General features: G+C 40.1%; 113 protein-coding genes, 3 rRNA genes and 3 pseudogenes (1 of these 119 only partly in view). 20 read left to right on the top strand and 99 right to left on the bottom strand.

Annotation, left to right across the window (positions count from 1 at the left end):
- The first annotated feature begins 79 nt into the window (after positions 1–79).
- Positions 80–1,366, top strand: a complete 1,287-nt coding sequence (locus tag CD00_RS17075) for a DNA polymerase Y family protein (RefSeq protein ID WP_185750382.1) — start codon at positions 80–82, stop codon at positions 1,364–1,366.
- A 58-nt stretch (positions 1,367–1,424) separates the two neighbouring features.
- On the opposite strand, the gene CD00_RS0103360 is transcribed toward CD00_RS17075, so the two are convergent.
- The 12 genes and pseudogenes from CD00_RS0103360 to CD00_RS21325 all read right to left on the bottom strand — a co-directional run bounded on the left by CD00_RS0103360 (position 1,425) and on the right by CD00_RS21325 (position 16,217).
- Positions 1,425–2,336, bottom strand: a complete 912-nt coding sequence (locus tag CD00_RS0103360) for an RluA family pseudouridine synthase (protein ID WP_034462278.1) — start codon at positions 2,334–2,336, stop codon at positions 1,425–1,427.
- Between the two features lie 86 nt (positions 2,337–2,422).
- Positions 2,423–3,814 (bottom strand): PhoH family protein, encoded by a 1,392-nt coding sequence (locus CD00_RS0103355; protein WP_026654632.1) that lies wholly within the window; start codon positions 3,812–3,814, stop codon positions 2,423–2,425.
- 293 nt (positions 3,815–4,107) lie between these two features.
- Positions 4,108–5,751, bottom strand: a complete 1,644-nt coding sequence (locus CD00_RS0103350; RefSeq protein ID WP_026654631.1) for a SulP family inorganic anion transporter — start codon at positions 5,749–5,751, stop codon at positions 4,108–4,110.
- Between the two features lie 209 nt (positions 5,752–5,960).
- Complete coding sequence (locus tag CD00_RS0103345) at positions 5,961–7,835, bottom strand: peptide ABC transporter substrate-binding protein (protein WP_026654630.1); 1,875 nt, start codon at positions 7,833–7,835, stop codon at positions 5,961–5,963.
- A gap of 38 nt (positions 7,836–7,873) precedes the next feature.
- Positions 7,874–8,866, bottom strand: a complete 993-nt coding sequence (locus CD00_RS0103340) for an ABC transporter ATP-binding protein (protein WP_026654629.1) — start codon at positions 8,864–8,866, stop codon at positions 7,874–7,876.
- Positions 8,863–9,853: pseudogene (locus CD00_RS21330) on the bottom strand (ABC transporter ATP-binding protein). Before CD00_RS21330 ends, CD00_RS0103340 begins: the two are co-directional and overlap by 4 nt.
- A 49-nt stretch (positions 9,854–9,902) precedes the next feature.
- Complete coding sequence (locus CD00_RS0103330) at positions 9,903–10,961, bottom strand: ABC transporter permease (RefSeq protein WP_026654627.1); 1,059 nt, start codon at positions 10,959–10,961, stop codon at positions 9,903–9,905.
- A 17-nt stretch (positions 10,962–10,978) separates the two neighbouring features.
- Entirely contained in the window at positions 10,979–11,905 is a 927-nt protein-coding gene (locus CD00_RS0103325; protein WP_026654626.1) for an ABC transporter permease, read from the bottom strand.
- 353 nt (positions 11,906–12,258) lie between these two features.
- Complete coding sequence (locus CD00_RS0103320) at positions 12,259–13,023, bottom strand: flagellin (RefSeq protein ID WP_026654625.1); 765 nt, start codon at positions 13,021–13,023, stop codon at positions 12,259–12,261.
- Between the two features lie 443 nt (positions 13,024–13,466).
- Positions 13,467–14,363: a hypothetical protein gene (locus CD00_RS19050; protein ID WP_051199070.1), complete on the bottom strand. Its 897-nt coding sequence runs from the start codon at positions 14,361–14,363 to the stop codon at positions 13,467–13,469.
- Between the two features lie 95 nt (positions 14,364–14,458).
- The gene (locus CD00_RS20065; RefSeq protein WP_155840988.1) at positions 14,459–14,620 is read right to left on the bottom strand and encodes a hypothetical protein; all 162 of its coding nucleotides are present in this window, start codon (positions 14,618–14,620) and stop codon (positions 14,459–14,461) included.
- An 18-nt stretch (positions 14,621–14,638) separates the two neighbouring features.
- Positions 14,639–16,217, bottom strand: a pseudogene (locus CD00_RS21325) (helicase HerA-like domain-containing protein).
- A 184-nt stretch (positions 16,218–16,401) separates the two neighbouring features.
- On the opposite strand from CD00_RS21325, the gene CD00_RS0103300 reads away from it, so the two are divergent.
- Entirely contained in the window at positions 16,402–17,667 is a 1,266-nt protein-coding gene (locus CD00_RS0103300; RefSeq protein WP_026654624.1) for a Y-family DNA polymerase, read from the top strand.
- 39 nt (positions 17,668–17,706) lie between these two features.
- Positions 17,707–18,051, top strand: coding sequence for a YolD-like family protein (locus CD00_RS0103295; RefSeq protein ID WP_026654623.1), 345 nt, complete (start codon positions 17,707–17,709; stop codon positions 18,049–18,051).
- Here the strand turns inward: CD00_RS0103295 and CD00_RS0103290 are convergent.
- The 5 genes from CD00_RS0103290 to CD00_RS0103270 all read right to left on the bottom strand — a co-directional run bounded on the left by CD00_RS0103290 (position 18,048) and on the right by CD00_RS0103270 (position 23,133).
- Positions 18,048–19,412 carry an MATE family efflux transporter gene (locus CD00_RS0103290; RefSeq protein WP_026654622.1) on the bottom strand — a complete coding sequence of 455 codons (1,365 nt, stop codon included), beginning with the start codon at positions 19,410–19,412 and terminating at the stop codon, positions 18,048–18,050. The two genes, CD00_RS0103295 and CD00_RS0103290, sit on opposite strands and share 4 nt — an antisense overlap.
- Positions 19,413–19,443: 31 nt before the next feature.
- A complete protein-coding gene (locus CD00_RS0103285) occupies positions 19,444–19,938 on the bottom strand; it encodes a low molecular weight protein-tyrosine-phosphatase (RefSeq protein ID WP_026654620.1) in 495 nt (164 codons plus the stop codon).
- A gap of 225 nt (positions 19,939–20,163) precedes the next feature.
- Positions 20,164–21,444: a site-specific integrase gene (locus tag CD00_RS0103280; protein WP_026654619.1), complete on the bottom strand. Its 1,281-nt coding sequence runs from the start codon at positions 21,442–21,444 to the stop codon at positions 20,164–20,166.
- A gap of 98 nt (positions 21,445–21,542) precedes the next feature.
- Positions 21,543–21,752 (bottom strand): excisionase, encoded by a 210-nt coding sequence (locus tag CD00_RS0103275; protein WP_026654618.1) that lies wholly within the window; start codon positions 21,750–21,752, stop codon positions 21,543–21,545.
- A 511-nt stretch (positions 21,753–22,263) separates the two neighbouring features.
- A complete protein-coding gene (locus tag CD00_RS0103270) occupies positions 22,264–23,133 on the bottom strand; it encodes a helix-turn-helix domain-containing protein (RefSeq protein ID WP_026654617.1) in 870 nt (289 codons plus the stop codon).
- A gap of 167 nt (positions 23,134–23,300) precedes the next feature.
- Here CD00_RS0103270 and CD00_RS0103265 point away from each other — a divergent pair, with 167 nt between their 5' ends.
- Genes CD00_RS0103265 through CD00_RS0103255 form a run of 3 tightly spaced genes read left to right on the top strand, consistent with a single transcriptional unit; the run spans position 23,301 to position 24,986 of the window.
- Complete coding sequence (locus CD00_RS0103265) at positions 23,301–24,005, top strand: DUF4417 domain-containing protein (protein ID WP_026654616.1); 705 nt, start codon at positions 23,301–23,303, stop codon at positions 24,003–24,005.
- A 2-nt stretch (positions 24,006–24,007) separates the two neighbouring features.
- The gene (locus CD00_RS0103260; protein ID WP_026654615.1) at positions 24,008–24,457 is read left to right on the top strand and encodes a hypothetical protein; all 450 of its coding nucleotides are present in this window, start codon (positions 24,008–24,010) and stop codon (positions 24,455–24,457) included.
- 10 nt (positions 24,458–24,467) lie between these two features.
- Entirely contained in the window at positions 24,468–24,986 is a 519-nt protein-coding gene (locus CD00_RS0103255) for a hypothetical protein (protein ID WP_026654614.1), read from the top strand.
- Between the two features lie 99 nt (positions 24,987–25,085).
- Here CD00_RS0103255 and CD00_RS0103250 read toward each other — a convergent pair whose 3' ends face one another.
- The 14 genes from CD00_RS0103250 to CD00_RS0103185 all read right to left on the bottom strand — a co-directional run bounded on the left by CD00_RS0103250 (position 25,086) and on the right by CD00_RS0103185 (position 37,463).
- A complete protein-coding gene (locus tag CD00_RS0103250) occupies positions 25,086–25,838 on the bottom strand; it encodes a hypothetical protein (RefSeq protein ID WP_155841175.1) in 753 nt (250 codons plus the stop codon).
- On the bottom strand, positions 25,823–26,704 hold the full coding sequence (locus tag CD00_RS0103245; RefSeq protein WP_034461946.1) for a hypothetical protein: 882 nt from the start codon (positions 26,702–26,704) through the stop codon (positions 25,823–25,825). The genes CD00_RS0103250 and CD00_RS0103245 overlap by 16 nt, the downstream gene beginning before the upstream one ends.
- 437 nt (positions 26,705–27,141) lie before the next feature.
- Positions 27,142–27,444, bottom strand: coding sequence for a hypothetical protein (locus CD00_RS0103240; RefSeq protein ID WP_026654610.1), 303 nt, complete (start codon positions 27,442–27,444; stop codon positions 27,142–27,144).
- Between the two features lie 4 nt (positions 27,445–27,448).
- Complete coding sequence (locus tag CD00_RS0103235) at positions 27,449–27,802, bottom strand: hypothetical protein (protein ID WP_185750380.1); 354 nt, start codon at positions 27,800–27,802, stop codon at positions 27,449–27,451.
- A 93-nt stretch (positions 27,803–27,895) separates the two neighbouring features.
- Positions 27,896–29,137, bottom strand: a complete 1,242-nt coding sequence (locus CD00_RS0103230) for a site-specific integrase (protein ID WP_051594068.1) — start codon at positions 29,135–29,137, stop codon at positions 27,896–27,898.
- A gap of 58 nt (positions 29,138–29,195) precedes the next feature.
- Entirely contained in the window at positions 29,196–29,399 is a 204-nt protein-coding gene (locus CD00_RS0103225; protein ID WP_026654607.1) for an excisionase, read from the bottom strand.
- Positions 29,386–29,757, bottom strand: a complete 372-nt coding sequence (locus tag CD00_RS0103220) for a type II toxin-antitoxin system PemK/MazF family toxin (RefSeq protein WP_026654606.1) — start codon at positions 29,755–29,757, stop codon at positions 29,386–29,388. The genes CD00_RS0103225 and CD00_RS0103220 overlap by 14 nt, the downstream gene beginning before the upstream one ends.
- A gap of 453 nt (positions 29,758–30,210) precedes the next feature.
- A complete protein-coding gene (gene istB / locus CD00_RS0103215) occupies positions 30,211–30,987 on the bottom strand; it encodes an IS21-like element helper ATPase IstB (RefSeq protein ID WP_034461944.1) in 777 nt (258 codons plus the stop codon).
- A 13-nt stretch (positions 30,988–31,000) separates the two neighbouring features.
- On the bottom strand, positions 31,001–32,563 hold the full coding sequence (gene istA / locus CD00_RS0103210; protein ID WP_026654603.1) for an IS21 family transposase: 1,563 nt from the start codon (positions 32,561–32,563) through the stop codon (positions 31,001–31,003).
- A 383-nt stretch (positions 32,564–32,946) separates the two neighbouring features.
- Positions 32,947–33,129: a hypothetical protein gene (locus CD00_RS0103205; protein ID WP_026514770.1), complete on the bottom strand. Its 183-nt coding sequence runs from the start codon at positions 33,127–33,129 to the stop codon at positions 32,947–32,949.
- Between the two features lie 26 nt (positions 33,130–33,155).
- Positions 33,156–34,496: an ABC transporter substrate-binding protein gene (locus CD00_RS0103200; protein ID WP_026654602.1), complete on the bottom strand. Its 1,341-nt coding sequence runs from the start codon at positions 34,494–34,496 to the stop codon at positions 33,156–33,158.
- Between the two features lie 13 nt (positions 34,497–34,509).
- Positions 34,510–36,249: a methyl-accepting chemotaxis protein gene (locus CD00_RS0103195; RefSeq protein WP_026654601.1), complete on the bottom strand. Its 1,740-nt coding sequence runs from the start codon at positions 36,247–36,249 to the stop codon at positions 34,510–34,512.
- 247 nt (positions 36,250–36,496) lie between these two features.
- Positions 36,497–36,826, bottom strand: coding sequence for a hypothetical protein (locus CD00_RS0103190; protein ID WP_026654600.1), 330 nt, complete (start codon positions 36,824–36,826; stop codon positions 36,497–36,499).
- A 13-nt stretch (positions 36,827–36,839) separates the two neighbouring features.
- The gene (locus tag CD00_RS0103185) at positions 36,840–37,463 is read right to left on the bottom strand and encodes a hypothetical protein (protein WP_026654599.1); all 624 of its coding nucleotides are present in this window, start codon (positions 37,461–37,463) and stop codon (positions 36,840–36,842) included.
- Between the two features lie 575 nt (positions 37,464–38,038).
- Between CD00_RS0103185 and CD00_RS0103175 the strand changes: the two genes are divergently transcribed.
- Both CD00_RS0103175 and CD00_RS0103170 read left to right on the top strand, forming a co-directional pair.
- A complete protein-coding gene (locus CD00_RS0103175) occupies positions 38,039–38,320 on the top strand; it encodes a hypothetical protein (RefSeq protein ID WP_026654597.1) in 282 nt (93 codons plus the stop codon).
- Between the two features lie 95 nt (positions 38,321–38,415).
- Entirely contained in the window at positions 38,416–39,237 is an 822-nt protein-coding gene (locus CD00_RS0103170) for a DUF6994 family protein (protein ID WP_026654596.1), read from the top strand.
- A 148-nt stretch (positions 39,238–39,385) separates the two neighbouring features.
- Here the strand turns inward: CD00_RS0103170 and tsaA are convergent, their stop codons facing one another.
- From tsaA to CD00_RS20510, 31 genes are all read right to left on the bottom strand, one after another.
- On the bottom strand, positions 39,386–39,838 hold the full coding sequence (gene tsaA, locus CD00_RS0103165) for a tRNA (N6-threonylcarbamoyladenosine(37)-N6)-methyltransferase TrmO (protein ID WP_034461942.1): 453 nt from the start codon (positions 39,836–39,838) through the stop codon (positions 39,386–39,388).
- Between the two features lie 361 nt (positions 39,839–40,199).
- The gene (locus CD00_RS0103160; protein WP_026654594.1) at positions 40,200–40,715 is read right to left on the bottom strand and encodes a CbrC family protein; all 516 of its coding nucleotides are present in this window, start codon (positions 40,713–40,715) and stop codon (positions 40,200–40,202) included.
- A 113-nt stretch (positions 40,716–40,828) separates the two neighbouring features.
- Positions 40,829–41,107 carry an HNH/ENDO VII family nuclease gene (locus CD00_RS17055; protein ID WP_051594067.1) on the bottom strand — a complete coding sequence of 93 codons (279 nt, stop codon included), beginning with the start codon at positions 41,105–41,107 and terminating at the stop codon, positions 40,829–40,831.
- Positions 41,108–41,162: 55 nt separating this feature from the next.
- Positions 41,163–41,585 carry a hypothetical protein gene (locus CD00_RS0103150; protein WP_026654592.1) on the bottom strand — a complete coding sequence of 141 codons (423 nt, stop codon included), beginning with the start codon at positions 41,583–41,585 and terminating at the stop codon, positions 41,163–41,165.
- Between the two features lie 40 nt (positions 41,586–41,625).
- Positions 41,626–42,615, bottom strand: coding sequence for a hypothetical protein (locus CD00_RS0103145; RefSeq protein ID WP_026654591.1), 990 nt, complete (start codon positions 42,613–42,615; stop codon positions 41,626–41,628).
- A 292-nt stretch (positions 42,616–42,907) separates the two neighbouring features.
- Complete coding sequence (locus CD00_RS0103140) at positions 42,908–43,138, bottom strand: FAD-linked oxidase C-terminal domain-containing protein (RefSeq protein ID WP_026654590.1); 231 nt, start codon at positions 43,136–43,138, stop codon at positions 42,908–42,910.
- Positions 43,135–44,067: a lactate/malate family dehydrogenase gene (locus tag CD00_RS0103135; RefSeq protein ID WP_026654589.1), complete on the bottom strand. Its 933-nt coding sequence runs from the start codon at positions 44,065–44,067 to the stop codon at positions 43,135–43,137. The genes CD00_RS0103140 and CD00_RS0103135 overlap by 4 nt, the downstream gene beginning before the upstream one ends.
- 15 nt (positions 44,068–44,082) lie before the next feature.
- The gene (locus tag CD00_RS21030; RefSeq protein WP_334291138.1) at positions 44,083–44,763 is read right to left on the bottom strand and encodes a M20 metallopeptidase family protein; all 681 of its coding nucleotides are present in this window, start codon (positions 44,761–44,763) and stop codon (positions 44,083–44,085) included.
- A 49-nt stretch (positions 44,764–44,812) separates the two neighbouring features.
- Positions 44,813–45,244: a M20 metallopeptidase family protein gene (locus tag CD00_RS21025; protein WP_330370297.1), complete on the bottom strand. Its 432-nt coding sequence runs from the start codon at positions 45,242–45,244 to the stop codon at positions 44,813–44,815.
- Positions 45,241–46,410 carry a pyridoxal phosphate-dependent aminotransferase gene (locus CD00_RS0103125; protein ID WP_026654588.1) on the bottom strand — a complete coding sequence of 390 codons (1,170 nt, stop codon included), beginning with the start codon at positions 46,408–46,410 and terminating at the stop codon, positions 45,241–45,243. Before CD00_RS0103125 ends, CD00_RS21025 begins: the two co-directional genes overlap by 4 nt.
- The gene (locus CD00_RS0103120; RefSeq protein ID WP_026654586.1) at positions 46,410–47,336 is read right to left on the bottom strand and encodes a MetQ/NlpA family ABC transporter substrate-binding protein; all 927 of its coding nucleotides are present in this window, start codon (positions 47,334–47,336) and stop codon (positions 46,410–46,412) included. The genes CD00_RS0103125 and CD00_RS0103120 overlap by 1 nt, the downstream gene beginning before the upstream one ends.
- 42 nt (positions 47,337–47,378) lie before the next feature.
- A complete protein-coding gene (locus CD00_RS0103115; protein WP_026654585.1) occupies positions 47,379–48,062 on the bottom strand; it encodes a methionine ABC transporter permease in 684 nt (227 codons plus the stop codon).
- 15 nt (positions 48,063–48,077) lie between these two features.
- Positions 48,078–49,115, bottom strand: coding sequence for a methionine ABC transporter ATP-binding protein (locus tag CD00_RS0103110; RefSeq protein ID WP_026654584.1), 1,038 nt, complete (start codon positions 49,113–49,115; stop codon positions 48,078–48,080).
- A 175-nt stretch (positions 49,116–49,290) separates the two neighbouring features.
- On the bottom strand, positions 49,291–50,127 hold the full coding sequence (locus CD00_RS17045; RefSeq protein ID WP_034461940.1) for a PD-(D/E)XK nuclease family transposase: 837 nt from the start codon (positions 50,125–50,127) through the stop codon (positions 49,291–49,293).
- A gap of 360 nt (positions 50,128–50,487) precedes the next feature.
- Entirely contained in the window at positions 50,488–50,814 is a 327-nt protein-coding gene (locus CD00_RS0103095) for a hypothetical protein (RefSeq protein ID WP_207640443.1), read from the bottom strand.
- Between the two features lie 73 nt (positions 50,815–50,887).
- The gene (locus CD00_RS0103090; protein ID WP_242838909.1) at positions 50,888–51,550 is read right to left on the bottom strand and encodes an MBL fold metallo-hydrolase; all 663 of its coding nucleotides are present in this window, start codon (positions 51,548–51,550) and stop codon (positions 50,888–50,890) included.
- A gap of 201 nt (positions 51,551–51,751) precedes the next feature.
- Positions 51,752–52,552, bottom strand: coding sequence for an HNH endonuclease (locus tag CD00_RS0103085; RefSeq protein ID WP_026654581.1), 801 nt, complete (start codon positions 52,550–52,552; stop codon positions 51,752–51,754).
- Entirely contained in the window at positions 52,542–53,576 is a 1,035-nt protein-coding gene (locus CD00_RS0103080) for a hypothetical protein (RefSeq protein ID WP_026654580.1), read from the bottom strand. The genes CD00_RS0103085 and CD00_RS0103080 overlap by 11 nt, the downstream gene beginning before the upstream one ends.
- Positions 53,570–54,838 carry a DUF262 domain-containing protein gene (locus tag CD00_RS0103075; RefSeq protein WP_026654578.1) on the bottom strand — a complete coding sequence of 423 codons (1,269 nt, stop codon included), beginning with the start codon at positions 54,836–54,838 and terminating at the stop codon, positions 53,570–53,572. Before CD00_RS0103075 ends, CD00_RS0103080 begins: the two co-directional genes overlap by 7 nt.
- Before the next feature lie 35 nt (positions 54,839–54,873).
- The gene (locus tag CD00_RS20865; protein ID WP_207640442.1) at positions 54,874–55,587 is read right to left on the bottom strand and encodes a cysteine desulfurase family protein; all 714 of its coding nucleotides are present in this window, start codon (positions 55,585–55,587) and stop codon (positions 54,874–54,876) included.
- On the bottom strand, positions 55,574–56,011 hold the full coding sequence (locus CD00_RS20860) for an aminotransferase class V-fold PLP-dependent enzyme (protein WP_207640441.1): 438 nt from the start codon (positions 56,009–56,011) through the stop codon (positions 55,574–55,576). The genes CD00_RS20865 and CD00_RS20860 overlap by 14 nt, the downstream gene beginning before the upstream one ends.
- A gap of 1 nt (position 56,012) precedes the next feature.
- A complete protein-coding gene (brxL, locus tag CD00_RS0103065; RefSeq protein ID WP_026654577.1) occupies positions 56,013–57,440 on the bottom strand; it encodes a BREX system Lon protease-like protein BrxL in 1,428 nt (475 codons plus the stop codon).
- Positions 57,433–59,931, bottom strand: a complete 2,499-nt coding sequence (gene pglZ, locus CD00_RS0103060) for a BREX-4 system phosphatase PglZ (RefSeq protein WP_026654576.1) — start codon at positions 59,929–59,931, stop codon at positions 57,433–57,435. The genes brxL and pglZ overlap by 8 nt, the downstream gene beginning before the upstream one ends.
- Before the next feature lie 3 nt (positions 59,932–59,934).
- On the bottom strand, positions 59,935–63,513 hold the full coding sequence (locus CD00_RS0103055) for a hypothetical protein (RefSeq protein ID WP_026654575.1): 3,579 nt from the start codon (positions 63,511–63,513) through the stop codon (positions 59,935–59,937).
- A gap of 9 nt (positions 63,514–63,522) precedes the next feature.
- Complete coding sequence (locus CD00_RS0103050; RefSeq protein WP_026654574.1) at positions 63,523–63,714, bottom strand: hypothetical protein; 192 nt, start codon at positions 63,712–63,714, stop codon at positions 63,523–63,525.
- A 2-nt stretch (positions 63,715–63,716) separates the two neighbouring features.
- Positions 63,717–65,945, bottom strand: coding sequence for a phosphoadenosine phosphosulfate reductase domain-containing protein (locus tag CD00_RS0103045; RefSeq protein WP_026654573.1), 2,229 nt, complete (start codon positions 65,943–65,945; stop codon positions 63,717–63,719).
- Positions 65,946–66,131: 186 nt separating this feature from the next.
- Positions 66,132–66,341, bottom strand: a complete 210-nt coding sequence (locus tag CD00_RS17035; RefSeq protein ID WP_034461937.1) for a helix-turn-helix domain-containing protein — start codon at positions 66,339–66,341, stop codon at positions 66,132–66,134.
- Positions 66,342–66,648: 307 nt separating this feature from the next.
- The gene (locus CD00_RS17030; RefSeq protein ID WP_051594066.1) at positions 66,649–66,945 is read right to left on the bottom strand and encodes a SpoVG family protein; all 297 of its coding nucleotides are present in this window, start codon (positions 66,943–66,945) and stop codon (positions 66,649–66,651) included.
- A 250-nt stretch (positions 66,946–67,195) separates the two neighbouring features.
- Complete coding sequence (locus CD00_RS0103025; RefSeq protein WP_026654570.1) at positions 67,196–67,600, bottom strand: relaxase/mobilization nuclease domain-containing protein; 405 nt, start codon at positions 67,598–67,600, stop codon at positions 67,196–67,198.
- Between the two features lie 305 nt (positions 67,601–67,905).
- Positions 67,906–68,856, bottom strand: a complete 951-nt coding sequence (pdxR, locus tag CD00_RS17025) for a MocR-like pyridoxine biosynthesis transcription factor PdxR (protein ID WP_242838908.1) — start codon at positions 68,854–68,856, stop codon at positions 67,906–67,908.
- The gene (locus CD00_RS20510; RefSeq protein WP_242838907.1) at positions 68,846–68,986 is read right to left on the bottom strand and encodes a hypothetical protein; all 141 of its coding nucleotides are present in this window, start codon (positions 68,984–68,986) and stop codon (positions 68,846–68,848) included. Before CD00_RS20510 ends, pdxR begins: the two co-directional genes overlap by 11 nt.
- 82 nt (positions 68,987–69,068) lie before the next feature.
- On the opposite strand from CD00_RS20510, the gene pdxS reads away from it, so the two are divergent.
- Together pdxS and pdxT are read left to right on the top strand one after the other, a co-directional pair.
- Positions 69,069–69,944, top strand: coding sequence for a pyridoxal 5'-phosphate synthase lyase subunit PdxS (pdxS, locus tag CD00_RS0103015; RefSeq protein WP_026654569.1), 876 nt, complete (start codon positions 69,069–69,071; stop codon positions 69,942–69,944).
- A gap of 1 nt (position 69,945) precedes the next feature.
- On the top strand, positions 69,946–70,515 hold the full coding sequence (gene pdxT / locus CD00_RS0103010) for a pyridoxal 5'-phosphate synthase glutaminase subunit PdxT (RefSeq protein WP_026514803.1): 570 nt from the start codon (positions 69,946–69,948) through the stop codon (positions 70,513–70,515).
- A gap of 155 nt (positions 70,516–70,670) precedes the next feature.
- On the opposite strand, the gene CD00_RS0103005 is transcribed toward pdxT, so the two are convergent.
- Both CD00_RS0103005 and CD00_RS0103000 read right to left on the bottom strand, forming a co-directional pair.
- On the bottom strand, positions 70,671–71,081 hold the full coding sequence (locus tag CD00_RS0103005) for a peptide deformylase (protein ID WP_026654568.1): 411 nt from the start codon (positions 71,079–71,081) through the stop codon (positions 70,671–70,673).
- Positions 71,082–71,161: 80 nt separating this feature from the next.
- A complete protein-coding gene (locus CD00_RS0103000) occupies positions 71,162–72,499 on the bottom strand; it encodes an ATP-binding protein (RefSeq protein ID WP_026654567.1) in 1,338 nt (445 codons plus the stop codon).
- Between the two features lie 253 nt (positions 72,500–72,752).
- Here CD00_RS0103000 and CD00_RS0102995 point away from each other — a divergent pair, with 253 nt between their 5' ends.
- Together CD00_RS0102995 and CD00_RS0102990 are read left to right on the top strand one after the other, a co-directional pair.
- Positions 72,753–73,058 carry a type II toxin-antitoxin system RelB/DinJ family antitoxin gene (locus CD00_RS0102995; protein ID WP_026654566.1) on the top strand — a complete coding sequence of 102 codons (306 nt, stop codon included), beginning with the start codon at positions 72,753–72,755 and terminating at the stop codon, positions 73,056–73,058.
- On the top strand, positions 73,055–73,381 hold the full coding sequence (locus CD00_RS0102990; protein ID WP_026654565.1) for a type II toxin-antitoxin system RelE/ParE family toxin: 327 nt from the start codon (positions 73,055–73,057) through the stop codon (positions 73,379–73,381). The genes CD00_RS0102995 and CD00_RS0102990 overlap by 4 nt, the downstream gene beginning before the upstream one ends.
- Positions 73,382–73,459: 78 nt before the next feature.
- On the opposite strand, the gene CD00_RS17020 is transcribed toward CD00_RS0102990, so the two are convergent.
- The 5 genes from CD00_RS17020 to CD00_RS0102965 are packed head-to-tail and all read right to left on the bottom strand — an operon-like array spanning position 73,460 to position 75,721.
- Complete coding sequence (locus tag CD00_RS17020) at positions 73,460–73,783, bottom strand: hypothetical protein (protein WP_242838906.1); 324 nt, start codon at positions 73,781–73,783, stop codon at positions 73,460–73,462.
- Positions 73,755–73,952 (bottom strand): hypothetical protein, encoded by a 198-nt coding sequence (locus CD00_RS0102980; protein WP_026654563.1) that lies wholly within the window; start codon positions 73,950–73,952, stop codon positions 73,755–73,757. The genes CD00_RS17020 and CD00_RS0102980 overlap by 29 nt, the downstream gene beginning before the upstream one ends.
- A gap of 15 nt (positions 73,953–73,967) precedes the next feature.
- Positions 73,968–74,195 carry a hypothetical protein gene (locus CD00_RS0102975; protein ID WP_022779824.1) on the bottom strand — a complete coding sequence of 76 codons (228 nt, stop codon included), beginning with the start codon at positions 74,193–74,195 and terminating at the stop codon, positions 73,968–73,970.
- Complete coding sequence (locus CD00_RS0102970) at positions 74,195–74,842, bottom strand: YoaK family protein (RefSeq protein WP_026654562.1); 648 nt, start codon at positions 74,840–74,842, stop codon at positions 74,195–74,197. The genes CD00_RS0102975 and CD00_RS0102970 overlap by 1 nt, the downstream gene beginning before the upstream one ends.
- Positions 74,843–74,857: 15 nt before the next feature.
- Complete coding sequence (locus CD00_RS0102965) at positions 74,858–75,721, bottom strand: MBL fold metallo-hydrolase (RefSeq protein WP_242838905.1); 864 nt, start codon at positions 75,719–75,721, stop codon at positions 74,858–74,860.
- 596 nt (positions 75,722–76,317) lie between these two features.
- On the opposite strand from CD00_RS0102965, the gene CD00_RS0102960 reads away from it, so the two are divergent.
- Together CD00_RS0102960 and CD00_RS0102950 are read left to right on the top strand one after the other, a co-directional pair.
- On the top strand, positions 76,318–76,644 hold the full coding sequence (locus tag CD00_RS0102960) for a helix-turn-helix domain-containing protein (RefSeq protein WP_026654557.1): 327 nt from the start codon (positions 76,318–76,320) through the stop codon (positions 76,642–76,644).
- A 563-nt stretch (positions 76,645–77,207) separates the two neighbouring features.
- Complete coding sequence (locus tag CD00_RS0102950; protein ID WP_026654555.1) at positions 77,208–77,465, top strand: hypothetical protein; 258 nt, start codon at positions 77,208–77,210, stop codon at positions 77,463–77,465.
- A 131-nt stretch (positions 77,466–77,596) separates the two neighbouring features.
- Here CD00_RS0102950 and CD00_RS0102945 read toward each other — a convergent pair whose 3' ends face one another.
- The 6 genes from CD00_RS0102945 to CD00_RS0102915 form a co-directional block, all read right to left on the bottom strand.
- Positions 77,597–77,980, bottom strand: a complete 384-nt coding sequence (locus CD00_RS0102945) for a hypothetical protein (RefSeq protein ID WP_026654554.1) — start codon at positions 77,978–77,980, stop codon at positions 77,597–77,599.
- Positions 77,981–78,400: 420 nt separating this feature from the next.
- On the bottom strand, positions 78,401–79,510 hold the full coding sequence (locus tag CD00_RS0102935; RefSeq protein WP_026654551.1) for a CobW family GTP-binding protein: 1,110 nt from the start codon (positions 79,508–79,510) through the stop codon (positions 78,401–78,403).
- 21 nt (positions 79,511–79,531) lie between these two features.
- Positions 79,532–80,458 carry a TIGR03943 family putative permease subunit gene (locus tag CD00_RS17015; protein WP_051594065.1) on the bottom strand — a complete coding sequence of 309 codons (927 nt, stop codon included), beginning with the start codon at positions 80,456–80,458 and terminating at the stop codon, positions 79,532–79,534.
- A 297-nt stretch (positions 80,459–80,755) separates the two neighbouring features.
- On the bottom strand, positions 80,756–81,064 hold the full coding sequence (locus tag CD00_RS0102925) for a hypothetical protein (RefSeq protein ID WP_026654550.1): 309 nt from the start codon (positions 81,062–81,064) through the stop codon (positions 80,756–80,758).
- A gap of 64 nt (positions 81,065–81,128) precedes the next feature.
- Entirely contained in the window at positions 81,129–81,557 is a 429-nt protein-coding gene (locus CD00_RS17010; RefSeq protein WP_051594064.1) for a Fur family transcriptional regulator, read from the bottom strand.
- A 161-nt stretch (positions 81,558–81,718) separates the two neighbouring features.
- A complete protein-coding gene (locus tag CD00_RS0102915) occupies positions 81,719–82,009 on the bottom strand; it encodes a hypothetical protein (protein WP_026654549.1) in 291 nt (96 codons plus the stop codon).
- A gap of 220 nt (positions 82,010–82,229) precedes the next feature.
- On the opposite strand from CD00_RS0102915, the gene CD00_RS0102910 reads away from it, so the two are divergent.
- Genes CD00_RS0102910 through CD00_RS0102900 form a run of 3 tightly spaced genes read left to right on the top strand, consistent with a single transcriptional unit; the run spans position 82,230 to position 83,941 of the window.
- Positions 82,230–82,598, top strand: a complete 369-nt coding sequence (locus CD00_RS0102910; protein WP_026654548.1) for a GntR family transcriptional regulator — start codon at positions 82,230–82,232, stop codon at positions 82,596–82,598.
- A 27-nt stretch (positions 82,599–82,625) separates the two neighbouring features.
- Positions 82,626–83,324 (top strand): ABC transporter ATP-binding protein, encoded by a 699-nt coding sequence (locus tag CD00_RS0102905; RefSeq protein WP_026654547.1) that lies wholly within the window; start codon positions 82,626–82,628, stop codon positions 83,322–83,324.
- Positions 83,318–83,941, top strand: a complete 624-nt coding sequence (locus CD00_RS0102900; protein ID WP_026654546.1) for a hypothetical protein — start codon at positions 83,318–83,320, stop codon at positions 83,939–83,941. Before CD00_RS0102905 ends, CD00_RS0102900 begins: the two co-directional genes overlap by 7 nt.
- A gap of 376 nt (positions 83,942–84,317) precedes the next feature.
- Here CD00_RS0102900 and CD00_RS0102895 read toward each other — a convergent pair whose 3' ends face one another.
- The gene (locus CD00_RS0102895) at positions 84,318–85,484 is read right to left on the bottom strand and encodes an iron-containing alcohol dehydrogenase (protein ID WP_026654544.1); all 1,167 of its coding nucleotides are present in this window, start codon (positions 85,482–85,484) and stop codon (positions 84,318–84,320) included.
- Between the two features lie 45 nt (positions 85,485–85,529).
- Positions 85,530–86,636 carry a cation diffusion facilitator family transporter gene (locus tag CD00_RS0102890; protein WP_026654543.1) on the bottom strand — a complete coding sequence of 369 codons (1,107 nt, stop codon included), beginning with the start codon at positions 86,634–86,636 and terminating at the stop codon, positions 85,530–85,532.
- Positions 86,637–86,828: 192 nt separating this feature from the next.
- Between CD00_RS0102890 and CD00_RS20345 the strand changes: the two genes are divergently transcribed.
- The 3 genes from CD00_RS20345 to CD00_RS0102880 all read left to right on the top strand — a co-directional run bounded on the left by CD00_RS20345 (position 86,829) and on the right by CD00_RS0102880 (position 89,926).
- Positions 86,829–86,966, top strand: coding sequence for a hypothetical protein (locus CD00_RS20345; RefSeq protein ID WP_207640440.1), 138 nt, complete (start codon positions 86,829–86,831; stop codon positions 86,964–86,966).
- A gap of 385 nt (positions 86,967–87,351) precedes the next feature.
- Entirely contained in the window at positions 87,352–88,827 is a 1,476-nt protein-coding gene (locus tag CD00_RS0102885; protein ID WP_026654542.1) for a TaqI-like C-terminal specificity domain-containing protein, read from the top strand.
- Positions 88,828–88,897: 70 nt separating this feature from the next.
- Positions 88,898–89,926: a 3-deoxy-7-phosphoheptulonate synthase gene (locus tag CD00_RS0102880; RefSeq protein WP_026654541.1), complete on the top strand. Its 1,029-nt coding sequence runs from the start codon at positions 88,898–88,900 to the stop codon at positions 89,924–89,926.
- A gap of 130 nt (positions 89,927–90,056) precedes the next feature.
- Here CD00_RS0102880 and CD00_RS0102875 read toward each other — a convergent pair whose 3' ends face one another.
- The 22 genes and pseudogenes from CD00_RS0102875 to CD00_RS16990 form a co-directional block, all read right to left on the bottom strand.
- Positions 90,057–90,656 (bottom strand): cytidylate kinase-like family protein, encoded by a 600-nt coding sequence (locus tag CD00_RS0102875; protein WP_026654540.1) that lies wholly within the window; start codon positions 90,654–90,656, stop codon positions 90,057–90,059.
- 24 nt (positions 90,657–90,680) lie between these two features.
- Positions 90,681–92,033, bottom strand: a complete 1,353-nt coding sequence (locus CD00_RS0102870) for an SLC13 family permease (protein WP_026654538.1) — start codon at positions 92,031–92,033, stop codon at positions 90,681–90,683.
- Between the two features lie 141 nt (positions 92,034–92,174).
- Positions 92,175–93,818, bottom strand: a complete 1,644-nt coding sequence (locus tag CD00_RS0102865; RefSeq protein WP_026654537.1) for a hypothetical protein — start codon at positions 93,816–93,818, stop codon at positions 92,175–92,177.
- A 121-nt stretch (positions 93,819–93,939) separates the two neighbouring features.
- Entirely contained in the window at positions 93,940–94,851 is a 912-nt protein-coding gene (locus tag CD00_RS17000) for a tyrosine-type recombinase/integrase (RefSeq protein WP_051594063.1), read from the bottom strand.
- Positions 94,838–96,127: a diaminopimelate decarboxylase gene (locus CD00_RS0102855; RefSeq protein ID WP_026654536.1), complete on the bottom strand. Its 1,290-nt coding sequence runs from the start codon at positions 96,125–96,127 to the stop codon at positions 94,838–94,840. The genes CD00_RS17000 and CD00_RS0102855 overlap by 14 nt, the downstream gene beginning before the upstream one ends.
- Positions 96,128–96,141: 14 nt before the next feature.
- Complete coding sequence (locus CD00_RS0102850; RefSeq protein ID WP_026654535.1) at positions 96,142–98,376, bottom strand: ABC transporter substrate-binding protein; 2,235 nt, start codon at positions 98,374–98,376, stop codon at positions 96,142–96,144.
- 157 nt (positions 98,377–98,533) lie between these two features.
- Positions 98,534–99,211 (bottom strand): uracil-DNA glycosylase, encoded by a 678-nt coding sequence (locus CD00_RS0102845; RefSeq protein ID WP_026654534.1) that lies wholly within the window; start codon positions 99,209–99,211, stop codon positions 98,534–98,536.
- A gap of 22 nt (positions 99,212–99,233) precedes the next feature.
- Positions 99,234–99,995 (bottom strand): imidazole glycerol phosphate synthase subunit HisF, encoded by a 762-nt coding sequence (gene hisF / locus CD00_RS0102840; protein ID WP_026654533.1) that lies wholly within the window; start codon positions 99,993–99,995, stop codon positions 99,234–99,236.
- Between the two features lie 13 nt (positions 99,996–100,008).
- Positions 100,009–100,626: an imidazole glycerol phosphate synthase subunit HisH gene (gene hisH, locus CD00_RS0102835; protein ID WP_026654532.1), complete on the bottom strand. Its 618-nt coding sequence runs from the start codon at positions 100,624–100,626 to the stop codon at positions 100,009–100,011.
- 53 nt (positions 100,627–100,679) lie between these two features.
- The gene (locus CD00_RS0102830; protein ID WP_026654530.1) at positions 100,680–101,165 is read right to left on the bottom strand and encodes a hypothetical protein; all 486 of its coding nucleotides are present in this window, start codon (positions 101,163–101,165) and stop codon (positions 100,680–100,682) included.
- Positions 101,080–103,050 (bottom strand): hypothetical protein, encoded by a 1,971-nt coding sequence (locus CD00_RS0102825; RefSeq protein WP_026654529.1) that lies wholly within the window; start codon positions 103,048–103,050, stop codon positions 101,080–101,082. The genes CD00_RS0102830 and CD00_RS0102825 overlap by 86 nt, the downstream gene beginning before the upstream one ends.
- Positions 103,047–103,865: a hypothetical protein gene (locus CD00_RS19045; RefSeq protein ID WP_026654528.1), complete on the bottom strand. Its 819-nt coding sequence runs from the start codon at positions 103,863–103,865 to the stop codon at positions 103,047–103,049. Before CD00_RS19045 ends, CD00_RS0102825 begins: the two co-directional genes overlap by 4 nt.
- A gap of 117 nt (positions 103,866–103,982) precedes the next feature.
- Positions 103,983–104,888 (bottom strand): chemotaxis protein, encoded by a 906-nt coding sequence (locus CD00_RS0102815; protein WP_026654527.1) that lies wholly within the window; start codon positions 104,886–104,888, stop codon positions 103,983–103,985.
- Between the two features lie 272 nt (positions 104,889–105,160).
- Positions 105,161–108,026: ribosomal RNA gene (locus tag CD00_RS0102810) — 23S ribosomal RNA — on the bottom strand.
- 284 nt (positions 108,027–108,310) lie between these two features.
- Positions 108,311–108,428: ribosomal RNA gene (gene rrf / locus CD00_RS0102805) — 5S ribosomal RNA — on the bottom strand.
- A 212-nt stretch (positions 108,429–108,640) separates the two neighbouring features.
- Positions 108,641–110,185, bottom strand: a 16S ribosomal RNA gene (locus tag CD00_RS0102800).
- The 16S, 23S and 5S rRNA genes sit together here, the layout of an rRNA operon.
- 304 nt (positions 110,186–110,489) lie before the next feature.
- On the bottom strand, positions 110,490–111,335 hold the full coding sequence (locus tag CD00_RS0102795) for a DegV family protein (protein ID WP_026654525.1): 846 nt from the start codon (positions 111,333–111,335) through the stop codon (positions 110,490–110,492).
- A gap of 109 nt (positions 111,336–111,444) precedes the next feature.
- Positions 111,445–112,353, bottom strand: a complete 909-nt coding sequence (locus CD00_RS0102790) for a hypothetical protein (protein WP_034500924.1) — start codon at positions 112,351–112,353, stop codon at positions 111,445–111,447.
- Between the two features lie 17 nt (positions 112,354–112,370).
- The gene (locus tag CD00_RS0102785) at positions 112,371–113,930 is read right to left on the bottom strand and encodes an ATP-binding protein (protein ID WP_330370294.1); all 1,560 of its coding nucleotides are present in this window, start codon (positions 113,928–113,930) and stop codon (positions 112,371–112,373) included.
- The gene (locus CD00_RS0102780) at positions 113,917–114,594 is read right to left on the bottom strand and encodes a response regulator transcription factor (RefSeq protein WP_026654520.1); all 678 of its coding nucleotides are present in this window, start codon (positions 114,592–114,594) and stop codon (positions 113,917–113,919) included. The genes CD00_RS0102785 and CD00_RS0102780 overlap by 14 nt, the downstream gene beginning before the upstream one ends.
- Before the next feature lie 58 nt (positions 114,595–114,652).
- Positions 114,653–115,222 carry a hypothetical protein gene (locus CD00_RS0102775; RefSeq protein WP_026654519.1) on the bottom strand — a complete coding sequence of 190 codons (570 nt, stop codon included), beginning with the start codon at positions 115,220–115,222 and terminating at the stop codon, positions 114,653–114,655.
- Positions 115,209–115,343: pseudogene (locus CD00_RS16990) on the bottom strand (glycogen debranching protein); it runs 2,047 nt beyond the window's last position. The gene CD00_RS0102775 and the pseudogene CD00_RS16990 overlap by 14 nt, the downstream one beginning before the upstream one ends.

Genomic DNA, 115,343 nt, shown 5'->3' with positions numbered 1-115,343 from the left:
GAATGTATGTTCGTTGTATAGTGTTAATGTAATAAAAAAATCCGTTTTTATCTACACTTTATCGTTTAAGAGGGCATGTTTGAACAATATTTCGTACAATTATGACAATTATATATTTCACATCGATGTAAACTCAGCATTTCTCTCATGGTCAGCACTAAAAAAGCTCCGCGAGGAGCCGGGGAGCATCGATCTAAGGACTATTCCTTCTGCTGTGGGAGGCGACGTCAAGACCCGCCACGGGATTATCACCGCCAAGTCAATCCCTGCAAAGAAATACGGGATTGTCACAGGTGAGCCCGTCATTAAGGCGCTCCAGAAATGTCCTAAACTCGTCCTTGTTCAATCTGACTTTGCGACTTACAGAGAATACTCTCACGCTTTCATCGATATATTAAACAAGTATTCTCCGTGTGTTCAGCAGGTATCCGTCGATGAAGCGTATCTTGATATGACGGGAACGGAATCTGTCTACGCAGATCTTTTCTCACCAGATAAGCCCTTTCCCATCTGTGTTGCCGATAAGATAAAGAACGAGATACGAGACACTCTGGGCTTTACCGTCAATGTCGGGATTTCGAGTAATAAACTCCTTGCAAAGATGGCAAGTGACTTTACCAAGCCCGACAGGATTCACACTCTTTTCCCCGACGAGGTAGAAAAGAAAATGTGGCCGCTTCCCATAGGCGACTTATACGGATGCGGCAAAGCGACCGCCGACAGACTCATGAACATCGGAATCCGAACAATCGGAGATGCCGCAAACTCCGATCCTGTTATGTTAACTCATATACTTGGAGAAAATATCGGAAGCTATATCTATTACAGCGCAAACGGTTACGGAAGCACCGAAGTATCGGGAGAATACGAAGAGGCTAAGAGTTATTCCAATGAAACTACTCTTTCATCGGACCTTACGGCAGATAACTATGATAAAGATATTATTCCCGTTCTGAAACATTTATCCGAGAGCGTATCACGAAGGCTAAGGCGCGATGGTGTTTTTGGCCGCACCGTTACCGTATCGGTTAAGACAACAGATTTTAGGCGTCACTCCTGTCAGATGCAGCTTGAAAATTCGATTGACGATGCAGATAAACTCTTTGTTTATTCCAAAGAGCTTGCAGATAAGATGATGCTCGGAACTGACGGACTGTTTATGAAAGGCGAAAACGTAAGGCTTGTAGGCGTCGGTGTTAGTAAGCTCGACGACGGTTCCTACAGACAGCTCTCACTGTTTGATGTTTCATTTAATAGTAACAACAGCAATAATAAGAACGATGAACGAACCAAGAGACTAAATAAGATGGCTGATGAGATCAATCTTAAATTCGGAAAAGATACTATAAAGAAGGGACGCGTTTGATATTCAATATAAAAGCAGATTTATACAATTTGTTATATGTATAAATCTGCTTTTATCTTTATATTCTCATCGCCGTTTTCATATCTTCGGGAAGTTCCGCTTCGAAAGAAAGCTTTTCTCCCGTTATAGGCTGCTCAAACTCAAGGTGGCAAGCGTGTAATGCCGCCCTTGTAAGTCCTTTGTTATCTTCAATCTCTTTTCCGTAAAGATTATCTCCAAGAAGCGGGTGCCCGAGGTATGACATATGGACTCTTATCTGGTGCGTTCTTCCGGTATCGAGCTTAAGGCGTACCAATGAAAAATCATTAAACTCTTTTTCAACCTTATAATGAGTTATCGCTCTCTTACCGTCATCTCGGACTTCTCTTATCATCCTTTGGCCGGGGATTCTCTCAATCGGAGCATCTACCGTTCCTTCTTTTTCATCAAAGATTCCGTTGCACAGAGCTAAGTACTCTTTTCTGCGTGACATATTCTCATTCTTACGCGAAAGAATCGACGCACTGTGCCTGTTCTTTGCAAAAATAATAAGTCCCGACGTTTCCCTGTCGAGCCTTCCTATCACACGCATAACATGCTCCTGCCCCGTTCTTACATAGTATCCGGCAAGCGCATTGCTGAGTGAATCCTTGTAATGAGCATACGAAGGATGCACAACCTGATCTCCTTTTTTATTTAATAAGATAAGATCTTCATCCTCATAAACAACATCTACTGGCTCGTCACTCGGCACAATTTCAGAGCTATTCTCTATATCTTCATACAACCTTACTGTAAGTACGTCACCCGGCATAAGCTCTGAGATAATTCTAATCGGCATTCCCTTGCACATAACACCGTCATCAAATTGTTTGCACCTGCTGACCTCCCTGCTTGAGAGCATGAGACGCTCTCTCATAATCTCGCCCGCAGTCAGCCTTCCGTCTGCTTCTGTCACTGTATATTCGATTTCTCTGTATTCTTTACCCATAGTGGGTATTCTATTAAAAAAAAGTGCGGGTGTCAAAATCACCCGCACTGAATAATCATTATGAAGTTTTTTAATAAATAGAAACATCAGAAATCTTTCTTGTCACGCATACGCTCAATGGCATCCATTGCAAGGCGGCTACGTTCACACTCTGAAGCAGACAAAGAAATCTGCCAGCAAAAAGGGCTTCCTTTCATATGTTCACTTGCGTAAGATAAACCATTTGTCCGCTCATCGAGGAACGGTCTGTCTATCTGATTCGGATCGCCGAGAAGAATAATCTTGGTGTCCTTACCAGCTCTCGTGATGATACCTTTGGCCTGCGTAGGCGTCATATTCTGGGCTTCGTCTATTATAAGATATGTTTTCAGAATCGATCTTCCTCTTATGAAATTCAAAGCCTCACACTGAATGATGCCTCGTTCAAAGACTTCGTCCGTTTTGTCAGTCAGTTCTTTTTCATCCTTATAGCGTTCTTCCTCGTTGGAATCGATAAGCTGCTCCAGATTGTCGATTATGGGACGCATAAGGGGTGAAATCTTCTCCTGCTCGTCTCCGGGCAAAAAACCTATATCATCGTCAAACTGCGAATTTGGTCTGCACACAAGGATTCTTCTGTACTCGCCAGTTGGTCTGTTGAGCATCTTCTCGAGCCCGACTGCAAGTGAATAGAACGTCTTGGCAGTTCCCGCCATTCCTTTGACAATAACAAGCGGTGCGATCTCAGCAGGCTGCATAAGCGCCTCCTGAAGGAAATACTGACCTGCATTTCTTGGCTTAACGCCGTAGGGTTGACTCTTTTCATAATCAAGCTTTTTAATAAAGCCCTTTGAGACTCTGCCCATCTGAGTTTTGTTATTGGACTGATCCGCCCTTACAACAACAAACTCATTCTCATAGAGCTCCGGTGTAAACTGCTTTCCGTCTGCATCGCAGCAATAAACCTTATCGACCGGAATGCCCTTTTTCTTAAACTCTTTAAAAGCATCCTCTGGAGCGTACACATCTACTCGTCCGCTGTACTGCTCACCGCCTCCCGCAACCTGCTCAGTTGTAAAGTCCTCCGACCTCATATCGAGTATCTGAGCCTTTATCCTCATGAGAATGTCCTTGGTTACAAGAATTACCTGCTCTTTCCTACTTTCCGAAAGCCCCTTACATACTTTCAGAATTCGGTTGTCGGATTTGTGCTCCGACAGATCCTTGGGAAGCTCCACATCCTTGAAGTTCTTTTCAACTCTCAGAACTCCACCGTTATCGAGCTTAACCCCTGCAACAAGATCGCCTTTACCCCGAATTTGCTCGAGGATCTTGATTGCCTCTCGTACATTAGCTCCTCTCTCGCCCTCGTCACGCTTGTGGGCGTCAAGTTCTTCTAAGACTACCAGTGGAAGAACGACCTCGTTATCCTCAAAGCACTTCAAGGCGTGTGGTGCCTGAATCAAAACATTGGTGTCCAGTACGTAGATCTTCTTCATACGGAGCCCTCCCCATTATTTTATTTTTATGATACATCTTTCCATACCAAAAGCCTCTTTTATTACTCTTGGCATCCATATCACAATATAATTATACCACATCTTGTGTTTGCATTATCTTTTTTATTATAAAGCACACTATATATTGTCAATTTTATATCAATCAATAAGACTAAAACTTATAACTCCTATCCGAAATTTTCAATAAAAAAGATGTTCGGCACTTGCTTTTCGTAATCAATACCTAAGCAAAAACCAAACATCTTCTTTAGCAATACAGATTATAATATTTTTTACAGCTCTGCTGCTCTTGCAAGTGCATCATCAATGTGAGGTCTGAAATTCTCGCGTCCCACAAGATCTACGAAGCCGTCCTTTTCCATAGTGCTCATAGGCTGCTCGTTCACGTGTGAGAATACAAGAGTTACATTGTTCTTCTTGCATCTGTTGTAGAGTTCTTCAAAAGAGTGCATAGCTGTCGCATCGATAGCCGGAACACCTCTCATACGGATAACAAGAACTCTTGTGAATTCCTTAAATCCGATAGCCGCAATCTGCTCGGCATCACCGAAGAACATAGGTCCGCTTATCTCATACACACGAACGTGCTTAGGAATATCTCTAAGGCCTGTTCCGTCCGGATCATCCTCGGGATCGTAGTATTTCCATCCTTTTACCCTTGACTCTTCGCTCATTCTCTTCATGAAAAGAACACACGCTGCCACCATTCCGATCTCAATAGCAACAACAAGGTCAAATACGATCGTAAGCACAAAAGTCATTACAAGTACAAGGATATCGCTCTTGGGCGCTGTCTTACACAAATGTACGAAAGTTCTCCACTGGCACATATTATATGCAACCATGAACAGAATTGCCGCAATTGTCGGCATAGGAATAAGTGCCGCAAAAGGCATAAGAACAACAAGTACAAGAACAAGGCATATTGAGTGAATCATACCTGCAATAGGAGTTCTTCCACCGTTCTTGATATTTGCAGCGGTACGTGCGATAGCACCTGTAGCAGGGATTCCGCCGAATAAAGCAGAACCGATATTACCTACCCCCTGTGCAACAAGTTCCATGTTTGATCTGTGCTTGGAATCAATCATGCTGTCTGCAACAACACAGGACAAAAGAGATTCGATAGCTGCAAGGATCGCGATGGTAAAGCCATCTCCTGCAACTTCTCTAAGTGTCTTATAACTGAAAGCCGGAAATCTGAGTGCAGGGAGCTGTCCCTTTATCTCATAAAGATCGCCGATAGTATTAACATTCATATTAAGGAGTTTAACCATAAGAATACCGATAATAACCGCAATGAGCGATCCGGGTATCTTCTTATTTATCTTAGGCCAGACAATCTGGATAACAAGACATATTACACCGACAATAAGAGCGCTGAAATTTATCGTAGAAATATTTTTTCCGATTGCCTCAAGCTTCTCTACTGTCTCAACCGTTGTGGTTCCTGCCGGATAAGTAAGGCCCAAAAAGTCCTTGATCTGGCCGACAAAAATAGTTACAGCAATACCTGCCGTAAATCCTGTAGTGATGGTATAAGGAATAAATTTGATAAGTGATCCGAGTTTGAATACACCCATTAAAACAAGGATAACACCTGCAAATATCGTAGCAAGCGCAAGTCCTTCCATTCCCTTACTTGCAACAATTCCTGCAACTATAGTAGCAAAAGCTGCAGTAGGTCCTGCAATCTGTACTCTGCTTCCACCGAGGAACGAGATGATAAATCCCGCTACTATTGCGGTATAGAGTCCCTCTTCAGGTCCCACACCCGATGCAAGTGCAAGCGCGATTGAGAGCGGAAGTGCAATAATCGCAACAATGATTCCTGAAATCAGGTCCTGTGAGAACTGCTTGCCATTATACCCTTTAATAACGGTAAACAGCATGGGTTTTAGTCTTTCGTTTTCCATAATAATCTCCCTTGAATATAATACTTTTGAGTTCAGCAAGTACCTCGTCAAGTGCTCTGCTCAAGGGATTCTCACTAAATTCGCTATCGCTCATTAAGTGTTCACCCATGGCTCGCACTAGACTCGAAAATACCTCGTCAAGTGCTCTGCTCAAAAAAACGTCGCCCCGGAATACCGAGGCGGCGTTTCATATTATAACACGTATTCTATTACTTGTTAACTTTTGCGTGCATAAAGAACTTAAATCCAAGAGGACTTGAGTAGAATCCGCTTACACTGTCATCTACCATGTAGATATCTGTGTAGAAGTAGATAGGGCAGATGCATCCTGTTGACATAAGGAGATCTTCTGCTCTGTGCATAAGCTCATAACGAGTCTTAGTATCTGTGCACTCTTTAATATCCTTAATTACAACATCATAAGTCTCAGCCCATGTTCCGTTCTCAACCTTTGTCTCATATCCAAGGTCTGTAAGGTCAATGCTGTATGCCTTAACATCAGCGTTAGCACCCTTACCATACTGAACGTCGTTGTTACCTGATCCTGATGTCCACATATCAAGGAATGAAATAGGATCATTGTAATCACCGAGCCAACCGTGACGTGCTACATAGTAATCACCCTTTTTACGAGTCTCAACGCAAGTTGCAAACTCCTGGTTCTCGAGGTTCATTGTAATACCGATACCTGCAAGTGTAGACTGAACAGCTTCTGCAATAGCCTTGTGTCCTTCACTTGTGTTGTAGAGGTACATGATTGTAGGAACATCTGTGAACTTCTGTGTAGCTTCATCAAATGTGTAATACTTCTTAAGTGTTGTGAGAGCCTTCTCCCAGTTTGCTTCATAAGCATCTTCTTTTACATCATAGTATCCAACATAGCTGGGATCAGGACCTGCGTTCTCATAGAACTGTGATCCGTCAGCATCTGTAAGACCCATAGCAACGAATGAAGAAGCGGGAACCTGTCCACCCTTTGCTACGTCATTTACGATGTAGTTTCTGTCGATAAGAAGAGCAAATGCATTACGGATTTCTTCCTCTGCTCTTATCTTCTCAACGCCTGTAAGCTTGCTTGACTTAGGAAGGAGATTCTTGTTGATATTCCAGCAAATGAAATATGTTCCAAGCTGACCTTCTACCTTGAACTCTGTGGGATAGTTCTCTTTGAGGTTAGGGATTTCGTTTGTAGGAACATCATCGATGAACTCCCATGATCCGTTCTCAAAGTTAGCAAGCATGTTGTTCTGATCATCAGAAAGATAGAAATTAATCTCATTAATTGTTATATCAGCTGCGTCAACAAAATCATCTCTCTTAGTTACCTTGATAACTGAGTTGTGCTGCCAATCGCTGATTGTGTAAGGTCCGTTGCAGATGTATCCGCTTGGTTCTGCAGCCCAGCTCTCATTTGATACAACGTCCTCACGAACAGGCATGTATGCAGGGAAAGCAAGAAGCTCGTTCCAGTAAGGAACATCGTTCTTAAGTGTAACAACGATAGTCTTATCATCGGGTGCTTCAACTTTAAGTTTCTCATCACCCTTTGCATTGTCAGCCCACATCTCGTCGTAACCTACGATTACATCGAACATGTAGCAATAGTCAGCAGCAAGTTCTGTTCCTGCAGCACGGTTCCATGAATATACGAAATCTCCTGCTGTCAAATCCTTACCATCTGACCACTTAAGGCCATCTCTAAGCTTGTATGTGTATGTAACAGTTCCGTCGTCGTTCTTAACGCCTTCTGTAAATCCTTCTATACAATCAGGCTGAAGCTCAGCTTTTCCGTTAGCATCAGCGCCCCATTTTGCAAGGCCTGAGAAAAGATGGCTGATTACTGTTGCGCCATCAACTGTAGAGTTGATTGCCGGATCGAGTGACTGAGGCTCTGAGCCGATACAAACATTGATAATACCTGAATTTTTTTCTTCAGCAGGCTTTGCTGCTGATGTTTCCTGCGCTGCTGAATCTGCAGCTGCCTGTGATCCTGCTTCATTTGCGGCGTCAGATGATTTTCCGCAAGCAGCGAGGCTCAGTAACATGCTGGAAGCAAGAAGTACTGAGAGCAATTTCTTTTTCATAATTTTCCTCCTTCTGAATTATGAATGTAATATATCATTTAGTTGGCGTCTTCTACATGATGACACGCAACAAAGTGACCTTTGCTAACTTCCTTAAATTCAGGCATACTCTCTGCACAATCTGCTTTTGCATAAGGGCATCTGGTACGGAAAGGACATCCTGAAGGAGCATTGAGAGGACTTGGGATATCACCCGAAAGTACAATTCTCTGGTTTGCTCTTGCAATCTTAGGATCCGGAATAGGAACCGCGGAAAGAAGAGACTTACTGTATGGATGAAGCGGATGCAAGTAAATCTCATCAGCATCTGCAAGCTCAACCATCTTACCGAGGTACATAACCGCTATTCTATCGCTAATATGTCTTACAACCAAGAGGTCATGAGCGATAAACAAGTATGTAAGTCCAAGTTTATCCTGAAGCTCATCAAACATATTTATAACCTGTGCCTGGATTGAAACGTCCAGAGCTGATACAGGCTCATCGCAGACTATAAACTCAGGGTTTACGGAAAGAGATCTTGCAATACCAATTCTCTGTCTCTGTCCGCCTGAGAACTCATGCGCATATCTTGAAGCATGCTCACTGTTAAGACCTACATAGCTCATAAGCTCAAGAATACGCTCTCTTCTCTCTTCCTTTGTAGCATAAAGCTTGTGAATATCAAGAGGCTCTCCGATAATATCGGAAACAGTCATTCTGGGATTCAATGAAGAATATGGATCCTGGAATACCATTGTTGCCTTTTTTCTGAATTCCTTGATATCACTCTTTGTCTTAATTAGCTTACCGTCGTACCAGATTTCTCCGGCTGTAGGCTTATATAAGTTTAATATTGTTCTTCCTACTGTAGTCTTACCGCATCCGGACTCACCTACAAGTCCGAGTGTTTCACCCTTCTTTATTGTAAATGAAACATCATCAACAGCTTTTAAATACTTTGATTTAAAAAATCCTACATTAATATTAAAGTACTCTTTTAAATGTTTTATTTCAACGAGATTTTTTTCATTATTAATATTTTCGCTCACTGTGGTTCACCGCCTTCCATCTGCTTCTTAACATTCATCCAGCAACATGCTGCATGATCATCATTGATCTGCATACGTTCTGCTCTCTCACGAAGACAGATTTTCATAGCAGCGTCACATCTAGGTGCAAAAGGACATCCTTTAGGCATATTGAGAAGGTCGATAGGTGTACCTGTGATAGGCTCTAACTTCTTGCCTTCCTTTCCCTCTGTAGGAATTGAGCGAAGTAACCCTTTTGTATATTCATGGCGGGGATTGTAAAATATCTCATCTGCTGTACCCTGCTCACATATTGATCCTGCATACATTACAATAACTTCATCACACATCTGTGCAACAACACCAAGGTCATGTGTGATCATGATAATAGCCATTCCGAGCTCTTTCTGAAGTGACTTCATAAGATCAAGGATCTGAGCCTGAATTGTTACATCAAGAGCTGTTGTAGGCTCGTCAGCGATAAGAATGTCGGGTTCGCACGCAAGTGCCATAGCGATCATAACACGCTGTCTCATTCCGCCTGAAAAACTCATACGGATACTGATTCATTCTCTTCTCAGGTTCGTTTACATTAACGAGCTTGAGCATCTCGATAGCACGCTCTTTAGCCTGCTCTCTGTTTCTGTCAGTATGGAGAAGAATTGCCTCCATAAGCTGATGACCGATTGTATATGTAGGATTAAGTGATGTCATGGGATCCTGGAAAATAATTGAAACCTTATTTCCACGAACAGTCTTCATGACTTTCTCACCTGAACCAACAAGTTCCTGTCCGTCAAGCTTTATTGAGCCTGAAACAATTTTGCCGGCTCCTGCAAGAATCTGCATGATCGAATATGCCGTTACAGATTTTCCGGAACCTGACTCTCCTACTATTCCGAGGACTTTTCCTCTGTCTAAATAAAATGATACGCCATTAACTGCCTTAACCTCTCCGGCGTCGGTAAAAAATGAGGTATGCAGATCTTTAACTTCTAATAAACTCATCTTTTAAAATCTCCACATAATATTGTCTACTGTAAAAAACTTTGTCACATCAAGTATCAAGCTTAGGATCGAACGCATCGCGAAGTCCGTCACCGAAAAGATTGAGAGACAAAACGATGAGTGAAATAACAAGCGCAGGGAATACCAATCTGTAAGGATATGAATTGATTCCGTTAAGCGCATCTGAAGCAAGTGATCCCAATGAAGGCATGGGAGCATTTACGCCAAGTCCCAGGAATGAAAGATAACTCTCTGTAAATATCGCACTGGGAATCTGAAGTGCTGTTGATATAATTATAACCGAAAAACAGTTAGGAATGAGATGTTTTAAGATAATCCACTTTCCTTTTGCTCCGGCTGCCTGTGAAGCAAGTACATATTCCTGCTCTCTGAGAGACAAGATCTGTCCTCTGATAAGTCTTGCCATTGATACCCAGTAAAGTACACCAAAGACAAGGAACAAGCTTATGATGTTGGAACCAATCTTGGAAAACACAGTTCCATCAAGTGCTCCCTCAAGAACAACCTTAAGTACCGATGAAAGAAGGATAACCATCAGCATGTCAGGAAGTGAATAAATAATATCGACAATTCTCATGATGATAAGGTCGACTTTGCCGCCGGCATAACCTGCCACAGCTCCGATAGTCATACCTATTATAAGAACGATAATACTTGCAAAAAATCCAACAGCAAGAGAAATACGTGTTCCGTAAACTACTCTTATGAAATAGTCACGTCCCTGAGCATCTGTTCCGAAAATATGAGGAACAACGCTCTCTCCTTTTTCAATTCTCTTAAGTTCTGCCTTACCATATTCAAACGGTGCAAGATCGTTGAATGTGTTATCAACCGGCTTACCGGGAATAACTCCGAGAGCCTGATCGTATGAATAAGGCCAAAACATAGGAACGAAAATTGCTGCCAATGTAATTAATACTATTATAAAGAAACAAACAGTTGCGACCTTGTTTTTAAGAAGTCTCTTAACACTATCCTTAAAAAATGTTGATGAAGGGCGCATCTGCACCATATATTCTTTTTCTTCTTCGGTTGCAGGAATGAAATCATCCATATTAACCTGTGCGCTTAATATCTTATTATCCATGTCTGAAATATCTCCAATCATTCTAATGTAATACGAGGATCGACAATCTTATACATAATATCGCCGATAAGGTTCATTATTACGATAAGTGTAGCAAGTACGATCGTTGTTCCCATAACGAGCGGATAATCACGACCCGTGATGCTGTTTACGAAAGCTCTTCCAATTCCGGGAACAGCAAAGATCTGCTCTACTACAAGTGAACCTGTTACGATGTATGCAAGCATAGGTCCAAAATATGTGATGACTGGAATAAGCGAATTTTTCAGCGCATGTCCAAAGATTATCTTGACGCCTGAAACACCCTTGGCCTTAGCAGTTCTGATATAGTCCTGACCAAGAACTTCAAGCATTGACGATCTTGTAAGTCTTGTTATATAAGCCATCGGATAAAGCGACAACGTGATTATAGGAAGAATAAGTCCGTTCTTCTGTGCTCCGTTAGCCGGCAACCATCCAAGCTTGGTAGAAAATACAACAAGTAACAAAGATCCCATAATGAATGATGGCATTGATACAAATGCCGTTGTGATTACCATGATTATCCTGTCGATAATCTTGTTTCTTCTAAGAGCTGCTATAGCGCCAAATACAACACCAAAAGCAAGTGCAATGAATGCTGCTATAACACCAAGCTTGATAGAAGTTTTCATTCCATCAAAGATCATGTCTGTTACATAACGACCTCTGCTCTTAAGTGAAGGACCAAAATCTAATCTTGTGATATCCTTAAGATAAGTAAAATACTGTTCGCTAAGAGGCTTATCCAAACCATACTTAGCTTCCATAGCCGCCTGAACCGCCGGGGTTACGGCTTTCTCTCCCACGAAGGGGCCACCGGGAACTGCATGCATTACAAAAAATGTAACTGTTATAACCACCCATACTGTAACAACTGCAAGCAAAATCCTCTTTAGAATGTACATCAGTGTCTTTGTGTTCATAATTCTCCAACCTGTCTCTCTAATTAAATATAAATGTAAAAATTGTTATCAAGATGTTTCGTTCATAACATTAGCACTGCACCACGTTAAATCACAAAAAAAAAATACAATGACATACTTGCCCGTACGCCATTGTATCGTTCTATCACCTTGATATACACGTATTTATGTAAATAATACGTGCAAGCAAAAATTATGATAAATAAATACAAAACTTATGTCAAGTAGATTGATTAAATTCGCTCAAAAGTATATGAAAGTGATTAATATATATCAATCATCTGTGACAAAAAAAACATCTGTCCGCAATACACGGACAGATTTAACGTTTTTGTATTTATGTAAACCTGAAATCATGCGAAAAGCATCATAGATTTGCGCTCTTCGTCATCCTGCTGCTTCTTCTGAAGCGTTGTCTTGTAAGCATCCAGCGCCTGCTTTGTCTTAAGCTGCTGGTAAGCATCCACGCTGTTTTTCTCCTCTTTGTCCATCTGGAAACCATCAAGTTCCAACGCAGCATGAGAATTATATGAAAGAGAATACTCAACTCCGTTTGTCTTAGCTCCTGCTCCGGTTCTTGAATCCGAAAGCTTATCAAGAGCCTTGTCCACATCTTTAAGGTCAAAATCCTTGGTAACATCAAAGTCCTTTATACCAAGGGATTCAAGTGTCATATTGTAGCCTGATATAGTCTCGGATGATCCGTTTGCATCAGATGCAACCGTCATATCCTTAGCTGTTCCGTCTAATAGTTTCTTCTCGTTGTACGTGGTATTGTTTGCAATATCTTCAATACCTTTTTTGTACTGATCGATCTGATCCTGAATGGATTTCTTGTCACTGTCCGACATCGTTCCGTTCATTGCCTTTACAGACAATTCCCTGATCGACTGTAGATACCCGGTAACTTCTCCCATAGCGCCGTCTTCGACCTTAAGTGCCGATCTGGCTGATGTGAGATTCTCAGAACCCGCTTCGAGTCCACCCACCTGCTGTTTGGTTCTCTCCTGCATTGCAAGTTCTGACGCCCCTTGAGCAGCCCTGACATAGGTTCCGCCATTAGCAATAACAGAGTATGGCGAATAACCCGATCCGCTGACAGATGATACGCTACTCATATAAACCTCCTTTTATAAGTGCAAAAAAACAATTTCCTGAACATATAGTAGCATTATCGTAAAAAAAAATCTATACAATTTCGATGACAAATTCGTAAAAATGAAACAGAATTACCGAAATTTCCAATCAAAATTGAAATAATGATTTCAAAAAAGGTAAAAACCCCGATGGATACTGGCTTAGAAATTTTTTCAAAAAAAGTCGGATTTTTTCACTTTTTGAACACAATTTTAGTATATAGTTATTATTAAGTTAGTGATGTAAGTTTGCTCTAATCTGTAGAGCTAATCACTATCTCCCCCTCATAAGAAAATCGCAGGCACTCACGTCCCCCCGTGGGTGTTTTTGCGTGTTAGGGATATTTTTTATACAAATTAAAAAATTAAGCTTGCGACCGGTTAAATAAACCGCCGCAAGCTCTTTTTCTTTTTACTGATCATTATTACTTGTCGCCATATTTTTCATAAAGGTCTTTGAACTCGTTCATCTCTTCCGGTGAAAAATTCTTTGCCGCATATTCAACGAGTCCTGCCTGATCATTCTTATTCACGTATTCCATGACATCTGTCATAGTTTCGGCGTCCATGTGCTCCGCAACTATCTCGCTCACCTTCTCTTTATCTTCTTCAGACATTGATTCCAGTGCTTCTTTTACCTTGGGATTCTTTCCCGCAATTTTCTCAACATTGTCATACATGATCTCAACTGCCTTATCTGCTGCCGCTTTCTTGGCCTTCTTAACAAGCTTCGGAAGTGCAACCTTGATAAACATCATCAAAACAAGGCAAACAACCATCAGTGTAAAGATAAACTTTCCGAAAACAAATCTGTTTCTGTCTCTCGGAATGTAAGTGTTTTTCTTTCCTCTTCCCATATCTTCTTTATTCCTGTCTATATCCCTGTAGCGATCGATATCTCCGACTTCTTTTCTATAGCTGCCGCGATTTCTGTACATATCAGGATCTTCATCATCATAACGGTCTCTGTCATAATCATCATCCCTGTAACGATCCCTGCCATCGCCATCGTAGTCGTCTCTGTAGCCGTCTCCGTCTCTATAGTCGTCGCGATAGTCATCTCTGTAATCGTCTCTGTCCCTATAGTCATCCCTGTCTCTATAGTCGTCGCGGTAATCATCTCTGTAGCCGTCGTCTCTATAGTCATCACGGTAGTCATCTCTGTATCTGTCATCATCGCGATATCTGTCGCTGAAATCATCGCTGTATTCATTGAATTCATCTTCATATCGCTCTATTTCTCTATATTCATCGCCTCCTCCGTATCCGTCCCGGTCTCTGGGGATATGCGCATCTCTTCTGTTTAGATTATTTCCTGACATTTTTATTTTACTCCAATACTTATTTAATAATACGTTATATATCTTTTAGAGTTCTGACACAATTTGGCAACAGTTGGGCTGTATCATAAAAACTGTCAGAAGAACATACCTTCTGAACCCCCAACAATACTTTTTTTCATACACGGGTTGCCGGTTTCCCCACCAGCAACCCCTCCTCCCAAAAACAATGCGTCTTTCGGATTCGAAGGCGCTTTTTTATTTGATAGGAAATCCCTATCAAATAAAAAGCTCTCCATTTGTGTGAGTTCTCTAAATTATGACTTAAATAATGTTGATAAAATCCCTCTTCCGAGGCTGGCACCAAGGTTTCCGCCGAGAGTCTTTCCGAATTTTCCGAACTTTCCTCCGACAGTCTTGCCAACTTCTCTTCCGACCGTTCCAACTACTGAATTTCCTATTGTCTTAGCCGTCTGTTTTCTCTTTCTTTCAGCAGCGGCTTCTTCTTTTTCTTTCTTCTTTGCTGCAGCAGCGTCCTCTTTTTCTTTTGCCTTAGCTGCTTCAGCTTCAGCCTTTAACTTGGCAGCTTCTTCCGCATCGGCGATTCCCTTACGCTGAAGAATTTCATACGCAGAATCAGTTTCACTGGGCTCATAGTACTTATCATACAACTTGCTAGCCTTAATTTCTTTTTCCCTGACCGAAGCATCGATTCCGCCAAACTTACTCTGCGGAGGAAGAATCTTAACCCTCTCGCATACGGTAGGCGTTCCGTCCTCTGCAAGGAATGAACATATCGCTTCTCCCGTTCCGAGCTCCTGGATAACATCCTCAGTCTTAAACTCCGGATTCTCCCTGAACGAGTCGGCTGCTGCCTTCACCGCCTTCATATCGGCAGGCGTGTATGCGTGAAGCGCATGTTGTATCTTATTTCCAAGCTGTGCAAGAACACCATCCGGAATATCCCTCGGACTCTGCGTCACGAAATAGATACCGACCCCCTTGGATCGAATTAGCTTAACCACCTGCTCAATCTTATCCACCAAAAGCTTTGGCGTATCCGTAAACAGAAGATGTGCCTCGTCAAAAAAAGAACACCATCTTGGGCTTATCAAGGTCACCAACTTCAGGAAGCGTCTCAAAAAGTTCCGAAATCATCCACAGAAGGAATGTCGCATACAAAGTGCCGTTGTTTATAAGGCTTGTGCTGTCCAGAATGTTGATCATTCCTTTGCCGTCGCTTCCTGTCGTGAACCAGTCCCTTATATTAAGTGCGGGTTCGAAAAAGAACTTGTCGCCCCCTGCAATCTCAAGCGATACCACCGCTCTTACGATAGCAGCCACGGAAACCTTACTGATATTGCCGTAGTCAGCCGCAAACTCCTTGTTATTATCGGAGATGTAGTTGAGCATTGCCTTTAAGTCCTTGGTATCGATAAGCAGAAGGTTGTTGTCATCCGCAATCTTAAATGCAATCGAGAGAATATCTCTCTGAAGGTCGTTAAGCCCCAATATTCTGGCCAAAAGAAGTGGTCCCATCTCCGAGATTGTCGTCCTAAGCGGTATTCCTTTTTCACCAAAAACATCCCAAAATGTCGCAGGATACTTCTGATATTTAAAGCCCGCTTCAGCAAGTCCGAATTTTTGGATTCTCTTTTGCATATCTTCAGAATCCGCGCCCTCGCACACCATTCCGGAAAGGTCGCCCTTAACATCTGCAAGAAATACGGGAACTCCCATGTCACTGAATGATTCCGCCAAAACTTTAAGCGTTACCGTTTTTCCCGTTCCCGTAGCACCGGCTACAAGTCCGTGCCTGTTAGCCATCTTGGGCAAAAGAAATACATTTTTTCCGTCTTCTGTGTTGGCGATCCAAATCTTTCCGTCTTTTAACATAGTCCCCTCCTCTTACATATTCAATTAATAGCAATTGGCCATTTTGGTTATTATAACACGATGGCACCTCAAGTCCAAATCCCTATTTCAAGCCTTCGGCTTCATGTTAATAAACAGAGCGGTATATCGTTTTTAATCTGATACATCGCTTGACACAAGAACGTTTGTTCTATATTATTATCTCATGGTAGGAAAAGAAAGAACTTACATCTGCATAGATCTCAAATCTTTCTACGCATCGGTTGAATGCGCGGAGAGAGGCCTTGATGTTATGACAACCCGCCTTGTTGTGGCAGATCCCGAGCGCTCCGACAAGACAATATGCCTTGCCGTATCACCGGCCATGAAAGCCCTCGGCGTCCACAACAGATGCCGTGTATTTGAGATACCCAAAAATATCGACTACATCATGGCCGTTCCCAGAATGCAGAAATACCTCGATTACTCCGCCGAAGTATACGCAATCTACCTTAAGTACATTTCCAAGGACGATATTCACGTCTACTCCGTCGACGAAGCGTTCATGGATGTCACGGAATACCTGAATCTCTACCATATGACCGCCAAGCAGCTCGGACGGCAGATAATGGATGACATAGACAAGAACTTAAAAATCCGCGCCACCTGCGGAATCGGAAGTAACCTCTTTCTGGCCAAGATAGCTCTTGATATCACAGCCAAACACTCCCCCGATTTTATCGGAGAACTTGATGAAAAGAGCTTTCGTGAGACCTTGTGGGATCACAGACCGCTCACTGACTTCTGGCGCATCGGAAAAGGTATTGCAAACCGCCTTGCCACATACGGAATGCTCACAATGAGAGACATTGCAAACGGCGATGAGAATCTTCTCTACAAACTTTTTGGCGTAAATGCCGAACTCCTTATAGACCACGCGTGGGGGCGCGAGCCGGTCACGATAAGCGACATCAGAGCCTACAGCTCTTCTTCCCATTCCCTCAGCCAGGGACAAGTCCTTATGAGCGATTACAGCTATGAAAAAGGACTTATCATAGCAAAAGAGATGATGGATGTGATGTGTCTTGATATGGTCGACAAAGGACTTATCAGTAAATCTTTTTCCCTTATGGTCGGATATGCCAAAGGAACGCCGATTCCTTCAGCGAAAGGCACATTTTCACTCGATACCGAGACCAATGCTTCAATGCTTCTGATTCCCGGAATCGCCGACCTCTACAAACAGATTGTCAATCCGCTGTATCTTGTCCGCAGAATGTACGTCGTTGCAAACAACGTCGTTCCCGAAGAATATACTCAGTACTCCTTCTTCGTATCTCCCGCCGACCTCGAACGAGACAGACGCATGCAGAAGGCAGTTCTTGAGATAAAGAATAAATTCGGTAAAAACGCGATATTAAAGGGGCTCAACTTTGAAGAAGGCGCCACAACCAGGGACAGGAACAATCAGATTGGTGGCCACAAAGCGTAAGCTGAGGATTGAATCAAGTTTTCATCAGAGGATATATAAATGAGGCAAAAAATGTCCATGGATAAAAGAGCCGCTCAGTTCCTGCCTTTTCAGGCTGTTAAGGGACTTGATGAAGCTCTTTTGGCAAAAGAAAAAATAAAAGTACCAAAAATCGAGCTCTCCGACGAAATGGCCGAAGAACTCGATAAGAAAATGCACAACATCAAAAAGGGGTTAATTTTAACATGTGTCTACTTTAATAAAGGTGAATATCTTCAAGTAACAGGTATGGTCGCCCGCTTTGATGAGGTAGCAAGAACACTTCAGATTGTAAATACTAAGATAAAATTTGATGATATTCTTGATATTGAATTTGAAGAAAACAGCCCTCGTTATATGCCCTAGTCCACGCCACGACTCACCACGGATTTTCCAAGCCATTTCTTCTTATACCAATAGTACATAACAATCAGGCCTCTGATACATTCATCTGTTGCCGTTCCTATGAAGATTCCGGCAACGCCCAGCCCAAGCACGACTCCGACCGTATATCCTACAGTAAGACCAAGTCCCCAGTTACACAGAACTCCGGCTATAAACGGGAATATATAAGCTCCCGCCGCTTTTAGACTGCTGACAAATGTCATATTAAGGCAACGTCCCGTCTCAACAAATATGTCTACGATCATTATCGTCCTGCCAAGAGCGATTATATTGAGGTTATCCGTAAATATACGCAACGTATATCCGCAAAGAATCGCATTGATACATGCCAGTGCTATCGTAATCGGCATAGAAGTCTTAAGCGTTTTGAACACTCTTCTATATGCCTCTTCAGTCTTTCCCGCGCCTACCAGATGCCCGGTGATTATCTGCGTTGACATCGCAGAGGCATTCGAGAAGATCATCGCAAAGGAGATAAGCGTATTGCAATATGCCCTTGCATTAACCGCATCATTTCCCATCGCATTAATAAAGGAAAGAAGTGTTGTCTGATAAAGATTGTATGTAAGGTTCTCACCCGCAGAAGGAAGGCCTATCCTTATCATTTTAATAAGCAGTTTCATCGGAAACGGTATCAGATAACGAAGGGAAATCCTTCCTGTTTTTGTCACATAGAAGAAAACAATAAGCGCTATCACAGATAAAAGCCTTGCCACCACTGTAGATATCGCCACACCGGCAACGCCCATATTCAAAAACTTAAACGGTCCGTACAGGAAGCAATAATTTCCGACAATGTTGACGATATTTATGCCAAACGTAACCCACATGCCTATCTTGGTATATCCGTTACAACGCAAAATCTGGAGCATAACATTGGACACTGCCATCAGAAAACCTGCGCCTCCGACAATATAGATATATGTCATCGAGAACGGACGCATCTCGGGCGACACATGAAGAAAATCCATAATAAACGGATTTGCGGCACAAAACACCGCACTGAGCCCGATCCCCAATACCAGATTTACAACAATCGAAAGCGTATATATCATGTTCATCCGGTCATACATCTTAGCACCGAGATACTGCGCAACAACTACACTTGTAGCCGTTGCAATGATGTTGAAAAGAATGATCATCATAAACATGATAGTGTTTGCGTTGCCCACCGCTCCGACAGCGTATTCATTGTAATGACTCAGCATAACAGTATCGACGTTGTGAAGCATTGTATTCAGCAAGAGCTCCAAGAACATGGGGCCCGCCAATACCAGAAGCGGTGTTTTTTCATCTATAACTGTATTTCCTGCTTTTTTCATCGAGCATCCTCTTCCATGTAAGCGATAATTTTTATGTTGTTGCTCCTATAACTTTGGAAATAAGACCGTTGCAACCATCAACAACGTCGTTCCATGTAGCATCAAAATTACCCGTATACCAGGGGTCTGCCACATCAGCGCTTCTTCCCGCAAAATCCAGCATCTTGTACACTTTGTTTTCAGGATCTCCGCCATATATCCTCTGCATATTTCTCATATTGGCGCTATCCATACCTATTATATAGTCGAACTTCTCATAGTCGCCGCGCACAGTCTGCCTGGCTCTCTTCTCACTAACACCAAGCTCATTATCAGAAGTTCCTATTCCATGCTCTCTAAGCTTAGCTCTCGCCGGCGGATACACGGGATTACCAACTCCGTGCCAGATCTCCTCTGTGCTTGTCGCTGCGGATTCGATGTAGAACTCATCTTCCAACCCGCGCTTCTTCACCATATCTTTTAATACAAACTCTGCCATAGGAGAACGGCATATGTTGCCGTGGCAGACGAATAAGATCCTCGTCATTGCGTAAAATCCTCTATTTATGCGGCTTCCCGCGTTTTCTAAAAATTTTTTTGTGGCAAAAAAAGGCATATTGGGGCATATTTTTGCCTGCAAAAGGTGCAAATTAGGTGCAAAATCGAAAAATTTGCACCTTCAGTATTCATGCGGCTTGCGGGGCATATTTTTGCCAAAAACAAACATATTTTCCCCCGCAAAAAGGTGCAAAAATTATAAGAATTTGCGGCATCATTCATTTGACACCTTCTTTTTTCTATACCCTTTAAAGGTTTTAACTTTAGCAGTATTTTTCTTTGAACCAATGGCTTTTCTGCTTTCCTCAGAGATACGCTCGAACTCCTCAATAGCATCTTCATATCCAAGATGCGTATAAGTATTAAGCGTAACGCCTATATCAGAATGTCCCATTATGTATTGGAGTGTCTTTGGATTCATTCTTGCCGAAGCCATACGACTACAAAAAGTATGTCTACACACATGAGGTGTCACCTTAGGCATCTGCACCTTATAAATTCTGTTGTACTTATCAACTATATGTTTAAAGTACTTCTCCCAGTGCATTGCTACCATAGGATGCTCATCCTTATCAAGAAAAAGAAATCCCACATAGCCATCTACCATAGGCTCGATTTTAGGAACCTTTCGTTTTGCTATGATGCGCCTGAAACACTCCGCGACTTCTTCCGTCATCGGAATCAATCGTCCTCCGGATTTAGTCTTCGTATCTCCGATGTTTAAACCTATACCATTATTTCTCTGGAGCTGATGGTCTACATTGATCCTCATATTGTCAAAATCAATATCATCAAATGTCAGTCCTACAAATTCCGATATGCGAAGCCCTGTATTAAACAGAATATAGATTCCATCATAATATCTGCGATAATGAGAATCTTCCTTTATAAACTTAAGGAACTTTCTTTCGTCATCGCGCGATATCGCTTCACGGGTAACACTGTCATTGTAGATTACCGTACCAAGATTAAAATCAAACGGATTCTTTTTGACAAAATCATTATCCACCGCCAACTGAAATGCAGGACGAAGAACTCCTCTGATACTATGAATCGAACTGTATCCTCTTCCATTTTTCTGAAGCTGAACAAGCCAAGTCTGCGCATGCAAAGTCTTGACCTTGTCGATTCTCTGAGTTCCGAAAACATCCTTTTTCAAAAGATTCATCACAGTCTTATATCCGGTTTTTGTACTTGGACGTACACCATTTTTCAATGTGACATACTTCTCCACTAAATCTGATACTGTAAGTTTTCCTCCTTCCGGAATAATCTGGCTGATCAAATCCGCTGATATTTTCTTCTCAAGCTCTCTAAGAGCCGGCTCAGGCTTTCTTCCTTCAGGCATCGGATCGTTAACATCAAGTCTCCATGATCTAACATATTTTGCCTCACCAAAAGCATCTAAATATTTATATCTATAGCGACCGGTGTTTTCCTGTGTCTCACCGTATCTTAAGATTCGACCGCGATTATCTCGTCTCTTTTTACTCATATATTGGTCTCCTTCCTACTTAGAAAGGCTCCAATATGGCATCACCATGATACCATAATCAGAGCCTTTGCGCCATTGAGGACAGGTAATTATGTCATTCATATGCAGGTAGCAACATCTATATATTCCTCAAATTTTTTCCTTTTTATCTGTCTCCGATTTCCAACCGTGATAATAAAATCGGCAGTCGGGTCAAATGAGATTATTCGCCTTATCCGCTTCTGCCCGATTCCAAAATATTCTGCTGCCTCTCTGATTGAAAGAGTATATTTTTCGCAAAGAGGCACTTCTCTTATTAGCTCATCCATCTTCAAATCCTCCCTGCACTCTCATTACAAAAATTATTGTGTCCATCATTTTGCTCCTCCTTTCATAAACGTATGTCTTAGATACATTTATGATATCTCTTGCAGCTTTTCTAAAACGTCGACATTTGCGACATCCGTTCGATATTTAAGAAAGACGATTTTCAAGGCAATGCAAAAATAAAAAAATCTGAATCTCTCATTTTCATCAGATTCAGATTTTTTGAAAAAGTATTCTATATGTTTTTTTGAAAAATAACTACCATCAAGTCAGATCAAAATACACTTATTAAGCGTTAGCGCCGTTCCGAATTTTTCGGAAAAAGGGGTTTGGGGTGTTACACCTCCAACAAGCGTCAAAGCATTTGTCTGTCAAATGCACTGCTTGCCACTTTTTTAATAGCCCTCGTAGGGATTCTTCAGAAGCGGCGGTGCGAGGATTATTCTTTTTTTACTTTCACCAGTTCTGTAATCCAATACTAGGTAAGTGCTGACATTCATAAATGTATTCTGTTCACTCAGTAAGCTCATCTTGATCATGAAATATCTCAAAAGGGCTACTCATATTCAAATTCTGATGAGAGTTTCTCTTTTCTTTTATCTGCATTCGTAGAAGTTCAACTGCATTTTCAAGCCTTTTCCATGCATATTGATGTATTACCATTTCAACTTTCAATGGAAAAAGAACGTTTGTCTCATCTTCAAATGATACTTTAGAAGCATCTATTTGCACATAATCATCAAACAACTTGCTGTTTCTAAAGTTTTCTTCCATAAATTCTTTTGTCAAATAACCGGAAATAGTCTTGGGCTGATCCATACATAACATATAAAGTGCATAGATTACAGCGAGATTCGAAAACGCCTCTTCTGATTTATGTCCATTTATTGTTACAGTATGTTTCCCACTCTCAAACAACAGATTGATCATTCCAAGGAAAAGCATCGCCGATTCTTTTTTCATATGAATCAGTTCAGAATCATCATGTGAATCACCTTCTACTAATGCCACCTCATCAAAACAATAACCATCCGTACTGATATTCTTAGCTATACGCCATTCATGCAATTGTTTTATAGCATTGTCACTAAGACCAGTATAATTACCAATATATTTTCTGTCATAGTTAGAATAATCTTTTTCTTTTCCTATAAGGTAGTCAGCGCTTATATCGCACTTATCACATATTCTAAGAAACATTTCCAAATCAATTGATTTTTGAGCGCCCTTCTCAACCTTATTCATTTTCTTCTTTATTGCTTCCTCTGAGGAAGTGCTCTCCGGAAATAAAAATTGATAAAACTCAGTTTGAGTCATGCCCTTCTTCTTACGGATATTACGAATATTCTTTCCAAAGCCAATAGAGTGACTATTTGATTCCATTTTTACTCCTTCCATTTTTAATAATTGGATTGTTTTAGGGAATTGAATAGGGATGTAAATAATAATACTATACTCTCAAAGAGCTGTAAATAAAGACTCAATACATTCCTATAGCAATACTAGGTAACATCTCCAAATTGGATCCTATATCAGAAAGGAGTAAAATAATGATAACAAACGAATTTTCTATGAATCATGAAAACAGACTAGCAGAAAATGCATTATCAAAAAAAGAACAGGAAAAGCAACAGTTCTTTAGATGGGACATTACTGAAAATGCTGAGCTAGTTGGAGAACACCATCATCCTAAGCTTAAAGCTATATCCAAAATACCGGACGTAAAAAGATTAGTTACCTTAAACAATGCTCCATATGAACAGCATCCGGAAGAATGTGGATTATGTTTTTACACAAAAGATTCTATAATAGAAAGAATATGGAATAATCGGCACAAATACGTTAACTTGGTGCAGCGTTTTCCATTGGTTATCGGTCTAGACTACAGCATTCTTTGCAACATGTATTATCCTCAACAGGTATATAACTGCTGGAGAAACTATGTTATGACTTACTGGCTACAGCAGTTTCATCCTACTGTAGTACCTAACGCAGGTTTTGGAGATAAAGATACATTTCCATGGACATTAGATGGAATGCCAGAAGACAGTTGGATTTCCGTGACCACGCAAGGATGCTTTGATAACTATATTCTAAAACATATTTTTTTGAATGGGCTACACGAATTAGTTCGCCAAAAGCACCCCAAGGGAATAATAGTTTATGGTCTTTTTCCTCAAGAGTGGATTGACAAATTTCCAGTCCCAATCATTATATTCCCTTCCTATTCCCAAAATAAATGGGGAGGAATTTGACTATGGGAAGAGGAAAAGGAGGATATACACAAATCCAGACAAACTATAAAGATTCTGGAGGAAGAAAAGTTACCGATTCAGGTACTATCTTCGTCGCAGAAAGATATATAGACATGGGTTACGAAGCCGTTTTCAGGCAGCGACATGACGAAATTAATGCTAAAACATACGATCTTTCAATTAAAACAAGTAATGACGAACACTTTATCAAGAATATTGAAGTAAAGCAGACTACGAGTAATAATCCAAGTCAATTAGCCAAAAATATAAAAGAAGGATTCCAGCAAGTTGGCTCAGGAGGTACTGTTGCATTGTATCTTCCTAAGAAACAAAGTGATTCCAAGTCCACGAAAGAACTTATTACAACTGGTTATAATGAAGCTTTACGAAAAGGAAATGTCCTCGGAACTGTAGAAGTATGGTTTGATGATAAAACAAGAAGAACGCTATAAGGAGGCTGACATGGCAAGATTAGGATGTAAATGTGGTGCCGAAATGGCAAATACTATATCCCCTTCAAAAAACAGGCTAAGTATCTATTATATCCAAGAGGTTAAGGATGCCATTAATTCCAATCCTCAAATAAGGTTATGGGATTTTTACACCGGATGGGATGAAAAAAATAATTGCAATAACAGTTTTCAGGATAGAAATGAACCTGTCGAATATTGGTACTGTACCTCATGCAAACGGGTATATGAGGTTCAAGCTGAATCATGTGGAAAGATCATGAGGACGTATGTCTTAGACAAAGAAAAAAAATCAGAAAAAATAGATATCTCATCACTAACAGAATTGCTGGTTTTAACAGATGAAGAAATGGACAAGCTTCTTGCCCAAAACGAAAAACTGACTTTACAAGATTACTTAGCTCAGCGGAGCACTCCAAGAGTATATATAACAGCTGATGAAAAAACTGTTTATATAACAGATATAGAAACATGCACAACTCACATATATTTGTGCGAAGATACGAAATAAGGATATAATGCCCAAACTTCTAAAAAGCAGCACAGGATTTTATTATATTTCCTGTGCTGCATCATCTACTGCAGAATCGCTATTATAATATGTTTCCCATTATAAGTATATTTTTCTGAAGACATCCAGCGATTCTTCCTTCGTTCTTCTATTTGAAAGAAATTCATCTGCTACAGTTTCCGTGCCCATATTCTCAATAAAAGAAAGAACAGTTTCCCTAACATTTCCAACCGTCTGAATCTTTACATCAGGATTAATCAACGGTAGTAAACGGAACACATCATTCTTATGCTTCTTGATATCATCAGCGTTGACTCTCACTCCCTGCTTTTTCAAGTCGATGTTATTGAGCCATGCATACATTTTAAATGGAATAATATACTCAGCCCCTAAAACCGAGACCCCATCAACTACTCTTCGTCCATTTTTCATAAAAGCGTAGAAATCCTCGTCCAAAGCAATTGCTGACAAGCTAGATACGTCATCATCAATATGAACAGGAATAATGCGGGAATCCATTTCAAAATCTGTTCGTTTGGAAAACAGCTCTATCTGTGACGGGAACCCTGGAGCCGGTTCTGTAAACCTGTAATAGTGCGGATCAGAATTTTTCCAACCACATGTGTACTTTCCTCGCAATATGTATTCCCAAAAAGTTTTACAAAACTCCTTGCCACCATCCTCCATAATCAAAATCATGTCAACGTCCTTTGTAGCTCGAAAGTCTCTGCTCGCCTCCTCCATAAGGATCATACAAGCAGTTCCACCTATCACGGTATAATAATCCGTATATTCTCGGAATGTCTCTTTAAACGACATAAGATTATTTTTTAATTCTATATTATCTGCCAATTCCAGATTTCCTCCTTAACATCTTTCAGGCACTTATGAATTCTCTCATCATTAGTATCCTCAAATGTGCAAATAAGCGATACAGGGTCAACTTGCCCATTACATGAAAGCATAACCGGATCGTATTTCCATTTTTGAACGCGAACAATATCAGCCTCATAGTTCAGGTCCGGATCAACGCCAACTAACTCTTTAAAGAATGGCAAATCTTTATATAATGCATACTCAACATACTTCGGATAACCCAGTTCAGATCTTTGAGACAGGCTAAATTCCCCTGATGCAGGTGCGCTGCTATCCACTTTTCCGTTAGGCAAATACATGACTCCTTGAATAGGATTAATTAAATATTTCCTTGCTTTTTCGTATAGCTCTCTTCGATCCTTAACGCTAACAGTCATTACAATTCCAGTGCCCTGCTTCTTTTCCTCAATTAATCCCTTTTCAAGCAGTTGCTTTGATGCTCTGGATATTGCCATCGGCAAAACCTGCAACCTCTTTGCCGCCTCCAATTTTGTATAACTATCATTTTCATATAAAAAAAGGAGAAAAAGGAGCTGTGATCCCGGCGCAAAGCGTTCCTTGACAACATCCTCACCCATGGCACACTTTTCAAACAGCACACCCATGAATGGCAAATACATCTGACCATTACGCGATACAAAAGGAATATCATTCTCAATCATGCTATTACGCTGAAAAGAACTGATTTTGTCAAAACCATAAACAGCATCCTCTTTTAGAGCATTTTGGTAGGATGCCAACTGTTTTTTTAAGGTTTTTATATTAAATCGCTCCTGATTTTCGAAAAAAAACGACAACAAATGCTTTTCCGGAAACAGACACTCTGTAAAACCTCTTGCCATCTTGCAAATATAACGGCAAAGAGTATTTCGTTTCTTCAAATGAATCCAGTTTTCTTCCGTATACTTGTTCGAAAAGTTTTTTCATTTTAGCCCTTTCTAACATTTTTATTTTATACTAACACATATAATGTTAGTATTCAATTTTTATGTTAGTTTAGTTGATAACGCCGCTTCTAAAGAATCCCTACGAGGGCTATTAAAAAAGTGGCAAGCAGTGCATTTGTGGGACAAATGCTCTTAACGCTTGTTGGAGGCGAATCGCCCCAAACCCCTTTTGCCGAAAAATTTCGGAACAGCGCATTCGCTTAATTTTGCTTTTCTGCTTAACTCATACAGATTCTCAACAGCTGCAATTTCTTAACCGCTGAAACCGGTATCTATTTGAATTCCATTTTCTATTAAAAGATCAAATAATTCTCTCATCTCGGACATACTCATTACGTCTTTCTTTTTTTCCTAACAGAAGTTATAGCTTCACTAATATCTGCCTCCGTCATACTTACTTCTTTTGCCCATTTCTGGGAGTTTTTCATCAGTTTGTCAAACTCATAATTCTGAAGTTGCTTTGCTATTATTTCACGTTCCTCGCCCTTAATTTCAAGAACATTAAACACATCCTCTAACGACCATTTCATGTTCTTCATGATATTCTTTATAATTTTTATTTTTGTCTGCTCAACACGCTCCCTTGCAATAGCATCAGCATATTTATTTGCCAGTTTTTCAAATACTTCGCCCATAACATCACGACCTTTCTGTCCTGCCTACTTCATACTGTAAATTTTCGTTATCCAACATCGTACGTATTTCATCCATGTCTTCATTTGCCATATTGGAGCCGTGTTTTAATGATTCTTTATTGTTTACTATACGTTCTTTTGTAAACTCAAAAGGTGCAAATGAGGTGCAAATCCAAAGGCCATACCCTGTATATCCAGCTAAAATAGGCATTTCAGCCTCTATGTTAGTATCCTGCCGTGGCAGACGAATAGCACCCTGATCATATTCAAAAACCTCGTATTTTCCAGCTTTTAAGCCATTTCTGTTTTTCTGTAAGTTGGCATATATCGGCATATTTCCGTCTATTTTTTCAAGCATCAGGTATAAAATGCGGTATAAAAATGTTCGTTTTATACCTGCAATTCTGTCAGCGGCATTTGCCGATTACAGATGGCAGAATTTATACCTAAGTTATATCGCCTTTAAGCTTCTAAGCGACTTTAGCTCCCTTTGGGCATCTTCAAATCCGACATGCGAATACGTATTTAATGTAACACTTATATCTGAATGCCCCATCAAATATTGAAGAGTTTTGGGATTCATTCCGGACTTTGCCATCTTACTGCAAAACGTATGCCTGCATATATGCGGAGACACAAACGGAATTTGAATTTTGTAGATGCGGTTGTATTTATCACGAATGTGTTTGAAGTAATGATCCCAATGAAGCGAATATGCAACACTTCCATCCTTATCAAAATACAAAAAGCCCGCTTTGCCATCTATCATGGGCTCAGGCTTCGGTGGACGTCTGTTGGCTATTATCGCCTTAAAACACTCTTCCACCTCAGGAGTCATTGGAATCTTCCTTCGACCGCTCTCCGTCTTGGTCTCCTCAATATAATACCCTACATGGGCACCTTTTTGAAGTTGATGGTCGACATTAATGGAATGGTTCTTGAAATCTATATCTGATAATGTAAGGCCACAGAATTCCGAAATTCTCATTCCTGTATTAAACAAGATATAAATACCTTCGTAATACTTCTTGTAATGCTTATCCTCATTGATAAACTTAAGAAGTTTTCTCTCATCTTCACGAGATAATGCATCTCGTCTTACCGAATCATTTACAAGAACATTTACAAGCTCGAAGTCAAACGGATTCTTACGGATAAGATCATCATCCATAGCAAGTTTAAACGCAGGTCTGATCACTCCTCTTATATTGTGAATCTGCGCATAACTCTTACCTTTCTCCTGCTGGAGTTTGATAAGCCATAGCTTTGCATCTGACTTACGCACCAGATCAATCCTCTTCTTACCAAAAGGATCTTTGGCAAGAAAATTAAGTACTGTTTGATACCCTCGTTTGGTTGTGATCCTGACACCAACACGTGTATCAACATATTTCTGAACCAGTTCAAGCACCGTAATATTTCCGCCATTAGTGACTATTCTATCAAAGCTATCCGCCTGAATTCTTTTTTCCATCTCGCGAAGAGATTCCGTTTGTTTCCTACCCTGTGGTGCCTTATCATTACGATCAAGCCGCCAGCTATAAACCACCTTTTCTTTACCGTCCCATGAAGTATATTTGAAACGATAACGACCATCCTTCATTTGCATTTCTCCTTCATGGAGAACTCTTCCTTTTTTATCACGCCTTCTTTCTATTTCAATCAGCTCCTTCCAAATAAATGAAAGGCACATAATAGTTCAATAATCTCATTGTACCCATACAATAAATAAATCGCTAGTATGTAGCCCCTTATATAACTCCCGAATTATCAAGATACTCTTCAAACTTCCTGCGTTTTATCCTGACATGGGCACCAATCTCTATAACAAATTCCTCATCCAAGTTATCTGAAACTAGACTGCGAAGTCTCTTCTCGCCAATACCATAATAGGAAGCTGCTTCCTGTATACTAAGTGAATATTTTCGCCACACCGGCACTTCAATCTTTTCCATTTCTCTTTTTCCCCACTTTCAAATCCAACTGTATATTCAAAGCCTTAGCTATATCCCGGCTCATAACACTTTCGGGAAGTTTACCTATCCGCGCTATAAGTCTCTTCTTATCTATTGTCATAACCTGCTCCGCCATACAGGCTGATTCCATATCAAGCCCTGCAATTTTACCTAGCAGAACATGCGTAGGCATTCCCGCACTTTTATGAATCTTTGTTGTTATAGGCACAACAGAAACCGTCGGCGAATACCTATTTCCTTTATTGTTCTGAACGATAATTACCGGCCTCTCGCCTTTTTGTTCCGATCCGACACCTGCACCTAAGTCAGCAAGATATATCTCTCCACGCCTAACCATGACCACACTCTCCTTTTATGTAAAAAGAAGGCACCCACTGCCAGTACACAGCGGAATACCTTCTTAAAATCAAACAGTTATATGTTCCCCTATTTGCCCACGGCGCCCCGGAGAACGGGAAATCACTAAGCGGCTGCAGCACAGCTCCATAGGCTCAACCCTTCCTGCGGTTCTCGCAAGACCGCTCCCATTACGATGAGTTGTGGCTGAGCGGAAGTATCATTATACCCGTAGCTGTCATCGCCAGTGCCGGTGCTACCGACATTCCAGTGAGGCTATATCGCGCAAGGCGTACCTTTGGGGCTACATACTACAGGTGATGATTCTTGTCTATTTGGTACAAGCATCTTGTAATACTCGGACGTCAGTTCCGCAATTATCCGGACAAGGTTTCTACTAATATCCGGACAAGATTCCTGTATCAAGTGGACAAGATGACATCTATTTTTTATATTACTCGCTTGCCGTCTTATTGTCATCTCCGGCGTCAGCCGGCATATGTTCTATCGTAGGACGGCGGGAAGGACCTTTTAGGTCGAACCTATACGCATTGCGCACTATGCGGTCCAGGACCGCATCTGCAATCGTTTGATCCTTGAAAATTGAAACCCAATTCTTAACAGGTAACTGTGCTGAGATGGCTACAGACTTATGTTTGTGGTATCTCTCCTCAATGACTTCAAGGAAGTCCTGAGTCATGCCAAGGTCTAACTGTTTCATACCGAAATCATCAAGCAACAAAAGATTAGGTTTTACCAGATCCTGCATCAGTTTGTTGTATGATCCGTCGCCTCTGGCGATATTCAGGTCTGTGAGCAACCTTGGAACTCTGTAGCACCTTACAGTAAGTCCTCTAGTGCAAGCTTCTCTGCCAAAAGCTGAGAGCAGATATGTTTTGCCAACACCAGTCGCTCCTGTGATGATGAGGTTATTACCGCTTGTGACCCACTGGCAGTCAGAGAGTCTTGCTATATCTGCCTTCTTGAGCTTTCGTATAGGCTCATAATCCAGGTTCTCAAGGCATGCTGTAGGCTCCCTTAAATGCGCAAGACGTATAAGCCGATTTGTCTTGGCTTTGTTTCTTGCATTGAACTGGGCTGTCACTATCATTCCCAGTCTGTCATCGAAGGAAAGAGCCTGCGAAGCAGGAAGTTCATCCTGCCTGGCGTACTCAAGCCTCATGGCATTTAACTTCATTGCTGTTAACTGTTCCGCTGTTTGGTAGTTCATGATGCATCACCTCCTATTCCCATTCTCCGACACGGAGATTTTCATGGCTTGGAGTTGGAGTGTCCGCATCGGAGTGATCAGCGTTTACGGGCTTCTTATCCTGATTGTTTTTCAGGATGTTCTTGAGTGTTGTATATGTAACAGAGTTGAGATCAAGTGCCTTCTTACAGGCATTATCAACTCTGGTGTTACCGTACTGCTTGCTGAAGTTCACTACAGCCATACAGGATTTATATGCCTGTTCCTCAAAGTCAGCAGACTTAAGGAGTGTATCTACAAAGCGATAAGCATTCTGACCGATACTTGATGCCCTGTAGCGATAATGAGTTCCATCATACTGATTGAATTCTCTGATAGCACGGTGGTTTGCAGGCATATGGTTTATCTCGGTTGCATAACGCCTTCCAGAGAACTTTCTGATATGCAGCGCAACCCTTTTGCCCAAAGTGTTGAAGATTTCAATCTTCTTGGCATAGGCATGTATTGTGACGGAGTCCTTGTAAAGAGTATATGGCACTGAATAATAAAAGCCGTCATAGTAGACGTGATAGTTATTCGGTACTGTCTTAACTGGCAGTGTTTCATAATACTCAAATGGATCCTTGGGCAATGGTCGAAGTGCCGGCTTATCAAGAGCAGTAAAGTTGCTGCTTCTAGAGCCGGAGCGATGCTTGAATGGTCTTTCTGCAAGTTCAAGCACTCGATCCTTTATATCAGCATTAAGGGCTTCAAAACTGTGATATATCTTATCTTTTAGCCACTCAAGGAGCCATGTTTCAAGCCAGCCTACGCCTGATTCAACTGTAGGTTTGTCTCTTGGCTTTTTGACCCTTGCAGGGATTATAGCAACCTGATAATGACGGGCAAGGTCTCTGTAAGCATGGTTGAGCTCCGGATTGTAGAGGTTGGTATGTACAACCGCTGTTTTGCAGTTGTCGGGCACAAGTATCTTGGGAAGCCCTACATACCACTCAAAAGCATCTATATGAGCCTGATTCCAGTTGATCTGTGTTTCATTAGGAAATGCTTCAACAAAAGGATATGAACTGTCTCCAAGCGTAGCTACAAAGAAATGAGCATCATGAATCACACCGGTCTCATAGTCAACAACGCATGGAAGAGTATCACCAATCCAGTCGACAAACAGTTCCTTGCCAGGCTCGCGCTCCTGAGGCAGTACCACTTCTTTACCGGTATCTTCTTTCCATGTATTGAACTTGGCACAGAAGTAACTGTAGCTGTAGCCATCAGGATTATCTTTGCGGTATTCCTGCTCCCAGATGTAATAAAGGTTGATTCTTCTGCTGGACATAAGTCGCTTGTATATAGCTTCCCAGTCTGGTTCATCCTTGGATTGCTTACGGCCAAAGGAGTCTGGATATATCAGCTCATTGATCCGCTCAGGAGAAAGCTTTGTTGCTTCTTCATAGGTTAGTCCACAGTCCTTGCATCTGTTAAGAATTTCGCCAACGGTAGTTTTGGAGCAATCTACAGCTGATGCTATATCTCGTAGATTGAGTTCCATTTCCCTCAGGCGAAGGATTTCAGTAACTTTCATAGTATCAAGACACCTCATTTCATACCCTCCTTAGAATGTAATTAATTACATTCTAAGAAGATCAATGTGAGATGTCATTTGTCCGGATGATTCAGGAATGGCTGTCCGCATGTTTCAAGAATGCTTGTCCGGATAATAAAAGATTACGTGTCCGGATAATTCAAGAATCCTGTCCGGATGTTACAAGAATCATCACTACAGGAACGTACTTAGTGAATGTATATTCTCTTGTCAAAGTACAGACAAGGGAAAATCCCTTCACTAATAACTACAGAAATCAGGTGAATAATAAGTCTATTTAAAAAAATAAAAACAGCTTTCACCTATACTATAAGTGAAAGCCGCAAAAACTTAATCATAAAAAATCATTTTAAACACCGATAATTCAGCTGTGTCATATATTATTCTTCAGAATAGATATTATATTTTTCCATAAGAGCTTCAATGACATCGTCTTCAGCAGTCAGGGCAAGCGTAAAATCATCAGACTCTTTTGGAATAGCCCTAAGAAGTAGCTGATATTCTTTTCGTCCTTCTTTTTTTCCTTCTTCAATTTTCTCTCTATCTCTCATCAGAAGTGTCATGTACTCCACCTCCCATTTCTCATTGCTTATTTATTTCCTTCTCTCAATTTATCATCTGCTTCTTTTGTAAATTCTGGAATTGGTTGACCTGTCACTATACCATTAGCAACAATCCACTGAGCATCCCAATAATTATTTACACCGATTGGTGCAAAGTAAATGTGCTTTGAAAGTTCATTCATTAATTCAACTTCCTGCAATCCATTCTGTTCAACTCTCTGACGTCTATTATAATCCAGCTGCATCTCGTATGCCATTCTTGCAAAAGCTGCTGCCCCCTCTGGATTTGCACTCGTTACAGGAATTGCAAAGCCTGCAATACTTCCTCCGCTGCTATATGCCTCTCCAGATGGTCCAGTCGGAAGTGGTGCCCATCCCACTTCATAATCGCACTCATAAACCGATTTTGCAGCAAAACCATACTCACATGTCATCGCAAGCTTTCCACTCTTAAATGCTTCTACAAAATCTACTCCTGGCTGCTGTATATACTTGCTTTTACTATATCCATCCTGAAGAAATTCGAAAGTTTCCTTAGCTTCACTACTCGCATAATTGCTATGAACTTTACCCTCATCGTCGTAAACTAAAGCAGTAGTGCCATCTGCATTTAGCACTTGAACATAAAATGAATCCCACCAGCCAAAGCCATAAATATCATTTTCTCCATCACCATCGGTGTCTTCTGCCATTTTAGTTCCAACCTCTTTAAAGGTATCCCAGTTCCAATTCCCCTCCTCAAAATATTCCGAAGGCGTTTTCACACCTTTTTGTTCAAAAAGGGTCTTATTGTAACTAATTACTACAGGATTAGCATCTGCCCCCATCGCATATGGAGTTCCTCCAAAAGTGAAAGCTGTTGTTACATTATCATACCAGAAATCATCGTCCAAATTTACATACTTAGACACATCCTGTACAATTCCATCGTTTGCATATCGTGGGAAATTCTGATCATTTGCCTGAACCAAATCACAGACCTCACCCTTTTCAACCATTTCAGTTGTTTTGTTGATCATTTCATCCCAGCCTACGCCATATACAGTTACAGTACCACCATACATTTGCTCAAAGGCTTCTTTTGTTGACCATACAAGGTTAAATGCATTGGAATCATTTGCTTTAAAATTCTCCCACTCTTCTTCTGACATATCCCAAACAATCACCAAATTCGGATTATCTAAATGCTGTGGTAAAATATAAACATCTCTTGCACTAACAGTCTCAGACTGTTCAGTTTGCTCTGGCTGCTGTGAACTCTCTTCTATACCAGCTTCTGTTTTAGGAGCGGCATTGTCAGTTCCACACGAACAAAGCGATATAACGCAGCCCGTTGCCAATATACATGATATAATTTTTCTCTTCATATTACATCTCCAGTTAAAATTTAACAAATCTATCAGTTTCAACTTTTAATTGTCTTGCTACTTCATTATTTCCGTGCATCTGTTCATCGATATTTTCCATCTTTCTTACCAAATCATATGTATTATCCGCTGCATTCGAAATTGCTTTTGCACCTTCATCAACTGCTGATGTAATTCCTTCAATTGCCTCTTTGATACCTCCTACCAAATCCTTCAAATCAATAGACATTTTATTAAATTTATGTACAACACTATCTACGTAAGCTGCATCTTCTCTATATTTTTGTCCACTTGATACGAAGCCGTCGTAATCAGGCAAGATTGTTTCATTAACGTACGTAATAATCTCGTCTGAGCTCTTAATTAATTCTTTAACTGCAACTGTTACCATATCATTGATATTCTGAATATTACTTGCTGTATCTCTACTTGAATCAGCCAACTGTCTAATTTCATCTGCAACAACTGCAAAACCTTTTCCTGCTTCTCCTGCACGAGCAGCCTCGATGGAAGCATTTAATGCAAGTAAGTTTGTCTGAGATGAAATACTTAAAATCTCATCTGTCAAACCATTAACCTTCTCTACACTCTTTGATTCTTCAATCGCTTCCTGGAGAGCGCTTAATATATCTCCCATAATTATATTTGTATTTTTCTTATTTTCTTCAGCCGTTCTCTCAAGCTCATCGGCTCTATTTCTCATTTCCTGAACGTATCCAGATAAGTCTTCTGATACACTCGCCAAATCAGCAACATGTGCGTCAACATTTGCTGCATTCTCATTTACACCAGTTGTAGTAGCTGATATCTCTTCCATAGAAGCAGATAACTCCTCCATAACAGATGAAATATCACAAGCATTTTCATTTGCTGTAGTCACATTGTGAGCAACATTTCCAACGATCTTGTCAAGCTCAGATGAATTTGAAATAATACTCTTCATCGTTCTCTGTAAAGCTTCAATAAACTCATTGATACCTTTACCCATCTGACCAACTTCATCTGTACCATTAACTTCAATTCTTCTTGTCAAATCTCCTCTATTATCCGAGATTTCATCTACAATGTGCTGCAATGTCTCATGTGTTTTCTCTAATGGCTTAATAACTGTTCTCTTGCAAACGATAAAGCAAAGTACTGTTAAAATAACAGCAAGTAATAAAATAATCAAGCTTATATTAATTGAAGCACTGTACGCTCCTCTATTCTTGCGAACGGCTTCACCCATTTCCTGCTTGTTTGCTTCACGCATCTGGTTAGCCATTGTATTTACATCACTTCCCTGAGCCTTTAACTCAACGTTTGCCATTCCCTGAGCTGTTGTATATTGATACGATGAACTACATGTAATTACTGTATTAAAGGTGTCCATAAAAGTATCATATTTCTGCTTATACTGCTCATATAAAGCAGCATCTCCATTATTTGCTTTTAATACTGTTTCATATTTCGAACATGTTTCAGCCAAACGCGCTGTAACAGTTTCAATTTCTGCCTCTACTGACTTTTTCATTTCTACATCAGTAGCTGTACAGTGAGAATAGGCTAATTTCTGTAAAGCCTCAACATCAGTCGAAATATCCCCCAGCAACGACATACTTTCTGCATAATAACCAGAAATCCTCTCATCTGCGTTTTTCATCTGCGTCAAACTAGAAATCGATGATAAAAACGTAATAACTAATAATAGTACCAGCATAAACATTGGAACCATTATTTTCATCCTAATATTCAAGTTTTCCATTGCCTTCATAAATACCTTCTCTCCTTTACTTCAACACAGCTTGTTACATATGACAATTCATTTCATTCATTTCAAATTACATGCTTCGCCAAATGTAATAACTTCATGTAAACGGCAAGTAAAACCAGCAAATTTTGGCACTTTATTTCCAGCGTTTTTTGGCAGTTAAGAACCAGCAGTTTTTGGCAGTTAAAATCCGCCACTTTTTCATAGCACCCACGGATTTCTCCGTGGGTATTTTTTTAGATTATACGAACTACTCTGCAAGACAGGCATCAAGGTCTAATTCTTCAAATGTTGAGCTTGGCTTAGGATGTCTGAGTTCCTCTTTTTCTTCTTCACTTAGACTTTCGAACCACCTGTTTTCTTCCTCTATATCTCTTATTGTACTGATGAAATCAAGTGGCCAACCATCCTCCCGATACCCATTATAAGGATTGTCGTATGGACTGTTGCCAGCTGCCACCCAATCCTCTAATTCTTTCATTTCTTCTTCAGTGATGTCTTTATTTTCACGTTTATATTTATGCAGCTGTTCTCTTAGAATTGCGCGTAATTCTGCGGATACGTTTTTCTTAAATCTCATCTTTACCATCCTCCTAGTTTTTACTCATTATAGCAAGTATCTCTTTTTTGAAACCCTCAACATCGCTATCATTATATTCGTAATAATCAATATAGTGTTTTCTTGCTCTGTCATATTCATTCCCTTCTTCATATTCTCTGCAACATGCGTATTTGTACATACTAATTCCCAGATACTTGATAGCTTCTCTCTTCTTACGTTCTATAGACGCAGTAGAAAGATTCTCCGCTCGTGCTATCTCCTCATTTGATATAGAGTCCGAATTCAGATAGTAATTCTCAATAATCCGCTTGTAGAGGTCACCCTCGCATATTCCGCCGGCAATCTGATCCAACACCATATCAATTATCGACCGCATCCAGATACAATCCCTGAGATTTTGAAATATCCTGTCAAGATATTCAGTGGAATCTTTTAAAGGTAATCTCATTTCCTCCAAAAAATCCCTTCGCATCGATATCTTTTGATCACGGATCCCATCACTGTCCAAATTGATCTTGAACAGCTGCGGTATCTCAAAGCCGCTCCGATAGTGTTCCAACAAGAGCTTCGTCAGATTGCACACATCCTTAGGTTCAAATCCGTTACTAATACATAAATTGTTAATGCGCTGCTCATTTCGGGATATAGTTGCCATAACCAAACCTCCCTCCACATTATGTTAACTATTTTATATTTCCCTCTATACTATATAATACATTTATCATTAACGTTAAATCAATCTTTTTGTAACGCAAATACGCTTCTTCAAAAGAAAAATTGCCTAACTTGAACTTTCAATCCAAAAGGTATATTATATACACACCCGAACATTAGTTCTTTTTGATTGAGGTTATATGTTATGAGTAGAGTGATTGATACTGTAGACGTCATCTGTCAGCACAAGTCGAACGGCGAAGTGATTCCCCTCCGCTTCCGGCTGATGAACGAAGATGGACAATATGAAAATTATACGATAAAAGGTTATAGAACAATTACCCATCCGGGGCCTTATACTACTCCGGACGGGCTCTATGTCTCTTACTCCACATTTGTTTTTGAATGTGTTGTTGTCGTGCTTGATTACAAGCGGAAGGTACGATTATATTTTGAAACGCATAACAGTAAGTGGCGGATTGCCATATAGAGCTTATCGTACTTGTATTGATAACAAAGGAGTGCAGATGGATGGTTGGGTAAACTTTATTAGCATTAGTATTTGCTAATATCGTAATGCCATTAGTGTTTTTATTTATTCAGAACATTATTCCTATTGTTGGTTGGATTTTAGTCTTAGTAATTGGATTTTCAGTAGTTAAATTTTTCATTTCAATGAATTCTGATCATCCAGAGGATATCAAATGGAAAAAAGAAGAACTAGCAAGAGCAAAAGAACGTTCAAGGGATTACAAGGCCAGTGCAGAACAACATTTTAAAGATGCGAGGGATGGTTTAAATTTTTTTTTCTGCAGAGGAAAAACGAGAATGGGGACGCAAAGATTTGAAAAAGGCTAGTTATGAGGATGAAGATATTAGAAGATTAGAGGAAGATATTGATCGATTAGAATCGAAATTTGGTAAGCAGGATTAGTAATTAGGTAGGGAAAGCAATGAGAGATATTTTTACGACATGCTATTTGGATTATGTGGGATTAGGACATTTTGAGCCAAGTGTATTTAGAAACCCATCAGAAATAGATGCGAAAGACTACAAAGATCCGGATGCTTGTTGTCATGAATTATATACTGATTTATTGGCAATATACAAAAAACGGTTCGAGAAACTTGGGTTTACACTTTCAAAAAATGGCGAGGAGTACATTCTTTGGATGGACAAAGACAATATGAGTTATACGATGAGTAGTGACTTTATTGGTCCTTCAAGGGCTTCAGCCAGAGAAGCAGGAATTACAGGGACTGAGGTTGGAAAATACTTGAGGAAAACGAGAGTGCTTGGTGGTCATATGCTCTGGCCTGTACAACAGAGAGAAGATAATAGAAATTCAATTCTGTTAACTGGTAGAGGTGGTACCATCAATACACAACGAGGTGGCAATAAAGGATTCTGTGATAGGATTGATTGTACATTGCAGGACCTCAAAAATTTCTATGCTTCGATTAATGGAAATAATGTGGAATACAAGATAAAACCATTTGATAAGTATAAAACATGGTTGCAGTTATTTGATAATTTCGAATCATTTGTGGACTTCTTTTATCTTGATGATTTTTGCGATTCTGATTATAGAGTATATGATTTGAAATCATATGATATAGCAGAAGACAGGTATGAGAGGTTTATCGGAGAAGATTATAAAGAAATAAACTATTTTAAGATTCCTGACAAAGAAGGATACGAGTCTTTTATCGCAGGTAGTATAAGAGCAATTTTGTCGAGACAACTTCGAATAAGAAGTGGTTTTGAAAAATAGCGTGTAAAACGGAGGCATGGCATTTAACATGGAGTGAACAACAGTCCAGATAATAAATCCAATTATCATATTTTCCCTCCTACAAATTTGAAGTTGTGCGATTAACTTCGGATAGAACTCACCATCCCGTCAAACGGAAATTTCCCTTTTAGAAATAATGTTCCATCAAACGTTCAACCCATTCCGGAACGGATGCATCTTTCTTATCATATACTGGATAATATGGTTTTATATCTAAAACTGGGGTGCCATCTACAGCATCAAGACCTTCAACAACAATTCTGTCTTCAGAAACGGAAACTATTTTTACAGAGGTCATTCCGATACGGTTAGGTCTATCTTTTCCACGCTGTGAAAAAATCCCAACTAATGGCATGTCATCTCGATTCTGAGGCCTTCTTTGAAGGTGCTTGTCCTTTTCATACTTCGCTTTATCAAGATGATAAATGATATTCACATGAGAAAAATCTTCAAGTCCTTTCAAACCGGAGATATACTCTTCATCCAATATTATAGAAGAAGCGTCTTCTCCCCAAGAAACATCTTTTCTGTCCTTTACTTCATTTCTAACATATCCAATTGGTTCCATTTCGATTATCATAATTGTCTCCTCAAACTGCCGATTTATCGATTTAATATGCAAATAATCATACTACACACATTGTTACAAGCACAAACAGATATTGACTTAAGCCTTTCATAAATGTATAGTCTAAAAAAGGAAGCAACCAGTCTGATTGCTTTCTTACAAATCTAAATTATCATAGAATACCCATATTTACAGAAAAAATTTCAAACTCTCCATTCAATAAAGAGCTAATAAAAAAACAATATCCATTTCCCATTGCAACCTATTTTGCAAAGATGCAGAAGGAAGAAATGTTGATTTCAAAGAAAAAAAGTTCATGCTGTTATCGCTTTGGCATCAATACTTACATTTACCCGCTCTATTTCTATATTGTTTAATCCGCATCTATTCGCAAATAGTATTTTCCGCAATGTAAACAGCGGAACAAGTAACCACAAAGACTCCCATCTTTTACCAGATACTCACGTGCATTATCATATCCATCAAAAGAGCCGTCTGCTTCAAAAAGATCATCCGCAATGCCTAGTTCATCCAATTCTTTTGTCCCTACCGTTCCAATATATTCGCAATAATCATTACAACAAGCTGCCCAGTTTTCGCCTTGCCAACTTAAATATCCCGGAGTCCTGCAAAAAAGTTCTTCTGTAGCAGCCTCATTATCTATCGGATCTGCGTCCTGAATAAAAGAACCATCAAACTTTTCAGCCGCTTTGCCACTTGCTACACAATCCATGCAGATACAGTCCACATCCGCTGTTGTATACATAGCCTGAACATAAGCGTCTACTTCCTTACCACAACAATCACAAACACCCTTACTAAACTCTACACATCCACATTCGTAAACATTGGGATGATATTTAAACTTAGGTAATTTATCTTTATCCATATCTAACCTACTCTCCAATCAAAAAATTACATATATTCTGAAGCAATTGCCTTCCAAAAATCAGCTTTCTTTTTGGACCATGATTTATCACCTGTAAGTGCATTATGAACACCCTATTTTGCTTTATCATGCAAAATAGAATCATTCCCAGTATGCTCTGATTTAGTTAAAATAGCTAACACGCCATCCCTATCTTGATTTACATGATGAACATCAAATCTTTTACCTGTTTTGGGATCAAACGGTGCTTTTCCTTTAATCATCAATTCTAAATTTGTTACTTTGCTACCATCTTCAAGTGTTGCTACATAATTAGGATCAATATCTCGAACCAATGCTATTCTTCCATTTACAATTTTTGTATACAATCCAGCTTTTTCATTATAATTCAAAAAAAAGACCTAAATCATTATATTTTCCAATAATAATTTAGGCCTTTGAATATTATTAGTGAAGCGATGTAAACGTTACTTTATAATTACTATTTCCATCTGTTAAGGTATCTATTGTCCCCTCATTCTCAACATCTAACACTTTAGCTCTAAACATATAGGGCTGTAATTCTCTGCACCTTGATTTCTCCCATTCAGGTATTGCGTAAAAGAGTGAAAAACTCTCGTTCTTGACTCTACTTGCTGTCATGTAGCCAAAAAGCGTATGTTCGAAACTATGAAGTGACGTTTTCCAGTTATGAGCTTTAGGATAGTTTATTACCGGCTTATCTGTTGCTCCATCTACCATATGCCAGATTTCTCCATGCTCGTGATCGGTCATTACATCAAACCAGTACTTGTGCGTGTTATTCAAAAATCTATAATAAGACGGATCATGAATAGAAAGAATTTCTGCAGCCTGGTCTAGTTCTGCCAAAATCCACCACTCTTTATCTATATCAAGATTTCCATTCTGGTCAAAACGCCTTGCCCAGGAACCATTTTTTTTCTATATATGCATCCAGCAATATTCTATGTATCTTAGGTCTTGCAAAGTTAATATACTCCACGTTATTTAGAAGTTCGCCAACTTTTAAAATAACCCAGAATGTCTTTACTGAGTGACCAAAATCTGTATGATCAGTTCCCAGATTCATACTCATGGCATCACTGTCAACCCCCCAGAAAAATCCATATTGTTCGCTATAGAACTGCGTAATAAGAATATCTGTAATCTGCTTCATATCATCACGCCACTTCTGTGCATAAGGCATTGGAAGTGCTGGAGTTATCATCAACATGTATGCATATAGCTGATCTAATTGAGCTACTATCTGAACTTCTGGATTATCTTTCAAAAATCTTGGAAGCCACGTTAAATACCCTCTTTTCTCATCCATATATACGTTAAAAATATAGTCATGGAGCTGAAGAATCTTATACATAACACTTTTATCATGTGTCAAAAAGTAATACATTCCAAGACCTGTAAGTCCGTACGCAAGATCCTGACTGGTACGTTTCCTGTAATCAGAATCCCATTCTTTGGTAATACTATTCTGAGTAACGTGCATGCCGTAGTTTCCATCCATAGCATTCATTAATTCCATAGCACCTTTTTTGCAAATATCAAGATATTCAGTCTTACCCGTCATATGATATGCAATGCCAAATGCATAGGTTAATCTCGAGTGTGCTCTTACGTAATTATTATCTTCGTGAACCAAACCTGAAGTGTCAGAAGATTTTTTTGCTTCTACAAACTCTTTTGGCCACTCCTGTTTTGAAGCCGGAAGCACATGACCATCATTTGTAATATAAGTTGGAAACAAAGAATCCTTTATATCAGTAATCTCGGGTTTATTCCAGAATTTAAGCAAATCATCGTTTAAATGATTCATCCAGTCCTCGGGTTTATAAGCTCTGTCAATTAACTGCTGCAGATTAAATGCTTTATGACTTATCATAAGCGTTTTTCCTCCTTAGTGTTATCACAGACTTGCCTGATTCGGTAACATCACCTACTAAAACTCTTTGCTTATTACCATTTAGAAGTGTCAAAAAATCTACAACTCCGCCTTTCTCAGGTGCAAAAGTTACATTTTAAAGCATATATTGTGATGGTTTGTTTAAGAAAACAGCCATATTTATTGTATATTTTTAACGCTATATCGTCAATATTAAAACGTATTTATATCCCGACAGAAATACTATAGTATCAGCAAAAACAGTTAACTTGCTGCTAAGAAGGCGCAGTGATCAAGCGCCATACGACATTCCCGGATTCAATATAAGCTTCTGATCAAAGGCCTTCTTTATATTCCTCATAAGAGCAATGTTAACCGCAGGTGTGGTCTCCAGCAGGTATTTCTGCTTGCTGAGTCCGATACCGTGCTTTCTCCCCAGATTGTCGGAAAGGTACTGTGGATCGATATTCTCGGTAATTACACGATCTTCGTCTTTTATGATTTCAAGTAATTCTTCTCTCATAGATTGGCCCTTATACTCTCGCAGCACTCGTGAAAGCGCTTTTTATCGTTATCGCTGAGTGGTATCTCCACTACTCTTTCAACTCCGCCTCGTCCGACAACCGCCGGAACGCCGACGAACAGTCCACTCTCGCCGTACTCTCCTTCAAGCAATGCACTTACCGGAACTACGGCTTTTTCGTCGTAGCGGATGTATCTTACAAGTCTTGCGGCGGTCAGTGCAATGGCGTACTCGGTACAGAATTTCCCATTGTATGTAATCCAGCCGCCTTCTTTTGCGTCTTTTTCAATCGCGTCAAGATCAAGCTTCACGCCCTCGGCCTTCTCATATTCTTCCAAAGACAGGCCGTTAAAACTGATGACTGACCCGGGTGCAATCTGATTGCTTCCGTGCTCTCCTATCATGTATGCTGTCAAAGACTGTGCGCTGATACCTGTGCTCTCCTGAAGCCTGAGCTTAAGTCTGGCTGTATCAAGGCCTGTTCCGGTTCCGAAAACCTTTCCTTTTTCAAAGCCCAGCAGGTCGCTTAGTTTCTTGGTTATCACATCACAGGGATTTGAAATGTTAATGAGTATCCCGTTAAAACCTGAATCCCTAAGCCTGTCAGCGTAAGACAGAATGGCCTTTGAATTGAATTCAAGCTCCATAAGCCTTGTGTCCGTGCCCTTCAGAGCAGCTATATCTCCGACAGCGTTGATGATCACATCCCTGTCCCCAAGGTCTTCGATTTCACCGATCCTCACGCTCACTTTATGCGGGAGAAACTCCGTTGAGTCCAGAACGTCCTGTCTTTCGGAAGTGAGCTTTCCCTTTTTCTCCTCAAGATCCACCAGCAGAAAATCATCCGCCAGTCCCTGAAGTGCCAATGTATATAAAACATGCGCTCCCACATGTCCGAGTCCGATTATTCCGACTTTAAAATCACTCATGGTCCTCACCTCGTTTTACTCTCTGTCCAGCCACCATTTGGCGTAGTTTGCGTAGATGGCTGCCCCGATTTCCAGTACATCCTCATCTATGTCAAAATCGAATGTATGGTACGGATTCTCCGTCCCCTTTTTGTCCGGATTTCCGGTTCCGAGGTACACGTAGACTCCCTCGATCTCTTTCTGATACTCGCAGAAATCATCTCCGGATAAAAAGATCTTTCGGTTTGTTACTACATTTTCGCTTCCAACAGTTTCTTTTACCACCACGATAGCCTCGTCGCAGGCCTCGTCTGGGTTGACCAGCACGGATGCAAAGTCTTCCCACTCTATGCCTGCGCTTGCCCCGTAGATCCCTGCAATTGAATGTGCAGTCTCTTCTATCAGTTTGTTGACTCTTCTTCTGTTCTCATCCGAGACGTTTCTCGTGGTTCCTTCAAGCACCGCATCAGCTGCTACGATGTTGTAGGCTGTGCCGGCCCGGAGTTTACCAACGCCCAGAATGACGGGCTCGATCGGTGATGTCATTCTAGAGACGATGCTCTGCAGGGTGACAACGATCTGTGATGCGATGTACAGTGCGTCGATGCCTTTTTCGGGATTGCACACGTGGGAAGACCTCCCGGCGATCCTTATGGTAAAGTGGTCAACACTGGCATTGTTGATTCCCTTTTTAATCCCGACGGTTCCTGCCTTCAGGTCAGGTGCGCAGTGAATTCCGAGTATCCTGTCTGCGTTTCCCAGAGTCTCATATTTTTTTTTTGCAAAAGACCTTTCCGCCGGCCCCTATCTCTTCTGCTGGCTGGAACAAAAACCTGACTGTCCCCGAAAGCTCTTTTCCCTGAGCCGCTAAGAGTTTCGCCGCGCCAAGGAGCATGGCTGTGTGCGCATCATGCCCGCAAGCATGCATCACGCCTTTATTCTCGGAGCCGTAGGCCCTGCCTTCAATTTCCTCGATGGGTAGTGCATCGATATCCGCCCGGAGTGCGACTTCTCTTTTTGAAGGTATGCCGCCTTCCAGGACACCGACTACGCCTGTCTCGGATACTCTGTAATGCCGGATTCCAAGTTTATCCAGTTCTTCCTCTATCCTCTCGCTGGTCCTGTACTCCTGAAAAGACAGCTCGGGATGTTTGTGGAAATCGCGCCTTAGCCCGATCAAATAATCTTTTTCATTCATCCTGCTACTTCCATTTTCCGGTAAATGTCTTTTAACCTATTGAGTGCCTCGTTCAGGGTTTCGTCCTTCTTCGCGAAATGGAATCTGATGTAATTGTTGATGTCTTCGTGAAAGAAGCTTGACCCCGGAACCGCGCCGACTCCCACCTTCTCAGCTAGGTCATAGCAGAACTTCAGGTCATCCTCATATTTCCAGTCGGAGATTTCAACAAGCACGTAATAAGCACCTTCCGGTTTCTTAAACTTAAGGCCAATGTCTTTGAGCCCATCGCAAAAGAGATCTCTTTTCCCCGTATATATGTCCAGCAGATTCCTGTAGTACTCGTCCGGGAAGTTAAGTCCCGTGACGATCGCTTCCTGCAAGGGCGCAGCAGCTCCGACGGTGAGAAAATCATGGACCTTTCTGATCCTGTCCGTGATCTCCGGGGGAGCTATCGTGTAGCCCAGCCTCCAGCCCGTTATGGAGTAGGTCTTTGAAAGAGAACCCGTAACAATGGTCCTCTCTCTCATACCCTTTAGTGTTGCCATATAAACCATCTTCTTGGGGCTGTAAACTATGTGCTCATACACCTCGTCAGTGATGACATAGGCGTCATACTTAATTGCAAGGTCGGCAATCGTCTGCATCTCTTCCGGGGAAAAGACCTTTCCCGACGGGTTGGACGGATTGCAGAGAATGAGCGCTTTGGCTCCGCTTTTGAACGCCGCCTCAAGCTCGTTTGGGTCAAAGTTAAATTCCGGCGGCTTAAGTGCAACGTAGACCGGCTCTGCTCCTGACAGGATAGAATCAGCACCGTAGTTTTCATAAAAAGGTGAAAAGATAGCTACCTTGTCTCCCGGATTGCAAACCGTCATTACAGCTGCCATCATGGCTTCCGTGCCACCGCAGGTGATGACCACTTCGCTGCCCGGATCGATGTCGATTCCCATGAATCTCGTGGCCTTTGCGGCCAGGGATTCCCTGGTGTTCTGAGCGCCCCAGGTTATGGAGTACTGATGAAAGTCCTCGTGCGCGACTTCCTTAAGCCTCTCCAGGATCTCTTTTGGCGGATCAAAATCAGGAAATCCCTGCGAAAGATTTATTGCGGAGAACTGATTTGAAACTCTCGTCATTCTCCTTATTACCGAGTCTGTAAAACTTGCTGTTCTGTCTGATAATGGTCTCATTATTTATACTCGCTTAATCTGTCCTGATCCCAGCCTACCTGAATGAAGTAACCACCGAACTTGTTGTTGAATACGTCTTCTGTTGCCTGTGTCTGGAATGCCTCAACAACCTTGTCATATGCTTCAACAAGCTTGGAGTCTGACAGATCTGCTGTCTTTGCTGCGATGAGGTTCCAGTATTTCTCTTCGTCAAGTACTGTGTCCTTGTAGATTGCGCCGTCTACATCAAGGCCGAAGTCAAGTGCATAGTTACCGTTGATAATCGCTGCTGTTACATCCGGAAGTGTTGAAGGGATTGTGTTTGCAGCAAGCTCCTCGATCTTTACTTCCACGTTGTACTTCTCGATGTCATCAAGTGTAGGGTTGAAGTTGTCGTTGTCCTTAAGTGTGATGATACCTGCAGCTGCAAGAACCTTTAATGCTCTGCCCTCGTTTGTGGGATCGTTGGGTACTGCGATTGTGTCGCCTGCCTTGAGCTCATCAACTGACTTTATCTTCTCTGAGTAGAGGTTCAAAGGAATGATGAATGTGTTTCCGATGTTTGTAAGCTCATAGCCGTACTGATCGATTTCTGACTGAAGGTAGATCTGGTGCTGGAATGCGTTGAGGTCGATCTCACCGTTTGCAAGTGCGTTGTTGGGTGTTACATAATCCGAGAACTGCACGATCTTAAGGTCGATGCCCTCATCCTTAAGTGTCTCAACAGCGTTCTCCCAAAGATCTTCATAGATTGAACCAACAACACCGATCTTAAGCTCAATTGGTTCTCCTGCAGGTGCTTCCTCAGTTGTTGCTTCTGCCGTGTCTGCCTCTGTTGTTGTCTCGGCTGCTGCCTGTGCAACGTTGCTATTGCTTGATCCGCAGCCTGTTAAGGCTCCGATTGCTGTGATTGCTACCAATAAAGTTGAAATAAATCTTTTTTTCATAATCTCTCTCCTCTTTCTTTAAATTATTTTGAATTTATGTATTTATTCGTGAGTGTTCTTTTTTGCTATCGTGTCACCTGCAAACTGGAACACACTCACAGCCAATACCAGAACTATTACTGTTGCCCAGGTTATGTCCGTCATGTTTCTGTCATGTCCGTATCTTATTGCGAAATCACCAAGGCCTCCGGCTCCGACAACGCCCGCCATTGCTGTAAGTCCCAGAAGGCTGATGGCAGTGATCGTAGTGGCTCTAGCCAAAGGACCGATGCTCTCTCTCAGGTATACCCTGAAGATGATATCGAGTGGTGAAAGTCCCATCGCTGTAGCGGCTTCCACGAGGCCATCCGATGTCTGTGCCAGCGCTGACTGTACCTGTCTTGTAAAAAACGGAACGGCTCCGAATACCAGTGGAACGATCGCTCCTCTTATGTATATCGCTGTTCCCATGATTGCTCTTGAAAGGGGCATCAGAGCTGTCAGCAGAATGATGAACGGGATCGATCTGAACAGGTTGGTGATGATATCCAGCGTCTTGTATATGTACCTGTTTTCCAGTATTCCGCCGGTTCTCGTGACGGTAAGAATGATACCGAAGATAAATCCTATAACGAAGACCAGGGCTCCGGCCCAAAGCTCCATGATAAATGTGTCTATTATCGCCTGAATGAAATCGCTCCATTTATCTGTAAGGTTGGGTAATAACTCAACAAAAAAGTTGTTCATCCTTGTACTCTCCTTTTAACCTAAGCTGATCCGATCTACTCTTACGTTCTTTTCTTTCAGGTAATGAATAGCATCTTCAATGTTTTTTGGCTCTCCGTTAAATACAACAACGGTTCCGCCGATGGGTGCTCCGGATACGATCTCAACATCCGCCAGCAGGATATTTAAATCCAAGTCAAACTTCTTGGTTACTGTCGAGATCAGAGGCTCTGAAATATCCTTCTGCAAGTATGTAAGTCTTGCAAGTACGTCACCGTCCTTTATGGTAATGCTCTCGTTGTTTTCCTTGAGGATGTCTTCGAGCTTGTACAGGTTGGAGGTTGTCTTTATGAAATCCTTTGTGAGCTTTTCTTTTGGATTTGCAAAGATCTCAAAGACTTCTCCGGTCTCCATGACTTCTCCCTGGTCCATTACGGCTACTCTGTTGCAGATCTGCTTGATGACATCCATCTCGTGAGTGATGACCACGATGGTGATATTCAGCTGTTCGTTGAGCTTCTTAAGGAGCTTCAGGATTGAATCCGTTGTCTGAGGGTCGAGTGCGCTTGTGGCCTCATCCGAAAGCAGGATTTTGGGATTGTTCGCCAAAGCTCTTGCAATGGCCACTCTCTGCTTCTGTCCTCCCGAGAGCTCTGCCGGATAAGCTTTTTCTTTGTCGGAGAGTTCAACAAGCTCCAGGAGATTTCTGGCTCTTTTATAGATCTCTTCCTTGGAAAGGCCGCTGCGTTTAAGCGGAAGTGCAATATTATCAACTACGGTTCGTGAAGGCATCAGGTTGAAGTGCTGGAAGATCATTCCGATTTTCTTGCGCTCTTCCCTCAGCTGCCTGGGGCTGAGCTCCGTTATGTTAAGTCCGTCTATCTTCACATTTCCCGAAGTAGGTTTTTCAAGCAGGTTGATACATCTGACCAGCGTTGATTTTCCGGCTCCGGAAAAACCGATGATTCCGTAGATATCGCCATCTTCGATTTTGACAGATACATTTTTCAGTGCTTCAACATCTTTCCCTGCGCCGTCTGAAAATGTCTTTACTATGTTTTCTAATTCAATCAACGTGATTGCCTCCATCTTTGTTTTTTGTTGCTTGCGAATCTTTTCATATGCTAACACCGGATGTTCGGTCTTGTATAATTCAGATAAGTTATACGTGACTATAAACTTTGCTTATAAGGCGAAAAAAAGCCCCGGAGAATAAAGCTTCTCCGGGACTCTCTATGAATCTATACAGTTACTTCTGAAGCTGCTTAGTAATAATAGAGCGTTCATTATCAGAAACCCCCATATTATTCAACGTCTGCTCCAATGTCCACTTCATATTACTCATAAGATTTTTAACCATTTCAATCTTAGTATCAGTTGCATATTCTTCTGCATACTCTTTTGCATATTCTTCTGCATATTTCTTTACTGATTCACACATAACATCACGTCCTTCCTCAGTTTCTTTGAAATGATGCAATCCATCAGCTAACTCTTTATAATTCATGCCATCTGATGAAGTTGAACGGAAATCAGCCATCAGTTTTCCAATTTCATCATTTCCCTTGTAATTACCATTTACATATACAATATGTGAGCCATCATTCAGTGGTTCTTCAATTTCTGAAATAACTCTCTCTGCTCTATATATCGGAAGTCCCTTGCCAAATTTATCATGTTTATAGATAAATATGACGTAAGAATCTTTTAGTATCTTAAATGGATCATTCTCCTTGAGCATTCTGGAATCCATAACCGCGCTATGGAATCTGGCTCTTCGTACATGCGCTCCCTCAGAACTTCCCTGAACTTCTACATTGATTTCCTCGCCATCTTCATCAATAGCATGAATATCAAGCGTAATATCTCTTCCACCAACAATTGGGCTACGCATTTCTTCCTGCGCATCAACCGAAATAACTCGAATATTTCTCTTCAAAATAATTCTCAAAATCAGCTCTGTTGCCGGAATATTCTTGTTAAAAACCAATGTCATCAAGTCATCATCAAAAAGTGTCAGATCATCAATAATCTTCTTAACCTTGGCATCATTTTGATTGCTAATCTTGTTGTTTTCATCTGCCATACTTACTTTTTTCTTACTCCTCGCATTAATAATAGCATCATACCACAATCAAGACAATTATCAAAACATGGATTTAACGCAAACTTAATACACTTTTAGGGTGCCGGCCTCTTGCTTTCACCCGTCTTATAATCCAACAAAATCCTGGGTTGAATATTATATACAAACACATTTTTTTGCACCCATCCGGTAGGCTTGATTTCTCCTATAGAGCCACGCTTCTTTGTAGGCATCATGCTTCTATCAAGCATAACTGTAGCTGTGCCACAACGTCCAAGCTTATCTTCTTTCGTTTGACATCCTTGCGCCGGAACTTATCATATTCTCTTTTACTATCCAAATTGTGATACCGCTTACTTTTCATATCCCAAGTATCGTAAACATTCCATAGGTAGATAATACCGGCTTAGCCCACTCATCTATTTCAATAAAAAAATCATGGGTATCCTGATTCGCATTTGTTATTTGCACTCCAATTTCTACCCAGTTCTGCTTTATCACAACAGTTTCGCTGTAGCTATCGTATGAAGGAATCACCTTCTTTATTGCCTTTTGAAGTTCCGGATATTCACAAAAAATATCATCATGAATATATAAAGAATCATCTCGCCAGAATTCCGGATTTTCAGGATTCCATTGCCCTTTATATAATTCATGGTAGCATGTTCCATGCCTCTCACTGTTCAATACACAAAATCTCATATCAATATGCCGCCACAATATCTTTTACGTCAGGTCTAAGCTCTCCGGTGCTGCACTGTCAATCAAAATACTGCATCTTCTCAACAACCTTCACAGGGCTCTTTACAAGCGAAGCAAAAGTCTGAGCGTCGCTCTTTTTCCCGACAAGTCCGCCGTAATGGACGGGAATGGCGTATTCCGGCCTTATTGTATTTGCAAGATCCGCAGCTTTCTTAGCATCCATGGTAAATGTTCCTCCAATGGGCAAAAGAGCTATATCACACTTCACCTGCCTTGCCTCCTTAGTAGCTCCCGTATCTCCCGCAATGTAAATGCGCTTTCCGTCAACCCTAAGGATATAGCCAACCCACTCGGCGCGCTTTGGATGAAACGGCTTTATCGTGTTGTAAGCAGGTACAGTCTCCATCTCAAGACCGTTTATCTCCTTGTAAATGCCGGGCTTAACCGTCACAATATCTTTTACATCAGGCTTAAGCTCTCCGGCATCATCCTCCATCTTCTCAGGTACAACAAGAATCGTATCCGCTTTGATCACCTTCCTGATATCCTCAATCGAAAAATGATCGTAATGCGAATGCGTTATCAAAACATAATCCGCATCATGCGGCTCCTCCTTCATGTGAAAAGAATCCACATAGATTACGCCGAGGTCGCTACGGATTCTTATGCTGTTTTGGGTAAAAACATCTATGTTGTCCAGCATTTCTTTAAATTTCTCCATTACACCGCTTATTTATTCCACTACTCAAAAGTTTTCTTCAACGAAATCGCTTATCTCATCGCATATTTCAATGTACAGCCACTCTGAGTCGTGATACATTCCGATGCCATCACTCTCCGATGCGGCAGTAAGACTATCAATGACAGAAAAACGCAGAGCATAATATTTTAGCTCTGCTCTTTCTCATCATATCCTTTTCATTTATAACGATACCAAATCTAAAATAAGTATCATTTCACACATGTCTCTCAGCTTCTTGGCAGTTAATACTTTGTTGTTATGTACTATTTTAGATAAATAATCTATAAACTTTACACCAAGGATATTATCATATTTCATTCTTTTTAATAAAAAAACTATTCTTTCGCAATCATCTATCCCCGAGTCAATTAAATCTATTATCATCCCGCATGTATCAGTAATAGAGAACGAAAACATCTCTTCATTTAATGCAAACCTATCAATCTGATTATTTGTAATAAAGGTTAATTCATCATCTTTTAAAGTACTATCTGAGGGTACATATCTATTTTTTATTAAGTCATAAGAAATAGTCGCATACAGATTACCTTTTTTATATCCTCCTGGCGCAATATACATATAATTTCTTTTTTGATATTCATCCTTTAATTTAAGATAATCTTTACATTCTTCGCCACATATCTCATCGCATTCTTTATTCTTATAATCGGAAATATCAATTTTTTCTATTTTCTTTTTATACACTAAATTACACTTCGGACAAGCAACAGCAAGATTAAATTTGCAATGTTCGAGAAATAATTCATCTTCTTGATTAAAGTTTCCTTTTTTATCCACTGAATGCTCAACATGTGAAAAATCACTATCATCAATAAGAATCCTTTTTCCACAATACATGCAATAACCTTCTGACTCTTTTAGAATTATATTCTTTAACGAGCTTTTATATGGTTCAGAATAGTATTTCTGATTCTCGGGCTCATATTCAATTTCAAAATGACTTGGTAATTCAATCTCCATTGGTTAATCTCTCCCAATAATCAATAAGAATTTTCACCCTTGCTGGCTTATTATCTTGTTCGCATTCCTTAAGAATTTCTGTAATATCATTCTTTTCCCCAAGCTCTAAATAATCTCTAATTGCAGCTTGTAATGATAATTCAAGTTTTGAAATCTTGTTTGTATTAACTCGTGACTGCATTTTATAAAGTTGCGAGGAATCATTAATATCATCAGCAGAAAAACGCAAACTACTATACCCATCATTACATTTTATAGATTTTGTTAATAATAAAACGTCAATATTTTCAAGCAGTACTATGCACTCAATATTATGAATAACAATAACAAATGTAGTGTCGGAATAATTAACACACAAACTATCATAGAAGCTTGCTATACTATTATTGTCCAAATAAGCATCAAACTCATCAATAACAATAACATTGGCGCCGTATTCTTTCACTGCATAATCAATTTCCATAAGCATTCTAAGTCTAGCAATTTCACTACTTGATAAATCCTCTATTGAACATTCCTCATCAAAATTACTATCACTATTAACATCATCTGACACGCCACTTCTATAAGCTACTAAAATATCTGGGTCGCCCGATATCATTTGACTAGCCCTTTTCCTAAATGAAAACGTAAATCCTAAAACACTAGATAATAATTCCCTATAATTTTCATAATTCTCACATAGTTCATGATATGCCACTGAGGCTCCATCTTCATCTAAATAGAATCTATCAGCTCTTTTTCTACTATTAGATTTCATCCTCTCAGACAAAATATCCTTAGGGGCAAAGTCCTTAAACATCATTGATGTTTCTTTCACACGACTAACCCCTCTATTACACGGATCGATATAATAGAAATCATCTCTATCGTCTTTTATAGCAAACTGGAGAATGCTTTGTATAATAGAGGTTTTTCCATCAGTATTGCCCCCAACAATTGCAAGACTCTTCGTACTGCGAAAATTCTTTTTTTCTTTTAATATATCATAAAGCTCCGATACTTCTGCACTTAAATTTAGCATTGATATTTTTTCCTTACATATTCTGTCGTTATCTTTAATCGCTCATTTACACTATCTTTATTTGACAAAACCTTTGGAAAAGGAATCTCCTTTTCTTCTCCAATATTACACAAATACTTATACGTAATCTTATCCGTAGCAAGATTAATTTTCAGCTTCGTAGTAACAACAAAAAAAGCCTCCAATACTGCTGGATTTATCTTTTTCTTTTGTATTTCACCCTCTACCTCAATGTTATCCATAAAGGCTTTCAATTTTTCTATATATATTACGGGTTCAGCATTTTCTGTGAGTTCTGAAAATCTAACTATTAAATTTGACCAATTAAATGTAAAATCTCTATTCTCAGTAATGCATACATTTCCTTCTTCATTGATTTCTGTAAAATATTCTAGGGCCAACATTTTTATCAACATTTCCATGTCTTTTGAATGAATACTCTCTTCGCCAAAAATCTTACGCCAATTAGCATTATCTACATTATATGTCGCCACAGCCTTATAAAGCGTACTATCAATAAACAATCCATTTCGAACTTCTTGTGCGCCTAATTGTTTACCTGCAGTATTGAATAGCGCAAAAATTGTTGTATATAATTTCCTGTTATTTTCTTTACCGCACTCAATTTTGGTTATATACATTTCTCTCTGTTTTAGATACAGTTGATCTTTTGGATCAAACTTCGAGAAAGTAATATCAACATCATCATTTCCTTTTTTTATTGTATATGTCGTTTTCTGAACACCTAACTGATTTAATCTTTTTTCAATTTCTTTGTTCTTTTGTTCTGCATCCGCTTTTAGTGATTCATCATCACTGTTCTCTATAACCTCAGTATTTTTTTCATATTCACGGCATAAACCATCAATTTCTTTGAAATGTTTTTGAGGAGACCTCTTGTTAATCACAAATAAATCATTAAAATATAAAAACAAGCTTATCAGTCTCTGTTGACCATCAATCAACACTTCTAAACGATCCTTTTTATATGTGTATAAAGAAGGAATTGGAATTCCTTTTATGATGGAAAATCCTAATAACGCAACTTGTTTTTTATTCCAAACAAACTTTCTTTGAAAATCTGGTATTTCAAAAAAGCCTTCTATAAGCGTACTATATAAAGCTCCCGCAGTCGGACTAACAAGCTGATGTCGAACTACTGTATTCAATAAATTTCCTACATCTGTCAATTCGTCATCGGTGGAGTCATCAATAATATCAAAGCCTTCCAAAAGTCCATTCCCAAGCGTATTCAATTCCATCTTTCGATTCCTTTCAATTTTTGCTATACATTATTTCAACTTACATAGTTCGTAATATTGTAAAATTTAACAATACAGGAGACCAATTTATCTACATCTTCAATTGTATTATACTTACCGATTGATATTCTAATAGCAGAATTTATTTGTTCTTTTGGCACACCCATTGCTAATAACACATACGAAGGTTCTTTATCATTAGAATTACATGCCGAGCCAACAGAAACAGCTATATCATGAATATCTAACATATGTAATAAGCCTTCTCCATCAACATTGACAAAAGATAGATTAATAACCCCAGTTGCTCTAGCACTATCCTTTGCATTCAAAACAAAAGCAATATTGTTCTTCTTTAACTCTGATAATAACTTATCTTCTATTACTTGAATTTTATGATGATTATAGTCTAATTCATTCGTATTTTCCTCAAGTGCCTTAGCCATAGCGTAGATACCAGCAACATTTTCAGTGCCCGAACGCATATTACGTTCTTGTCCACCGCCTTTAATAAAAGGAGAAATTTTACACCCATCTTTTACGTAAAGAAATCCAGTTCCTTTAGGTCCATTAAATTTATGAGCACTAGCCGACAACATGTCAACTCCTAAATCTTTAACATCTATTCTAGTATGACCAACAGCCTGAACGGCATCAGTATGAAAAAGAGAACCATCATTAGCTTTATGAACTATACTAGCAATTTCTTTTATTGGCTGAATAACCCCTGTTTCATTATTCTGAAACATCACCGAAACTAATGTTTTTTTTGTTCCTAACACCTTTTTTCAAAAATTCGATATCTACAATGCAACCATCATCTACTGGCAAAAAAAACGTCTTTGTCCCTGACTCTTGCAATGCCTCTACTGGATTAAGTACTGCATGATGCTCAATTTTGCTAGTTATAACTTGCTCGCAGCCATGACTTCTCGCCTGTGAAATCGCCCAGTTATCACTCTCTGTCCCACAAGATGTAAAATAAATCTCTTCAGATTTAGCACCTATACATTTTGCTATTATTTCCCTTGATTCTTCTAAAAGATTACGAGATTTCTTTCCATACTTATAAATCGAAGACGGATTACCGTAGCATTCCTTAGATGCAAAATTTAATGCCTCTAGTGCAACATCACTCATCCGCGTAGTTGCTGCATTATCAAAATATATCATTTTATATACCTCGTACTGTTATGTCCGGCATTCTATCTGTAAATTCACGATCTATTGCAGCAAGCTGCTGTCGAATAATTTTTCTTTTTTCATATGCTGGATCAAAGCACATCATCTTAAATTCTTTTGGATCAACATCATCTACGGATCGAACATGTGGATATAATAATTTCAAATATCCTGAACACATTTTTATCACTGCATTTGTATCTCTTGTATCTGCGTTCTTAGGAATATCCAATAAATCCTTAACTATAGCACTATAAAAAGAAAGACTTCGCATGTGAGAAAGAATTTCCGAAAAGTACTCGACATTTAATGAATACCCATTCAACTTCATGTCTTCACTAATTCTTGGTAAATACCATCCCTCAATAAAGCCATGAAATCTATCAATCAGAGCATGATCCTGAAAAGCTTCAGGAAGCTCTTCAAAATAATGATTATTTATGGGTTTTCTATTAACATCGAGATCGATATTACCTAACAGAATCAATCCCGCAAGAGAAGTCAACTTAGACTTTCCAACAGTAAATGACCCTTGTTCCATATAGTTTTTCAAAGCACCCTGTATTTCCTCTGGATTATCAAATGAAATTGTTTTTACCTCATCTAATGACACAAATTCATATGAAGGAATAATGCCTGGCGTGTTCTTGCTCATATCATAAAACAGCTTTGCTCTAGTTACTCTTCCGCCACTAATTTGCCATCCATATTTAGACAGATTGTTAAAAATATATGATTTACCAGTTCCCTTAGGCGCAAGCTCAATCATATTGAGATTAGGTTCAACAAAAACTAACAGCCTAGTTAAAAATAATATTTTCTGATCTAATGATTCAAAAGAAGACGAATTAGGATTATACTCCATACTACTAATTAAGAAATCAATCCATTCTTCAAGACTAAATCTCTCACGTGCCTGGCAAAAATAGTCGAAATCCGGTCGATAAGGTCTAAAAGGTTTAAATTTAATCATTTCGGCATAGCCCTTTTCTCGTCCATCTGGCTGTACATACTGCATGGTTACTACGCCCCAGTTTTCCCCTTCTTTAAGAAGTCCTTCCTGACGAGCCAGAAATGGAGAAACTTTCCCTTCTCCACTTTTAATTCCAATATCTGGTATTTGAAACCTAAACTCACCACTTTTTAAATCAGATTCAAAAAGAATTCGTGCCAAAACCTGAACAACTTCTCCATTAAGAAGTTTACTTCTAATGTTACTGTCCTTTGTTGGAATATGCTTTTCTATAAAACTATATAGTCCATCTGTATCAACACTATCATCATTTGAAAACTTTTTTAACAACCAATCTTTAATGAAAGATGGAACATTTACACCTGAGAAAAAACTATATCTATCTGGTGTTTTATGCATTGATTCTTCTGGAAAGATGTCCCTAATTTTATTATCTAACTCAGTCATCAAAGCCATCGTCTCCTTCCATATTCTTTCTAGCATTATTCTCCGTTATAAACTTAAACTCCATATCTCCTACTTGAACAAAAATCTCTTGTACGCGTCCAGTTACTAATTCTGTTGTGTACAGCTTTCCATCTTTACAAAGCTCATGCCTTGTTCCATCAGCTTCTATCAAAAATGCAGACTCAGGCTCCGGGTTTATAACAAATCTTACAATCTTATCGAGTCCGCTTACCTGTATCTTTTCATCCATTACTTTATATTTAATCTTATTTCGCGAACCCTGCAGATTTGCAACAATAACCGGCACAAGCATTTCTTCAATCGTTGCGCCTCCATGATCTTCATACTTAGGTCGATTGTATAATGATGTTTCATTCAAAGATATCAAATACGATATTTCTGGATTAACCTCATCAACATACGCAATATAATCTTCGTTATTTTCGTATCCATTCTTTGAAGAAATCTTACAACATCTACCCTCATGATCTGACTGTGAATAACCATATTTTTTTGGAGTTTCAACCCATCTCGCTCTAGCAGTTGCTCCATGATCAGCTGTAATAATAATGCGTTTGCCATATGATTCTGACACAATCTCTTTAATAATCTTTTCGATTACATCAAATGCTTTACGCAAATTACAGGTTGTATGATATAAATCTCCATGTACAACATCCCTATCAAAATCTAAATACCATTTTTTTATTGGAAGTCTAGACAAATACGTTTTATTAACTTCTGTAATTGTTGGCAAATGAGCTGTAGCAATTCCACAGATTTCCACATCATATGAATTTCTATTTAATAAATCAACAATCAACGAGAGATATTCAGCACCCACACCATCAATTACATAAATATCTGTCCTCTCATCAGTTAATTTCTCAACTAATACATCTTGCTTTTCTATAGCATAATACATCTCAAATAAATTAGATGCATTAGCACATCCATTATTATAGTAATCGCGAATATATGATGTATCTTTATTTGTAGCTTTACTCTTTTTATATTCCTTTAAATAGAGTTTATACCCTTCAAGCCCTTTGACCAGATTATCCCCTACGCCATATAAATAACTATAATAGCTCGGATACATAATTTGCATATCTCCCCTATCAAGGAATCCATATGCATGTAAATTAATTAAAAATTCTTTCTCAGCATAACTAAGGCCAGTATATGCCGGTTTGAAAATCCTTGAAAAATACTCACCAACACGAATTTTCATTTCCTCTTCTGCTAAGCCATTAGATTTTCCAATCTCTATAAAATTCACACCGTATTTATTTGCACCATTTGAAATTGGTACACTTATAACCCGAGAAAGATCATTAACTATTTCCTCTTGAATGCTTTCTTCTGGAATATATGAATTAGCATATTTATTAATCTCTGTAATAATACGCAATCTTTCTTCCAACATACTTAAATTACTTATTTTATATCCCTGAAGCCATACATTCAAAAGGAAATCTTTAACGGACCCCTGTATTGAATACTTAATCACCCGACTCAAAAAAGATTCTTCAGCATAAACTAGTACATAGTTTCTAATTAACCATTTTTCATAGTTACTGTCCGATATAAACAATTTCCCCGCTAGCGCCTCAATTTTTGTAACATCAACACCTAGTGCAAAACTTATTGCCTCACCTAACGATTTCGATATTGCTATGTTGTCTATATCTTCCAATAACCTATTCCAATAAATCGCCTCTGACTCTTTATAATCAAAACCAATCTCAAAATCAAGAATCTTTTGAAGATATTGCTTAGTATTCTCTACAACATCAATTTGAAACGCATTATCTGGAGAAGCTTTCTTATGCCACTCAAATAAACTTGCCGAGCAACACCAAATAGGCCTTGAAAAATCAAGAATCTGAGAATTTTTCCAAAGCCCAATCCAATCAACACTTTTTGATATTTTATTATACTTTATATTGTCAGCATAGTCATCCGACACAAAACAAATCTGTCTATATTTTCCGCTAAGTTCATAATCAGAATTAATAAATGGATTTATCAAATTGATTCTAGAGAAACAATTCTGAAGGACTCGATATACATCATCCATCATTGAAAAACAAATGAAATATATACGTCGAGCAGCGTCCTCTTCAGAATCCATAATATCTGAATTCTCAATATCAAAAAGCGAAACAACTGTCGACTCTATTTCTTTACGTGAATAAAATCTAATCATTTCGGAAAAGCCAACTACATACGTATCCTTATTCTTAGATACATTTGTATTTATAACCTGCATGAAACGACTTTTTGTTAACCAGCCGTCATCTTTTTGCATAACGTAATCACTTAACTCAAGAAGTTCGCCATTTCCACTTTTCACAAGATCCATTATTTCATCTTGTGTATTATTGTTTAGTTCCATAAAAAGAAACCTAACAGGATATCTTCTATATGAGCTTGTAGTTTTTGCTTTATCCTCAGCAATTTTTTCTTTTATTCCCCCTAGTTCCATGTACTATTCCTCATCCAAAATCTTCATAACCGCTGAACAAACCACTGGATATTCCCTACATAATCTCTTCAAAATATCTTTTGCTTGTTCGACATTAAGTTCCTTATCATTAATTAGTTCAGTAGTTGCTTCAATCGTAGTATGCGTCTTTCCCATTGAAATAGGAGTAAGTTCAATCGGAGTAAACTCAGGACTATCTGTCAACTCATCATCAAAGTTATCAGCATCCTCAGAGTTGTTATCTTTATCAATTATACATTCTTCTTCAGTTGGCTCCGTCTTGTCATTATCGAATAAAACATCTGCATTTCCTTTATCAGATTTACTCTGTAAAATACACCATTGAAGAATTTGATTATTCACATCCTCTTCTTTCCAAAAAACAATAGAATCAGAAAGATTTTGAGACAAATATGTAAGAAGATTTGAATAATCTTCAATAACAAATTTTACTTTCTCCAAACACTGCTTAATAAATGGTATTAAGCATGATGAATCCTCAACTTTTCCAAGAGTTAACGCAATTGATGTTTTATGCTTTTTTAGGCCTTCTAATAAATCACCTACATCTTCCTGGGTAATACTATCACCTGTGGCATTAGCCAATGCAAATAAAGAATCTATAACTCTATTGAACTCTTCCCCCTTGTCAACCACATACTTCAATGCCCACAAAGGTGCATTGTATTGCTTTTCAAAGCTTGCTCTCATAGCCCACTTTGTTTCCGAAATACCATCACCCTTTACTCCAAATGTCTGCTGGATCAAGTCTATCAATTCTTTTTCTTCAGCAGTTGAAAATCTAACTCTAAGCTTCGCATTAGATTTTTGATCATGCCAATATGAAAAAGCAGCATTCACAACATCTCTCATTATCGTAGAAGTAACTAAGCTACCTTGATCCGCTAAATACATCTTGCCCGTATATCTTCTAAAAGCTAATGCTACCGCAGCCATACAAACATAGTTTTTATAATATCCATACGGTGCCTCTGTAATAAACATAAACTCTTGTCCGATATCGACAACCGTTTTATTCTTTAGCTCTGCAATTCTATCATCAATAGTTTTAATTAAAACAGTCATTGGACATGCCTGATCATATTCACCAACATAGTCTAATTTTTCATCAAAAATCCAATTATCATTTCTATCCTTTAACAAATTTGAAATAGCAGCTTCAACACCTGAAAAAGCTTCTATTTCACTTCTATTAGAAGCGAAACATACTTTCTCAACTGTTTTTTTGGCATAAGTTTCCTTCCACGCAGTACTAGCTGATGCTACTAATTCGTTTTTCTCAATACCATATGAAAAAACTCTTGCTACATCAGCAATCAATCCAGCATTACATACAGATTTATAAGTTGGAGTATTAACTCGTTCACCTCTAAAAATAACAGTAGCTGAACCATCTATTATATCAGTTTTCCACTTTTCAACCCATCTCATTGCTTTTTTCTCGTAAGGTGAAGGATCTTCCAGTTTTGTTTCTCTTGCAACATTTGCTCTTGCAAGATCATCTACCACCCCTTCAAATCTTCTTTGACCTAAATCCACATCAAGGATCACCATTACAATATCTTTAAGCGCCTCTTTTTTTGACAAATCCTGAATTATGTTTTTCTGGAATTCTATTGCTGGTTCTGGACGCTTAGCTTTTTTATCATATGATGGTGTTTCTCCTCTAAACATGAAAATTGCTATCTTTGCTGCGTAGCTTTTAGAAAAAGCTTTCATCAATCTTGACTCAATCGAAATAGTCGTATTTATACCACCATATAAGAAAGCAAATTCCGTTGCTCTATTGAATCCGTCAGCATTTGAAATTACTTTTGTAATATCGCTCTTATAACTAGGATATTCTTCAATAATATTGGTTACGTCTTCATATTTAAGGTACAACTTATCCTTCGCAGCCTGTATTTTTTCTAAAGACATCGCAGATGATGACACTTCAAACACATCATCTGGACCTTTCATTATAATTTGCTTTTCATCTATTGCATTAAGTGCTTGATTAATAACATCACTATCCCAAGCGCCACTTAATACATGAAGAATATTCTTTTTACTTGGATTAACTAAGCTTCTTTCCTGATCTCCTCCATCCATCTGAGTTACTCGATTTAAAAGATTTAATAACAAAATAACCTTAAAAACAGATAATTCAGGTATTGTAGAATCTTCAAGTTTAGATGAATACATTGCATACTTATTAATAATAGCGTCAAAGTTATTTGTTCTATCTTCAGAAAAGGCTTCAACAAAGAAGTCCCATACTCGATCAGCCGTTAAATACTTGACTGAATCTACCTCATTTTCAACAAAAGCCTTAAATCCCTTTTTATCATCATTCAAAAATTCAAATATACTTCGTTCAGCCGAACCTATAGCTCTAGATACAAAAGTAGCTAAATACGCAGTATAAGGGTGAAACGGATATAATCTTTGTATGATTGACTGAATCTGCGCAGATTTATCCATTGGAGCCACTATTTCTTTAAGCGCCTCTGCAACTTCTGACTGAAGCTGAACTCTGTTCTCTACTAATGAATCATACTCAGACTTATTTTTAACTTTTAATGCATTGGAAAGTATATGATATGTAGTAATATCTTGCATATCATATTGGAGTCCTAAGAAGCGAGCTTTAGCCATAGTTTTCTCATCTTCTTTAAGCTCCTTATAGCTATCTGTAGCTTCCATACTTTTATGTGTGATCAAGAAAACATATACACCAACACACTTATCTTTATTATCTTTTCTTGGAGCTTTACTTAGTTCCGCAATATCCTGCATACAATTTAAGATACTTCTTCTCTCTGAGATTTCCAACAGAGAAGTAAACTCGTCCCAGAAAATAACCAAGTAATCAGCAATATTTTGCTTGCGCAACTCAGTAACAACCTCAGTCAACCATTTTGTAATGCTTGGTGTAGCTTTTATCATATGCGCTTTCTTTAATGAACTATTGATTTCTTTTAAGACCTCAACATCACCATCGTTTAAAAGCGTCTCCAATTCTTCAATAGAGCTTACATATCTATTTAATTCAGTCGAAATCATAGCATCCCAAAATGACTTGAACTTTTTATCGTTAAGCATTTCAATAGCTGCTTGAAAATCAGACTTAACAGCAATATGCACACCTGCTTCTTTTAATTGTCGTGAAACAGCCCTCTGAATTGTATATTTAAGTTCTTCCGTATCAACTATCGAATAAGCACCTTTTAAAACAACCGGAAATACTCTTTCTTTTTTTCTGAAGCCAAGAAGCATAGCTTTAAGTTGCGGATTTGCAAGTTTATCCACGTAATCGCTTATGCTATCAACTTCATCACTCAAAAGATGCTTAATTACAGATGTAGAATGACTCTTTCCTGTTCCATACGTTCCCTGTACCCAAATAGATTTGCGCTGATCATTTGTTGGCGAAGTAAACGCATTAACTATTTCTTTTAAATTTGATTCAAACTTTTCATTAGTAATGAATTGTTTCCAATAATTTTCTCTTTCTTCAGTCATGTTGAAGGTAGAGTCGAAAAATGATTCGATTCCTATTATGTCTGAATAACGCATACTTTCCTCCTATAAAAACAGCGTACAACCTTCTTCTTTAAATTGCTCAACCTTCTCAGTCAAGGCATCTACATCAGTATCCAACATCTCAGCCAAGTGCTCTCTGCAAAAGAATTGCTTGATTTTTCTTCCTAGCATCTTTTTGCATAAAGCCACATCATCCTTGGACAATTCTTGGCCACAATTAAAACACCTTTCCATTATTATACCCTCTTTATCACTGCCTCGAGAGCTTCATCTGGAGTAATGTCATCCTTAATATGAACATTTTCTAATCCACCATTCAAATCAGCTGTTATAATGCCCATTTGAGTCAAAGCCTTAAGCGCAGGTATTAATTTATCTGCTGTCATTCCTAATACCGTATACGGATTCACCTGTCCCGGTAACAATAAATCACTTACAGTAATATCATAGCAATTAGAACTCTCTGCTTCTTTATATAACAAATAAGCCAATGCATGCATTGAAACGTACCCAGGCGATATTCTTCTTACACCCTTTGTAGAATTACTAGCCATTTGAAGTTCTGCCACATAAATATTCTGAGCATCACCCTCCTCGTTCGATAAAGAACCAAGCGGTGAATACCTCAACATTGTTATCAACGCATTAGTAGGATTCTTGATTGTATTGTCATTCAATGATGGAAAATCTTCTCTCATTATCGCTATAATGTCGTCCTTTGTATATTGAACCTCTAATTTAATTGACTTAACAAAGCTATTAACTATCGCAGAATTATAAGAAAGGCCAACCCAAATCACTTGCCACGCTGCCAAACGATTTCTGTCATACAAACCTTTGACCATCTCAAATTTAGAAGAAGTCTTCTTTTCTTTTTCATCTATTAATTCTGCTTCTCTCAACCAATTGATAGCAGCCGGAATCATTTTTGTACCAAGATTAGGATATGAACCGAACCAATCTTCGCCTCTATCAAAGAAAACATCCACCCATTCGTCTCTCAAACCAAATGTTGAATATCTATCAACACCACTAGTTCTCATGTTAGCGGATTTCACGAGCATTCCGCCTTCGTTAATCTGCTTTCGGTGTGCAATAAGACACCCTCTCGAACTCACTTCTAGGCATTTATGACAATGAACGCACATGTTCCTATTAATCTCAACTTTATCTCTAACTGTCAATGCACCCGTTGGACATTCAGCTTCACATACTCCACAAAGCTCACAGCCCGCAACCTTTGTCATAATCCTAGAAAGCATGCCTAACAATGCTGGCTTATTAACAGTCCCTTCAACAATAAACCGAATTATATTTTGCGATTCTTCAACCGAAAATCTGAACAGCTCCCCTGCAAAATTCAACTGTCCCTTAACTCTACCATCATTTTCGTTCGATACATATTCGCATAATGCCCAAAGCCAAATTCTCCAATCTGATTTTGGTTTCGTAACAACACATTCAAAATTAGGCTCTTTGCTAATTAAATCCACTCTTGAACCATCGGGAATCAATCCTCTTCCACCTGCATTCTTTTGCCAATTATTCGAGCTAACATATTCATTAATTTTTTCCCTTGTGTTTAATCCAAGATTTTTAGCCATCTTTTCAATAACTGCAACATACTTCTTAGAAATATCAGGGTATATTCTCCTAATCAAATACTCTGACCAATCAGAAGCAAAAGGACAAACTCCACATCCAACTCTAGTTAATCCCATTCGATAAGCGGGATTCAACATTATTCCTCGTGAAAACATATACAAAAATATTTCAGAATTATTCCATCTAAAAATAGCTCTACAATTAATCAAGTTTGGATGTTTTACATTTGCCCCGATTCTATCATAAGCTTCTCTTCGTGTACTTTCATCAGCTCTTACACCTTCAAAAACAGCAACCTTAGGCTGCGTATCCGTGTTATGTAATTTCTTCATTGCTCTCCTAAATACGGTAGTCTTCATTACAGAACAACACCACCTATTAACTCTACTAGGCGGCCCATACTGTTCCCATAAATCTATTGCTTTTCTATCGCTTGTCGCATGATAAAGCTTAAAATTGGGGAATCTGTATTTATAATCCTCTTCCGTATACGCTACAATATCATAAGTACAAGGCAACTCCATATCTGTATCTTGAAAAACAGCTTTAAACGATTCAACAGGTAAAACACGAGTAACCAAATCGAGAATCACCTGGGAATCCTTTCCTCCTGAAAAAGCAACTACAAAATCATCAACTCGATTCTTATACTCCTCATAGCACCCCATAATGAAGTCCATAGCTTCATTTTCAATAGTTTCGATAGCTTCTTTATTATTTTCTACTACCTTGTCTATATCGATTGGTTCTAGAGAGCCAAATGTAAACTCATCATTATATACAATTGTCGGTTTTGTATATATTCCAGCTCCTCTTCTTTCAAAAAAAAAGCTGTCCTTTGTAATAGTACCTTGATTCAATATTCCAGCAAATTGGTTTATCCGTCTGTGGTAGACTATAATTTTTATCTATTTCTAGAATCTGCAATTCCTGCAAGAAAACCGGACGTGGTGCCGGAATTGCATCCTGATCATTTATAGAGTCATCCAAGATGACACCATTATTTTGAACGTCCCATTTGACTTTATACATATAACTTCTCCATTCTAACTTTCAGCATTCTCATCGATGGACTCAAATGATGATTCCTCGCTAGTCTTCATCCACTTATCAATTTCATTCACATCAAAACGCCATAATCGTCCTTTCTGATGAGCAGGCATACCCTCCTTCTTAATCCAATTCACAACAGTATCTCTACTGATATGAAGGTAATCGCACACCTCTTTCATTGAAAGCCATTTATTTTCTTGCATAATAGAATCCTCATTATTCCATAATACAGCTAGTTTTTAGATTGCTAACTGACTCGATAAAAATCCATATATATAATATCACTACATATGGATTTTCACAAGTTTTCCTTGATTTATCCTTACTTTTATTGTACAATATCGTTTTTTTATAATTTTTACTGATTAATTAGGATTTATGCTGATTTATAATGATTACATTACACTATATAAACTCTCAGAAAAAACAACCTGCGAAAACCTCACACTCTCGCAGGCGGTTCTTCTATTCCATCAACTCCTTGTCATTCTGACATGACTTCCACTTCCATCACGCCCACTCAAACTCAACCGCTTCCCCAGCCTCATAACTTTCCTTAATCTTCGCAAAAAGCTCTTCACGAAACTCCTTAGTAACAGGAAATGCTATATCATTAAAAATCGTATTCCCTCCTTCATCAACAGTCTTCGTCTTGAAACTTGGCATCGATACGAAGGTACCACCTTTCCTACTTTCTACGATTGAGATATTTCTTACTGCGAAGCAATCTTCAAAAGTTACTGTACAAAGTCCTCTTACATTGTTTGAACTTGCTTCAAGCTTATTTGCTTTAATACTTACTTTCATTTCTTTAATCCTCCTGATAATTTTTCTTATTCTCATCCTGCCGGCGCTGAGGGTCGTTGTGGCAAGCAGTGCGTTTGTCCGACAAACGCGTTTTTGCGGCTCTTACAACACAGACTGCGTCCGTGATTTTCGGGTACGTTTAAGTTCTTTGAGCCTCCCGCTTCTCTCATCGGTAATTTCTTTAAGCTGCTCATATGACTCGATTTTATGTTCTTGAAGGAAAAGAACTGTCTTAGCCATCTGTTTTGCATTAAAGCGTTTTGCCCAGGTCACATATCCTTTGCCTTTTCCTTCCATGGGCTTTGTCCGTATGAGTGCAGACCGTGAATGCATATTTTCCCTTGGTGAACCTCATAGCAAGCTCGTATCCGATCTCATTTGCTTTCTCCGGCGTTACCTCTCCGGGCTTAAAAGACTGCCTGATCTGATACGCGATTATTTCTTTCCTTCTGACATCCCTAACGCCATTGTGGTACTGCGATTGAGAAATCAAAAACTCTTCATCCGCAGTTTCGATATCACAGCCATATGTGGAAATATACTTTTTCTCCTCGGTCTTAAGATCATTTTCTGTATAATCCATTCGCTCCTTTAAGCTCTCTGCGATGGTTCTGCCCCTGATCTGATGAAGAGCCATAAGCCTCGTTGCCGCCATATTCTTCCCCTTTCAAAAAGGCAGGGACAGCTCTTCCGTTTTGGAAAAACTGTCCCTTGATCTATATCATTTATTTAGCTTTATACTCTTTTAAGTACTCTGTGAGCTGATTCTAAGAAAAGCTGGATATTGGCTGCCGCAAACAAACATGCAAACATTGCTATCAGTATCACCGCAAAGAAGATCGCACATGGAATCATCTTAAATATAATTGAAAGAATACAGAAGATACCACACAACCATACAGCAAAGCCAACGACATTTTAGTGGATTATAACCTCCGACAGGCAGTAAATTGGCACTTTTTATGCCTTCCTCTTGCTCCTTCTGACTCGATTAATATGTCTTTCAAAGTCACCACTATTGATGAGCTGAGCTATCACAAGCTGCTCGTATGTAGGAACTGTGCAGGAATAAAATCCAAGCCTTTCATCAAATACCTCCGTCAAATGCTTTGGCAACACCATATAGGCAGCACGAAGTGAAGGAGAAATGGTTTGGGAAAATGAATTCATGTATATGACATTGTCTCTGTCAGAAATAGCAAACATAGTTTCCTCAGGCTTGCTTGATATAGAAAATTCTGATTCAAAATCATCCTCAATTATGTAGCGCTCACCTTGTGCGGCCCACCTGATATATTCATATTTTTTAGATGCGGACGCAGTTACCCCTGATGGAAAACTTCTGTAAGGAGAAATATGTAATACCGATGCTGTAGTGGTTCGCAGTGCCGAGCTTGCTATACCATTTTCTTCAAGTGGCAGCATCTGGCAGGTAACCCCAGACATTCTATAGACCTGCTCTATTTTTTTATAGGATGGGGACTCCAGCGCAAAAACTGTGTCCTTGCCAAACAATCCGACGATGAGGTTGTATAAATATTCTGCACCAGAGCCTATGATTATCTGGCTTATATCCACATGTATATTTCTATTTCTAGCCAGATATTTTCTTATAGCTTCTCTGGTTTCTTCGCACCCTTTATTTGCTGGCCTTTCCAGTATGGCCTCGCCATAATCATTCACTACTTTTCTCATAGTTTTCGTTAATACTGAAAAGGGAAATGCATAGGTAGTTCTCTGATAAGTATGGCTTTCATGGCTTAAGATTTTTGCTGTGGATACAAAGCCATCCTCCTTTCGAAAAATCACATAGTATCCGCTTCTCTCCTTGGGTTCAAGATACCCCTCATCGCATAGCAGCTCATAGGCATGCTTTATGGTTATTACACTAACATGCATTTCATCTGCCATTGTTTTTTCTGGATGGGAGCCTGGTTCCGTATGGATAATCTCCAGAAATTATATTCTTTTTTAATATATCGTAAATACGTATGTATTGGGGCATTTTATTATCGTTTGAGGCTTTATTTGAATTTTGCATATATATTTTTTCTCCAAACTGGGCATTTAATATATGCAATTATAATCTATAATTTTCTCAACAATCAAGGAGGAAAAATAAAATGTTGAATAATCGTTATGAATTAAACAAGAATCTCGCACAGATGTTAAAGGGTGGAGTCATCATGGATGTAACTACTCCAGAACAGGCCAAAATTGCCGAAGCTGCTGGTGCCTGCGCTGTAATGGCACTAGAAAGAATCCCTGCTGATATTCGCGCAGCCGGTGGCGTTTCCCGTATGAGTGATCCTAAAATGATAAAAGGTATTCAGGATGCAGTTTCAATTCCTGTAATGGCAAAATGCCGTATCGGACATTTCGCAGAAGCCCAAATTCTTCAGGCTATTGAAATAGATTACATCGATGAATCAGAAGTTTTGTCTCCTGCCGACGATAAATATCACATTGATAAAACAAAATTTGATGTACCATTCGTATGCGGTGCCAAGGATTTAGGTGAGGCCCTTCGCAGAATAAATGAAGGTGCATCAATGATTCGCACAAAAGGTGAACCGGGAACAGGTGACATCGTTCAAGCTGTCAGGCATATGCGCTTAATGCAATCTGAAATCAGACGTATCAGTTCAATGTCAAAGGATGAGCTTTTCAATACTGCAAAAGAATTGGCAGTCCCTTACGAGCTTGTTCAATACGTTCATGAAAATGGCAAACTTCCTGTTGTAAATTTTGCAGCCGGTGGCGTAGCTACTCCTGCAGATGCAGCACTTATGATGCAGCTTGGTGCCGAAGGAGTCTTTGTAGGCTCTGGTATTTTCAAATCAGGAGATCCTGCAAAACGAGCAGCCGCAATTGTTAAAGCAGTCACCAATTTTACAGATGCAAAAATGCTTGCAGAACTATCAGAAGATTTAGGTGAAGCAATGGTGGGAATTAACGAACAGGAAATTGATTTGCTTATGGCTGAAAGGGGTAAATAAGATGAACATCGCTGTACTTGCCCTACAGGGAGCCTTTATAGAACACGAAAAAATACTTTCAAAGCTTGGTGTATCCACTATAGAAATCCGACAACAAAAAGATTTGGAAAAAGATTTTGATGGCTTAATTATTCCCGGCGGAGAAAGTACCGTGCAGGGAAAGCTCCTTAAGGAACTAGGACTTTTTGAGCCATTAAAGAAAATGATTGAAAACGGACTACCTGTATTTGGCACCTGCGCAGGATTGCTACTTTTAGCAGATAAAATAAATAATGATGACCGCAGTTACTTACAGACTATGGATATCGTAGCTGAAAGAAATGCCTATGGCAGACAGCTTGGAAGCTTTTACACTGAGGCTGATTTTGAGAGAATTGGTACTGTTCCTATGACATTTATCAGAGCTCCTTACATCAAAGCAGTTTCAGAAAAAGCAAGACCACTTGCTACAGTTGATGGTCACATAGTTGCCGCAAGACAAGGAAATCAACTGGTAACTGCATTTCATCCTGAGCTTAATGACTCTCTACATATTCATAAATATTTTTGTGATATGGTTGCCAACCAATAACTATTTTGCCACCCAAGAATAACAAAAGCCATCGTCCAGGCTCACTACGGCACTATAACAGTGAAGTGTGAACCTGGCAATGGCAGTAAATTTATAGTTATATTGCCTATAGATTGATTTACATTTTTCCAAGTCTGATATCACACGACACTTTCTCATATCAGCACCCCTTCAAAATGGTCTATCTCATGCTGAATAATCTGCGCAGTAAAATCTTTGTACTTTCCATGCTGAGGTTTAAAATCTTGGTCGAGGTAATCAACCTCAATCTCTTTATATCTGGTGCAGGGTCTTACTCCCTCAAGAGACAGACAACTCTCTTCTGTCTGATATTCACCGCTCTTCTTAGTAATAACCGGATTGACCATAGCAAAATGAAACGGTCCCATAGCTACTACGATAATTCTTTTCTTTACGCCGATCATGTTTGCCGCCATGCCAACACATCTGTCCTGATTTGCTCTCAGCGTATCAAGGAGATCGTGAATCACCTGCTTGTCCGCCTCTGTTGCAGGCTCTGACTTCTGCTGCAAGAACATCGGATCTCTAACAATATTTTTTACCATTACTCACTATCCTCTTCCATCGTCTCTATCAAAAAAATGGCGTCCCGCGGTATCAATCTATATAAGTGTTGTTATTTGATTTACAAATCTTTTTTCTTTAGATATTCCTTCATCTTGAATGCGCAGAAATATGGGAAAGTATATATGTCGTTTGCATGTCCGACATTAAAATCTCCAAGTTTTATCCCATATGAAATATCACTGTAATTCTCATTTTTTATCATCGAAGACAATGATCTTGACTTATCATTATTGGACTTAACCTCTACAGGAATAAGATCGTTTTGAGTTCTTACAAAAAAATCTTCCTCTAACGTAGAATTATCTTTCTTATAGTAATAAAGGCCTAATCCCTGCTTCACAAAAGCTTCTGCTACAAAGTTTTCGTAAAGAGCACCTTTATACACGCCAAGGTTTTTGTTAACTCTAAGATCCTCCTGAGCCTCTTCATCTAATGCAGAAACCAATAATCCGGTATCAGGATAATATAACTTATATTTGCTTTCCTCTATGTTGCCTTTTAACGGAAGTTCAGGAAATTGCAGACAATTACACTCTGTTATAACACCGGCATCAATAAGCCATTCTATACAACCGGTATATTCTCTTGATCTGGCGTTTTTCTCAATCTTATTGAACTGAAACTTTTTATTTTCTTTTGCAAGTTGTGCAGGAACACTTCTATATACGCTTATGATTTTTGTCTGATCAAGGCCCTCTGCATACTTTCGCACATCTTCCTCATAATCCAGCCTGATCTGTTCCTGTACATCAAGCGTTCCTGAGAATGTCCCTGTTTCAATATATAACTTTACAACATCAGGCATACCACCGAGTACACAATAATCCAGGAATAAACGTTTGAAAATAGATAATTCATTTTCATTAAATGGCTTATTTTCCAGCATATGATGCAAAATGGAATCAATCTGCTCCTGACTGTATCCTTTTGCCCATAGAAATTCTTCAAAGTCCATCGAATACATTTCATAGTCGGTCTTAGCACCAACACTATTACTATGAATCTTTTTATAATTGATTCCTAACATTGAACCGCTGCAGATAACATCATATTTTCCATCTATCTTAAAAGCCTTAAGTGTTGTAGCAACATCAGGATTCTCTTGTATTTCATCAAAAAGAATTATAGTTTTGCCCGGAACAAACTTAAAAGATGGGTTAGCCAAAGAAATGTTCTTAATGACACTCTCAACATCATAACCATCTGCCAGTATCTGCATGTATTTTTTCTCAAGCACGAAATTTATATATATAACATTCTCATAATTATCATTAGCAAAATGCATGATGGATTCTGTCTTTCCAATCTGCCTTGCTCCTTTTACAATAAGAGGCTTATGAGCCGGATCCGCTTTCCAACTGTTTAAATAATCATCAATCTTTCTTCTGTAGTACATATTCCTACCTCCAAGAAAATGTTATCACAAAATATGAGGCAGTTTCAACTCACCTTTCACATTTTATGAGGCACTTTTGGGGTATTCTTACACATTTTATGAGGGACTTTTTACAGTTTTTTCACATTTTTGTACTAGTCAATAAAAGTGGACACGAAACAAAGCTCATTAGTGCTTGCATTTGCTTGCAACTACTTGCATTATGCACTATACTATAATTAACAAAGAAAAGAAATGAAAGGAGCGTGATTTTATGGCAAATACAGCCCCAGTTTATGCTCGTATTGATACAGGGCTCAAAGAAAACGCTGAAGGAATTCTTGCTCAGCTGGGAATTTCTCCTTCTGAAGCTATAAAAATGCTTTACAGCCAGATTGTGCTTGTTAAAGGAATGCCTTTCCAGTCAAAACTTCCGGAAGTAAACCACTTTTCTGCTCAAGGCATAACAAAGTCAGAGTTTGATGCAGAACTACAAAAAGGTATAGATTCCATCAAAAATGGTCGCACTCATTCTGTCGAAGATGTTGATCGTATGCTCGCCGAGGAATTTGGTATATGAGCAATTACTATGTTAGCTACTCTGATGAAGCCAAGGACGATCTTCGCAATTTATTCATGCACATCGCATATAACCTAGGATCAAGAGATAATGCAGAAGGTCAAGTGAACCGAATTCGTGAAGCAATAAAGAAGCTTGATAAATTTCCCAAAAGAAATCCTTCTGTTCCTTATGAACCTTGGGCAAGCCTTGGTATGCGCCGATTGAACGTTGACAATTACGTTGTTCTATACATTGTAGATGAAACCAATGAGCGCGTTGAAATTGTCCGTATACCTTATGGCGCAATGGATCTTGATAAATTCTTTGAAAATATGACTTAATAATTCAAAAAGCACAAATAGCTATCAAGCTTTTGCTGCTCTGCCATTTCGGGATCATTCGGATCCGGATGATGACTGTTATAAAACTCCACTATATGGAATCCGCATCTGTTCACGTAGAAATGGATATTCCTCTTTTTCAAAATACGGAGTAACCGTTTCCCAAATTCGCACCTCAGGATGCAGTTTCTCAACCTCGCACCAAGCGGCATATCCTATTCCCTTGCTGTGACCCTTAGGCGTAACAAAAAGAATATCAAGATCCCACTTGTTTCCCTCAACCTTTATGATCACACCACCAACATTTCGACCTTCTTCTACAATCCTATATGCCTCTCCGCCGTCAATGGATTTTTCTATCGTCTCTTTATTCTCATCTATAATCCCCCGACACTTCTGCAAAATCCCTATCCCCATTAATATAATCTGCATACGCCGTCTCAGCGTCTTTCCCATGGAACACTTTGCAGAGCCCGCACATATCGCAGTCTGCAATGCAAGGGAATCTCTCTTTTATATATGCTCTTCGTTCTTCAACCGTAGAGTCTTTTATCTCCGGTGCATTTCCCATAATTCAAAAATCCTCTCAATGAATCTGCCTATCCTGGCGATACTTCTCCATATACTCCATGTTTATCTCACGAATTTCTTTCTTGCCATCAATATAGTCCTGATAAATGTCCCACGGACTTCCGCCACCAAGCCAGCAAGATGAACAGTTTTCGCAGCCTCCGCCACAATCGAGGGAATTCTTTACTATCTGTTCCCTCTCTTCTTTTGTTGTGTCCTTGATCAGAATAGATTTTCTTTCCATCAGCACCTTCCTTTTAACATCATCAGAAATACAGCCAACAATAAACCGCCGGATATCCATATCGTCTTTATCCCGAGCGTCGCAGAGATCACTCCGCCGAATCCGGCTCCAATGGCAAAAACAAGGATAATACCAAAGAAATGAAGCGACTTAAACAGCATAGCTTTATCTTTCGTCCTCATATACTGCGAAAAGCTTTCCGTACCGCTTCTTAAGTTCCCTATGCACATCGTACTCGCATAGCCGAACCCATGAACTTTTCTAAATGTCTGCACCTGCATAGCACAGGAAAAAGAGACAATCATATTTGCTATCATGTTCAACTTCGCCGGAAGAAATCCGACAGCAAAAAGAGCTATCATCTCAATTATGATAATGATCTGTCTCCAATGAAGCTTCTCTGCGTTCTTGTATCTGTTTTCTATCCTCTCTGCCACAAATATCCCAAGGGCAAATGAAAGAAGCGGGCACATATATTGAAATCCCTGCATATAATTCCCCTGCATGAAGTTTTGACTCATCAAAACAACATTACCGGTCTGGGCATTTGCAAAAACCCTCTCTCTTACATTATATGTGTACGCATCCTGCAATCCCCCTGAAAAAGATAACAGTGCGCTTAGTCGAAAGCTTTCCGATGTTTGCATATTTTTCCTCTTTCTCTATTCCAGAACAAGCTCTTCTCCCGGTTTAAGTATTATCTTCCCGGGTGCATCAAAACTCTCAGCAACACTCATGTCAAAACCGCTTTTATCTTTTGCCGGCTCCATGTGGTAAGGTATTGTATGCTTAGCACCTATAGCCTTTGCGCACTCCGAAGCTTCAGAAACATCCATATTATAGACTCCGTCGCAGCATAAAAAAGCATAATCAAGTTCCTTTTCTTTAAATCCTGCCATAGAAGGTGTCGTTGATGTATCGCCGGAAAAATATACCTTAACGCCATCTGAAAATGTAAGTATAAACCCGACGCATTCCGAAACATCGTGATTCTTGTTATATCCGGCTTCCACCGTCTCAATGGATACAAAGCCAAGACCATAAGTCTGATACTCACCATCTTTGAGAGCATCCGACCATTTAATGACAGTGCAACCTTCATTCTTACCGGCAATCAGATCTTCCTTCGTATGATCGTAATGTCCATGTGTCATGAGTATAAGGTCTGCCGGAAGGTCATAACCCTCCCCCATAAACGGATCTATATAGATTACTTTTCCTTCACTCGTAACGATTCTTACACTACCATGTCCCTGGTAAAGTAATGTTGCCGCCATGTCCTCTTCCTCCGTTTTTTCTACACTCGCGCTCTGTTCACTCGTTTCTTCAATATTTGCAGCCGTCTTTTCGACGTTTGCATCCAACTCTCCAATGTTGGCATCCGCCTCTCCGGTGCTGACATTCGACTCTTCAGTGCTGACATCCGCGTCTTTTGGGGCCGCCTGCCCACATCCTGTAAATATAAGACCTGTTATCAAGATTATCATCGCCAATCGCTTTATTACCGTTTTTTCACCAATCATCATGCTCCCTCGTCACCTTTCATACAACAATCATAAACTCCAATAAAAAACACAGCGAAATATTAAAACTTTCATTTCACGCTGCAATAAATAAGACGAAAATTTGCTTTTCAACAGCGAATTTTATAAAAAAGTATTATCCGCTGTAATAATTTAAACACATACCTTATTTTCGACAGCAAAAATCATAGATTCACCACTTCCCGCTGTTTCAATCCATCTTTGACTCATCTTTTACATCTTCCAAATCCTACGAATCAAATTGCTTTTTCAAAAATCTTAAATCCCGCAATTCCAATTACTACTAGAATAACACAAGTCACCTGTGGAACCGACAACTTTTCATTAAACAACAGCACCTTCAATAGCCGGCACAAATTATACATTTGGAAACAATCTATCCCATTTATCTTTTAGCAAAACCTTAATTTATCCTCCATCTACCATTTTCCATTAATAACTCTCATTGACACAAACGGTAATTCGTATTATACATTTGGTAAATGAACTTTCACTTTCTTTTGTGAAATGTCGCATGATGACTACGTCGTATCTCACAACAACGTAGCGTAAATCTAAAATTAGAGAGGATGTAAACTATGAGCAACGAATTAGGAACGCGTATCTCTGATTTATTGAAGCAAAACGGACTCACACAGAAAGAGCTTGCCGACAAAGTCGGAATAACTTATGTATCAATGTCCCGATATATCAGCGGAGATCGTATTCCGAAAGGGCCTGTTATAGCAAGCCTTGCTACTGCCCTTCATGTAGACGCCGGATACCTACTTGGAATCAGCACAGAAGAAAATGATTCCGAGCTGGAATTTTACCGGACTCAACGTGCCATCGCACGAAATGCCAAGTACTGGACACCAAAACAGAAAGCCGATTTAGTAAATGCAATAATGGGAGTTACCCCATAACTGTCGACATATTTATAGCAGCATAACCTTGTATGAAATTGGTAACAAAAAATCTATCCGGGAAAAGAGGTGAGACTATAGATGATGGATGGACACTTAGAATTCAATGACAGCAATGGTATTATCGACACAACTGTTACCAAAGAAATCCGCATAAAGCAACTCGATCTGTCAGAAACAATCCGAGCCCTTCACAGGATCATTAAGCCCGCAATAGATTCTTGCAAAAAAACTATTTGCCAAGTTGCCGCTATTCTGGCCGGTGTGATCCGTGGTACTATGCACTCTTTTAGATCACAAATTTTTTCCACTATCAAAAGATTCATCAGGAAATGCCTCAGTTCTAGTAGATTTCTTGTTTCCCGGGCAAGAACAACAGCCCTTAATCTCATCCCGTTTATAAGTTCTCTGCTATCCTTCTACGAGAATAACAGCTCAAATATCCGGGATGTATATTTAAAGGGAACACACAATAAAAGTGCCTCCGAAGATGGATTTAATATATCTTTCCAATATTAACTTATTGAATCGACATATTAAAAACACGACAGGAGGATGCAAAAATGGATGTAACCGTCACAAACCGGAATATTACTGAATCCTATGATGAAGCTATGGATTCCTACTTATGCTCAGAAGAATACAGACAGAAAGTTTCAGCCGCCAACAGTCTCTTCGCTGCTTTTAGGAGGGAGCTTACTTTAGATCAGTGTGATACTCTTGTGACTCTTCTTGGCATGTACGATGCTATTTCCAGAGAAGAATCTGAAGAAGCACTGCGCGTAGGAATTCTTATCGGTCAGGAATCAGTTGAAAAATAAAAAGTTCAATCGCAAAAAACAGCGGAAAGCATAAATTCGCCTGTTTTCCGCTGTTTTTCCCATTCTTTTCCCGTTATAATAAGTTCTAGAGGATGAATCATTGATAATTATGGCATATAGAGGTGCTTATTTCAGTAAAGGAGATTGATTATGGAAAAAATTGAATTTGAAACAGTCCTTGTTGAAGCAGCAAAGTTACCGATGGTAAAAGTGGATCGCGAATTGTTTTTGAGAATCTCTCTCTGAACCTGCCTGTTTCCTTCAGTTTGAACTATCCGAAAATTTCGGATAGTTGCCTCCTTACTCAGCTCATCATCGCTATATATCTTCTGTATATGAGCATTTATTGTTCTAACATCAACTTCATAAAGCGAAGCCATCATCTTTTGAGTAAGCCAAATATTTTCATCCTCATATCGCATTTCAAAACTCTCGGGAATATCTCCCGTAGATGCAATATAAGTAAGATACTCAGCCGCAGATGAAGTTATAGGTAATTCTCTTTTTCTTGCCATTTATCCAAAATACTCCTGCATTAAACTATCAAATAATTTCCTTGTTTCATCCAATGATTTCTGTACTGTAACTTTTGATTTGTCGACTTGTTCTACAAAAATAATATATTCTTCCTGATATTCTAGTTCAGGTATTTTCACAAGCATTTTATCTACTTTATGACATCGAGCGGATTGGTAATTCCGCCCGTCCAAAAAGTTTCCCATATTTTATCAATTTTATTTTTTAAATCTCCGGTAATCATATTTTTGTAAACCCTCTTTCATCAATGAATACTTATAATTATACCACACTCAGTGCCCTGAGACGCGTACAAATGTGCGATACAACATACTTTCATTTTCTTTTTAATATACAAAATATAGAATATATTAATTGAAAAAAGCAGCTATCCCCTCGAATAGCTGCTCCACTCATCTTTACTTCTCGTCTATACAATCATACAAAAGCTTCACAATCTCTGCCTTCTCATACCCTTTGCCGATGAACACGACCTGGTTGCCTCTGTCACCGTACACTTCATCCCAGTCATCAGTAAGATCGGGGAAGTCTTTTAATACAGGTGCGAGTTCTTCTTCGGGCCAAGCGGATACCCACTCGGACATTTCGGTTATGGAAGCGTTTCTTCCGGCCTGCTCGAAGAGCTGGATGTGATCCCAGTCATCGCTGAACCAGATGTAACCTTTGGTTCTGATAAGCGTCTCGGGATAGTCCATTACAAGCTTGTTGAAAGCCTCACGGTTAAAAGGTTTCTTTTCCTCAAAAACAAATGAAGAAATTCCGTACTCATCGACGCACGCTTTCTCATCGTCATGTTCGCAGTTGTTGAGCGCCTTCTGCACTGCACTGTAGGCCTCTACCTCTTCATAATCAAGGTCAGGTCTGTTAAGGATAACATCAAGGTCAACGTCGCCGTGCACGGCAGTTATCATCTCCGCCTCCTGCTGAATGTTGCGAAGTCCCGCTTTTACCTCTGAAAGCTCGCTTTCGGTCAAAAGATCTGTCTTATTAAGTATCATGAGATTGCAGAATTCAATCTGATCCATGATGAGGTTGATGATGTCTCCGTCGTCGTTCTCCTCCTCGGAAGTGAGGTTATGAAGGAACTCACGGTATATCCTGTCAACATCAACCACAGACACAACCGCCTTAAGGTATACTCTTGTGTCGGGAGTCATCTCTTCGTAATTTATGAACGCACCCGCAATTGATGAGGGCTCACTGATTCCGGACGCCTCAACAAATATAGCCTCAATTGACTTATCTGCAGACAAGCGCTCTATCTCAGCCATAAACTCATCCTTCAAAGTACAGCAGATGCATCCGTTCTGCATCTCAACCATCTCAACCTGAAGAAGCTTGTTTCCCGATTTATTTAGTATCGACGCATCTATATTAACGCTTCCCATGTCGTTTACGATAAGCGCGATCTTTCTCTTTTCCTGCTTAAGAATATTCTGCATCAGGGTTGTCTTGCCCGATCCCAGATATCCTGTGATAACAACTATAGGTACTTCTCTCTTTGACATTGCATTTCTCCATTCACTTCTTCAAAAATATAAAAATCTATCTTCCGGTGCTTCTATTTTGGTAAGCTTATTGACCACCAGAAGAATAACAAGCTTATTGTCCGATCTCTGCCCCTTGGCATTCCTTGCTTCAAGTATCACCCAGTCGCCGTTTTTGGGGATCTCACCATCGTACTTTGCCACAAATCCGATATACTGCGCATCTTCTGCACAACATATAGCAGCATAACGCCCCGCATAAAACTGATTACTTCCAAGTCCGTTCCCGCCTGTTATGAGAGCCGTGAACCTGACCGTTTTCCCATAGTATTTGTCGGTATCTTCTATGCAGTCAATAAACCACGGGCAAAAGAACTTGTCGGTAACATCAAGTATTCCGTCCTTCTCCGGAACAGAAAACTCTTCATTTGCAAAATCTATACTTCCGTCCGGCTTTGTAAAATAAACCTCAGCCAAATTGTTCAGGATTTTTATTGAACGCCTTACGTCACTCTTTTTGAAACTTTCATCGCACCTGTTAAAAAGGATCACATCCGAAACACTAAGCGGATTCATGATAGTCTGACGCATGTTCATCAGGTACATATCATAAGTGTTCGCATCTACAAGACTGAAAACATTTGAAAGATACCAGCCTTCCGGCAGATCTTTTCTGACAAACGCCTTAAGATCCCACATTCCGTTAAATTCGATATATACGACTTCCGGATTATGAACCTTCTTTATTTCCTCAAGGAAGTCTTCAGTCAGTTCATCCTCTTCTTCAATTGTGACAAGGCTTGTTCCCCTATCTTTAAGAGCATCAATATCGTACTCTTCCTCGCCTTCTTCTGTGCATATGACTACAGAACGTTTTGCGACATCTTCTTTTCTTAATAAAGTCCCCTGTAAAGCCGTAGTCTTACCACTATCAAGGAACCCTGCAAAAATATGTACCGCTGTTTCCATTCCCGCTCCTTTTTGAATATGCAACACAATTGCAAATCATTATAATTCTATAATACACGGCGTGTCAATATGATACGCCGCTGTAAAAACTTACACACTTAATTTGGCACTCTCAATTTTTTACAAAAAAAGAACCCCCGAGCTCATTTTGAGTTCAGAGGTCCGTGATCTTACGTCTATAAATAGCTTATTGTAAAACAATTGTAATTATTCTCAATCGTATCCCGGCAGCCTTTCTGATTAATGTTTGAAACACTATCACATTCCGGGATAGAGGTCATTCGTGCAAATTTGAAGTTATATTATTCCCCTCCCCCAAAAGCATGCTACTAAAATCATGCAGATAACAGAGGGAATGAAGATAAGCATTCTGTTTTTCTTATTTCCAAATTGAATATATCCATAACCTAAGATGTTTGCTATTATTAGCGGAATCATTTCAATAGTAAGTAGCCAACCTCCTCTTTCCCATCTTTCCATCGGCAGCATTGCATTTGGTGCATCAACTATAGTGCCTCCGAAAAGAAACAAATAACTGCTATAAGTAAGGCATAGGCAGCTAATCGCATTTAACAAAATTAACAGCCAAGATAATGCGTTTTTCATATTTATAATCCTTCGATTTTTCAATTTCATATGCAATATACCGAAAGTGCCAAGTCATGCATTCTTAAACTTCATGTTCTGACATCCCTACGTTTCTGCATTCATCACAAATACACATGATCACGCTCTTCCCGTAATCAATCTCAATTCCATATTCATCCATCATCTTTTTGGCTGCGCTCTTAAATATCTTATTATCAAGATGAAAAATCTTCCCGCACACCGAGCACTGGGCGTGCATGTGCTCACAGCATGACTCGTGCTCTTCAGAGTACTGATAGCATGTAGCATTTACATCGGCTTCCTTGTATTTGACAAGCTTGCCTTCCTTACTAAGTCTCTCAAGATTGCGGTAAACAGTAGATCTGTCCAAACCGTCACCTTTACCCTTAACGGCATTAAGTATGTCCCTTGCCGTAAATCTTGTATCCGCATTATCCTTCAGATATTCTATGATAAGATTTCTTGGTTTAGTCTTATATTCGCTCTTCACACTGCTCTCCCGGAAATCATTTAAGTAGCCATAATTGCTATTCATCAATAAAACTTTCGACCTGTGTTTATTGGTGTACTGTCTTGCTCATCTTCATTCAAATTGTGCAGTATATTGCTAATTATGGATGAAACAGTACAATGATCAATTCTTCCGCAATCTTATCCCTGCTGCCCGTTGGCCTGTCTTATCATATCTTCAACAACGATATCGTAGATCTCACCTACACTGTTGCAATACTCGAGAACCTTCCACGGCTCGTTTGTATGAAAATGAATCTTTACAAGATCCTCATCTCCTGCCGCGATCAGGCTGTTGCCCTCAAAATTCTCTGTAATATAATCAGCTATCTCATCCTCGTCGAGATCTTTATCGCGTCTGTCTATAAGAAGCTGTGTATCATAACGATATGCAAACTGATCGTCTTCTGCATCTATTGAATTAATTCCCATATTGTTTTCCCTCCATTATTACAAATTATCTCCTTGATAATACCACATTGCATCATATAAAAGAAATCAAAACATTTGGCTCGCGAAATAGTAAATTTCAAAAAAAATTTACTATTCAATAAAAAACATTGACAAATACCCTCATTCGGGTTACTGTATTATTGTATTATGCATCTAGTACAGTAATACAATATATTTTTTTCAGAAAGGAAGACTCACTATGCCATGGAATCTTAATTCGGACGCTCCTATCTTTGTCCAGATTATTGATCATCTACAGACTGATATTATTTCAGGTTTATACAAACCCGGTGATAAACTGCCAAGTGTTCGCGACCTTGCCGCTGAAGCCGGAGTCAATCCAAACACAATGCAAAAGGCGCTCAGTGATCTTGAAGCTACGGGACTTGTTCACTCAGAAAGGACAAGCGGTCGTTTTATTACGGAGGATGACAACATGATTAAAAATATGAGAATATCACTCGTTGATGTACAGATAGAAAATTTCTTCAAAAGCATGGAAAAGCTCGGATTTACCAAAGAAGAAATCTTAAAACTGGTAAAACAGTACACAGACAAAAAGAATTGATAAACACATTTAAAGAAGGAGAAAAGTATGAGTAATCTGTTAGAAATACAGGGGCTACACAAAAAATATGGTAAAAAAACGGCTCTGAATGATATAAATCTTTCAATTGAGCCTGGACATATTATCGGACTTCTAGGCCCAAACGGAAGCGGAAAAACAACGCTTATAAAGATAATATGCGGTTTATTGCAACCAACAGGCGGTTCTGTTCTTGTTGACGGCAATCCGGTCGGTCCAAAGAGTAAAGCTATTGTGTCCTATCTTCCCGATAGAACCTATCTTGATGAATCTATGACAGTCGGATCCGCTATCGACATGTTTAAATATTTCTATGATGATTTTGACGAGAAAAGAGCTGAAGAGATGCTTTCAAGTCTCAATATAGATCCAAAGAATAAGATTAAGACTCTTTCTAAGGGAAATAAGGAAAAAGTTCAGCTTATCCTTGTAATGAGCCGCAAAGCCAAGCTCTATATTCTTGACGAACCTATCGCAGGCGTAGATCCTGCTGCCAGAGATTATATATTGCGTACTATCATAAGTAATTTTGAACCGTCCGCCTCCCTTATTATCGCTACTCACCTGATCAGCGATGTGGAGCCGGTGCTGGACGAAGCAATTTTCTTGCAAGACGGCAATATCAGGCTTTATAAACCTATCGATGACATAAGAGTCGAAAACGGCAAATCGGTTGATGCACTATTCAGGGAGGTATACAGATGTTAAAGAAACTTATAGCTTATGACTTAAAAAGAACAAGACCGGTAATGACAGGGATAATATTATTTACATTTTTACTGACTATCATAATAGTAATTACCAATGCTTTCACAAATAAAATAGATAACGCTCAAACAGAAAAATTGGAATCGGGCCTCATTCAGACACACAGTGATAATTTACCTCCTATTTATTTTACAATGACCAATATACAGACAATAGCTCTTTTAGCAATTCTTGTTTTAGCTACGCTTGCAACAATATATATGCTCAGATACTATTACAAAACGATATACCTGACACAAGGATATCTATCATTCACTCTTCCGGCAAAAACAACAGAAATTGTGAGTTCAAAAATGCTGGTCACATACATATGGGCTTTAATATTTATTATTCCATCGATATTCATTGGAACCTTTGGATTTTCTGTTGCCGAAAGATTATTTGATCCTCATTATGAAAAGCTCTCTGTAAGTGCCTATTTACCCGGACTTGTACTGTTTGCGCTTGACATATTATTTATTATATTTGAAATTTTCGTTCAGATCATGGCTTTTTTTCTTTTGCCTCAGCATCGGACAACTATGCCGCAAACACAAGCTACATGTCACTGTACTTAGCTATATAGGAATTGCCATAGCTTCAATGACCCTCTTTTTTTACAACATGCAAATGCACCAAATGAAACGCGGCACCTGGTGGTGGGATTATGACGATGTGGTTTGTCCCGCTAACATTATCTGCGCGATCATTCTTTTTATAGGCTTCTGTGTTGCAACTATAAAGATTACTAACAAAAGCCTCAACCTCGAGTGATAATATAAAAATTACATCTTAATAAGATTATGAAGGAGCATCTACGACCGGCAAATGAATTTACATGCAAGCATCCATTCGCTTGCCGGTCTTGTGCAACAAAAAGAACAAGGAGTCCCGATAAAGACTCTTTGTTCTTTTTTTACACGCCATTTAAAATCAAAATATTTAAATCAGCTCTTACAGACAAGCCTTATATATCTCGACAATATCTTCATTCGTAAGCGCAACAAAAGCATCCTTTAAGTAATTTCCGTCATTTGCATGCGCGGCCATCTCTTCAAAATGTTCATCTGTTATCTTAAGCTCTGTAAGATTTTTAGGAATACCCGACTGCGCAAAAAATTCTTCGAGTTTTTCAATTCCCGCGATTGCAAGAGCTTTTTCATCATCACCGTCAAGCCCCCACACATTCTTTGCAAAACGAACAAATCTCCAGGTACATGAAGGATCTTTTTCCAATATAAAGCGCATCCAGCGCGGAGTAAGTATTGCAAGGCCAATTCCATGCGTGATGTCATAGAACGCCGACAATTCATGTTCCATCGCATGACACGGCCAGCCTGTATCCTGCTTTCCATACTGCGGAATGCCTGAGCAGGCAACCGATGAAATAGCCATAAGATTTGCACGAGCCGTGTAATTGTCAGGTTCTTTTAGAGCAACGGGAAGATATTTAATTGCAGTCTTAAGAACCCCCTCGGCAATATGATCCGAAAGGTCGCTGTCCTCGGTACGCGAGAAATATCCTTCGAAAATATGGCTCATTATATCCGCAGTTCCCGATGCCGTCTGGTATTTTGAAACCGAGAAGGTATAAGTCGGATCGCAGATAGATGCGTAAGGATATGTATAACTGTTTCCAATCTTTTCATGAGTCTTAAGATTGGTTATAACACCGCCGCCGTCATACTCAGATCCCGTCGCACTAAGCGTAAGGATATCGACTAGCGGAAGCGCCTTTAACGTGCCATGATAAGACGCAACCATATCCCATAAGTCGCCGTCATAGAATACTCCGGCAGCAATCGCTTTGGAGCAATCGATCGTGCTTCCTCCTCCAACAGCAAGGATCACATCAATATTGTTCTCCTTGCAGAGCCTAACGCCCTCTTCAACCGATTCAATACGCGGATTCGGCTCAATTCCGGATAATTCCGTAACTTCAAATCCGCCCTTTTTCAGAATGTCGATAACAGTGTCGTAAAGCCCCATCTTCTTGATAGAACCTCCGCCATAGGTCAAAAGAACTTTTTTCCCGAGAGATCTTAGGATCTCATCAAGATGACTGATCTGCCCTTTGCCAAAATAAAGCTTCGTCGGAATCTCGTGAACATAATTGAGCATAAGTAACCCTCCTTGTCTTAGAAAAAAATGTTTTATTCTTGCCTTTTAATCCGAGAAATTATAGTCCATAAGGACTTCCACAACATACTCGGGGTACATCTCCTCAACACGCTTTGAAACCTTGGAAAGAACTTCTCTCTTATTCTTCGCCTCTATATCGATAACAAGGTCAAACCTTATCTCTTTTGTCTTGTGATTCATGTAAAAGCCGTGAATCTGCAAAGCTTCATCGTAATCGCTGACAAGTGCCGAAATCTTCTTGTGCGCCTCTACAGCGACAGAATCACTTGTATTTGTTGAATAAACAGATATTCCCCCCATCATAATTCCCGTATCGATGAACACTTTCTTGGCGATAACCCTGTCGAGCGCATCGATCTCAACAGCGGAAAGCGTATCGGGAATCTCCACATGTGCTGAACCTATAAGCTTCTCGGAGCCATAATTGTGAATAATAAGATCGTACACTCCTCTAACTTCTTCAAGCTCGTTTATACTGGACTTTACCTTCTTTGTAAGTTCAGGCGTAATCCTCTCTCCGAGAGTCATGCTCACGGTATCGCGAAGCGTCTCAAATCCCGTCTTTATAATGATAAAAGAGATCACAACTCCGATGTACGCTTCAATACTAAATCCCGTTGTGATAAAGATAATCGCCGCAATAAGCGTAGCTGCCGAGATAATAGAATCATTGAGCGCATCTTTTCCCGATGCGACAAGCGAATCCGAATCAACCTTCTCTCCCATCTTCTTGGTATATAATCCAAGCACGATCTTCACAACGATCGCAGCCGACACGATAACAAGTGCAGGCGTCCCGTAGTCAGGCGTCTCAGGATGAATTATCTTAGTTACAGACTCGGTAAAAGAAGTAATTCCGGCGTACAGAATAATAATTCCAATCACCATCGCCGAAAGATACTCTATCCTTCCGTAGCCGTAAGGGTGCTTCCTGTCGGGCTCTCTTGCCGAAAGTTTTGCTCCCACAATCGTTATAACCGATGAAAAAGCATCACTCAGATTATTGACGGCATCCATCGTTATCGCAACCGAATGTGACAATACTCCCACAAATGCCTTAAACACCGACAGCAAAATATTTGCCGCAATTCCTATAATACTTGTTCTTACAATACTTTTGGTTCTATCCATTTAAGATGCCTCTCATAAAAAATTTTGAAATTATTTTCTTCGCAGTTTCACCATCAGATGATACCCACACAAACTCAGTTTAACACATATTTTGCACATATATTCATCATTTATTCAATATTCCTCATATATGCATATATATACCGTAATCCGCTCTTGAAAAAAATTCGCATTCCCTCGATAATTGTTTCTATGGACAGACAAGAACAAACTTCTATCAAAAAGGATATGATCTCAATTGACGAAACTGCCGAAATATTGGGCATTTCTTCAGCGACGGTAAAAAAACTGGATAAAGCTTCAAAAGCTCTCAGCCACAAAAGCCTCTAAGACATATCTTCTTAATAAAGAAACCGTTCTAAATCTTAAAGAAAACCTTGATGGCTCCGACCTTCTAAAGCGCAGAAGAAACAAGAGTACCGCAAACGGCCGTTTCATCCCAAAGTCATATATCAGCAAAGCGTCGATAAATTACGATACGATATGTTCCGTAATAAAGACCCTTGGTGAAGATAATGCCCTTACCGAGAATGAATTTCTTTCAATCCTTGCCTACTACGGAAGGTCTTTTCTTGATACTCTTTCACTTGATAATTCGGGTAAAAAAAGACTTATCTCCCCTTTACATAATGAAACAGGCGATTCTTTCTCACGCCTTACATCAATATTAAAAGACTATCCGCTCAAATATACGGAGGGTGAAGATACACTCGGCATGCTCTACATCTCGCTTCGCTCGCTTAAGACAAAGAAAGCATCGGGCGCATACTACACACCTTTCTTTGTTGTAGATAAATGCATAGAAAACCTGCATGCGGGCAAAGCCGAAACAATCTGCGATCCGTCTTGCGGAACTGGCAACTTCCTTTTAAGACTCCCAAAAGATATTCCGCTTTCGAACATCTATGGATACGACATAGACGGCACGGCTGCTGCCATTGCAAGGATAAACCTCGCAGTCAAATACGGCATTAAAGATAACGACGATCTCGATATATTATTTAATAACATCAAAGCCGATGATTTCCTTATGCCTTCCAAAAAAGGCGCATCTACGCAGGAATTTGACCATATAATCGGAAATCCGCCCTGGGGCTACTCTTACAGCAAGGACGAAATAAGGACTTTGAGCGAATCCTATAAATGTGCGCGCGTATCGGGAAATCCCGAGTCTTTTTCTATCTTCACGGAAAGAGCTCTGAGCCTTTTATCGGACGGAGGAACCATGTCTTTTGTACTCCCCGAAACACTTCTGGGCGCCGGAGCACATGAGAATATAAGAAGCATCATCGCCAAAAAGGCGCACATCTCCTACCTTTATTATATGGGCGAGATATTTGATAAGGTTCAGTGCCCTTGCATACTCCTTACGCTTAAGACGCATGCCGGTAAAAGTCATACGACCAAAGTCGCTTTTTACAAAAAGAGTCTTTCATCAAAGAACACTTTCAATCCGGCAAAGAATCTTTTCCCCGAAAGACTGATACTTGTAAAAAGCTTTGAAACTATGTGCAAAAGCCTTGATACAAGCTCTTTTCACATGCTATCTGACGATGCCGAAAAAAAGATACTTGATAAGATCGATAAGAGCGATCATTTCACGCTAAAAGGAAACAGCGAGTTCGCCTTAGGGATCGTTACGGGCGCAAACAAAGCTCTTTTATCTCCCGTTAAAAATGCGGGCTTTGAAGAAATCATAAAGGGCTCCGATATTGATAAATATGCAATAAAGAAGATCACCAACTTTATAAAGTACGAACCGTCAAAATTCCAGCAGGTAGCTCCCGAAAACATGTACAGGGCAAAAGAAAAACTCCTGTACAAATTTATCTCGAATACGCCGGTCTTTGCATATGACAACAGGCAGCGCCTTTCACTTAACAGCGCAAATATACTGATTCCAAAGGTTCCAGGCTACAGCGCACTATATATACTTGCAATCCTTAATTCGCCCGTGATATCTTTTTACTACTCTCACACCTGCAAGAATATGAAGGTTCTTAGGTCTGAGATTGAGAGGCTCCCTATCGCAAAATGCGATTCTGCCACAGAAAGGGAAATATCAGAACTTGCGAAAAAAATTCTCGATTCGAACGATCCTTCGCGCTATATGGCTGAAATTAACGGCAAAATAGCCGCGCTTTATAATTTAACTATTGACGAACTTGATATAATAACTAAAAACAAGTAAATAAAGGTTTACTTTTACAGTTTAAAGTGCTATAGTATCATTCGAATATTTATTCATGGAGGACATATTGATGTCATTTGATTACATACAGAAATTACCCACCCCCGATGAGATAAGGGATGAATTTCCTTTAACAAAAGAACTTGCCACTCTCAAGGCTGAAAGAGATGCCATGATCAGTGACGTTTTCACAGGTAAAAGTGATAAATTTCTTGTTATCGTTGGTCCCTGCTCTGCAGACAACGAGGATGCCGTATGCGACTACGTTTCACGCCTTGGAAACCTTAACGATAAGGTTAAAGATAAGCTTATCCTTATTCCCAGAATCTATACTAACAAGCCTCGTACAACAGGTGAAGGCTATAAAGGAATCACTTCCCAGCCCGATCCCGAAGGAAAGACAGATTTCCGCGCAGGTCTCATTGCCATGAGACATATGCAGATCAAGGCCATTCAGGAATCCGGTCTTACTGCTGCCGATGAAATGCTCTATCCCGAGAACTGGGGCTACATCGCTGATATCCTTTCATACGTTGCAATCGGTGCACGTTCTGTAGAGGATCAGGAGCACCGTATGACAGCCAGCGGATTCGACGTTCCCGCAGGAATGAAGAACCCTACAAGTGGAGCTCTCGGTGTAATGCTTAACTCAGTATATGCAGCTCAGCAGTCTCACTCTTTCGTTTACAGAGGCTATGAAGTTAAGACAAACGGTAACCCTCTTGCGCACTGCGTACTCAGAGGTTCCAACAATAAGCACGGCCAGTCGATCCCTAACTATCACTATGAGGATCTCAGCCTTCTTTTACAGCTTTATAACTCAAGAAACATCGTTAACCCTGCTGCCATCATTGATGCAAACCACAACAATTCAAACAAGCAGTTCAAGGAACAGATCAGAATCGTTAAAGAGGTTCTTCACTCAAGAAACCACAACAACGATATCAAGAACCTTGTTAAGGGTGTCATGATCGAGAGTTACATCGAGGAAGGTTGCCAGAAGATCGGTGAAGGCATCTACGGTAAGTCAATCACAGATCCTTGCCTTGGATGGGAAGACACAGAGCGTCTCCTTCTTGATATTGCTGAGTTAGTCTGATCATATCGCGATTACGCGCACAATTAGAACAACCGGAGAGTCGCTTGCGACTCTCCTATTTAATTAAGAAAAGGTGCAAAGGTTATTTCACTTCCTCTGCACCTTTCATATTTATGCATTATACGCACTCTCAGTCCATTTTTGCAATGCGGGCTCTTATATACCCTTCAATTATATCTACCGTCTCATCAATCCCCAGTTTCGAGCTGTTAATTGAGAAATCATACAATCTTGAATCGCCCCATTTACCCTGGCAATGATAATTGTGATAACGCTTTCTCTTTTTATCCTTCTTAAGTATAAATCTGGTCGCGTCATCTTCATCAAGTCCGTAAACTTCCATGACACGCTCAACCTTCTTATCCATATCGCCAAGGATAAAGAATGAGATCAGTCCCGGATATTTTTTCAGCTTTGTTTCAGAGCATCTGCCGACAACAACAAAGGACTCTCCGCTCTTTGCCTTTTCCTCCATAACATCAAACTGCATCTCTGCAATGTTATCCTCGATGGAATTGCTGTATCCGTTTATCCTTCTTGATACGAACACATTCTTTGGTACTTCGTCGTATTTCTCCACAGACTCAAATGTCATCCCCATCTTCCCGGCAATCTCCGTAATAAGATGACGATCATACAAAGGAAGATTAAATCTTTCCGCTATTTTTTCTGCAATAACTCGTCCGCCACTACCAAATTCACGTCCGACGGAAATAATGATCTGTGACATAAGCACCCCTCCTGAATATTACTATTATAAGTATATTACAAAAAGATATATTGTTGAAATGATCAAAACCAAAACTGTTGCAGGAGCAAGTTTTTTGCAATAGCGTCCCCATGTTACGGGATGTCCGTTCTTAGCCGCAACAGAGGTACCTACTACATTCGCAGATGCACCGATAGGTGTTGCGCTTCCGCCGATATCTGTACCGATAGCAAGTGCCCATGCCAGCGTATTTATAGGCATTCCCGAAGCTGCCGCAAGATTCTTGATAACGGGAACCATTGTTGCCGCAAAAGGAATATTATCAACGAACGCACTTGCAATTGCTGAAACCCAGATGATAATCGCTATCATCATTCTGCTGTTACCGCCGCTGATGTGTTCAATAAATGAAGCAATGATATCAAGAATCTTTGTTTCTTCCAAGCCGCTTACAACGATAAACAATCCTATGAAGAACACAAGTGTCTTGTAGTCGACTTTCTTAATGATCTCTTTTGCATTCTTGCCTGCAGTCAAAAGTGTAATCACCGCGATAAACAATCCTATCGTTGCAACTGTAAGATGTGTTGAACCATGTGTTATAAGAAGCACTACCGCGCATCCGAAGATCACACTGCTAACAATGAAATCTTTCTTATTAGTGATTGCTTCCGACGGATCGGGCAATTTACTCATATCAATTTCTTCGTCACTTGTTGATACAAGCTCTTTTCTGAATGCGAAATACAAGAAGATAACAGATACGACCAGACTTATTCCGGCTATAACACCTGTATTTGTAAGGAAATCAAAAAATGACAATCCCAAGGATGTACCGATTATGATATTCGGAGGATCTCCGCACATTGTCGCACTTCCGCCAAGGTTGGCGCAAAATATTTCCGACAATATCATTGGTACGGGATTAAATTTAAGAAGCTGCGCAAGTTCTACAGTCACAGCTGCCAGAAACATGATAACGGTAATACTGTCAATAAACATTGAAAGTACTGCTGCCATTATTGTAAACGTGATAAAAATCGAAATGGTCTTACATTTGACCAAGAAAGCTATCTTCATGCAAAGCCAACGGAAAAATCCCGCTTTGGCCATTCCTTCAACCATTAACATCATACCTGCGATAAACATAATGGTTGCCCAGTTAATTCCCGCACTCTCCGACTCTTCGATCTGATACCAGAAATCACGGGTAAAAAAGTCCTTAAAGGCAAGTGTATTCAGTATAGCTTTGATATCACCCATACATATACCAAAGACGACGACAAGCGTCAGAATACCGCTGCCCAGTGTAACATAATGCCTTTCAATCTTGTCCATAACGATCATAACGAACATTCCGACAAAGATGATGACGGCAAAAATCTGTGCTGCTAACAAAGTATGTCCTCCCACTAATTCTTTTATCTGCCAGGCAAGCCACACCCCTACGGGTAATATGCCTGCCTGCCAAAAATAATCCTTCAAAAGAATAACATCTGGAGAATTTTTATACAATACTTTATTGTTAAAAAAATCACACTAGGACAATTTTATTATTTTAGATACGACACCGTCATCATTATAGTACAATCTTAACTTCTTAGCGCCACTCTTAATATAATTCTCAAAATCCGCTTTGGTCTTTGTAGTATCGTCTTCTACATATTCAAAATTGTCTGCAAGCTTATATTCAAAGGTACTCTCTCCCTTTACTTCTTTTCCGGCCTCACTTTCATCATCACTGATCGGCACCCCTACACAATTTACTGATAAGATGTCATTTGCGTAACTTGCCTCAACATCAATATAATTCTCAGTTGTAGGAATATCATCAATGACATTTACTTCGCCACTTCCCGTTATCTCAAGATACTTCACCTTGAGCATTCTGTAATACGGCCTCCAGCCTACATCATTGATATCATATCTGACATATTCCGGAATCATCATATATACATTATCTCCGATCTTGGAAACGGCATTATTCGGCACATTCATCCAAAAACCGGATTTAGCGATAGGGCAATTCGCAAATTCATTTACTACAGTCTTGATATTATCTTTATCTTCATAATAGATTAAAGGAGCTTTTTCATTTGCATCCTTTTTGTTCTCGTAATATTCCTTTCCAATAGAGTATGTTCCCTTACTATCATCCACTTTAATCTGCCCGTCGGAAGTAATGTACATATTACCATCATCCGATACCACATCGCTCGTATTGTCATACAACACTTCAATGCTATTCTCCGCTCCTTCCTTTGCAGAATAGATTATTCCTGCATTATAAAATGAAGCTGAGCCCTCATAATCGCAATAATGCACGTATAAAGTATCATTATCTTTCAGTATATCTCTAATTTCCCATGAAATAAGAAATTCATCGCCGGCAACCTTTTTCGGATTTGTTTTTCCAAGACAAACTTCTTTATTTGTTTCCGGATCATATTCGTAAAAGGTATCCTCTTCATCCCCATCTATGCAGTAATATAGTTTGCCGTCCAAAAATTCCGCTGCAGAATAATAATCCTGTGTTTCCTTTGACATCAGCTCTTTATCATCTTTATATACGTTCAGATGATTTACATTTGCTTCCTCCGGCTTGTCAAAGACATTGACAACAATTGCCCCCGTCTTTTCATCAATACTTAATAAATCGCCTGCTATATCTTTAGAATGGTCAACTTCCCTGGTATCAATATTTACTCTGTATACAGTATAATCATTATTCTCACCGTCATACTTTTTCAGGTAGAAAAATCCATTGGCATAATACAGTCCACCAAATCCATCATCCTCCATAAAGACTTCCGTACTCTTTGTGGCAGGATCATAGATACAGAGTTCTGACTTCTTGGAATAATTCGAATATAAATTTCCTGCCCCCATTATCAGACCATTCTCACAAAGGTTTGATTCTGAAAAGGTATCCTCATCATATCTTCTATAAAAGACTTTCCCGTTTATACTCACAAAATATGAGCCGTTTCCGATAACTTCATCGTTCTCATGTGCTTTGCGTACTTCTAAGTCTCCTTCGTCTTCCTGATTACCACTATCTTCCGTTCCTGATGACGCCTCTTGTGTCACCTGTTCTTCCGACTTCGGAGCTTCACTTGTTTTAGCGCATCCGTAAAAGGTTATTGTGACCAGCATTAAGGCAACTATTAATCTTTTCCTCATATTTTTCTCCCTGTCTTATGATTTAGTAGTTTAATTGAAAAACAATTTACCACAATAAAAAAGAAAGAGGACTTGTGTTACTCACAAGCCCCCTTTTAATATCTATTGATATTTTAACACATTATCTGATTCTTGCCCATTCATACGGATCTCTGGGCGTATTTTCTTTACTGATATATTTCGCCAAGGTATTGCTCGGAGAAAAGCCCATCATATCCTGAATGGCTGAAATTTCCGCACCATTTTTAACAAGATGTGCCGCAAAAGAATGTCTTAATGAATGCGGCGAAATATCACTGCTTACACCCGCTCTCTGTGCATAGAATTTAACAATCTTCCACACGCCCTGGCGGCTAAGCTGCTTACCATCGCAGTTAAGAAAGACATATCCTTTGTCTTCTCTTTTTCCAAGTAATGCCTTTCTGGCCTCAAGAAGATAAGATGTCACAGCACTTCTTGTCATCTTTCCATACGGAATAACACGGTCGCCTTCCTCTGATTTCATCTTCGGAAGAATAATACACCCAAGTCCCATATCAATATTACTGAGTTTGAGCGAAATAATCTCCGAAACTTTAAGTCCCGTGGAATAAAGCATCTCAAGGATTGCCTTATCTCTTACTCCCTTCGGACTGTCACTGAATTCCTGATTCAAAAGATCCAAAGTCTCTGTGTCGGAAAGAATTCTCGGAGTCTTTTTGGACACAGAAACAGAGGGACTTTTTATGACCTCCGCGGGGTTATCCGGGATATTTCCGTTCTCAACAAGAAATGCAAAAAAATTCTTGATTGTCGTGTTATATCTCACTATTGTAGACGCAGCCATCTTCTTTTCTTTTAAAAGAGCCTGGTACTCCGATATAATATCCTCTGTAACTTCAGTTATATTATGTACTCCGCGTTCTTCAAGAAAACGAACGAACAACAGAGCATCATGTTTGTATGAACCAACCGTGTTTTCAGAATAATCTTTGACGCTTTTAAGGTACTCGATAAATGCGTCAACAAGACATTCCATTTCAGATTTTACCATCTACCAATTCACCTAATCTGCTGTACACATCAAGGCAGTCAAGTGTTGCATAATAATCCATAGGAGTCTCGGCTCTTCGGATAAGTTCAACACTACCGTCCTCTCTGAGAAGCAATTCCGCACTTTTTAGTTTACCGTTATAGTTGTAGCCCATTGCATATCCGTGGGCACCTGTATCATGAATATAGATATAATCTCCCATATCGATCTTGGGAAGTTTTCTGTCAATTGCAAATTTATCGTTGTTCTCGCAAAGTGAACCTGTCACATCATAAACGTGGTCGCAAGGCTCATTCTCTTTTCCGAGAACAGTGATGTGATGATATGAGCCATACATAGCCGGACGCATAAGATTTACCGCGCAGGCATCCACACCGATGTACTCCTTGTAGATGTGCTTCTCATGAATAGCCTTTGTAACAAGAGCTCCGTAAGGTCCCATCATGAATCTTCCCATCTCTGTAAAGATTGCTACATCATCCATTCCTTCAGGTGCAAGAATCTTGTCATACTGCTCCTTAACGCCTTTTCCGATAACATGGATATCATTAGGCTCCATATCGGGTGTATAAGGAATTCCAACACCGCCTGAAAGGTTGATAAATGCAATCTTTGCGCCTGTAGCTTTCTGTACTTCAACCGCAAGTTCAAAGAGCTGTCCGGCAAGCTGAGGATAATACTCGTTTGTAACCGTATTACTTGCAAGGAATGCATGAATTCCGAAACGCTTTGCGCCCTTACTCTTAAGAATCTTAAATGCTTCGATAAGCTGATCCTTTGTCATTCCGTACTTGGAATCGCCGGGGTTGTCCATGATTCCATTACTCATCTTGAACACTCCGCCCGGATTAAATCTGCATGAGATTGTCTCAGGGATCTTTCCGAGTGTCTTCTCAAGGAAAGCAACATGTGTGAAATCATCAAGATTTATAATTGCTCCGAGCTTGTCTGCAAGTACAAACTCCTCAGCGGGCGTATCATTTGACGAGAACATGATCTCACTTCCTTCTGCTCCAACCGCCTTACTGAGAATAAGCTCTGTCTTGGAGGAACAATCGAATCCGCAGCCGTTGTTTCTAAGTATGTCAAGAAGCACAGGATTCGGATTGGCCTTAACGGCAAAATATTCCTTGAATCCTTTATTCCATGAAAACGCGTCATATACTGCCTTTACATTATTTACAAATCCCTTCTCATCATAGATATGGAAAGGTGTGGGATACTTCTTTACTATATCTTCAACCTGTTCTTTAGTTACAAATGCTTTCTTCATAATTTCCTCCGAAAAAATCAACTATTTTCATTTATATAAACTGTGACTCTGTTTTGGATTATATCCGCCACTTCCTCTGCTGTCTTTTGGCCACAGTAAAATGCCGAAGCTTCTTCAGCAATTATATTGGTAATTTCATTATTCATACAATCCAATGAATTTATTGAAACTGTATAATCATAAAACTTGCTCACTTCCTCTTGAGATAATGGTTTCATTTTCACCATTACATGATTTATCTGATCCCATAGCTGAGCGCTCTCATCGTCATCGCTTTTTTCCTTTGTGGCTTCCTGCAGCTCTTCTTCAAATTTTTGTTTTACAGTGGAAAATCCACTATAAGAATCATCTTTGTCCGATAATATAAGTTCTTTTACAAACTCAAGTGCAATATCCTTATGAGCTGTGTTGCTGTTTACAGCATATAATTCGCCGTTTATAGAAGCAATATTTTCTCTGCTGTTATTTGGATAGCCTACAAGCTCGATGTCGTCATTAAATACAAGCTGCTTAAGTCTTGCATATTCATTGAGATTAGAAAAAAGTTCTCTATAGTAGATTCCTTTATCCTCGGCATAGCTCTTATCTATTTCTGCAAGATTGCTGTGTCCGCTTGCTTTATCCGGAAACTTATTTATAAAGTTCAAAAACTCAATAAACTCAGGATTTTTAAAATCACACTTTTTCTCATTCCAATCAATACACTTATCTGCATAATGCGGCATAAGTAAATTGCCATAAGATTTATTATGATTGGAGCCAAAAGCTTTTTCGTAATCAGTACCGTTGCTCTTTATGAGATCATCAAGCTCTTTATATGTAAGTGATTCCTTTCCCTTGGCAAATTTTGCTCTGACAGCACATGTTGCGACTTTAAAAGACGGCATAAATGTATACATTTTACCATCATATTTCATCATCTCGGCGATATTTGGAAGAAGTTCTATTCCCTCCAAAGCACCGCCTTTATCAAATTCAGGTGTAAGATCAAGAAAAATTCCCTTATCAACGTACTTTTTTACATTTCCGTCAACATTTATAATATCGGGCGCTTTTCCGGATATTATATCCATATCCAGTTGCTTTCTTGCTTCTTCCTGTTCATCGTCCGAATATAACTTAGAATAATCAATAACTTCTATTTCATACTTGTCATTTGACCTGTTAAACTTCATTACTTCGCTTTGAACATCCGGCTCAAGCCACATGGTTCCCAAAGTAATTGTAGTCTTATCCGAAACTTCATCGGGATTTTCTTTGGTAAATCTTAAAAGAGAAGTATCATCACCTGAACCTACCGGTAAATCTATAATAAAATCGGTATCACTCAGTGCAACAGCTTGCCACTTGTTTCCGCCCACATACTCTGTTGCCGAATCGATGTTTGAAGCTCTGAAGTCAAGCAGTTTATTCTTTTCTCCGGAATCAGGATCGTATTTGTAGACTCCGTCAGTCCATAAAGCAAATAAATTACCTGCTTTATCTGTAAAAAAAGAATACCGAAGCGTATCACTTATACCACTAAGCGCTTTGTCAGCCGTTTTCTTTTCAAGATCGATAATTACATTGGATTCATCGGTTCCTTCATGGTATATCATCAGGATTCGATCACCCGATAACATTATAAATGAATAAATAATACCGTAATCGTCGTAATCACCGATAACTTTTTTATCAACAAGCATTCCAAAGCCGTTTTTATCATCATATGTCTGAATTCCGTTTGGAGTACATGATACAAGACCGTATTTTTCACTCCACGCCAAACCGCTTATTTCAGAATTCCCGCTGAATTCTTCGGAAACATCCGCTTTAAAAAGCTCTTTTCCCGTAGGATCAAACTTACCAAGAAAAACTTTATCTTCGCCGGAAGACTTATCCAAACATTGCAGATACGCGTTTCCTTCTCCGTCGAACGCACAAGCTGTTATATCACAACCTGTATCAAAAGCCTGTAGCTGTGTGCCGTCAGGATTAAATGAAATGCATCTGCCCTTTCCGTCTTTGGAATTGGCAGCAAGCATGATCTTTCCATTTACATAATCGGCAGAAACAATATCTTCGCCATCAGCAATAATACCTTCAAGGTCTTTCTGTTTAAAAACATGTTCCTTATCAACCTCTCCGCTTTTGGAAACAGCGCTGTCTCCAACGGAAGAACTATTCTTATTTCCGCATCCGGAAAAAGACGTTACACCTAAAGCAAAAACGATGATGCAACATGCAATTCGTTTTAATTCCCTATTTCTCATTATATCTCACTAAAAATGTCTGCTTTACCAGTTAATTAATTATACGAATGCGAATTCATTTACCACTTTAACATGGTAGTGCATAAAAATGCAAGAAAAAAATTATATCGAAAAATCGATTTTCTTATAGAGAAATACTGACTTTATCAATATTTCCTCAGATATCCTCAATTTGCCAATCAATCGGCTCCATGCCATTCTGCTTCAGGAACTCATTAGCCTTGCTGAAATGTTTGCAACCAAAGAAGCCTCTGTATGCAGAAAGTGGACTCGGGTGAGGTGCCTCGAGTATCAAGTGCTTAGGATTATTGAGCATACTCTTTTTCATCTGGGCAGGTCTGCCCCAGAGCATATAAACTACCGGTCTGTCCTGTTCGTTTACTTTTCTGATAATCGCATCGGTAAACTCTTCCCAACCTCTTCCTTTATGAGAGTTAGCGGCATGGGCTCTTACAGTCAAAACGGTGTTGAGCAAGAGTACGCCCTGATCCGCCCATTTTTTCAGATAGCCGTTATTGGGAATCTTGCAGCCAAGATCGTCATTTAATTCTTTATAAATATTCACAAGAGACGGCGGCGGATCTGCCTTACCGGGAAGCACCGAGAAAGAAAGTCCATGAGCCTGTCCCGGCTCATGATACGGATCCTGTCCAAGGACAAGAACCTTAACTTTCTCAAGCGGTGTCAAATGAAGTGCATTGAATATATCCTCAGAATCGGGATATATAACATGAGTACTGTATTCTTCTTTTACAAACTCAAAGAGTTTTTTGTAATAATCTTTATGAAATTCGTCGCTCAATGCCGGCAACCAGTCATTTGAGATCATTGCCATTGTAGTCACAACCTTCTTTCTTTTATAGCCTTACTGAAACGCCTTTGCTCCTTAAGTACTTCTTTACATCACATATCTCAAGTTCCTTGTAATGGAAAAGAGATGCCGCAAGAGCCGCATCTGCCTGGCCTGTTGTAAGTGCATCATAGAAGTGTTCCATTGTTCCCGCTCCGCCTGAAGCAATTACAGGAACATCAACAGCTTCCGATATCTGCCTTGTAAGCTCTATATCATAACCGGCCTTGGTTCCGTCGGCATCCATACTTGTAAGAAGTATTTCTCCCGCTCCAAGTTCCGTTACTTTCTTTGCCCATTCTACGGCGTCAATTCCCACATCAATTCTTCCGCCGTGCTTATAGATATTCCAGCCTGAGCCGTCTTCTCTCTTTTTTGCATCAATCGCAACAACAACGCACTGACTTCCGAATTTGTCAGCCGCTTCAGCGACAAGCTCCGGCCTGTCAATTGCAGCGGAGTTCATCGAAACCTTGTCAGCACCTTCTCTGAGGATTGCCTTGACGTCATCAACTGTTCTGATTCCGCCGCCAACGGTAAAGGGAATGAAAACTTTTTTGGCAACTTCCCTGACCATGTCAGCAACGGTGGCTCTTCTTTCATTTGATGCGGTTATATCCAGGAAAACAAGCTCATCTGCGCCGGCCTTGGAATATGCTTCTCCAACGGTAACAGGATCACCTGCATCCTTCAAATTTACGAAATTTATTCCTTTTACAACCCTGCCGTTATTAACATCGAGACAGGGAATAATTCTTTTTGTATGCATACCTGTGCCCTCCTTATACCGCCAAAAAGTTCTTAAGTATCTGCATTCCTACCTCAGAGCTCTTTTCAGGGTGGAACTGGCAGGCAAATACATTGTCTTTTTCAACGGAAGCTTCAATGCGAACCGAATAGTCGGTTGTCGCTGTAACGATGCTCTTATCTTCTGCCTGAAGATAATATGAATGAACAAAGTATACATACGATTTGTCATCGAGCCCCTTAAAGAGTCTGCCCTCTCTTGGGAAAGAAAGGTTGTTCCAGCCTATATGAGGCACTTTGTAATATGTTCCTTCTTTATCTGTATTGGGAATTCTTACGATTTTTCCACGCAAAATGCCCAGGCCGCTGACTCCCTCCGATTCCTCACTTGAATCGAACAAGAGTTGCAGTCCCAGGCATATTCCCATAAACGGAATGTTCTTATTTATCACCTCTTTTATAGGCGCTTCCATTCCGTATTCCTCTATTTTTTTCATTGCATCGGAAAAAGCTCCGACACCGGGAAGTACAACGTGATCTGCTCTGTATATTTCTTTCGGATCTCTGGTGATGACAGTATCGGCGCCCAAATACTCAAAAGCCTTTTCAACGCTCTTTATGTTACCGGCATCATAATCAATAATTGCTACCATCAGGCATCAAACCCCTTTCAATACTTTCGATGCCTTCGGTGACAATATGCAGATCATTCTTCAAACATCCCTAAAACTTCCATGATTCTGATAGTATAATCTCTGTCTTTCTTAATGGAATTGATCTCATTGATATCTTCCTCAGAAAGACCATAGTTCTCTGAAAGCAACGATTCTATACTATCGTACACGCTAGTCACTTGAATTTCAACATTAAACTTTGTTGCCTCTTCAAGCAGGCCTTCTTTATTACGTTCTGCCATAAGGAGCATATCAAGAGCTTCAACGTCCTTATTCATGGACTTGTAATTCTCGTATCCGTTGAGATATCTCTCTGCCCATGCGATCACTCTTGACCTCTCATACATGGTCTTCTGCTCAGTTGTCATTGTTTTTCCATGAAAGAGCTTATATGCACCTATGAAATCACTCTGAACATATGCAAGCTTAGCTTTATCCGTCGCAGTTTTGACGGGAAGTATAAGCGCCGGAATACATACGAGAATTCCAAGGCTTGCCGCAAAAAACTCCGGAAACAACAATTTTCTTAGGCGCTATAGCCTTACTTGGCGAAGTAGGTTCTTCCGGAGCCTTAGGTTTCTTTTCTTTCTTAGGCTTCTTTTCCTTCGGAGGCTTCTCCTTCTTAGGCTTCTTCTCCTTAGGCGGTTTCTTTGCCTTCTCTTTTTTCTTCTTCTCTTTCTTTGGCTTTGGAGCTCCTGCCTCTCCAAGCTCAGAAAGAACCTTCTGATTCTCATCGGTAAGGCTTGCAAGCCCTTCCGTACCGAAGTCTTCAAAATCATCGTCTTCTTCGGTAAGTACTCTCAGAAGTTTTTGTAAAAAGTTTTCTTTGCGGTGCTTTCTGTGCTTGCCATGCCCGTGTTCTTCAGCATTATCTTCATTTTCCGGAAGATCCATGTCAGGGAGTGCCGAAATTGCATCAAGCGCAAGATCCGTTCCAAGATCGTCAAATCCCGTTTCGGTAATCGCATCAAGAATATCTTCTTTGCTGATTTCCTCTTCCTGAGGTCCAATTTTCTGATCAAGATGCGCCGTATCTTCAAGCGACTCAACTTCATCGTTGGCAAGACTATTCATAAGAGCATCGAGATCCGGCATAGAAACATCTTCGGAATCCTGCATTATCTCTTCTGCAGATATTTCCTGCGGTTCATCGCCAAGAATCTTGGCAACTTCTCCCTCAGTTGTCTCATATGACTCAGTCATACCGCCAAGAAGCTCATCTAAGTTCGCTTCAAGATCGTTAAGATTAATATCGTCTTCTGAAATTTCATCAAGTCCCACAGGGGAATGATGCTCATCTTCTTCTATAAAGCCAAGATCTGTAGCGGATACACTTATTTCTTCGTTATCGGAAGCTCCCTCATCACCGGGTGTTTCCAATGCATCCACTGCATCTCCTTCATTTGATGCATCTGCAGTCTCAGGTGTCGAACCATCCGCATCAGCGCTTCCTTCACCTGTAAGTTCATCCATGTTTAAAAGACTTTCAAGTTCAGAGAGACTGTCTTCCGAGACCATCCCGTTGGCCCCTTCTTCACTTGAAGGTTCCTCTGAAGGAGCACTTTCTCCGCCTGCTTCCTCACCTGCTTCCGCGTTTGATGCTTCTTCATTAGGTGTTTCTTCATTTGTCTCATCGATAGTAAGATCATCAAGACTTTGCAGATCAAGTACATCATCAGATGAATTCGGCTCACCTACTCCCTCTGCCTTTCTTTCTCTGTCGATGATATCGCTAAGGCTGCTCTCCTGTCCGTCAGGCGATTCCATCAAACTTCCTCCCGGCATATCGTCGAGAAGATCTGTAAGGATTTCTTCAGGAGTCTGATCTGCATCAGATTCTTTTTCCAGAATTAAATTATTGTCATCCGGAAGATCCACCTCCGGAGCCATTTCCGCCAAAGCATCGACAAGCTCCGAATCATCTATGATAGGGACTGTCTCCGCAACTTCAGGGATAACAATATCTTCCTGCGCAGCTTCCTCACCGGCCGAAACATCATTCTGCCTGTCAGCTTCATTTTTTTCCGCATCAGCAATTGCCTCATCCAAAGCAATCTCTTCCGCATCACGAACATCTTCTTCCGTCGGTTCATTTCCAACTGTAAATGTCGGGATTTCCGGATCTGTGGGCTTTTGAATATCGTCAAGAAGACTTGCAAGCGAATCGTCAATCAGTTCATCTCTGTCGGCTTTATCCATAAGCTCGCCGACTTCCGCAATTTCCTTATTACCGGTTGAATTATCTATGAGCGCACCAATATCCTCCGATTCACTGTCAAGCAGTTCAGCGGAGTTCTCACTGTGGGCTTTAGAAGACATTCTGCTAAGTGCCGATTGAGGATTACTATTTGATTTTGCTGAATTCAACAAGCTGTCGAGATATTCCTCATCACTAGACTTCATAGTCCTTTACTCTCCTGCATAATATAGTTAACAGAATTCATTTTGATTGATTCCGTTTTATCCTCTATCTCCGGGATGTGCTGGTATAACCTCTCATGAACCCTTATGAGATGTGCTTTCTTATTTATAAAAGTCACTTTCTCAAAAGGCCATCTGACAACAGTCGGATACTCAAGTCCGACACCAAGTTCAAGAACAAGCAAATTGGAATTTAATGTGTTCGTCAGATACTTCTTGTAAATATCCCAATTGCCAAGATATGCACTCTCATTGTATTTAATGTTATTATATTCCTGTCTCTTCTGATTAAGATAAAGCTCTTTTCCGTTCATAACAGGTTTTGGAAAAGAAATATCGCCTGAAAGAACACCGTTATCCGATACGATAATATCGTGAATCTTATTTACAAGAGACATAAATTCTTCGCATTTATCGGCACTGTATAGTTCTCCGTCCGATTCATCGTTCTGAAGATACATGCAATTACCGCATGGATACACGCTTTTTGTTGGATCAAATCCGAACAAAAGTGCATCCTGAAAGCAAATATCACTTACAAGAAAATGCTTTTTATCTCCAATAAGTTTTTTGAGTCCTTTATATGCACTCTCAATTCTCTCATCGGAATTGTAATATGCGTATTCATATTCGATCACGGGTAAAAGCCATTCATTGCCTTCTTTGCCCGAATACTCGATTATCTCTTTATATCTATCGTCATTTTTGAGTCCGTTCTTGACCCAATTCCATTCATTTCCTATTCCGATTATGACAAAATCTGATTTTTCTATCTGCTCTAAAAGTGTTTCAGCCATTATATTTTAGAAAACCTTTGCATTTTATGAATAAATTAAAACACTCCCCTTATTGAGACAGTCACTGAAAACTCGTTTCATAACTGAGCCAACAAAGGGAGTTCAAGTCAGTACGTATCAGCGTGCACTTGGTGCATTTACAAGTTCATCGATAACAGCAACGAGATTTCCGATCTCAGGCTTTGAAAGCTGTCTGTCAGCACCCAAAGATTCGCCTTTTCTTCTCATCTCTTCGTTAACCAAAGAAGAGAATATGATAAGCGGAATCTTCTTAGTAGCATCATCGCTCTTAATAAGCTTGGTAAGTCTGTGTCCGTCCATGATAGGCATCTCGATATCGGTAATGATGCACTTTATATCATCAAGAGTTCCTTTTTCCTTACATGATTTAATGTAATCATAAGCAAGCTTACCATTTTCGAAGTGGATTACATTGTTATATCCGGCCTTATTAAGTGAATCAACAATAAGTCTGTTAAGAAGCTGTGAATCCTCTGCAAGAACGATCGGCACCTCATTTCTGGGTCTTGTTCCGATTTCTTCAAGAGCATCCATATTAAGTCCTGTATTAGGGTTAATATCGGCAACAATCTTCTCAAAATCAAGAATAATAATAAGCTGATTTTCAAACTTTATAATACCTGTGGAGATACTCTCCTCAGTTTTAGAAATTGTAGCATTTGGCTTAATAATATCAGCCCATGATACTCTGTGAATACCAACAACCGCATCAACATGGAATGCGATATCGAGCTTATTGAAGTTTGTAATAATAAATAATCCACCGGGCTGAGAAGCACCACGCTGTAAACAGTTCCTTAGGTCAATCGCCGTAATCATGGTGTCACGTGGCATGAATATTCCTTCAATACTCGGATGAGCATTAGGTACCGGTGTAACCTCCTGATAGACAATTATTTCCTTGATCTTAGCAACATTGATTCCATAGCAATGGTCATCAATCTTAAACTCAAGGACCTCCAATTCATTAGTTCCGTTTTCAAGCAGGATTTTTGATTCCATTCTCTCACCTCACGTGTAAATATAATAGATTAGGATTTTTCGCTTAGAAAGATTCAAAAAATCGAAAACTATCAGATTAAGTATATCTTTAATTAGTATAGCATAGTTTTCTGAAAATAAATACAAAAAAACTAAAAAGACGGGCAGTTGACCATCTTTTTAGTTTTCATTAATAACTTTTTTATACTTTAAATTAATAATTAAAAAAAGATTTGTACTTTCAAAACCGAACACTGAATTATCTCTTCCAGAGTTTCTATACACCTATCTCTTAGGATAAGCCCTCGACCTATTAGTACACATCAGCTGAACATGTTACCATGCTTACACCTTGTGCCTATCTAACCTCGTACTCTACAAGGGGTCTTACTGCTAAAGCAGGGATATCTCATCTTGAGGGGGGCTTCACGCTTAGATGCCTTCAGCGTTTATCCCGTCCGGACGTGGCTACCCAGCCTTATGCATCTGGCGATGCAGCTGATACACCAGCGGTCCGTCCATCCCGGTCCTCTCGTACTAAGGACAGCTCCTCTCAGATATCCTACGCCCGCGCCGGATAGGGACCGAACTGTCTCACGACGTTCTGAACCCAGCTCGCGTACCGCTTTAATGGGCGAACAGCCCAACCCTTGGGACCTGCTACAGCCCCAGGATGCGATGAGCCGACATCGAGGTGCCAAACCACTCCGTCGATGTGAACTCTTGGGAGTGATAAGCCTGTTATCCCCAGGGTAGCTTTTATCCGTTGAGCGATGGCAATCCCACTTTCATACCACCGGATCACTAAGTCCTACTTTCGTATCTGTTCCACCCGTCGGTGTCACAGTCAGGCTCCCTTCTGCCTTTGCACTCTACGAATGGTTTCCGTCCATTCTGAAGGAACCTTTGAGCGCCTCCGATACTCTTTCGGAGGCGACCGCCCCAGTCAAACTCCCCGGCAGACATTGTCCCCGGACCAGGTAATGGTCCTTGGTTAGAAGCCCAGCATCATAAGGGTGGTATCCCAACAGCGACTCATATGCAGCTGACGCCACATACTCATAGTCTCCCACCTATCCTGTACATATAATACCGGACCCCAGTATCAACCTGGAGTAAAGCTCCATGGGGTCTTTCCGTCCTGGCGCGGGTAACCAGCATCTTCACTGGTACTTCAATTTCACCGGGTGCATTGCCGAGACAGTGCTCAAATCATTACGCCTTTCGTGCGGGTCGGAACTTACCCGACAAGGAATTTCGCTACCTTAGGACCGTTATAGTTACGGCCGCCGTTTACTGGGGCTTAAATTCAAAGCTTCGATTGCTCTAACCTCTCCTCTTAACCTTCCAGCACCGGGCAGGCGTCAGCCCATATACCTCACCTTTCGGTTTCGCATAGACCTGTGTTTTTGCTAAACAGTTGCTTGAGCCTCTTCTCTGCGGCCTGATTGCTCAGGCTCCCCTTATCCCGAAGTTACGGGGACATTTTGCCGAGTTCCTTAACAATGCTTCTCCCGTCGGCCTTAGGATTCTCTCCTCATCCACCTGTGTCGGTTTACGGTACGGGTTGTATATACGCTATAGTGGCTTTTCTTGGCAGTCATATCTGATGCTTCACTACTAAAATTCGTTCCCCCTTGCGGGACCGGTTCTTCCTTCCCCGGCTCATCCCTTTTGCCTGCGTCCCCACAGTTCTGATATATACAAGTGCAGGAATATCAACCTGCTGTCCATCGCCTACGCCTCTTCGGCCTCAGCTTAGGTCCCGACTTCCCCAGGGCAGATCAGCTTTACCCTGGAATCCTTGGATATTCGGCCTGAAGGATTCTCACCTTCATCTCGCTACTCATTCCGGCATTCTCTCTTCACAGCGCTCCGCTGCTCCTTTCGGTACAGTTTCTACGCCCCTGTGAATGCTCCCCTACCGATCATATGTACCCGTAGATACATACCATCCCTAGGCTTCGGTGTCGTGTTTCAGCCCCGGTAATTTTCGGCGCAGGACCTCTCGGCTAGTGAGCTATTACGCACTCTTTGAATGTGTGGCTGCTTCTGAGCCAACATCCTAGCTGTCTATGAAATCCCACATCCTTTTCCACTTAACACGTACTTTGGGACCTTAGCCGTAGATCTGGGCTCTTTCCCTTTTGACTACCCAACTTATCTCGTGTAGTCTGACTCCTGTTCACCACCTTATTGGCATTCGGAGTTTGATAATCTTTGGTAAGCGGTGAAGCCCCCGCGGATATTCAGTGCTCTACCTCCAAAAGGTTTGATACAGGGCTAGCCCTAAAGCTATTTCGGGGAGAACCAGCTATCTCCGAGTTCGATTGGAATTTCTCCCCTATCCACAGCTCATCACCACCCTTTTCAACGGATGTGTGTTCGGACCTCCACAGCCTTTTACGGCCGCTTCATCCTGTCCATGGATAGATCACCCGGTTTCGGGTCTATGTATAAAGACTAGTCGCCCTATTCAGACTCGGTCTCCCTTCGGCTATTCACCTTAAGTGCTTAACCTCGCCTCCATACATAACTCGCCGGACCGTTCTACAAAAAGTACGCGATCACACTTCATTTAGATAGTGCTTTCGCAGCTTGCAGGCACAGGGTTTCAGGTTCTCTTTCACTCCCCTCCCGGGGTCCTTTTCACCTTTCCCTCACGGTACTATTCGCTATCGGTCACTAAGGAGTATTTAGCCTTACGGGGTGGTCCCCGCACGTTCAGACAAGGTTTCACGTGTCTCGTCCTACTCTGGATACTGTCTCGCTTCAGTCGCTTTCGTATACGAGGCTTTCACTCTCTCTGGCAGGGACTTTCCATTCCCTTTCTACTAGCAACTTCCATCGATTATACAGTCCGAACCCCAGGGAGCAAGCTCCCTGGTTTGGGCTCTTCCGCGTTCGCTCGCCGCTACTTACGGAATCACTTTTGTTTTCTCTTCCTCCGGCTACTTAGATGTTTCAGTTCACCGGGTTCCCTCTTTAAACCTATGGATTCAGTTTAAAGTGACAGAGGTCTTCTCTGCCGGGTTGCCCCATTCAGATATCTGCGGGTCATAGATTATTTGCATCTCACCGCAGCTTTTCGCAGCTTATCACGTCTTTCTTCGGCTCTTAGTGCCAAGGCATCCGCCCTGCGCCCTACATAGCTTAACCATTTTTTACTTACCGTCTCCGGTAAGCGGTTAGCTGTATAGAATCAGTCGTATCTTTCGATAACTATTCTCTGATACTGATGATATAGCGTTATCATCTCGTATCGTTAAAACTAAAATCTTGATTGTTTCTGGATTTTTCGATGTCTTTTAATCGTAGTTTCTGATTAAAATCTTTCATTCAGTATTCGGTTTTCAAGGTACAAATCTTTGACTGCTTTAGCAGTCATGAGAGATCAAAAAGGGTTTTAATCTCTTATCACTGTTAAAGTGCCTTTTTTATAAATCCGGCAGCCACCTAGCCTCCCATGCAGTTGCCCACATAGTACTTTCGGCCGCTATGGTCTTAACCGTCGTGTTCGGGATGGATACGGGTGTTACCCCATAGCGCATCGCCACCGGAAAGATTCTGTTGCTACGCTCGTGCAGCCAATCGCTCTCTCACCGCAACCGGCATTCGCCGCTTGCTACTCGGTCGCGCTCTTATACGAATTCCTCTTTCCATCTGCATTCTTGAGCAAGCTCAAATGCATCTGTAAAGTGAAATTCCTGCACTCACTTTGACAACTAGATAGTAATGCAACTCCTTACTTTGATTCCGCTTGTTTTCCTTAGAAAGGAGGTGATCCAGCCGCAGGTTCTCCTACGGCTACCTTGTTACGACTTCACCCCAGTTATCAGACCTGCCTTCGACGGCTCTCTCCTTACGGTTAAGTCACCGGCTTCGGGCATTTCCGACTCCCATGGTGTGACGGGCGGTGTGTACAAGACCCGGGAACGTATTCACCGCAGCATGCTGATCTGCGATTACTAGCGATTCCAGCTTCGTGCAGGCGGGTTGCAGCCTACAGTCCGAACTGGGTCGTTATTTTTGAGATTTGCTCACCCTCGCGGGGTCGCGTCCCTTTGTTACGACATTGTAGCACGTGTGTGGCCCAGATCATAAGGGGCATGATGATTTGACGTCATCCCCACCTTCCTCCAGGTTATCCCTGGCAGTCTCCATAGAGTTCCCATCTTACTGCTGGCTACTATGGACAAGGGTTGCGCTCGTTGCGGGACTTAACCCAACATCTCACGACACGAGCTGACGACAACCATGCACCACCTGTCTCGGATGCTCCGAAGAGCTACAGGCATTACCCTGTATTCATCCGGATCTCAAGATCTGGTAAGGTTCTTCGCGTTGCTTCGAATTAAACCACATGCTCCACCGCTTGTGCGGGTCCCCGTCAATTCCTTTGAGTTTCATTCTTGCGAACGTACTCCCCAGGTGGAATACTTATTGCGTTAGCGACGGCACTGAATGTCTATGACACCCAACACCTAGTATTCATCGTTTACCGCGTGGACTACCAGGGTATCTAATCCTGTTTGCTCCCCACGCCTTCGAGCCTCAACGTCAGTTGCTGTCCAGTAAGCCGCCTTCGCCACCGATGTTCCTCCTAATATCTACGCATTTCACCGCTACACTAGGAATTCCGCTTACCTCTCCAGTACTCTAGCCTAACAGTTTCCAAAGCAAGCCCACGGTTGAGCCGTGGGGTTTCACTTCAGACTTGCTAAGCCGTCTGCGCTCCCTTTACACCCAGTAAATCCGGATAACGCTTGCCCCCTACGTATTACCGCGGCTGCTGGCACGTAGTTAGCCGGGGCTTCTTAGTCAGGTACCGTCATCTCTCTTACGAGTCTTTCTTCCCTGCTGATAGAGCTTTACATACCGAAATACTTCTTCACTCACGCGGCGTCGCTGCATCAGAGTTTCCTCCATTGTGCAATATTCCCCACTGCTGCCTCCCGTAGGAGTTTGGGCCGTGTCTCAGTCCCAATGTGGCCGTCCGCCCTCTCAGGCCGGCTACAGATCGTCGCTTTGGTAGGCCGTTACCCTGCCAACTGGCTAATCTGACGCGGGCCCATCTCATACCACCGGAGTTTTTCACACTGTATCATGCGATACCGTGCGCTTATGCGGTATTAACAGTCGTTTCCAGCTGTTATCCCCCAGTATGAGGCAGGTTACCCACGCGTTACTCACCCGTCCGCCACTAAGATTTAACAAGAATCTGCCGAAGCTTCATCAGCGTTAAATCTCCGTTCGACTTGCATGTGTTAGGCACGCCGCCAGCGTTCATCCTGAGCCAGGATCGAACTCTCACGTTTAAAAGTTTAATCCGGCTAAGAACTTAAGCTTGGCTTTTCGTTCTGTCCGTTAATTTACATTTTTCTGAATTATTCTCTTGGAATCTTTCAGGGTTGCATTACTGTTTATTTGTCAAGGTACAAGGAGCCTAAAACCCGCTCCAGTACTGCGTTTGCAGTGTTGTCTGCATCAGCAACGAATATAAATATATCACCCGCTATATTTAATGTCAACACCTTTTTTCAATTTTTTTTTGCGAAAAAATGACATTTTCTGCATTACGTAAATGCATCTAACATAAAAACGTCACTTCTCGTGAGTGCTTCATGACTCAACAATAAACAGAACGCCCATGGTTCCTGGGCCGCAGTGGGATGAGACGACGCTTCCGGCTCGCGTCTCAATTATGTCAAGGAAAATTCCTAATTTTTCCAAAAAACTTCGTACTTCCTCTACTTTATCCCTGTCACAGCCTGAATGCGTGATAAAAACTCTGTCTTTTTTCGCCTTCCTAAGCTCATCTTCCATGTCTTTAACATAATTCATGATGCACTTATCTGCGCTTCCCCTATACTTCTTGTCGGGTCTCATAGTGCCACCGGACACAACGATCTTTGGATGTAGTTTAAGCGTGTTTCCCAAAAGAGCGGCAATTCCCGAACACCTTCCTCCCCTGTGCAGGAAAGTAAGGGTTTCTATAACGAAGCTGGCTCTGACTCTGCCCTTCACTTCTTCAATATACTCTGCAATCTCCGAGAGATTTTTTCCCATATTGGCTTGATCCACGGCTTCCATGACCAAAAGCCCGATTCCTGTAGAAAGATTAGCCGAATCAATTATTTTCACCCTGTCTTCAATTTCAAGTTCTCGGACTGCAAGCCTGCAATTGTTGTTGCTTGCGGACATAGACGCGGATATCGTAAAGACAATATACTCATCCTCCGAATTATCGCTAAATACATTCATATAATCCGAAACCGAAGGAGCTGCGGTCTTTGGCGTCTCTCCTGTTTCATTCGACCACTTGTATATCTCTTCGGGAGTGATATCTACTCCGTCTTTCTTTTCCTCATTACCGAGCCTTACATACAAGGGCACTATAACTATCCCATACTTATCAACGATTTCTTTTGAAAGATCACATGTGCTGTCTGAAACTATTCTGATCATATCCCTCTCCTGTCGTAAGTTGTTTTATTGTTTAGTTCCTGTCGAATTCAAAAAGCGGCACCTTTCATTACGAAAAAGTGCCGCCGTAACGCGTTCATAAATATGTTGCTTATCTTAAATTGATTTTCTGATCCTTACCGTCCTTTGTCATAATAAGTCCCAGAGTATCGACATTGGATGCATTTTTTTCATCGATCTGCGTAAGTATGGCAAGGCTCTCATGCGCCCTGGAATCTATCGTTCCAACGTATGAAGTAAGGTCATTTGGCAAGAATGTAACCGAAGAATAGCCTATATTCTTACCGTTTAGTATTATCTGGAATAAAAGATCCAATTTGAGCATATTTACGTCTTTTGCGGAATTAGACGCATTATAGAGGTCAAACCTCAGAACAAGTAGTTTTTTGCCCTTATCCGCGTTAATAACATAGCTCTTGGAACTCTCAGGATATGTACTCGAAACGGAATATCCCTGATAGGACAAAAAGATGTCATTCAGTATTTCCTGTGTATTATCGGCAGAAAGGGTTATCGTACCGGTTTCACCCGCGCCTGAAGAAGTGCTCTTTGAGCCTTCCTCGGATTTGTCCTTAGAAGCGTTTTCGGAACTCTCCTTTGAACTTTCTTCAGAACTTTCCGATGAACTGCTGTCTTTGCCCGCTTCATCAGTATCGCTTGCACCGGTAGAAGCTTCACTTCCGGAAGATGATACATCTGCGCTTATTTCGTCATCCTCATACTCATTCTGATAAGGACCGGGTGTTAAATGTGAACTGTTTTCCTCAGCTTTGGCAAGTTCCATAGCCTTAGCTTCCCTGCGCTTTTTCTCATAATTCACATCAACATACGTAAGCTTAGCCTGTTCGTTCCTTGAGTATTTCATTAATAGACCTACGGCATATTCAACAGTCTGGTCGTATTCTTCAGCCGTGAGCGAAGGAAACGCTTCCCCGCATCCGGTCAGAGCCATAACCATTCCTATCATAAATGCCGGCACAAAATACTTTTTCAAACGCATAAAGTCATCCTCTTTTGTCATTTAGTTTCAAGTTCAAAATAGAACTCAACGCCGTTCGCGTAGTTGATCACGCCGTAGTCCTGCTGCATGCTTTCCATTATTGCTTTAACAATGGAAAGGCCCACACCGCTTCCGCCGTATTCTCTTGTTCTGGCTTTATCAACCTTATAGAACTTATCCCAGATAAAATCGATATTTTCCTTCGGAATAGGTTCTCCCGTGTTAAATACGGATACTCTGACTTTGCCGTCTTTGTGAACAAGCTTTATCTCTATTATTTTATCACCGCTAACATGATTGATCGCGTTACTGTAATAATTCTGGAGAACTTCTTCGATCTTGAACTCATCTCCCCATACAAATATCGGATGATATTCGCCAAACTTTACGGTTACATCCTTCTGTTTAGCCAAAAGTTCTGCAGATCTGATATAGTTCTTTACCATCTCGACTATATCAAAGCGCTCCATATTCGCACTGTCGTTACCAAACTCAAGCTGGTTGAGCGTAAGGAGCTTTTTTACCATAATATTCATCTTGGATGCCTCATCCATGATAACTTCACAGTAAAAATTCCTGTTCTCCTCATCATCGTTTATGCCTTCCTTAAGACCCTCGGCATACCCTTGAATAAGTGCAATGGGAGTCTTAAGTTCATGAGATACGTTCGAAAGAAATTCCTTTCGCATCTCATCTATTTGTTCCTTCTTGGCAATATCATGCTTGAGTGCGATATTGGCATTCTTAAGATCTTTGATAGATGTTTCAAGCGTTTCGGACAGTTCATTCATATTCTTCCCGAGAACATCTATCTCATTTTTATAATCACTGTTATTTTCGTACTTGGCTTCAAAATTAAGCTTTTTCATCTCATCGGAAATAAGATATAGCTTCTTGATCGGAGCCGTAACTTTCTTGGATATAATAAGAACAAGCATTGAGCCGATACAAAGTGCGACAACACCGACATATGCCATGAATTTATTGGAGATTGCAACGCTGTCTTCGATACTCTCCATTTTCGAACGAATGAAAACGACATTTAGATTTATGCCGTCGGCCCTTTTTGCCGTTCCCCAAATGTCGATATATTCGCTGTTGTTACCGTTATCTATACTCTTCTGAAGAGTGTATCCGTTTCCGTCGTAAGTCCCCTGACTCAACACAAAATGGTCTTCTTCGACCGTTTTTTTGATAGGCGCAGGTTTCATAGACTGCATCAAACAATCAACCAGGACATTGACCAGCTGGTTGTTGCTCGAAACGCTCTTGATAACCTTTGTTTCATTATCACAAACTACCATATCAATATTATATCTTTCACAAATAAGGCGCATGTTGCGCTCAAATTCAAAAGATTCAATATTGTCATCGGCTATGGCGCTCACAACAAGCTCATAAGCCTCGATAATATTTTCTTTTTTCTTTTGCACATAGAATCGCTCAAGAAAAATAACATTTATGATAAACCACAATCCAAAGGTCACCAGCATTGTTAAAATAAATACTGCACTGATCTCTGCGCGCACGGAATGTGTCTTCACTTTTTTATCGATAGAAGTCTCAGTCTGTTTCAAACTTGTAACCCATTCCCCAAATAGTCTTTATCATATCGCCCTTATTTCCGAGCTTTCCGCGAAGTTTTTTTACATGTGTATCGATAGTACGTGCATCACCAAAATAGTCATAGTTCCACACATTATTAAGAATCTTCTCTCTGGAAAGAGCAACGCCCTTGTTTTCGAAGAAGAATGATAACAGTTCGAATTCCTTATAGCTAAGCTCAATATCTTTACCGTCAACCGTAACGCTGTGAGCGACTTTGTTAATTGTAATGCCGCCCTCTTCCATTACTTCGTTGGTTGTCACAATATTGGCTCTTCGCAAAATAGCCGAAACTCTGGCTGCAAGAATCTTGGGACTGAAAGGTTTTGATATGTATTCATCAACACCAAGCTCAAATCCGAGAAGCTCATCGCGTTCTTCCGATTTTGCGGTAAGCATTATGATGGGCACCTTGGAATTTTTCCTGATCTCTCTGCAGACTTCCCAGCCGTCTCTGTTAGGCATCATAACATCAAGAATAATAAGAGAAATCTCTTTGTCCTCATAAAAAATATCAAGCGCTTGCTGGCCGTCACCGGCCTCAATTACGATATAGCCATCCTTTATCAAAAAGTCTTTGACAAGCTTTCTCATTCTGCTCTCGTCATCAACAACCAAAATCTTTAAATCATCCACTCTGACTTTCCTCCTAACCTAGTCATTGTTCGCATCATCATAATAACCCTCAGAGCTTTCAATGCCAAGTTTTTTTTTCTGCTTCACGAATTACTTTTTCCCTCTGCGTAAGATCCTGCTCCCACGAAGAGTAACGGTTTGTCACATTCCTCTTGTAATTCAAAATATTATCGCTGTCACCGGTCGATGCGATAATGAACATTGCAATTACAATTATCAGTAAAAAGATATTTAGAATATATGGGAATAATCTCTTAAATTCTGCTTTGCTGTCCCTTGCATCAGGTTTGATCCTTTGCTGGATCGACAGATTTTCAAAAGCAGAATGCCTTGTAAGACTGACCGGTATCGGTATAGGAATAAGTTCTTCCTCCGAAAAGCCGCTCGCATATAGTTTTTCCCTAAGTCTTGCAAGATACTGCCATCCTATAGGGGACTTAAATATTTTATTCTCTATAGCCTTTTCGTATACAGCCTTTATATCATTGGGTCTGCTTGCCTTCACACGCTCTTCCAGAACTTTTATCTTGGACAGATCCAAAGACGCCTTCTGAGCATCAAGTTCAGACAAGAAGTCATAACCCCCCACTATAAAATTTGCATCTGTACGCTCATCATTGATTGCCATATTCAACTCCGTATGAAGCTATGAATACGCTGACACTCCTAGCTTTCAAAGTTTTATTTCTCCATGTAAGAGGCTTTGGTCTGTTAAAGTAGAACTTACCTTCCTCATCGCCTCCTGTGTC

The sequence above is a fragment of the Butyrivibrio sp. AE3003 genome, from assembly GCF_000686065.1.
Lineage (GTDB): Bacteria > Bacillota > Clostridia > Lachnospirales > Lachnospiraceae > Butyrivibrio > Butyrivibrio hungatei_A.
The sequence above is the reverse complement of the archived record's forward strand: the minus strand, read 5'-3'. Positions and strand labels throughout refer to the sequence as shown.

Bases quoted from the DNA above. Each gene is read 5' to 3' on its own strand.
- CD00_RS0103360 (WP_034462278.1), bottom strand. From the start codon at position 2,336: ATGGGTAAAGAATACAGAGAAATCGAATATACAGTGACAGAAGCAGAC.
- CD00_RS0103355 (WP_026654632.1), bottom strand. From the start codon at position 3,814: ATGAAGAAGATCTACGTACTGGACACCAATGTTTTGATTCAGGCACCA.
- CD00_RS0103350 (WP_026654631.1), bottom strand. From the start codon at position 5,751: ATGGAAAACGAAAGACTAAAACCCATGCTGTTTACCGTTATTAAAGGG.
- CD00_RS0103345 (WP_026654630.1), bottom strand. From the start codon at position 7,835: ATGAAAAAGAAATTGCTCTCAGTACTTCTTGCTTCCAGCATGTTACTG.
- CD00_RS0103330 (WP_026654627.1), bottom strand. From the start codon at position 10,961: ATGGATAATAAGATATTAAGCGCACAGGTTAATATGGATGATTTCATT.
- CD00_RS0103325 (WP_026654626.1), bottom strand. From the start codon at position 11,905: ATGAACACAAAGACACTGATGTACATTCTAAAGAGGATTTTGCTTGCA.
- CD00_RS0103320 (WP_026654625.1), bottom strand. From the start codon at position 13,023: ATGAGTAGCGTATCATCTGTCAGCGGATCGGGTTATTCGCCATACTCT.
- CD00_RS19050 (WP_051199070.1), bottom strand. From the start codon at position 14,363: ATGTCAGGAAATAATCTAAACAGAAGAGATGCGCATATCCCCAGAGAC.
- CD00_RS20065 (WP_155840988.1), bottom strand. From the start codon at position 14,620: ATGGAGAGCTTTTTATTTGATAGGGATTTCCTATCAAATAAAAAAGCG.
- CD00_RS0103300 (WP_026654624.1), top strand. From the start codon at position 16,402: ATGGTAGGAAAAGAAAGAACTTACATCTGCATAGATCTCAAATCTTTC.
- CD00_RS0103295 (WP_026654623.1), top strand. From the start codon at position 17,707: ATGAGGCAAAAAATGTCCATGGATAAAAGAGCCGCTCAGTTCCTGCCT.
- CD00_RS0103290 (WP_026654622.1), bottom strand. From the start codon at position 19,412: ATGAAAAAAGCAGGAAATACAGTTATAGATGAAAAAACACCGCTTCTG.
- CD00_RS0103285 (WP_026654620.1), bottom strand. From the start codon at position 19,938: ATGACGAGGATCTTATTCGTCTGCCACGGCAACATATGCCGTTCTCCT.
- CD00_RS0103280 (WP_026654619.1), bottom strand. From the start codon at position 21,444: ATGAGTAAAAAGAGACGAGATAATCGCGGTCGAATCTTAAGATACGGT.
- CD00_RS0103275 (WP_026654618.1), bottom strand. From the start codon at position 21,752: ATGGATGAGCTAATAAGAGAAGTGCCTCTTTGCGAAAAATATACTCTT.
- CD00_RS0103270 (WP_026654617.1), bottom strand. From the start codon at position 23,133: ATGGAATCAAATAGTCACTCTATTGGCTTTGGAAAGAATATTCGTAAT.
- CD00_RS0103265 (WP_026654616.1), top strand. From the start codon at position 23,301: ATGATAACAAACGAATTTTCTATGAATCATGAAAACAGACTAGCAGAA.
- CD00_RS0103260 (WP_026654615.1), top strand. From the start codon at position 24,008: ATGGGAAGAGGAAAAGGAGGATATACACAAATCCAGACAAACTATAAA.
- CD00_RS0103255 (WP_026654614.1), top strand. From the start codon at position 24,468: ATGGCAAGATTAGGATGTAAATGTGGTGCCGAAATGGCAAATACTATA.
- CD00_RS0103245 (WP_034461946.1), bottom strand. From the start codon at position 26,704: ATGGCAAGAGGTTTTACAGAGTGTCTGTTTCCGGAAAAGCATTTGTTG.
- CD00_RS0103240 (WP_026654610.1), bottom strand. From the start codon at position 27,444: ATGGGCGAAGTATTTGAAAAACTGGCAAATAAATATGCTGATGCTATT.
- CD00_RS0103235 (WP_185750380.1), bottom strand. From the start codon at position 27,802: ATGCTTGAAAAAATAGACGGAAATATGCCGATATATGCCAACTTACAG.
- CD00_RS0103230 (WP_051594068.1), bottom strand. From the start codon at position 29,137: ATGTGCCTTTCATTTATTTGGAAGGAGCTGATTGAAATAGAAAGAAGG.
- CD00_RS0103225 (WP_026654607.1), bottom strand. From the start codon at position 29,399: ATGGAAAAGATTGAAGTGCCGGTGTGGCGAAAATATTCACTTAGTATA.
- CD00_RS0103220 (WP_026654606.1), bottom strand. From the start codon at position 29,757: ATGGTTAGGCGTGGAGAGATATATCTTGCTGACTTAGGTGCAGGTGTC.
- istB (WP_034461944.1), bottom strand. From the start codon at position 30,987: ATGAACTACCAAACAGCGGAACAGTTAACAGCAATGAAGTTAAATGCC.
- istA (WP_026654603.1), bottom strand. From the start codon at position 32,563: ATGAGGTGTCTTGATACTATGAAAGTTACTGAAATCCTTCGCCTGAGG.
- CD00_RS0103205 (WP_026514770.1), bottom strand. From the start codon at position 33,129: ATGACACTTCTGATGAGAGATAGAGAGAAAATTGAAGAAGGAAAAAAA.
- CD00_RS0103200 (WP_026654602.1), bottom strand. From the start codon at position 34,496: ATGAAGAGAAAAATTATATCATGTATATTGGCAACGGGCTGCGTTATA.
- CD00_RS0103195 (WP_026654601.1), bottom strand. From the start codon at position 36,249: ATGAAGGCAATGGAAAACTTGAATATTAGGATGAAAATAATGGTTCCA.
- CD00_RS0103190 (WP_026654600.1), bottom strand. From the start codon at position 36,826: ATGAGATTTAAGAAAAACGTATCCGCAGAATTACGCGCAATTCTAAGA.
- CD00_RS0103185 (WP_026654599.1), bottom strand. From the start codon at position 37,463: ATGGCAACTATATCCCGAAATGAGCAGCGCATTAACAATTTATGTATT.
- CD00_RS0103175 (WP_026654597.1), top strand. From the start codon at position 38,039: ATGCCATTAGTGTTTTTATTTATTCAGAACATTATTCCTATTGTTGGT.
- CD00_RS0103170 (WP_026654596.1), top strand. From the start codon at position 38,416: ATGAGAGATATTTTTACGACATGCTATTTGGATTATGTGGGATTAGGA.
- tsaA (WP_034461942.1), bottom strand. From the start codon at position 39,838: ATGATAATCGAAATGGAACCAATTGGATATGTTAGAAATGAAGTAAAG.
- CD00_RS0103160 (WP_026654594.1), bottom strand. From the start codon at position 40,715: ATGGATAAAGATAAATTACCTAAGTTTAAATATCATCCCAATGTTTAC.
- CD00_RS0103145 (WP_026654591.1), bottom strand. From the start codon at position 42,615: ATGATAAGTCATAAAGCATTTAATCTGCAGCAGTTAATTGACAGAGCT.
- CD00_RS0103140 (WP_026654590.1), bottom strand. From the start codon at position 43,138: ATGAGAGAAGAATTACTTGAAATCATAAAAGACGAAGATCGTGTAATT.
- CD00_RS0103135 (WP_026654589.1), bottom strand. From the start codon at position 44,067: ATGAGTGATTTTAAAGTCGGAATAATCGGACTCGGACATGTGGGAGCG.
- CD00_RS21025 (WP_330370297.1), bottom strand. From the start codon at position 45,244: ATGAATGAAAAAGATTATTTGATCGGGCTAAGGCGCGATTTCCACAAA.
- CD00_RS0103125 (WP_026654588.1), bottom strand. From the start codon at position 46,410: ATGAGACCATTATCAGACAGAACAGCAAGTTTTACAGACTCGGTAATA.
- CD00_RS0103120 (WP_026654586.1), bottom strand. From the start codon at position 47,336: ATGAAAAAAAGATTTATTTCAACTTTATTGGTAGCAATCACAGCAATC.
- CD00_RS0103115 (WP_026654585.1), bottom strand. From the start codon at position 48,062: ATGAACAACTTTTTTGTTGAGTTATTACCCAACCTTACAGATAAATGG.
- CD00_RS17045 (WP_034461940.1), bottom strand. From the start codon at position 50,127: ATGGCAGATGAAAACAACAAGATTAGCAATCAAAATGATGCCAAGGTT.
- CD00_RS0103090 (WP_242838909.1), bottom strand. From the start codon at position 51,550: ATGGAGAAATTTAAAGAAATGCTGGACAACATAGATGTTTTTACCCAA.
- CD00_RS0103085 (WP_026654581.1), bottom strand. From the start codon at position 52,552: ATGGAGATTGAATTACCAAGTCATTTTGAAATTGAATATGAGCCCGAG.
- CD00_RS0103080 (WP_026654580.1), bottom strand. From the start codon at position 53,576: ATGCTAAATTTAAGTGCAGAAGTATCGGAGCTTTATGATATATTAAAA.
- CD00_RS0103075 (WP_026654578.1), bottom strand. From the start codon at position 54,838: ATGGAATTGAATACGCTTGGGAATGGACTTTTGGAAGGCTTTGATATT.
- CD00_RS20865 (WP_207640442.1), bottom strand. From the start codon at position 55,587: ATGTTTCAGAATAATGAAACAGGGGTTATTCAGCCAATAAAAGAAATT.
- CD00_RS20860 (WP_207640441.1), bottom strand. From the start codon at position 56,011: ATGATATATTTTGATAATGCAGCAACTACGCGGATGAGTGATGTTGCA.
- brxL (WP_026654577.1), bottom strand. From the start codon at position 57,440: ATGACTGAGTTAGATAATAAAATTAGGGACATCTTTCCAGAAGAATCA.
- pglZ (WP_026654576.1), bottom strand. From the start codon at position 59,931: ATGGAACTAGGGGGAATAAAAGAAAAAATTGCTGAGGATAAAGCAAAA.
- CD00_RS0103055 (WP_026654575.1), bottom strand. From the start codon at position 63,513: ATGCGTTATTCAGACATAATAGGAATCGAATCATTTTTCGACTCTACC.
- CD00_RS0103050 (WP_026654574.1), bottom strand. From the start codon at position 63,714: ATGGAAAGGTGTTTTAATTGTGGCCAAGAATTGTCCAAGGATGATGTG.
- CD00_RS17035 (WP_034461937.1), bottom strand. From the start codon at position 66,341: ATGCAAGAAAATAAATGGCTTTCAATGAAAGAGGTGTGCGATTACCTT.
- CD00_RS17030 (WP_051594066.1), bottom strand. From the start codon at position 66,945: ATGAAAGTAAGTATTAAAGCAAATAAGCTTGAAGCAAGTTCAAACAAT.
- CD00_RS0103025 (WP_026654570.1), bottom strand. From the start codon at position 67,600: ATGGCGGCAACGAGGCTTATGGCTCTTCATCAGATCAGGGGCAGAACC.
- pdxR (WP_242838908.1), bottom strand. From the start codon at position 68,856: ATGGCAGATGAAATGCATGTTAGTGTAATAACCATAAAGCATGCCTAT.
- CD00_RS20510 (WP_242838907.1), bottom strand. From the start codon at position 68,986: ATGCAAAATTCAAATAAAGCCTCAAACGATAATAAAATGCCCCAATAC.
- pdxS (WP_026654569.1), top strand. From the start codon at position 69,069: ATGTTGAATAATCGTTATGAATTAAACAAGAATCTCGCACAGATGTTA.
- pdxT (WP_026514803.1), top strand. From the start codon at position 69,946: ATGAACATCGCTGTACTTGCCCTACAGGGAGCCTTTATAGAACACGAA.
- CD00_RS0103005 (WP_026654568.1), bottom strand. From the start codon at position 71,081: ATGGTAAAAAATATTGTTAGAGATCCGATGTTCTTGCAGCAGAAGTCA.
- CD00_RS0103000 (WP_026654567.1), bottom strand. From the start codon at position 72,499: ATGTACTACAGAAGAAAGATTGATGATTATTTAAACAGTTGGAAAGCG.
- CD00_RS0102995 (WP_026654566.1), top strand. From the start codon at position 72,753: ATGGCAAATACAGCCCCAGTTTATGCTCGTATTGATACAGGGCTCAAA.
- CD00_RS0102990 (WP_026654565.1), top strand. From the start codon at position 73,055: ATGAGCAATTACTATGTTAGCTACTCTGATGAAGCCAAGGACGATCTT.
- CD00_RS0102980 (WP_026654563.1), bottom strand. From the start codon at position 73,952: ATGGGAAATGCACCGGAGATAAAAGACTCTACGGTTGAAGAACGAAGA.
- CD00_RS0102975 (WP_022779824.1), bottom strand. From the start codon at position 74,195: ATGGAAAGAAAATCTATTCTGATCAAGGACACAACAAAAGAAGAGAGG.
- CD00_RS0102970 (WP_026654562.1), bottom strand. From the start codon at position 74,842: ATGCAAACATCGGAAAGCTTTCGACTAAGCGCACTGTTATCTTTTTCA.
- CD00_RS0102965 (WP_242838905.1), bottom strand. From the start codon at position 75,721: ATGATGATTGGTGAAAAAACGGTAATAAAGCGATTGGCGATGATAATC.
- CD00_RS0102960 (WP_026654557.1), top strand. From the start codon at position 76,318: ATGAGCAACGAATTAGGAACGCGTATCTCTGATTTATTGAAGCAAAAC.
- CD00_RS0102950 (WP_026654555.1), top strand. From the start codon at position 77,208: ATGGATGTAACCGTCACAAACCGGAATATTACTGAATCCTATGATGAA.
- CD00_RS0102945 (WP_026654554.1), bottom strand. From the start codon at position 77,980: ATGGCAAGAAAAAGAGAATTACCTATAACTTCATCTGCGGCTGAGTAT.
- CD00_RS0102935 (WP_026654551.1), bottom strand. From the start codon at position 79,510: ATGTCAAAGAGAGAAGTACCTATAGTTGTTATCACAGGATATCTGGGA.
- CD00_RS17015 (WP_051594065.1), bottom strand. From the start codon at position 80,458: ATGGAAACAGCGGTACATATTTTTGCAGGGTTCCTTGATAGTGGTAAG.
- CD00_RS0102925 (WP_026654550.1), bottom strand. From the start codon at position 81,064: ATGAAAAACGCATTATCTTGGCTGTTAATTTTGTTAAATGCGATTAGC.
- CD00_RS0102915 (WP_026654549.1), bottom strand. From the start codon at position 82,009: ATGGGAATTAATTCAATAGATGCAGAAGACGATCAGTTTGCATATCGT.
- CD00_RS0102910 (WP_026654548.1), top strand. From the start codon at position 82,230: ATGCCATGGAATCTTAATTCGGACGCTCCTATCTTTGTCCAGATTATT.
- CD00_RS0102905 (WP_026654547.1), top strand. From the start codon at position 82,626: ATGAGTAATCTGTTAGAAATACAGGGGCTACACAAAAAATATGGTAAA.
- CD00_RS0102900 (WP_026654546.1), top strand. From the start codon at position 83,318: ATGTTAAAGAAACTTATAGCTTATGACTTAAAAAGAACAAGACCGGTA.
- CD00_RS0102895 (WP_026654544.1), bottom strand. From the start codon at position 85,484: ATGCTCAATTATGTTCACGAGATTCCGACGAAGCTTTATTTTGGCAAA.
- CD00_RS0102890 (WP_026654543.1), bottom strand. From the start codon at position 86,636: ATGGATAGAACCAAAAGTATTGTAAGAACAAGTATTATAGGAATTGCG.
- CD00_RS20345 (WP_207640440.1), top strand. From the start codon at position 86,829: ATGGACAGACAAGAACAAACTTCTATCAAAAAGGATATGATCTCAATT.
- CD00_RS0102885 (WP_026654542.1), top strand. From the start codon at position 87,352: ATGCTCTACATCTCGCTTCGCTCGCTTAAGACAAAGAAAGCATCGGGC.
- CD00_RS0102880 (WP_026654541.1), top strand. From the start codon at position 88,898: ATGTCATTTGATTACATACAGAAATTACCCACCCCCGATGAGATAAGG.
- CD00_RS0102875 (WP_026654540.1), bottom strand. From the start codon at position 90,656: ATGTCACAGATCATTATTTCCGTCGGACGTGAATTTGGTAGTGGCGGA.
- CD00_RS0102865 (WP_026654537.1), bottom strand. From the start codon at position 93,818: ATGAGGAAAAGATTAATAGTTGCCTTAATGCTGGTCACAATAACCTTT.
- CD00_RS17000 (WP_051594063.1), bottom strand. From the start codon at position 94,851: ATGGTAAAATCTGAAATGGAATGTCTTGTTGACGCATTTATCGAGTAC.
- CD00_RS0102850 (WP_026654535.1), bottom strand. From the start codon at position 98,376: ATGAGAAATAGGGAATTAAAACGAATTGCATGTTGCATCATCGTTTTT.
- CD00_RS0102845 (WP_026654534.1), bottom strand. From the start codon at position 99,211: ATGGCAATGATCTCAAATGACTGGTTGCCGGCATTGAGCGACGAATTT.
- hisF (WP_026654533.1), bottom strand. From the start codon at position 99,995: ATGCATACAAAAAGAATTATTCCCTGTCTCGATGTTAATAACGGCAGG.
- hisH (WP_026654532.1), bottom strand. From the start codon at position 100,626: ATGGTAGCAATTATTGATTATGATGCCGGTAACATAAAGAGCGTTGAA.
- CD00_RS0102825 (WP_026654529.1), bottom strand. From the start codon at position 103,050: ATGAAGTCTAGTGATGAGGAATATCTCGACAGCTTGTTGAATTCAGCA.
- CD00_RS19045 (WP_026654528.1), bottom strand. From the start codon at position 103,865: ATGGCTGAAACACTTTTAGAGCAGATAGAAAAATCAGATTTTGTCATA.
- CD00_RS0102815 (WP_026654527.1), bottom strand. From the start codon at position 104,888: ATGGAATCAAAAATCCTGCTTGAAAACGGAACTAATGAATTGGAGGTC.
- CD00_RS0102795 (WP_026654525.1), bottom strand. From the start codon at position 111,335: ATGATCAGAATAGTTTCAGACAGCACATGTGATCTTTCAAAAGAAATC.
- CD00_RS0102790 (WP_034500924.1), bottom strand. From the start codon at position 112,353: ATGCGTTTGAAAAAGTATTTTGTGCCGGCATTTATGATAGGAATGGTT.
- CD00_RS0102775 (WP_026654519.1), bottom strand. From the start codon at position 115,222: ATGGCAATCAATGATGAGCGTACAGATGCAAATTTTATAGTGGGGGGT.